At 67.6% G+C, this 106,599-nt stretch carries 125 protein-coding genes, 6 tRNA genes, 1 pseudogene and 1 CRISPR repeat array (1 of these 133 only partly in view); of the genes and pseudogenes, 50 read left to right on the top strand and 82 right to left on the bottom strand.

The genetic code is table 11. From position 1 onward, the window contains the following. The 4 genes in view from trpG to trpD are tightly spaced (at most 1 nt apart) and all read right to left on the bottom strand, a layout consistent with a single transcriptional unit that may run on beyond the window. On the bottom strand, nt 1–60 hold the 5' portion of the coding sequence (trpG, locus tag BN996_RS18305; RefSeq protein WP_089781482.1) for an anthranilate synthase component II. The gene continues 561 nt to the left of window position 1, outside the view; the window shows 60 of its 621 coding nt (coding positions 1–60); the start codon lies at nt 58–60; its stop codon lies off the left edge, out of view. Then, nucleotides 57–1,631: an anthranilate synthase component I gene (gene trpE / locus BN996_RS18300; protein ID WP_089781480.1), complete on the bottom strand. Its 1,575-nt coding sequence runs from the start codon at nt 1,629–1,631 to the stop codon at nt 57–59. Before trpE ends, trpG begins: the two co-directional genes overlap by 4 nt. After that, nucleotides 1,628–2,293 carry a phosphoribosylanthranilate isomerase gene (gene trpF, locus BN996_RS18295; protein WP_089781478.1) on the bottom strand — a complete coding sequence of 222 codons (666 nt, stop codon included), beginning with the start codon at nt 2,291–2,293 and terminating at the stop codon, nt 1,628–1,630. The genes trpE and trpF overlap by 4 nt, the downstream gene beginning before the upstream one ends. Nucleotide 2,294: 1 nt before the next feature. After that, nucleotides 2,295–3,290 carry an anthranilate phosphoribosyltransferase gene (gene trpD / locus BN996_RS18290; RefSeq protein ID WP_089781476.1) on the bottom strand — a complete coding sequence of 332 codons (996 nt, stop codon included), beginning with the start codon at nt 3,288–3,290 and terminating at the stop codon, nt 2,295–2,297. Nucleotides 3,291–3,530: 240 nt separating this feature from the next. On the opposite strand from trpD, the gene BN996_RS18285 reads away from it, so the two are divergent. The 3 genes from BN996_RS18285 to BN996_RS20295 all read left to right on the top strand — a co-directional run bounded on the left by BN996_RS18285 (nt 3,531) and on the right by BN996_RS20295 (nt 4,119). After that, a tRNA-Val gene (locus BN996_RS18285) sits at nt 3,531–3,605 on the top strand. Between the two features lie 45 nt (nt 3,606–3,650). Then, nucleotides 3,651–3,725 (top strand) — tRNA-Val (locus BN996_RS18280). A gap of 244 nt (nt 3,726–3,969) precedes the next feature. Beyond that, nucleotides 3,970–4,119: a hypothetical protein gene (locus BN996_RS20295; protein WP_167344172.1), complete on the top strand. Its 150-nt coding sequence runs from the start codon at nt 3,970–3,972 to the stop codon at nt 4,117–4,119. On the opposite strand, the gene BN996_RS18275 is transcribed toward BN996_RS20295, so the two are convergent. The 3 genes from BN996_RS18275 to BN996_RS18265 all read right to left on the bottom strand — a co-directional run bounded on the left by BN996_RS18275 (nt 4,120) and on the right by BN996_RS18265 (nt 7,457). Beyond that, complete coding sequence (locus BN996_RS18275) at nt 4,120–4,629, bottom strand: DUF2062 domain-containing protein (protein WP_089781475.1); 510 nt, start codon at nt 4,627–4,629, stop codon at nt 4,120–4,122. A 91-nt stretch (nt 4,630–4,720) separates the two neighbouring features. After that, nucleotides 4,721–5,158, bottom strand: a complete 438-nt coding sequence (locus tag BN996_RS18270; RefSeq protein WP_089781473.1) for a CBS domain-containing protein — start codon at nt 5,156–5,158, stop codon at nt 4,721–4,723. Nucleotide 5,159: 1 nt separating this feature from the next. Next, a complete protein-coding gene (locus BN996_RS18265) occupies nt 5,160–7,457 on the bottom strand; it encodes a methyl-accepting chemotaxis protein (protein WP_089781471.1) in 2,298 nt (765 codons plus the stop codon). Between the two features lie 161 nt (nt 7,458–7,618). On the opposite strand from BN996_RS18265, the gene BN996_RS18260 reads away from it, so the two are divergent. After that, the gene (locus tag BN996_RS18260) at nt 7,619–7,912 is read left to right on the top strand and encodes a hypothetical protein (RefSeq protein ID WP_089781469.1); all 294 of its coding nucleotides are present in this window, start codon (nt 7,619–7,621) and stop codon (nt 7,910–7,912) included. A 53-nt stretch (nt 7,913–7,965) separates the two neighbouring features. Here BN996_RS18260 and sucD read toward each other — a convergent pair whose 3' ends face one another. From sucD to BN996_RS18245, 3 genes are all read right to left on the bottom strand, one after another. Further along, entirely contained in the window at nt 7,966–8,835 is an 870-nt protein-coding gene (gene sucD / locus BN996_RS18255) for a succinate--CoA ligase subunit alpha (protein ID WP_089781467.1), read from the bottom strand. Then, nucleotides 8,832–9,977: an ADP-forming succinate--CoA ligase subunit beta gene (gene sucC, locus BN996_RS18250; RefSeq protein ID WP_089781465.1), complete on the bottom strand. Its 1,146-nt coding sequence runs from the start codon at nt 9,975–9,977 to the stop codon at nt 8,832–8,834. The genes sucD and sucC overlap by 4 nt, the downstream gene beginning before the upstream one ends. Nucleotides 9,978–10,287: 310 nt before the next feature. Next, nucleotides 10,288–11,142, bottom strand: coding sequence for a hypothetical protein (locus BN996_RS18245; protein ID WP_226908795.1), 855 nt, complete (start codon nt 11,140–11,142; stop codon nt 10,288–10,290). A 44-nt stretch (nt 11,143–11,186) separates the two neighbouring features. Here BN996_RS18245 and BN996_RS18240 point away from each other — a divergent pair, with 44 nt between their 5' ends. The 7 genes from BN996_RS18240 (at nt 11,187) to BN996_RS18210 (ending at nt 18,571) form a co-directional block, all read left to right on the top strand. Further along, a complete protein-coding gene (locus BN996_RS18240; protein WP_089781463.1) occupies nt 11,187–12,152 on the top strand; it encodes an NADPH:quinone reductase in 966 nt (321 codons plus the stop codon). 132 nt (nt 12,153–12,284) lie between these two features. Continuing rightward, the gene (locus BN996_RS18235) at nt 12,285–12,992 is read left to right on the top strand and encodes an SDR family oxidoreductase (RefSeq protein WP_089781460.1); all 708 of its coding nucleotides are present in this window, start codon (nt 12,285–12,287) and stop codon (nt 12,990–12,992) included. A gap of 251 nt (nt 12,993–13,243) precedes the next feature. Further along, nucleotides 13,244–14,581, top strand: coding sequence for a sodium-dependent transporter (locus BN996_RS18230; protein WP_089781458.1), 1,338 nt, complete (start codon nt 13,244–13,246; stop codon nt 14,579–14,581). A 172-nt stretch (nt 14,582–14,753) separates the two neighbouring features. Then, entirely contained in the window at nt 14,754–16,172 is a 1,419-nt protein-coding gene (locus tag BN996_RS18225) for a sodium-dependent transporter (RefSeq protein ID WP_089781456.1), read from the top strand. 222 nt (nt 16,173–16,394) lie between these two features. Then, entirely contained in the window at nt 16,395–17,939 is a 1,545-nt protein-coding gene (locus BN996_RS18220) for an acyl-CoA carboxylase subunit beta (RefSeq protein WP_089781738.1), read from the top strand. Beyond that, the gene (locus BN996_RS18215) at nt 17,936–18,205 is read left to right on the top strand and encodes a DUF8022 family protein (protein ID WP_089781455.1); all 270 of its coding nucleotides are present in this window, start codon (nt 17,936–17,938) and stop codon (nt 18,203–18,205) included. Before BN996_RS18220 ends, BN996_RS18215 begins: the two co-directional genes overlap by 4 nt. A 63-nt stretch (nt 18,206–18,268) precedes the next feature. After that, nucleotides 18,269–18,571 carry a hypothetical protein gene (locus tag BN996_RS18210; protein WP_089781453.1) on the top strand — a complete coding sequence of 101 codons (303 nt, stop codon included), beginning with the start codon at nt 18,269–18,271 and terminating at the stop codon, nt 18,569–18,571. Between the two features lie 36 nt (nt 18,572–18,607). Here the strand turns inward: BN996_RS18210 and BN996_RS18205 are convergent, their stop codons facing one another. From BN996_RS18205 to BN996_RS18175, 7 genes are all read right to left on the bottom strand, one after another. After that, nucleotides 18,608–19,264 (bottom strand): glycerophosphodiester phosphodiesterase, encoded by a 657-nt coding sequence (locus BN996_RS18205; protein ID WP_089781451.1) that lies wholly within the window; start codon nt 19,262–19,264, stop codon nt 18,608–18,610. Nucleotides 19,265–19,472: 208 nt separating this feature from the next. Continuing rightward, entirely contained in the window at nt 19,473–19,661 is a 189-nt protein-coding gene (locus tag BN996_RS18200; protein WP_004042417.1) for a 30S ribosomal protein S17e, read from the bottom strand. 24 nt (nt 19,662–19,685) lie between these two features. After that, nucleotides 19,686–20,366 carry a DUF447 domain-containing protein gene (locus BN996_RS18195; RefSeq protein WP_089781449.1) on the bottom strand — a complete coding sequence of 227 codons (681 nt, stop codon included), beginning with the start codon at nt 20,364–20,366 and terminating at the stop codon, nt 19,686–19,688. Beyond that, entirely contained in the window at nt 20,363–21,223 is an 861-nt protein-coding gene (locus tag BN996_RS18190) for a triphosphoribosyl-dephospho-CoA synthase (protein ID WP_089781447.1), read from the bottom strand. The genes BN996_RS18195 and BN996_RS18190 overlap by 4 nt, the downstream gene beginning before the upstream one ends. Then, nucleotides 21,223–22,014: a tRNA-dihydrouridine synthase gene (locus BN996_RS18185; RefSeq protein ID WP_089781445.1), complete on the bottom strand. Its 792-nt coding sequence runs from the start codon at nt 22,012–22,014 to the stop codon at nt 21,223–21,225. Before BN996_RS18185 ends, BN996_RS18190 begins: the two co-directional genes overlap by 1 nt. Beyond that, on the bottom strand, nt 22,014–23,006 hold the full coding sequence (gene cofD / locus BN996_RS18180; protein ID WP_089781443.1) for a 2-phospho-L-lactate transferase: 993 nt from the start codon (nt 23,004–23,006) through the stop codon (nt 22,014–22,016). The genes BN996_RS18185 and cofD overlap by 1 nt, the downstream gene beginning before the upstream one ends. A 116-nt stretch (nt 23,007–23,122) precedes the next feature. Then, a complete protein-coding gene (locus BN996_RS18175) occupies nt 23,123–23,383 on the bottom strand; it encodes a hypothetical protein (RefSeq protein ID WP_089781441.1) in 261 nt (86 codons plus the stop codon). Nucleotides 23,384–23,509: 126 nt separating this feature from the next. Here BN996_RS18175 and BN996_RS18170 point away from each other — a divergent pair, with 126 nt between their 5' ends. From BN996_RS18170 to BN996_RS18155, 4 genes are all read left to right on the top strand, one after another. Continuing rightward, entirely contained in the window at nt 23,510–24,682 is a 1,173-nt protein-coding gene (locus tag BN996_RS18170; RefSeq protein WP_089781439.1) for an HD domain-containing protein, read from the top strand. Nucleotides 24,683–24,751: 69 nt separating this feature from the next. Further along, nucleotides 24,752–25,975, top strand: a complete 1,224-nt coding sequence (locus BN996_RS18165) for an HD domain-containing protein (protein WP_089781438.1) — start codon at nt 24,752–24,754, stop codon at nt 25,973–25,975. Nucleotides 25,976–26,027: 52 nt separating this feature from the next. After that, complete coding sequence (locus tag BN996_RS18160; protein WP_089781436.1) at nt 26,028–27,041, top strand: amidohydrolase family protein; 1,014 nt, start codon at nt 26,028–26,030, stop codon at nt 27,039–27,041. Between the two features lie 133 nt (nt 27,042–27,174). After that, entirely contained in the window at nt 27,175–27,729 is a 555-nt protein-coding gene (locus tag BN996_RS18155; protein ID WP_089781434.1) for a universal stress protein, read from the top strand. A gap of 46 nt (nt 27,730–27,775) precedes the next feature. Here BN996_RS18155 and BN996_RS18150 read toward each other — a convergent pair whose 3' ends face one another. After that, entirely contained in the window at nt 27,776–28,882 is a 1,107-nt protein-coding gene (locus BN996_RS18150) for a biotin--[acetyl-CoA-carboxylase] ligase (protein ID WP_089781432.1), read from the bottom strand. Nucleotides 28,883–28,948: 66 nt separating this feature from the next. Beyond that, on the bottom strand, nt 28,949–30,757 hold the full coding sequence (gene pccA, locus BN996_RS18145; RefSeq protein WP_089781430.1) for a propionyl-CoA carboxylase biotin carboxylase/biotin-carboxyl carrier subunit: 1,809 nt from the start codon (nt 30,755–30,757) through the stop codon (nt 28,949–28,951). Between the two features lie 197 nt (nt 30,758–30,954). On the opposite strand from pccA, the gene asd reads away from it, so the two are divergent. From asd to BN996_RS18120, 5 genes are all read left to right on the top strand, one after another. Further along, a complete protein-coding gene (gene asd / locus BN996_RS18140; RefSeq protein ID WP_089781429.1) occupies nt 30,955–31,989 on the top strand; it encodes an aspartate-semialdehyde dehydrogenase in 1,035 nt (344 codons plus the stop codon). 112 nt (nt 31,990–32,101) lie between these two features. Further along, nucleotides 32,102–32,623 carry an HPP family protein gene (locus tag BN996_RS18135; RefSeq protein WP_089781427.1) on the top strand — a complete coding sequence of 174 codons (522 nt, stop codon included), beginning with the start codon at nt 32,102–32,104 and terminating at the stop codon, nt 32,621–32,623. A 322-nt stretch (nt 32,624–32,945) separates the two neighbouring features. After that, nucleotides 32,946–33,215 (top strand): DUF7571 family protein, encoded by a 270-nt coding sequence (locus tag BN996_RS18130; RefSeq protein ID WP_004969854.1) that lies wholly within the window; start codon nt 32,946–32,948, stop codon nt 33,213–33,215. A gap of 113 nt (nt 33,216–33,328) precedes the next feature. Then, nucleotides 33,329–33,529, top strand: coding sequence for a DUF8144 family membrane protein (locus tag BN996_RS18125; RefSeq protein ID WP_089781425.1), 201 nt, complete (start codon nt 33,329–33,331; stop codon nt 33,527–33,529). 186 nt (nt 33,530–33,715) lie between these two features. Further along, complete coding sequence (locus tag BN996_RS18120; protein ID WP_089781423.1) at nt 33,716–34,447, top strand: class I SAM-dependent methyltransferase; 732 nt, start codon at nt 33,716–33,718, stop codon at nt 34,445–34,447. 370 nt (nt 34,448–34,817) lie between these two features. Here BN996_RS18120 and BN996_RS18115 read toward each other — a convergent pair. Continuing rightward, nucleotides 34,818–34,888: transfer RNA gene (locus BN996_RS18115), tRNA-Pro, on the bottom strand. Between the two features lie 173 nt (nt 34,889–35,061). Between BN996_RS18115 and BN996_RS18110 the strand changes: the two genes are divergently transcribed. Further along, the gene (locus tag BN996_RS18110; protein WP_089781421.1) at nt 35,062–35,346 is read left to right on the top strand and encodes a hypothetical protein; all 285 of its coding nucleotides are present in this window, start codon (nt 35,062–35,064) and stop codon (nt 35,344–35,346) included. 9 nt (nt 35,347–35,355) lie between these two features. On the opposite strand, the gene BN996_RS18105 is transcribed toward BN996_RS18110, so the two are convergent. The 4 genes from BN996_RS18105 to BN996_RS18090 all read right to left on the bottom strand — a co-directional run bounded on the left by BN996_RS18105 (nt 35,356) and on the right by BN996_RS18090 (nt 38,707). After that, nucleotides 35,356–36,219, bottom strand: coding sequence for an RNA-guided pseudouridylation complex pseudouridine synthase subunit Cbf5 (locus BN996_RS18105; RefSeq protein ID WP_089781419.1), 864 nt, complete (start codon nt 36,217–36,219; stop codon nt 35,356–35,358). A 2-nt stretch (nt 36,220–36,221) separates the two neighbouring features. Further along, nucleotides 36,222–36,800, bottom strand: coding sequence for a (d)CMP kinase (gene cmk, locus BN996_RS18100; protein ID WP_089781416.1), 579 nt, complete (start codon nt 36,798–36,800; stop codon nt 36,222–36,224). A 208-nt stretch (nt 36,801–37,008) separates the two neighbouring features. Continuing rightward, nucleotides 37,009–37,929 (bottom strand): DUF106 domain-containing protein, encoded by a 921-nt coding sequence (locus BN996_RS18095; protein ID WP_089781414.1) that lies wholly within the window; start codon nt 37,927–37,929, stop codon nt 37,009–37,011. A 151-nt stretch (nt 37,930–38,080) separates the two neighbouring features. Then, nucleotides 38,081–38,707 carry an adenylate kinase gene (locus BN996_RS18090; RefSeq protein WP_089781412.1) on the bottom strand — a complete coding sequence of 209 codons (627 nt, stop codon included), beginning with the start codon at nt 38,705–38,707 and terminating at the stop codon, nt 38,081–38,083. Nucleotides 38,708–38,915: 208 nt separating this feature from the next. Here BN996_RS18090 and BN996_RS20290 point away from each other — a divergent pair, with 208 nt between their 5' ends. The 8 genes from BN996_RS20290 to kynU all read left to right on the top strand — a co-directional run bounded on the left by BN996_RS20290 (nt 38,916) and on the right by kynU (nt 47,241). Next, nucleotides 38,916–39,062 carry a hypothetical protein gene (locus BN996_RS20290; RefSeq protein ID WP_167344170.1) on the top strand — a complete coding sequence of 49 codons (147 nt, stop codon included), beginning with the start codon at nt 38,916–38,918 and terminating at the stop codon, nt 39,060–39,062. Beyond that, entirely contained in the window at nt 39,059–40,087 is a 1,029-nt protein-coding gene (locus BN996_RS18085; RefSeq protein ID WP_089781410.1) for a YeiH family protein, read from the top strand. Before BN996_RS20290 ends, BN996_RS18085 begins: the two co-directional genes overlap by 4 nt. 39 nt (nt 40,088–40,126) lie before the next feature. Beyond that, nucleotides 40,127–40,522 (top strand): DUF7975 family protein, encoded by a 396-nt coding sequence (locus tag BN996_RS18080; RefSeq protein WP_089781408.1) that lies wholly within the window; start codon nt 40,127–40,129, stop codon nt 40,520–40,522. A 193-nt stretch (nt 40,523–40,715) separates the two neighbouring features. Beyond that, on the top strand, nt 40,716–41,204 hold the full coding sequence (locus BN996_RS18075) for a universal stress protein (RefSeq protein ID WP_089781405.1): 489 nt from the start codon (nt 40,716–40,718) through the stop codon (nt 41,202–41,204). Then, nucleotides 41,201–43,420, top strand: a complete 2,220-nt coding sequence (locus tag BN996_RS18070) for an amino acid permease (RefSeq protein WP_089781403.1) — start codon at nt 41,201–41,203, stop codon at nt 43,418–43,420. The genes BN996_RS18075 and BN996_RS18070 overlap by 4 nt, the downstream gene beginning before the upstream one ends. 93 nt (nt 43,421–43,513) lie before the next feature. Further along, the gene (locus BN996_RS18065) at nt 43,514–44,464 is read left to right on the top strand and encodes an alpha/beta fold hydrolase (RefSeq protein ID WP_089781401.1); all 951 of its coding nucleotides are present in this window, start codon (nt 43,514–43,516) and stop codon (nt 44,462–44,464) included. A 359-nt stretch (nt 44,465–44,823) separates the two neighbouring features. After that, nucleotides 44,824–45,867, top strand: a complete 1,044-nt coding sequence (locus tag BN996_RS18060; protein WP_089781400.1) for an AIR synthase family protein — start codon at nt 44,824–44,826, stop codon at nt 45,865–45,867. A gap of 69 nt (nt 45,868–45,936) precedes the next feature. Further along, nucleotides 45,937–47,241 (top strand): kynureninase, encoded by a 1,305-nt coding sequence (gene kynU, locus BN996_RS18055; RefSeq protein ID WP_089781398.1) that lies wholly within the window; start codon nt 45,937–45,939, stop codon nt 47,239–47,241. A 27-nt stretch (nt 47,242–47,268) separates the two neighbouring features. Here kynU and BN996_RS18050 read toward each other — a convergent pair whose 3' ends face one another. The 4 genes from BN996_RS18050 to BN996_RS18035 form a co-directional block, all read right to left on the bottom strand. After that, nucleotides 47,269–47,967 (bottom strand): SDR family NAD(P)-dependent oxidoreductase, encoded by a 699-nt coding sequence (locus tag BN996_RS18050; protein WP_007274638.1) that lies wholly within the window; start codon nt 47,965–47,967, stop codon nt 47,269–47,271. A gap of 88 nt (nt 47,968–48,055) precedes the next feature. Further along, a complete protein-coding gene (locus tag BN996_RS18045; protein WP_089781396.1) occupies nt 48,056–48,475 on the bottom strand; it encodes a desampylase in 420 nt (139 codons plus the stop codon). Beyond that, nucleotides 48,462–49,031, bottom strand: coding sequence for an NUDIX hydrolase (locus BN996_RS18040; RefSeq protein WP_089781394.1), 570 nt, complete (start codon nt 49,029–49,031; stop codon nt 48,462–48,464). Before BN996_RS18040 ends, BN996_RS18045 begins: the two co-directional genes overlap by 14 nt. A 77-nt stretch (nt 49,032–49,108) precedes the next feature. Further along, nucleotides 49,109–49,522 carry an Lrp/AsnC family transcriptional regulator gene (locus BN996_RS18035; RefSeq protein ID WP_089781392.1) on the bottom strand — a complete coding sequence of 138 codons (414 nt, stop codon included), beginning with the start codon at nt 49,520–49,522 and terminating at the stop codon, nt 49,109–49,111. A 97-nt stretch (nt 49,523–49,619) separates the two neighbouring features. Here BN996_RS18035 and carA point away from each other — a divergent pair, with 97 nt between their 5' ends. Then, a complete protein-coding gene (carA, locus tag BN996_RS18030; protein ID WP_089781390.1) occupies nt 49,620–50,702 on the top strand; it encodes a glutamine-hydrolyzing carbamoyl-phosphate synthase small subunit in 1,083 nt (360 codons plus the stop codon). Between the two features lie 171 nt (nt 50,703–50,873). After that, nucleotides 50,874–51,911: a PAS domain-containing protein gene (locus BN996_RS18025; protein WP_089781388.1), complete on the top strand. Its 1,038-nt coding sequence runs from the start codon at nt 50,874–50,876 to the stop codon at nt 51,909–51,911. 33 nt (nt 51,912–51,944) lie between these two features. Here BN996_RS18025 and BN996_RS18020 read toward each other — a convergent pair whose 3' ends face one another. Further along, a complete protein-coding gene (locus BN996_RS18020) occupies nt 51,945–52,853 on the bottom strand; it encodes a GNAT family N-acetyltransferase (RefSeq protein ID WP_089781386.1) in 909 nt (302 codons plus the stop codon). A 4-nt stretch (nt 52,854–52,857) separates the two neighbouring features. Beyond that, complete coding sequence (gene gatD / locus BN996_RS18015; protein WP_089781384.1) at nt 52,858–54,105, bottom strand: Glu-tRNA(Gln) amidotransferase subunit GatD; 1,248 nt, start codon at nt 54,103–54,105, stop codon at nt 52,858–52,860. Between the two features lie 241 nt (nt 54,106–54,346). On the opposite strand from gatD, the gene BN996_RS18010 reads away from it, so the two are divergent. Both BN996_RS18010 and BN996_RS18005 read left to right on the top strand, forming a co-directional pair. Further along, nucleotides 54,347–54,556: a PLDc N-terminal domain-containing protein gene (locus BN996_RS18010; protein ID WP_089781383.1), complete on the top strand. Its 210-nt coding sequence runs from the start codon at nt 54,347–54,349 to the stop codon at nt 54,554–54,556. An 81-nt stretch (nt 54,557–54,637) separates the two neighbouring features. Then, nucleotides 54,638–55,132 (top strand): hypothetical protein, encoded by a 495-nt coding sequence (locus tag BN996_RS18005; RefSeq protein ID WP_089781381.1) that lies wholly within the window; start codon nt 54,638–54,640, stop codon nt 55,130–55,132. A 3-nt stretch (nt 55,133–55,135) separates the two neighbouring features. Here BN996_RS18005 and BN996_RS18000 read toward each other — a convergent pair whose 3' ends face one another. After that, nucleotides 55,136–55,789, bottom strand: a complete 654-nt coding sequence (locus BN996_RS18000; protein WP_089781379.1) for an ArsR/SmtB family transcription factor — start codon at nt 55,787–55,789, stop codon at nt 55,136–55,138. Nucleotides 55,790–55,901: 112 nt separating this feature from the next. Next, nucleotides 55,902–56,579 carry a DUF1405 domain-containing protein gene (locus BN996_RS17995; RefSeq protein WP_089781377.1) on the bottom strand — a complete coding sequence of 226 codons (678 nt, stop codon included), beginning with the start codon at nt 56,577–56,579 and terminating at the stop codon, nt 55,902–55,904. 162 nt (nt 56,580–56,741) lie between these two features. Between BN996_RS17995 and gpmI the strand changes: the two genes are divergently transcribed. Further along, nucleotides 56,742–58,316 carry a 2,3-bisphosphoglycerate-independent phosphoglycerate mutase gene (gene gpmI / locus BN996_RS17990; protein ID WP_089781375.1) on the top strand — a complete coding sequence of 525 codons (1,575 nt, stop codon included), beginning with the start codon at nt 56,742–56,744 and terminating at the stop codon, nt 58,314–58,316. A gap of 45 nt (nt 58,317–58,361) precedes the next feature. On the opposite strand, the gene BN996_RS17985 is transcribed toward gpmI, so the two are convergent. Continuing rightward, complete coding sequence (locus tag BN996_RS17985; RefSeq protein ID WP_089781373.1) at nt 58,362–58,994, bottom strand: TVP38/TMEM64 family protein; 633 nt, start codon at nt 58,992–58,994, stop codon at nt 58,362–58,364. Between the two features lie 90 nt (nt 58,995–59,084). Here BN996_RS17985 and BN996_RS17980 point away from each other — a divergent pair, with 90 nt between their 5' ends. Further along, nucleotides 59,085–59,456, top strand: coding sequence for a DUF5830 family protein (locus BN996_RS17980; protein WP_089781372.1), 372 nt, complete (start codon nt 59,085–59,087; stop codon nt 59,454–59,456). A gap of 40 nt (nt 59,457–59,496) precedes the next feature. On the opposite strand, the gene BN996_RS17975 is transcribed toward BN996_RS17980, so the two are convergent. Then, on the bottom strand, nt 59,497–60,636 hold the full coding sequence (locus BN996_RS17975; protein WP_089781371.1) for a DUF7115 domain-containing protein: 1,140 nt from the start codon (nt 60,634–60,636) through the stop codon (nt 59,497–59,499). A 128-nt stretch (nt 60,637–60,764) separates the two neighbouring features. On the opposite strand from BN996_RS17975, the gene BN996_RS20285 reads away from it, so the two are divergent. Next, nucleotides 60,765–60,913 (top strand) — tRNA-Met (locus BN996_RS20285). Between the two features lie 66 nt (nt 60,914–60,979). Beyond that, a CRISPR array of direct repeats spans nt 60,980–64,248; the repeat unit is 30 nt; unit sequence GCTTCAATCCCACAAGGGTTCGTCTGAAAC. Between the two features lie 213 nt (nt 64,249–64,461). Here BN996_RS20285 and BN996_RS17970 read toward each other — a convergent pair. Further along, on the bottom strand, nt 64,462–65,523 hold the full coding sequence (locus BN996_RS17970) for a CNNM domain-containing protein (RefSeq protein ID WP_089781369.1): 1,062 nt from the start codon (nt 65,521–65,523) through the stop codon (nt 64,462–64,464). A gap of 165 nt (nt 65,524–65,688) precedes the next feature. Here BN996_RS17970 and BN996_RS17965 point away from each other — a divergent pair, with 165 nt between their 5' ends. Then, the gene (locus tag BN996_RS17965) at nt 65,689–66,162 is read left to right on the top strand and encodes an Lrp/AsnC family transcriptional regulator (RefSeq protein ID WP_089781368.1); all 474 of its coding nucleotides are present in this window, start codon (nt 65,689–65,691) and stop codon (nt 66,160–66,162) included. Nucleotides 66,163–66,660: 498 nt separating this feature from the next. On the opposite strand, the gene BN996_RS17960 is transcribed toward BN996_RS17965, so the two are convergent. From BN996_RS17960 to BN996_RS17950, 3 genes are all read right to left on the bottom strand, one after another. Beyond that, a complete protein-coding gene (locus BN996_RS17960; RefSeq protein WP_089781366.1) occupies nt 66,661–67,449 on the bottom strand; it encodes a spondin domain-containing protein in 789 nt (262 codons plus the stop codon). Between the two features lie 165 nt (nt 67,450–67,614). Next, nucleotides 67,615–67,911: a DUF8036 family membrane protein gene (locus tag BN996_RS17955; RefSeq protein ID WP_089781364.1), complete on the bottom strand. Its 297-nt coding sequence runs from the start codon at nt 67,909–67,911 to the stop codon at nt 67,615–67,617. Between the two features lie 2 nt (nt 67,912–67,913). Next, nucleotides 67,914–68,189 (bottom strand): ArsR/SmtB family transcription factor, encoded by a 276-nt coding sequence (locus BN996_RS17950; protein WP_089781362.1) that lies wholly within the window; start codon nt 68,187–68,189, stop codon nt 67,914–67,916. A 236-nt stretch (nt 68,190–68,425) separates the two neighbouring features. Between BN996_RS17950 and BN996_RS20280 the strand changes: the two genes are divergently transcribed. The 4 genes from BN996_RS20280 (at nt 68,426) to BN996_RS17935 (ending at nt 71,683) form a co-directional block, all read left to right on the top strand. Next, nucleotides 68,426–68,578, top strand: coding sequence for an HVO_2523 family zinc finger protein (locus BN996_RS20280; protein ID WP_004042510.1), 153 nt, complete (start codon nt 68,426–68,428; stop codon nt 68,576–68,578). A 168-nt stretch (nt 68,579–68,746) separates the two neighbouring features. Then, a complete protein-coding gene (locus tag BN996_RS17945; RefSeq protein WP_089781736.1) occupies nt 68,747–69,766 on the top strand; it encodes a phytoene/squalene synthase family protein in 1,020 nt (339 codons plus the stop codon). Nucleotides 69,767–69,826: 60 nt separating this feature from the next. Further along, on the top strand, nt 69,827–70,564 hold the full coding sequence (locus BN996_RS17940) for a helix-turn-helix domain-containing protein (RefSeq protein ID WP_089781734.1): 738 nt from the start codon (nt 69,827–69,829) through the stop codon (nt 70,562–70,564). A 171-nt stretch (nt 70,565–70,735) separates the two neighbouring features. Further along, a complete protein-coding gene (locus BN996_RS17935; protein WP_089781360.1) occupies nt 70,736–71,683 on the top strand; it encodes a DMT family transporter in 948 nt (315 codons plus the stop codon). Nucleotides 71,684–71,715: 32 nt separating this feature from the next. Here the strand turns inward: BN996_RS17935 and cruF are convergent, their stop codons facing one another. The 3 genes from cruF to BN996_RS17920 are packed head-to-tail and all read right to left on the bottom strand — an operon-like array spanning nt 71,716 to nt 75,041. Beyond that, nucleotides 71,716–72,597 carry a bisanhydrobacterioruberin hydratase gene (gene cruF, locus BN996_RS17930; protein WP_089781358.1) on the bottom strand — a complete coding sequence of 294 codons (882 nt, stop codon included), beginning with the start codon at nt 72,595–72,597 and terminating at the stop codon, nt 71,716–71,718. 24 nt (nt 72,598–72,621) lie between these two features. Next, nucleotides 72,622–73,542, bottom strand: coding sequence for a prenyltransferase (locus tag BN996_RS17925; RefSeq protein WP_089781356.1), 921 nt, complete (start codon nt 73,540–73,542; stop codon nt 72,622–72,624). Then, nucleotides 73,539–75,041 carry a phytoene desaturase family protein gene (locus tag BN996_RS17920; RefSeq protein WP_089781354.1) on the bottom strand — a complete coding sequence of 501 codons (1,503 nt, stop codon included), beginning with the start codon at nt 75,039–75,041 and terminating at the stop codon, nt 73,539–73,541. Before BN996_RS17920 ends, BN996_RS17925 begins: the two co-directional genes overlap by 4 nt. A 95-nt stretch (nt 75,042–75,136) precedes the next feature. Here BN996_RS17920 and BN996_RS17915 point away from each other — a divergent pair. Continuing rightward, nucleotides 75,137–75,785 (top strand): annotated as a pseudogene (locus BN996_RS17915) (SDR family NAD(P)-dependent oxidoreductase). 75 nt (nt 75,786–75,860) lie between these two features. Next, on the top strand, nt 75,861–76,682 hold the full coding sequence (locus BN996_RS17910) for a ZIP family metal transporter (protein ID WP_089781352.1): 822 nt from the start codon (nt 75,861–75,863) through the stop codon (nt 76,680–76,682). A gap of 19 nt (nt 76,683–76,701) precedes the next feature. Here the strand turns inward: BN996_RS17910 and BN996_RS17905 are convergent, their stop codons facing one another. The 3 genes from BN996_RS17905 to BN996_RS17895 form a co-directional block, all read right to left on the bottom strand. Beyond that, a complete protein-coding gene (locus tag BN996_RS17905; protein WP_089781350.1) occupies nt 76,702–78,012 on the bottom strand; it encodes a phosphoribosylamine--glycine ligase in 1,311 nt (436 codons plus the stop codon). A 61-nt stretch (nt 78,013–78,073) separates the two neighbouring features. Further along, nucleotides 78,074–78,436 (bottom strand): DUF8060 family membrane protein, encoded by a 363-nt coding sequence (locus BN996_RS17900; protein WP_394326176.1) that lies wholly within the window; start codon nt 78,434–78,436, stop codon nt 78,074–78,076. Then, entirely contained in the window at nt 78,433–79,443 is a 1,011-nt protein-coding gene (locus tag BN996_RS17895) for a DUF7490 domain-containing protein (protein WP_089781345.1), read from the bottom strand. Before BN996_RS17895 ends, BN996_RS17900 begins: the two co-directional genes overlap by 4 nt. Before the next feature lie 163 nt (nt 79,444–79,606). On the opposite strand from BN996_RS17895, the gene BN996_RS17890 reads away from it, so the two are divergent. Both BN996_RS17890 and BN996_RS17885 read left to right on the top strand, forming a co-directional pair. Further along, nucleotides 79,607–79,765: a DUF1059 domain-containing protein gene (locus BN996_RS17890; protein WP_089781343.1), complete on the top strand. Its 159-nt coding sequence runs from the start codon at nt 79,607–79,609 to the stop codon at nt 79,763–79,765. Nucleotides 79,766–79,815: 50 nt separating this feature from the next. Next, nucleotides 79,816–80,217 (top strand): universal stress protein, encoded by a 402-nt coding sequence (locus BN996_RS17885; protein ID WP_089781340.1) that lies wholly within the window; start codon nt 79,816–79,818, stop codon nt 80,215–80,217. A 30-nt stretch (nt 80,218–80,247) separates the two neighbouring features. Here the strand turns inward: BN996_RS17885 and BN996_RS17880 are convergent, their stop codons facing one another. The 31 genes from BN996_RS17880 to BN996_RS17730 form a co-directional block, all read right to left on the bottom strand. After that, nucleotides 80,248–80,940, bottom strand: a complete 693-nt coding sequence (locus BN996_RS17880; RefSeq protein WP_089781733.1) for a hypothetical protein — start codon at nt 80,938–80,940, stop codon at nt 80,248–80,250. A gap of 101 nt (nt 80,941–81,041) precedes the next feature. Then, nucleotides 81,042–82,283, bottom strand: a complete 1,242-nt coding sequence (locus BN996_RS17875) for an ornithine cyclodeaminase, nickel-pincer nucleotide-dependent (protein WP_089781338.1) — start codon at nt 82,281–82,283, stop codon at nt 81,042–81,044. Nucleotides 82,284–82,376: 93 nt separating this feature from the next. Next, nucleotides 82,377–82,868, bottom strand: a complete 492-nt coding sequence (locus BN996_RS17870; RefSeq protein WP_089781336.1) for a hypothetical protein — start codon at nt 82,866–82,868, stop codon at nt 82,377–82,379. A gap of 69 nt (nt 82,869–82,937) precedes the next feature. Beyond that, a complete protein-coding gene (locus BN996_RS17865; RefSeq protein ID WP_089781334.1) occupies nt 82,938–83,879 on the bottom strand; it encodes an alpha/beta hydrolase in 942 nt (313 codons plus the stop codon). Then, a complete protein-coding gene (locus BN996_RS17860; RefSeq protein WP_089781332.1) occupies nt 83,876–84,232 on the bottom strand; it encodes a DUF8159 domain-containing protein in 357 nt (118 codons plus the stop codon). The genes BN996_RS17865 and BN996_RS17860 overlap by 4 nt, the downstream gene beginning before the upstream one ends. Nucleotides 84,233–84,320: 88 nt before the next feature. Continuing rightward, nucleotides 84,321–85,055, bottom strand: a complete 735-nt coding sequence (locus tag BN996_RS17855; protein WP_089781330.1) for a hypothetical protein — start codon at nt 85,053–85,055, stop codon at nt 84,321–84,323. A 168-nt stretch (nt 85,056–85,223) separates the two neighbouring features. Then, complete coding sequence (gene secY / locus BN996_RS17850) at nt 85,224–86,693, bottom strand: preprotein translocase subunit SecY (RefSeq protein WP_089781328.1); 1,470 nt, start codon at nt 86,691–86,693, stop codon at nt 85,224–85,226. A gap of 3 nt (nt 86,694–86,696) precedes the next feature. Next, nucleotides 86,697–87,194: an uL15m family ribosomal protein gene (locus BN996_RS17845; protein WP_089781326.1), complete on the bottom strand. Its 498-nt coding sequence runs from the start codon at nt 87,192–87,194 to the stop codon at nt 86,697–86,699. After that, on the bottom strand, nt 87,191–87,655 hold the full coding sequence (locus tag BN996_RS17840) for a 50S ribosomal protein L30 (protein ID WP_089781324.1): 465 nt from the start codon (nt 87,653–87,655) through the stop codon (nt 87,191–87,193). The genes BN996_RS17845 and BN996_RS17840 overlap by 4 nt, the downstream gene beginning before the upstream one ends. Further along, the gene (locus BN996_RS17835) at nt 87,655–88,299 is read right to left on the bottom strand and encodes a 30S ribosomal protein S5 (RefSeq protein ID WP_049920563.1); all 645 of its coding nucleotides are present in this window, start codon (nt 88,297–88,299) and stop codon (nt 87,655–87,657) included. The genes BN996_RS17840 and BN996_RS17835 overlap by 1 nt, the downstream gene beginning before the upstream one ends. Beyond that, the gene (locus BN996_RS17830) at nt 88,296–88,850 is read right to left on the bottom strand and encodes a 50S ribosomal protein L18 (protein WP_089781322.1); all 555 of its coding nucleotides are present in this window, start codon (nt 88,848–88,850) and stop codon (nt 88,296–88,298) included. Before BN996_RS17830 ends, BN996_RS17835 begins: the two co-directional genes overlap by 4 nt. Then, complete coding sequence (locus BN996_RS17825; RefSeq protein WP_008095301.1) at nt 88,850–89,305, bottom strand: 50S ribosomal protein L19e; 456 nt, start codon at nt 89,303–89,305, stop codon at nt 88,850–88,852. Before BN996_RS17825 ends, BN996_RS17830 begins: the two co-directional genes overlap by 1 nt. Continuing rightward, on the bottom strand, nt 89,305–90,012 hold the full coding sequence (locus BN996_RS17820; RefSeq protein WP_089781320.1) for a 50S ribosomal protein L32e: 708 nt from the start codon (nt 90,010–90,012) through the stop codon (nt 89,305–89,307). Before BN996_RS17820 ends, BN996_RS17825 begins: the two co-directional genes overlap by 1 nt. Beyond that, nucleotides 90,012–90,548 carry a 50S ribosomal protein L6 gene (locus tag BN996_RS17815; protein WP_004974940.1) on the bottom strand — a complete coding sequence of 179 codons (537 nt, stop codon included), beginning with the start codon at nt 90,546–90,548 and terminating at the stop codon, nt 90,012–90,014. Before BN996_RS17815 ends, BN996_RS17820 begins: the two co-directional genes overlap by 1 nt. 4 nt (nt 90,549–90,552) lie before the next feature. Next, nucleotides 90,553–90,945 carry a 30S ribosomal protein S8 gene (locus BN996_RS17810; protein WP_004042581.1) on the bottom strand — a complete coding sequence of 131 codons (393 nt, stop codon included), beginning with the start codon at nt 90,943–90,945 and terminating at the stop codon, nt 90,553–90,555. Between the two features lie 3 nt (nt 90,946–90,948). Beyond that, entirely contained in the window at nt 90,949–91,125 is a 177-nt protein-coding gene (locus BN996_RS17805; protein ID WP_004042587.1) for a 30S ribosomal protein S14, read from the bottom strand. Then, nucleotides 91,122–91,640 carry a 50S ribosomal protein L5 gene (locus tag BN996_RS17800; protein ID WP_004969589.1) on the bottom strand — a complete coding sequence of 173 codons (519 nt, stop codon included), beginning with the start codon at nt 91,638–91,640 and terminating at the stop codon, nt 91,122–91,124. Before BN996_RS17800 ends, BN996_RS17805 begins: the two co-directional genes overlap by 4 nt. Then, the gene (locus BN996_RS17795) at nt 91,637–92,380 is read right to left on the bottom strand and encodes a 30S ribosomal protein S4e (RefSeq protein WP_089781318.1); all 744 of its coding nucleotides are present in this window, start codon (nt 92,378–92,380) and stop codon (nt 91,637–91,639) included. Before BN996_RS17795 ends, BN996_RS17800 begins: the two co-directional genes overlap by 4 nt. After that, complete coding sequence (gene rplX, locus BN996_RS17790; RefSeq protein ID WP_042663563.1) at nt 92,377–92,733, bottom strand: 50S ribosomal protein L24; 357 nt, start codon at nt 92,731–92,733, stop codon at nt 92,377–92,379. The genes BN996_RS17795 and rplX overlap by 4 nt, the downstream gene beginning before the upstream one ends. A 1-nt stretch (nt 92,734) precedes the next feature. Then, nucleotides 92,735–93,133: a 50S ribosomal protein L14 gene (locus BN996_RS17785; protein ID WP_004042597.1), complete on the bottom strand. Its 399-nt coding sequence runs from the start codon at nt 93,131–93,133 to the stop codon at nt 92,735–92,737. Next, on the bottom strand, nt 93,133–93,477 hold the full coding sequence (locus tag BN996_RS17780) for a 30S ribosomal protein S17 (protein ID WP_042663561.1): 345 nt from the start codon (nt 93,475–93,477) through the stop codon (nt 93,133–93,135). The genes BN996_RS17785 and BN996_RS17780 overlap by 1 nt, the downstream gene beginning before the upstream one ends. Further along, a complete protein-coding gene (locus tag BN996_RS17775; RefSeq protein ID WP_042663560.1) occupies nt 93,468–93,899 on the bottom strand; it encodes a ribonuclease P protein component 1 in 432 nt (143 codons plus the stop codon). The genes BN996_RS17780 and BN996_RS17775 overlap by 10 nt, the downstream gene beginning before the upstream one ends. Then, the gene (rpmC, locus tag BN996_RS17770; protein WP_004062417.1) at nt 93,899–94,111 is read right to left on the bottom strand and encodes a 50S ribosomal protein L29; all 213 of its coding nucleotides are present in this window, start codon (nt 94,109–94,111) and stop codon (nt 93,899–93,901) included. The genes BN996_RS17775 and rpmC overlap by 1 nt, the downstream gene beginning before the upstream one ends. Then, nucleotides 94,112–95,032, bottom strand: a complete 921-nt coding sequence (locus tag BN996_RS17765; RefSeq protein ID WP_089781315.1) for a 30S ribosomal protein S3 — start codon at nt 95,030–95,032, stop codon at nt 94,112–94,114. Beyond that, nucleotides 95,032–95,493: a 50S ribosomal protein L22 gene (locus BN996_RS17760; RefSeq protein WP_004042608.1), complete on the bottom strand. Its 462-nt coding sequence runs from the start codon at nt 95,491–95,493 to the stop codon at nt 95,032–95,034. The genes BN996_RS17765 and BN996_RS17760 overlap by 1 nt, the downstream gene beginning before the upstream one ends. A 3-nt stretch (nt 95,494–95,496) precedes the next feature. Continuing rightward, nucleotides 95,497–95,919, bottom strand: a complete 423-nt coding sequence (locus BN996_RS17755; protein WP_004042610.1) for a 30S ribosomal protein S19 — start codon at nt 95,917–95,919, stop codon at nt 95,497–95,499. Nucleotides 95,920–95,921: 2 nt separating this feature from the next. Continuing rightward, entirely contained in the window at nt 95,922–96,647 is a 726-nt protein-coding gene (locus tag BN996_RS17750; protein WP_042663556.1) for a 50S ribosomal protein L2, read from the bottom strand. 2 nt (nt 96,648–96,649) lie between these two features. Beyond that, a complete protein-coding gene (locus BN996_RS17745; protein ID WP_004974911.1) occupies nt 96,650–96,901 on the bottom strand; it encodes a 50S ribosomal protein L23 in 252 nt (83 codons plus the stop codon). Then, entirely contained in the window at nt 96,898–97,644 is a 747-nt protein-coding gene (gene rpl4p / locus BN996_RS17740; protein ID WP_089781313.1) for a 50S ribosomal protein L4, read from the bottom strand. Before rpl4p ends, BN996_RS17745 begins: the two co-directional genes overlap by 4 nt. Nucleotides 97,645–97,647: 3 nt before the next feature. Continuing rightward, nucleotides 97,648–98,664, bottom strand: a complete 1,017-nt coding sequence (locus BN996_RS17735; protein WP_089781311.1) for a 50S ribosomal protein L3 — start codon at nt 98,662–98,664, stop codon at nt 97,648–97,650. Between the two features lie 4 nt (nt 98,665–98,668). Continuing rightward, the gene (locus BN996_RS17730; RefSeq protein ID WP_042663552.1) at nt 98,669–99,511 is read right to left on the bottom strand and encodes a putative RNA uridine N3 methyltransferase; all 843 of its coding nucleotides are present in this window, start codon (nt 99,509–99,511) and stop codon (nt 98,669–98,671) included. Nucleotides 99,512–99,800: 289 nt separating this feature from the next. Between BN996_RS17730 and BN996_RS17725 the strand changes: the two genes are divergently transcribed. Together BN996_RS17725 and BN996_RS17720 are read left to right on the top strand one after the other, a co-directional pair. After that, nucleotides 99,801–99,871: transfer RNA gene (locus tag BN996_RS17725), tRNA-Gly, on the top strand. Nucleotides 99,872–99,883: 12 nt separating this feature from the next. Further along, nucleotides 99,884–99,954: transfer RNA gene (locus BN996_RS17720), tRNA-Gly, on the top strand. Nucleotides 99,955–100,200: 246 nt separating this feature from the next. Here BN996_RS17720 and BN996_RS17715 read toward each other — a convergent pair. The 5 genes from BN996_RS17715 to BN996_RS20275 form a co-directional block, all read right to left on the bottom strand. Further along, nucleotides 100,201–100,491: a hypothetical protein gene (locus tag BN996_RS17715; RefSeq protein WP_089781309.1), complete on the bottom strand. Its 291-nt coding sequence runs from the start codon at nt 100,489–100,491 to the stop codon at nt 100,201–100,203. A gap of 170 nt (nt 100,492–100,661) precedes the next feature. Further along, nucleotides 100,662–100,916, bottom strand: coding sequence for a hypothetical protein (locus BN996_RS17710; RefSeq protein ID WP_089781307.1), 255 nt, complete (start codon nt 100,914–100,916; stop codon nt 100,662–100,664). 71 nt (nt 100,917–100,987) lie between these two features. Beyond that, entirely contained in the window at nt 100,988–101,272 is a 285-nt protein-coding gene (locus BN996_RS17705) for a DUF7130 family rubredoxin-like protein (protein WP_042663550.1), read from the bottom strand. A 38-nt stretch (nt 101,273–101,310) separates the two neighbouring features. Beyond that, the gene (locus tag BN996_RS17700; RefSeq protein WP_042663549.1) at nt 101,311–102,369 is read right to left on the bottom strand and encodes a YhjD/YihY/BrkB family envelope integrity protein; all 1,059 of its coding nucleotides are present in this window, start codon (nt 102,367–102,369) and stop codon (nt 101,311–101,313) included. A gap of 59 nt (nt 102,370–102,428) precedes the next feature. Next, nucleotides 102,429–102,596 (bottom strand): hypothetical protein, encoded by a 168-nt coding sequence (locus tag BN996_RS20275; protein WP_157837735.1) that lies wholly within the window; start codon nt 102,594–102,596, stop codon nt 102,429–102,431. A 111-nt stretch (nt 102,597–102,707) separates the two neighbouring features. Between BN996_RS20275 and BN996_RS17695 the strand changes: the two genes are divergently transcribed. The 3 genes from BN996_RS17695 (at nt 102,708) to BN996_RS17685 (ending at nt 104,563) form a co-directional block, all read left to right on the top strand. Next, nucleotides 102,708–103,022, top strand: coding sequence for an MTH1187 family thiamine-binding protein (locus BN996_RS17695; RefSeq protein ID WP_042663548.1), 315 nt, complete (start codon nt 102,708–102,710; stop codon nt 103,020–103,022). A 120-nt stretch (nt 103,023–103,142) separates the two neighbouring features. Continuing rightward, complete coding sequence (mch, locus tag BN996_RS17690) at nt 103,143–104,075, top strand: methenyltetrahydromethanopterin cyclohydrolase (RefSeq protein ID WP_089781305.1); 933 nt, start codon at nt 103,143–103,145, stop codon at nt 104,073–104,075. Then, nucleotides 104,072–104,563: a double winged helix-containing putative transcriptional regulator gene (locus BN996_RS17685; RefSeq protein ID WP_089781302.1), complete on the top strand. Its 492-nt coding sequence runs from the start codon at nt 104,072–104,074 to the stop codon at nt 104,561–104,563. Before mch ends, BN996_RS17685 begins: the two co-directional genes overlap by 4 nt. Nucleotides 104,564–104,602: 39 nt before the next feature. Here the strand turns inward: BN996_RS17685 and BN996_RS17680 are convergent, their stop codons facing one another. Then, nucleotides 104,603–106,207 (bottom strand): GTPBP1 family GTP-binding protein, encoded by a 1,605-nt coding sequence (locus BN996_RS17680; protein ID WP_089781300.1) that lies wholly within the window; start codon nt 106,205–106,207, stop codon nt 104,603–104,605. 143 nt (nt 106,208–106,350) lie between these two features. Beyond that, nucleotides 106,351–106,599 (bottom strand): DnaJ domain-containing protein (locus tag BN996_RS17675; RefSeq protein WP_139043143.1); only part of this gene is annotated, 249 nt, incomplete at its 5' end.

Raw genomic sequence — 106,599 nt, 5'->3', positions numbered from 1 at the left:
CACGAGGTTGTACGTGAACGAATCGAAGTTGTCGACGACGACGAGCCGAATCGCCGTCATTGCGGCGCCTCCTCGGTCTCGTACTCGATGCGGCGGACGGCGTCGAGCACCCCGCCCATCTTCTGTTCCGTCTCCTCGTACTCCGAGGTCGGGTCGGAGTCGGCGACGATGCCGGCTCCCGCGCGGACGGTGATGGCGTCTTCCGCGCCGCCGGAGTCGATCGTCGCGGTCCGGATGACGATTGCCATGTCGGCGTCGCCGGTCCACGAGTAGTAGCCGACGCCGCCGCCGTAGACGCCTCGCGGCTCGTCTTCGAGGTCGTCGATAATCTCCATCGCGCGGACCTTCGGCGCGCCGGTGAGCGTCCCCGCGGGGAACGTCGCCCGCGTGGCGTCGAAGGCGTCCGAGTCGGGGTCGAGCGTCCCCGAGACGGTCGATTCGATGTGCTGGACGTGGCTGTACTTGATGATGCTCATGAAGTCCTCGACGCGGACGCTGCCGGGCGTCGAGACCCGGCGCACGTCGTTGCGGCCGAGGTCGACGAGCATCGTGTGCTCGGCGCGCTCCTTTCCGTCCGCGAGGAGTTCGCCGGCGAGGCGGCGGTCCTCGACCGGCCCGGAGCCGCGCTGGCACGTCCCCGCGATGGGGTTGACGACGACGCGGTCGCCGCGCACGGAGACGAGCGTCTCGGGGCTCGCGCCGACGACGCGCCGGTCGCCGTGCCGGAGCAGGTACATGTACGGCGAGGGGTTCACCTCGCGCAGCGAGGCGTACAGGCCGACGGGGTCGACCTGTCCGCGGAGCTTCCGCGTGCGCGAGATGACGCCCTGATAGATGTCGCCGTCGCGGACGTGTTCTTTCGTCTTTCTGACCGCGGCCTCGTAGTCCTCGCGGGAGCCGGCGTCCTCGCCGGTTCGCTCGAAGCCGCCGGGCGAGGGGTCGGCCGCCGCGCGGAGCTTTTCGGCGACGCGCTCGGCCTCGGCGACGACGCCGTCGTACACCTCGCCGGGGTCGTCGTCGGGCGAGACGACGGGGGTACAGACGAGGCGGACGGCGTCCTCGCGGTGGTCGAACGAGAGCGTCCGGGTCGTGAGGACGAACTCGGCGTCCGGACCGTCGGTGTCGGGGCGCTCGCGGCCGACCTCGTCGAGCCAGAGGTCGTAGACGGCCTCGTAGGCGAGAAAGCCGACCAGCCCGCCGGTGAGCGTCTGACGGTCCGTCTCGGGGAAGTTGACGCGCGGGAGGTCCGGGAGCGCGCCGCGCAGGGAGTCGAGCACGTCGCCGTCGCCCGCGCCGACGAACTCGGCGGCGGGACCGCCGAGGTCGGTCACGTCGACGCCGTCGGGGCCGACCGTCACGACCGCTTCCGGGTCGTAGCCGACGAACGAGAAGCGCGCGTGGGAGTCGGCGGCCGTCGCGGGCGCGGAGAACGCGCCTTGCGGGTTACTGGAGGAGACCTTCTCGGCGCTCTCCAGGAGGAAGCCGTAGTCGCTTCGGTCGGCGAGCGTCGTGTACGCGGCCAGCGGGTCCACGGACACGTCGAGGTCGGTCACGAGGTGCGTCACGACCGGTTCGTCCGCGTCGCCGACGAGGTCGACGAACTCCTCGCGGCCGGTGTCGGGGGTCGTCACGCGACGACCTCCTCGTGGTCGTCGGACGCTCCGCGGGCCGCTTTGGCCGCGGCGACGAAGGCGCGGACCGCGTCGTGGTCCTTGACGCCGCCGGCGGATTCGACGCCGCTGGCGACGTCGACGCCGTAGGGTTCGACCGTCCGAACCGCCTCGGCGACGTTGTCGGGCGTCAGACCCCCCGCGAGAATCACGGGTACGTCGACCGCCTCGACGAGTTCGCGCGAGGCGTCCCAGTCGTGGGTCTCGCCGGTGCCGCCCGCGCCGGACGCGGAGGGCGTGTCGACGAGGATAGCGTCCACAACGGGCGCGAGGCCGCGTGCGCGGTCGAGGTCGGTGGCGTCGACGACGGGGACGACCCCGACGCCCGTCGCGCGGAGCGAGTCGAGGTCGTCGGCCGCGAAGTCGCCGTGGAGTTGGAGCACGTCGGGGCCGACCTCGCGGGCGAGGTCGCGGGCGTGGTCGATGGAGTCGGGCATGGTCACGAGGACGGTCGTGAGGAACGGGGGCGCGGCGGCGAACAGCTCGCGGGCGCGCTCGCGGGGAATCTCGCGGGGCGTGTCCACGGGCACGTCGCAGATGGCACCGACGGCGTCGGCACCGGCCGCGTCGACGGCGTCGAGGTCGGCCTCGTCGGTGACGCCGCACACTTTGACGCGGGTCATCTCACGCCTCCCGGAGCGCGTCGAGTTTGGCTTTCGCGGCGCCGGACTCGATGGCGTCGCGGGCGACTTCGACGCCCTCCTCCAGCGAGTCCGCGAGGTCGGCGACGTAGACGGCCGCGCCGGCGTTGGCGAGGATGAGGTCGCGCTTCGGTCCGGTCACGTCGCCGGTGAGGATGCCTTCGAGGTCGGCGGCGTTCTCCTGCGGGGTGCCGCCGGCGACGTCCTCGATGGGGGCCCGTTCGAGGCCGAGGTCGGCGGGCGTGAGGGTGTACTCGGTGATTTCGTCGCCGTCGATTTCGGCGACCGTGGTCGCGTCGTGGAGCGCGATTTCGTCCATGCCGGAGCCGTGGACGACGAGCGCGCGCTCGACGGGCATGTGCGACAGCGACTCGGCGATGACGGGGACGAGGTCGGCGTCGTAGACGCCGAGAACCTGCGCGTCGGCCCCGGCGGGGTTCGTCAGCGGCCCGAGGACGTTGAAGACGGTCCGCATGCCGAGTTCCTTCCGCGGGCCGATGACGGCCTTCATCGCGGGGTGGAACACGGGCGCGAGCATGAAGCCGACGCCGTTGTCATCGATGCACGCCTCGACGGACTCGGGGTCGGCCTCGACGTTCACGCCGGCGACCTCCAGCACGTCGGCGCTCCCAGAAGACGAAGAGACGGAGTAGTTGCCGTGCTTGGCCACCGCCGCGCCCGCGCCGGCCGCGACGAGCGCGCTCGTGGTCGAGACGTTGATGGTGTTGTAGTCGTCGCCGCCGGTGCCGCAGGTGTCGACGAGCGGCCCGCGGTCGGGCTCGATGGTCAGGGCGGCGTCGCGCATCCCCTGCGCGAACCCCGCGATTTCGGCCTCGGTCTCGCCCTTCGCCCGGAGCGCGGCGAGGAGCGCGCCGATTTGCGCCTCGGTCGCGCCCTCGAAGACCGCCCGCGCGGCGTCGCGCGCCTCCTCGACAGTCAGGTCCGCACCGCCGGTCACACGTTCGATATAATCCTGCATTGGTAATCACCGATGTACTTCTTCGGGTTACGATGTACAAATTCGTACATCGGCTTAAGCGTGTCGGGCTGGCGAAAATCGCCGGCACCGAACGGTCGCCGCTCGGGGCGAATCGACCGCGACGGACGGCGGGACCGCGCTGTGACCCGAATCGCCGCACGTAGTCCGATTCGAAAGCTTAAATTGTAACCCCGGACAACGGAGAGATACGTCCGAACGGACGCGGGAAGCACCGTAACCGGGTTGGTGGTCTAGTCTGGTTATGACACCTCCTTGACATGGAGGAGGCCGGCAGTTCAAATCTGCCCCAACCCACTCCTCTTCCCGCGTTTCGGCGTTCGGCGATGTTCGCAACACACCGGGTTGGTGGTCTAGTCTGGTTATGACACCTCCTTGACATGGAGGAGGCCGGCAGTTCAAATCTGCCCCAACCCACTTCTCTCCGACGCCACGACCGCGAGAGACCTCTGTGTCTCTCGCGTCGACGTCGTGTACGTGGTTCCGGGCAGATTTGAACCAGCGAGCGACGTGCGACACGCAGTGTCGCAGTAAAACGAACGGCGGAGCCGTGAGTCGCGGAGCGTTGCGAGTGAGGTTCACGCGAGCGGAGCGAGCGTGTCACCCGACACAACACCACGTCCCACCCAACTACTATCCTCACGGCCCGCGAATTCCGCCCATGACCCTCCTGCAGATTCCCGGCGGTCCCGAACTCGTCATCCTCGGCCTGTTGCTCCTCATCCCGCTCGCGGTCGTCTATCTGGGCTACAAGCTCATCCAGTCGCTCCGGGCGTTCGAGGAGGGCAGAAACGAGCGGACACAGCGGTAGTCACGACGGCACGTCGGGTCGGGCGTCGTCGCTTCGACTCTCGGCGGTTCCCGCCGGCGACGCAGACGGCTGTCGCCGGTGGTGCAGACGCGCCAGTTGGAGCGTCACCGCGTAGCCGACGACGGCGAGGACGGCCGCGAGAATCGTGTTGCCGACGAGCTGTCGGAACAGGATGTCGACGCCGGAACTGAGCGACACGTCGGCGACGGACGTTCCCGGAACCGGGCCGAGCAGGTGCGAGCCGAGCCAGAAGCTCGCGCCGTAGACCGCCCACTTGACGGGCGGGTTGAACACGACGAGCGTGGCGACGAGCGCGAGTCGGCTCGCCCGCTCGACGAAGTAGCCGATGAGGGCGAACAGCGCGAGGGCGGTCCCCGCGGTGGGCATGGCCACGAAGAAGACGCCGAACGCGAAGCTGGCGGCCACCTCGTGAGGTGTGTGGTCCGCCGCGAACGCTCGTTCGAGGCCGGACCGGACGCGGGGACGAATCGACGCGAGACGGTCGTACACTCGTCGCGACTAGACGCGAGACGGCGTAATCAACGCTTCGCCGGTGACTGTTCGATGCTACCAGTCACCGCGGGACAGCGGCCAGCGACGGTCAGCGGAACCGCCGGTCCGACTCCCACTTGTCCTTGAGTTCTATCATCTGGCCGACGCCGCGGGCCACGTCAGAGAGGTGGAAGGCGATGTCCGTGGCGGTCACGATGCCGACCATCTCCGAGCCGTCGACGACGACGAGCTTTTTCACCTTCGTTTCGCGCATTTTCTCGGCGGCCACGCGCGTCGTGGAGTCCGGTCGAATCCACTTGATGGGACTCGACATGACCGCGCGGGCCGGGACCGCCGAAAGCGGCTTCCCGCTCGCCACGCCGGCGCGGAGCGCGTCCGACTCGGTGACGATGCCCGCGGGACCGCCGTCGGCCATCACGACGACGCTCCCCGCGCCCTCGCGGAGCATGGTTCGCGCGCAGTCGGCGACGCTCGACCCCAGTTCGACGGTCGCAACCTCCTCGGTCATGATGTCGTCGACGCGCATCTCAGTCGTCCGCGGGCGAGGGTTCTCGGTCGGGGCGCGACTCGGATGCGGCGGGGGTCTGGTCCGGGTCGGGACCGCCCGTCGCGTCCTCGCCGAGCACGTCGTCGACGGTCGCGGCCACGTCGTCGCCGTCGTCGACCTCGAACGCGTCCAAGAGGTCGTCGAGGTGGCTCACGTGCGACGAGAGCTCGCGCACGTCACCGTTGACGTCGACGAGCGCGGCGCTCTGTTCTTCCGCGGTCGCGGAGACGTTCTCGGCCTCGGCGGCGGTCTCCTCGGAGATGCCCGCGATTTCGTCGGTCATCGAGAGCACCTCTTGGGAGGAGTCGGCCTGACTGCCCGTGGCGTCCGAAATCTCGTGGACGCTCGCGGTCGTCTCCTCGACGCGCTCGACGATGCCGTCGAAGGAGGACAGCGCCTCGTCGACCGAGGTGGCGCTCTCTTCGACCTGCGCCTGCATGCGTTCGATGCGGGAGACGACGGCGTCGCGCTGGGTCTCGATTTCGGCGACGAGCGACTCGATGTCGCCCGCCGAGGACTTCGTCTCCTGTGCGAGCTGTTTGACCTCGTTGGAGACGACGGCGAACCCCTCGCCGGCCTCGCCCGCGCGGGCGGCCTCGATGTTCGCGTTGAGCGCGAGGATGTCGGTCTGTTCGGCGATGTCGGTGATGACCTCGACGATTTCCTCGATTCGGGCGAGGCGGTCGTCGAGTTCGCGGACCTCGCCCACGGTCGCCTCCGTCTCGGCGCGCACGGCGTCGATGTCGTCGAGGGCGTCGGTGGCGGCGGTCTGACCGTCGAGCGAGCGCGCCTCGGCCTCCTCGGTGAGCCGGACGAGTTCGTCGGCCGACGAGGCAATCTGCTGGATGGACGCAGAAAGGTCGTTTATCTCGTCGGCGGCGGCGACGAGGCTGTCGGTCTGCTCGCTCGCGCCCTCGGAAATCTGCTGGACCGACGCCGACACCTCCTCGCTCGCGGCGGACACGTCGTCGGCGCGGTCGGCCACGCGGTCGGCGAGCGTCGCCACGTCCTCGCCGAACGTCTTGACCGTGCCGACGGTCTGTTCGATGTCGTCCATCATCTCGTTGTACGCGGCGGCGACGGTCGCCATGTCGCGGCTCTCGGAGTCGGTCGGGAGGCGCACGCGGAGGTCGCCGTCGGCCGCGCGGGTCATCGCCTCGCTGTAGGTCCGGGCGTCGGTCCGCTGGTCGCGGAGGTCGTCCCGGAGGTTGCCGATGCCGCGGACGACCTGTCCGAACTCGTCTTTCCGGTCGGTTTCGAGGTCGACGCCGAGGTCGCCGTCGCGGAGCGCGGCGACGGTCGACGCGAGGTCGACGAGCGGGCGCGCGGTGTTCCCGCGGACGATGAGCGCGAAGACGACGAAGCCGAGTATCGAGAGCGCCAGCAGCGTCGCAATCTGGAGGCCGACGCTGCGGGAGAGGGCAAAGACGCTGCTCGCGGGGGCGTGCAGGAGGAGCACGCCGCCGGAGACGGGAACGTGCGCGACGACGTGCGGCGAGGAGACGAAGCCCTCGACCGGGGCGAGGCGGGTGACGCCCGTCTCGCCGGCGAAGGCGTCGTCGAGTTCGGACGCCTCGGCCGCGGGATAGGCGACGTTCGACCGGCCGCCGCCGCCGTCGTAGAGGACGTTCCCGTCGGTCGTCACGAGCTGGGTGAAGCCGCCGTCGATGCGGTTGCCGTCGAGCGCGGCCCCGAGCGAGGACGCCTCGGCGACGAGGACGATTGCGCGCGGCTCGATGGACGGGAGCGGCGCGACGAAGCCCATGTAGGCGACGCCGTCTTCGACGTAGACCGTGGTTCGCTCGACGCCGTCGTCCGAGAGGTCGGCGCTCGCGGGGAGCGGGAGCGATCCGCCTTCGAACAGCGTCGTCCCGACCGCGCCCTCCTCGGACGACCCGATGACGGTCGTCGTCTCGGTGTCGACGAAGTGGAGCGCGGCCACGTCCGCGGGCATCTCCGCTTTCGCGGCCGTCAGGGTCGCCGAGGACCGCCCGTCGAGCGTGCTCCCGGCGGCGGGGTCGTCGGCGACGATGGTCGCGAGGCGTTCGCGCTCGTCGAACCACGTGTCCACCTGCAGGGCCTCGCGTTCGGCCTCGGTGAGCAGGTCGGCGCGGGCGTTCTCGTCTATCGTGGATGCCGTCTGTTGATACTGGACGGCTCCGACGCCGGCGACGAGGACTGAAACGAGCAGCATCGCGGCGACGAGCCGCCGCGTGTAGCTCTCCGTAATCGCATCAGGAAGCCGTGATTCGGCCTCCAAAACGAGATTTTCGGCCATTACCGTACCGAACCGAATGCGAGGCATAAATCCGCGCGTCCGAATATCAAACGAGATAATATAGCGTCGCGGCGACGGCCGAACAGGCTCCGGCGGCCGCGGACCACGAGCCGGTCCGACCCGAGCGTCAACCATACGTCTGTCGGAAGCTAGCAAGCCACATGGAAACCGAGTTCCGCCTGCTCGTGGCGGGCTTTTGCATCGTCGCGCCGTCGCTCCTGTTCGTCGGGTTCGTCAGGTTGCTCGACGCCATGCGCGAGGACGCCCTCGTCGAGCGCGTCCTCGACAGAGTCGACGAGGGCGGCGGGACGACCGGGACGTCGCTCGACCCGACGACGTTCCTGCGGTCCGCGCGGGAGAAGTCGCGGCGGCGGACGACTGTCTGCCGAGAGTGCGGCGTACCGAACGCGGCCGACGGCGGGCGCTGTGGACTGTGCGGGGCGGCGTTGCGATGAGGAAAAAGAACCGAGAAGAATCGACGCGGGAGAACCCCGCGCTCGAAGCGGGCTTAGAGGAAGTCTTCGATGTGGTCGGCGACCTCGTTAGGGGTGTCGCCGACGGGGACGCCCGCGTCGTTGAGGGCGGAAATCTTGGACTCGGCGGTGCCCGTTCCCGACCCGGAGACGATAGCGCCGGCGTGACCCATGCGCTTGCCCGGCGGGGCCGTGCGGCCGGCGATGAAGCCGGCGACGGGCGTGTCCATGTTCTCCGCGATGAACTTCGCGGCCTGCTCTTCGTCCTCGCCGCCGATTTCGCCGCACATGACGACGGCGTGCGTGTCGGGGTCGTTCTCGAACGCTTCGAGGGCGTCGACGAACGACGTGCCGATGATGGGGTCGCCGCCGATGCCGATGGCGGTGGTCTGGCCGATGCCGCGCTCGGTCAGGTTCGAGACGACCTGATAGGTGAGCGTGCCGGAGCGGGAGACGAGGCCGACGTTCCCCTCCTCGAAGATGTTGCCGGGGAGGATGCCGAGCTTGGCCTCGCCGGGCGTGATGATGCCCGGACAGTTGGGGCCGATGAGGCGCGTGTCGGTCTCAGACAGGCGCTTGTTCACCTTGGCCATGTCCTGCGTCGGGACGCCCTCGGTGATGGCGACGACGAGGTCGAGGTCCGTGTCGAGCGCCTCGAAGATGGCGTCGCCGGCGAACGCCGGCGGGACGAACACGACGGAGGCGTTGGCGTCTTCCTCGTCGACCGCCTCTTCGACGGTGTCGTAGACGGGGATGCCGTCGACGTCCTGACCGCCCTTTCCGGGGGAGGTCCCGGCGACGACGTTCGTGCCGTACTCCACCATCTGGCGGGTGTGGAACTTGCCTTCGCCGCCCGTGATACCCTGTACAACTACTCGCGTGTCGTCGTCGACGAAAATGCTCATTGGGACACCTCCTGTGCGTTCCCGACGGCACGCTGGACGGCGTCCTCCAGCGTCCCCTCGACCTGTACGAGGTCCGTGTTCAGAATCTCCATTCCCTCCTCGGCGTTCGTGCCCGCGAGGCGGACGACGACCGGCTTGGGAATCTCGTCGAAGCTCTCCAGCGCCTCGTTGATACCCTTGGCGACCTCGTCGCCGCGGGTGATGCCGCCGAAGATGTTGAACACGACGGAGTCGACGTTCTCGTCGGAGAAGACCATGTCCAGCGCGTTCGCCACGCGCTCGGCCTTCGCGCCGCCGCCGATGTCGAGGAAGTTGGCGGGTTCGCCGCCGAAGTAGTCCACGAGGTCGAGCGTCGTCATGACGAGACCGGCACCGTTGCCGATGATGCCGACGTTACCCGAGAGACGGACGTAGTCGAAGCCGTACTCGCCGGCCTTGGCTTCGAGTTCGTCCTCGTAGGAGTCCTCTTCCATCGCCGCGAGGTCGTCGTGACGGAACAGGGCGTCGTCGTCGATGTTCATGACGGCGTCCGCGGCGACGATGTCGCGGTCCGAGGTGATCATGACGGGGTTGATTTCGATGTCCGACGCGTCGTTCGACTCGTAGAGGTCGTACAGCGTCGTGAGGAACGAGGCGACGTCGAAGGCGACGTCGCGGGGGATACCCGCCTCGAAGACGACCTTGCGGGCCTGATAGGGGTGCAGGCCGAACGCGGGGTCGATGTGCTCGCGGGCGATTGCCTCGGGGGTCTCTTCCGCGACTTCCTCGATGTTGACGCCGCCCTCCGTCGAGACCATCGCGACGGGCTTGCCCTCGCTGCGGTCCATCGTGATGCCGACGTACAGTTCGTTCTCGAAGTCGACGCCCGCCTCGACGAGCACCCGCTCGACGGTGTAGCCCTTGAGGTCCATCCCGAGGATGTCCTCTGCGGCCTGCCGAGCCTCGTCTTCGTTCATAGCGATTTTGATGCCACCGGCCTTGCCACGCCCACCGACGTGTACCTGCGCCTTGATGGCGGCGGGGTATCCGATCTCCTCGACCGCCTCCATGACTTCCTCTACCGACGACGCGAGACGGGACTCTGGCACCGGAATCCCAGCCTCTGCGAAGATATCCTTCGCCTGGTATTCGTGAAGCTTCATTACCATGCGTGGGAGGGAAAGGCACGCGCTTAAATCCCATTCATCTACGTTCAGGGTTGACCGTATCAGATTCTCTTGATAAAGAACTCTCTTTTCAGATATGCTTTCTATGAGGTCTGTGCGGTACGCCTACGGGCAGATGACTCCCGAAGCTCTGGATAGGAAAACACTTTTGCGTACATGCAATCTAAATCGCATACAGAGATGAACCCAGATACGCTGGATCTAATCAGCAAGAACATCGAGAAGAACCACGATAAGTACGTGGCGATGGGTTCTCCCGGCGAGGTCGCCGAGGACCGAGTCTAAGCTAAAATCCGTTTTCCCGGCCGTGATTGATTACGCTTCGTAACTGTTCGAGCGTCGGCTTCATCGGCAGGCGGTTCTCGCAGTCCAAGAGGAAATTTCGGAAGTAGCGATGCCAGCTAACGTATAGTTCGTCTTTCAGCCACAGGGAATTGTATTTCACATCCGAGTGGAGGCCGCGGATTATTTTCGAATGGAGTACGGCACGCTCGATGTGGTCGCCCGGCCACTCTTCGTCGGGGAACTCGACGTCGTTCTGCTTCAGTAAACCGTACAAGGAGGCCATGCCTGTTCGGTGGTTCGCATCCGGAAACGTGTGAATCCCAGCGAACGCACGCATCCAATGCGCGCACTGCTGTGAGAGTGATTCTGTCCGTGGGAACTCGCGGAGCAAGCGGTTTAGTTTCCAATCGGTAGCTCCGAGAATCTTTTGTTGGGTATATGTTGGCGACTCGTCGAGGATTCGATAGTCGTTCTCCGGATCTTCGAAGAATTGGAGGTTAATCTGCTTGATGTCTGTCGGGTCCAACTTAGAGAAGTCGGTGAGACGCCAGTCAGAGACACAGAGTTCCTCACCGATGACGAGATCCTCCCCAGAGAACCAGGGAGAGCAACCCTCCTCGGAGAAAATGGCCTCACCAGATGCGGTCGCTTCGAACGTATCTTCAGCGACTTCCACGACTGCCCCTACGCGGGCGAGCAAGCGGCATTGAAGCCGAATTACGTTCTCTCGAAACCGGTCCTCCGCGAGGTCCTCGGGCGTGGAAACCCCATGCTCTACTAGCCGGTTCAAGAGTTGTTTCTCGGAGAGATACATTGGACCGTCTCGTTTCTGCCACGGCGCGAGGTTTCGGTCCATAGTGTAGGGAAAATACGTAATAGGATAAGAACTCCTGTGTAACTATGCGCGCTGTCAGATTCCACGACCACGGCGGACGCGACGTGCTTCAGGTAGACGACATCGACACGCCCGAACCGGCGGCGGGCGAGGTCCTCGTCGAAGTCGCGGCCGCGGGCGTCAATCCGGTGGATACGTACTTCCGAGAAGGCTCGTACCAACCCTTCGCGATGCCGATGATTCCCGGCGTTGACGTGGCCGGAACGGTCGCGGCGGTCGGGGCCAACGTGACGGGATTCGCGGAGGGCGACCGCGTCGTCGGCACCGGCATCGGCAAGGACCACTACGGCGGCTACGCCGAGTTCGCGGCCGTCCCGACCGACCGGCTGGCCGTCCTCTCGGACGACGTGGACCTCGTTGCGGCCGGCGGCGCGGGCGTCGCCGGCGTCACCGCGTGGCGCGCCCTCGTCGACCACGGTCGGATGCAACTGGGCGACACGGTCCTGATTCACGGCGGCTCTGGCGGCGTCGGCCACGCCGCGGTCCAACTCGCCGCCGCGTCCGGTGCCCGCGTCATCGTCACCGCCGCGCCCGACTACCACGACCGGGTATCCGAACTCGGCGCGGACGTGGTCCTCGACTACGCCCGCGACGACCTCGCCGAGGCCGTCGTGGACGCCGCGACGGGCGACGGCGTGGACCTGACGCTCGACCACCGGATGGACGACTACCTCCAGTTCGACGCCGACGTGGCCGCCGTCGGCGGTCGCATCGTCGGCATCGGCGAGAACGACCCCGAAGTCGGCTTCGACCTGTCGTCGTCGGCCCGCGGCAAGGACCTCTCGCTGACGATGATGAGCATGTTCAACACGCCCGACCTCTCTGCGCCCCTGCGCGAACTCGCCGGCCAGATGGGCGCGGGCGAGTTCGAAATCGACGTGGCGCGGACCTACGACCTCGACGAGGCCGCCGAGGCCCACCGCGCCGTCATGGAAGACAGCTTCCTCGGCAAGTTGGTCATCACGCCCTGACGGGACCGCCTCGTCGTGCCCGCCGCAATCCGAGCCGGTGGTCACCGACGCGGGAGGGTGACGGCGCGGCCGGTCGCCGACGGGCGCACAGCCGCGACCGAATTATGTTCCGTGCGCACGTATTGCACGGACATGGACGTGGTATTCGATTTCGACGGAACCGTGGCTCTCGTGACCGGTGCGAGCGGCGCGCTCGGCGGCGCAGTCGCCCGCGCGTTCTACGAGGCGGGCGCGTCGGTCGCGGCCGCGGACGTGGTCGAACCCGACGACGAGGACGGCTTCTTCGAGTCCGAGGAGGTTCGGTTCTACGAGGGCGACTTCACCGACGAGGGCGACGTGGCGCGTATCGTCGACGCGGTCGTCTCCGACTTCGGCCGCCTCGACCACCTCGCCAACATCGCCGGGACGTGGCGCGGCGGGACGCCCGTCGACGAGACGGACGCGGACACCTTCGACTTCCTGTTCGACGTGAACCTCAAGACGATGTTCCTCGCGTCGAAACACGCGGTACCGCACCTCCGCGAGACCGAGGGCTCCGTCGTGAGCGTCTCGGCCCGCTCGTCGCTGGAGGGCGGCGAGGGCGACGGCGTCTACCGGGCGTCGAAGGCCGGCGTCCGCCTGCTCACCGAGACCATCGCCGAGGAGAACCGCGGCGTCGTGCGCGCGAACGCGGTCATGCCGAGCGTCATCGACACGCCGATGAACCGCGAGATGATGTCGGACGCCGACTTCGAGAAGTGGGTGAAACCCGAGGAAATCGCCCGGACCGTCCTCGCGCTCTGTTCGGACGCGACCCCCGTGACGAGCGGCGCGGCAGTGCCGGTGTACGGCGAGGCCTGAGCCGCCCGTCTCGTGGCAACATCCGCCACGAGATGGTATGACATTCGTTTCGGTGCGCACGAATTTTTACGCGGTACGCAAGGGATTCACGAACACGACACTCGTTAGAAAAATGAGGAGATACGGGGCCTGAATTCGGACGAACGTTCCACGAGGTATAGTTGCTTGGAGAATTATGTTGATTTTCGCTCCGATATGCGACGGCATACCGCGTCATTTATCACACCCACATCGGCAACAGGGTGATAGACATGACCGAACGTGAAACGTGGGCAACCAGGGCAGGGTTCATCCTCGCGGCCGTCGGCAGCGCGGTCGGCCTCGGGAACATCTGGCAGTTCCCGTTCAAGACCGCCGAATTCGGCGGTGCCTCCTTCCTGATCGTCTACCTCGTCGCGGCGCTCGGCATCGGCCTCCCGGCCATCCTCGCCGAGTTCGTCATCGGACGCAAAGCCAACCTCAACACCATCAGCGCCTTCGAGAAACTCGGGTACAAGGAGTGGCGCGTCGTCGGCGCTATCGGCCTGTTCACCGGCTTCTGGATTCTGTCGTACTACAGCGTCGTCGGCGGCTGGGTCCTCCGGTACATCGGCGGCAGCCTGACCGGCGCGTACTTCGCCGCCCCCGCGGAGTACTTCGGTCAGGTGTCCGCCGGGATGGACGCGCTCGCGCTCCACGCCGTGTTCATGGCGCTCGTCGTCGGCATCGTCGCCGCCGGCATCGAAGACGGCATCGAGAAGGCGACGAAGCTGATGGTGCCGAGCATCGTCGTCATCCTCGGCGCGCTCGCCGTCTTCGCCTTCACGCTCCCCGGCGCGTCGGCGGGCTACGCGTACTTCCTCTCGCCCGACTTCAACGCGCTCTCGGAGAACCTCGCCGAAATCGTCCCCTTCGCGGTCGGGCAGGCGTTCTTCTCGCTGTCGCTCGGCATGGGCGCGATGATCACCTACGCCTCCTACATCGACGGCGACCAGAGCCTGTTCGGCGACGGCATCACCATCGTCTTCCTGAACAGCTTCGTCGGCATCCTCGCCGGGCTCGTCGTCCTCCCGCTGCTGTTCGCGCAGGGCATCGACCCCAACACGAGCGGCGCGGGCGCGGTGTTCATCAGCGTCGCCGGCGCGTTCGGCGACATCCCCGGCGGTCAGATAATCGGCCTCGTCTTCTTCGCGGTCGTGCTCATCGCGGCGCTCTCGTCGGCGATTAGCCTGCTCGAAGTCGTCGTCTCGTGGGCCATCGACAACTACGACGTGTCCCGCCCGCAGATGGCCGTCGGCCTCGGCGGCGCCATCTTCCTGCTCGGCGTCCCCTCGGCCATCGACACCGCGTGGCTCGGCTGGTTCGACACGCTGGCCTACCAGCTTCTCCTCCCGCTTTCGGTGCTCGGCATCCTCGTCTTCGCGGCGTGGGTCTACGGCGCGCCCGCCATCGACGAGCTGATGAAAGGGAGCGGGCTCGGCGAGGGCGTCGGTCTGACGTGGCTCTGGCTCGCCCGCACCCTCGTCATCGTCGCCGTCGTGGCGACGCTCGCCCTCGGCCTCCAGACGCTGTTCCTCGCCGAGAGCCCGGCCATCGTCCCGCCGCTCTGAGGCGGCGACCGGTCCCGGGTTCCGGCCGGCTAGGAATCGTCGGTAGCGACGCGTTCTTCCCGACTATCTGACGGCGAATTTCACGCGTAGACCACTCAAAGCCGTTAAATTTCTCCGATGACGTATCGTCGGTTCGAAAGCCCTTTTACCGGTGGACTGGCAATGGGTGGCAATGACACGAGAAACATGGGCAACACGGCTCGGGTTCATCCTCGCGGCCGTCGGCAGCGCGGTCGGTCTCGGGAACATCTGGCGGTTCCCGTGGCAGACCGCCGAAAACGGCGGCAGCGCGTTCCTCGTCGTGTACCTCGGCATCGTTCTCCTGGTCGGCGTCCCCGGACTGCTCGGCGAGTTCGTCATCGGCCGCCGCGCGAAGAAGTCGCCGGTCGGCGCGCTCCGGGACCTCTCGGGGTCGAGAACGTGGGGCGTCGTCGGCGCGTTCTCCGTCGTCACCGGCATCTCGTTGCTCTCGTTCTACAGCGTCGTCGGCGGGTGGATTTTCCGCTATCTCCTCGAAAGCGGGGCCGCGGTCGCCGGCGGGAACCCCGCGTACTTCACGAACCCGGGGCAGTACTTCGGCGGCGTCTCCGCCGGCGTCGACGCGGCGCTCTACCACCTCCTGTTTCTCGGCCTGACCGCGCTCATCGTCTTCGCGGGCGTCCGCAAGGGCATCGAACTCGGCACGAAAGTCATGATGCCCGCCGTGCTCGTCCTCCTCGTCGGCCTCGCCGCGTGGGCCGCGACCCAGCCCAACGCGGCCGCCGGCTACGCCTTTTTCCTCCGGTTCGACCCCTCGGTCATCTCCGAGAACTTCTTCGCTATCCTCGGCCCCGCCGCCGGGCAGGCGCTGTTTACCCTCTCGCTCGGCGCGGGCACCATGATAACCTACTCCTCGTACCTCGACGAGGACCGCTCGCTCCCCTTCGACGGGAGCGCCATCGCCGTCCTCAACACGGCGGTCGGGGTCATCACTGGTCTCGTCGTCTTCCCGCTTCTGTTCTCGCAGGGCATCAACCCGACCGAGACCGGCACGGGGCCGGGCGCGCTGTTCGTCGGCCTCGCCGGGGCGTTCTCACAGCTCCCCGCGGGGACGCTCATCGCCACCGCGTTCTTCGCCGTCGTGACGCTCGCGGCGCTGTCGAGTTCCATCAGCATGCTCGAAATCCCCGTCGCGTTCCTCGTCGACGAGTACGGCGTCTCCCGCCACCGCGCCGTCGCCGGGATGACCGGGGTCGTCGCCGTCACCGGAACCGTCTGCGCGTTCAACCCGGGCATCTTCGGCTTCGTCGCCGGACCGCTCGTGAACGTTCTCCTGACCGCCGGCCTCGCCGCGTTCCTCCTGTTCGTCGGCTGGGTCATGGGACGCGAAGCGCTCGAAGAGTTCGCCGCGGGCGCGGGCGACTTCGGGAAGTCCCTCGGCACGCCGTGGCTCTTCGCCGTCGGCGTCGTCCTCCCGCTGTTCCTCGTGTTCACGCTCCTCACGCACTTCGGTGTGGACACGACCATCGGCTTCTGGCCGACCGTCGGCGTCGCCGTCGTCGCGTCCGCCGCCGCCTTCTTCGGCCTTCGACAGCCCGACTCGGTCGTCTGAGCGGCGACCACCCCGCCGCGTTCGGGGCGACGACACGCCTCCGAAACCTCCGTTTTCCGGCGACGCGCTCCGAGGAGCGGCCCGCGTTCGCGCCACCAACTATGATGATTGTTCCATCTGTTTTTCGACAGCTGTCGAATCATGGGTTGTCGGATTGCGGAACTCCTTTGACCGAGGACTGCGGACCGTTGCTCCAATGAGCGAAGGTGGTCTGGCATGACGATGGAAGACCGGATCGACGAACTCCGCGAGAAGCGCGAGGAAGCCCTGAAGGGCGGCGGCGAGGACCGAATCGCCTCCCAGCACGACAAGGGCAAGATGACCGCCCGCGAGCGCATCGACTACTTCCTCGACGACGGCACCTTCCGCGAGTTCGACCAGTTCCGGACCCACCGCAACCACAAGTTCGGCATGGAGGAGACGAAGCTCCCGGGCGACGGCGTCATCACCGGCTACGGCGAGGTCGACGGCCGAACCGTCTTCGTCTTCGCCCACGACTTCACCGTCTTCGGCGGCTCGCTCGGCGAGGTGTTCGCCGAGAAGGTCTGTAAGGTGATGGACAAGGCGATGGAGGTCGGCGCGCCCGTCGTCGGCCTCAACGACTCCGCCGGCGCGCGGATTCAGGAGGGCGTCCAGTCGCTCGGCGGCTTCGGAGAGATCTTCCGCCGCAACACCGAGGCCTCGGGCGTCATCCCGCAGATTTCGGCCATCATGGGCCCCTGCGCGGGCGGCGCGGTGTACTCCCCCGCGCTGACGGACTTCACGTTCATGGTCCGCGACACGAGCCACATGTTCATCACCGGCCCGGACGTCATCAAGACGGTCACGGGCGAGGAGGTCACCTTCGACGAACTCGGCGGCGCGACGACCCACACCTCGACCAGCGGGGTCGCCCACTTCGCCACCGACACCGAAGAGCAGGCGCTCGACGACATCCGCCACCTGCTTTCGTACCTCCCGCAGAACAACGTCGAGGACCCGCCCCGGGTCGAACCGTGGGACGACCCCGAGCGCGTCGACGACGACCTCGCCGAGGTCGTTCCCGACCAGCCCCGCAAGCCCTACGACATCCACGACGTGCTCGACGGCGTCCTCGACGAGGGCTCGTTCTTCGGCGTCCAAGAGGACTTCGCGAAGAACATCGTCGTCGGCTTCGGCCGCCTCGACGGCCGCTCGGTCGGCATCGTCGCCAACCAGCCCCGCGTGAACGCCGGCACCCTCAACATCGAGGCCTCCGAGAAGGGCGCGCGCTTCATCCGCTTTTGCGACTCCTTCAACATCCCCATCCTCTCGTTCGTGGACGTGCCCGGCTTCCTCCCCGGTACGGACCAAGAGCACAACGGCATCATCCGCCACGGCGCGAAGCTCCTCTATGCCTACTCCGAGGCGACGGTCCCCCTCATGACCGTCATCACGCGCAAGGCCTACGGCGGCGCGTACGACGTCATGGCCTCAAAGCATCTCGGCGCGGACGTGAACTACGCGTGGCCGACCGCCGAAATCGCCGTGATGGGCCCGCAGGGCGCGGTCAACATCCTCTACCGCGACGAACTCGACGCCGCGGACGACCCCGACGCCCGCCGCGACGAACTCATCGAGGAGTACCGCGAGGAGTTCGCCAACCCCTACACCGCCGCGGACCGCGGCTTCATCGACGACGTCATCGAACCCGGTGAGACCCGCGAGCGACTCATCTCGGACCTCCAGATGCTGAACTCCAAGCGCAAGTCCCAGCCCGACAAGAAACACGGCAACATCCCGCTATGAGCGGCGAACTGCTGTCTGGGCTGTTGATTCCGGACGACGCCGACGCCGAGGAGGCCGCGGCCATCGCCGCCGCCGTCGGCGCGCACCTCCACGACCAGTCGGTCGCCGCGGCCGCCGCGGCCGCAGACGACGGCGAGGAGACGTGGAACGAAAAGCGCTGGCGCTACGCCGGCCGCCTCGAATCGGTCACGGGCTGTGGCCGCCGCGTCCCCGCCGGCGCGCCGACCGACGCGTGGGCCGCCTCGGGCCGCGTCGACCGGTTCTAAATCGGAGGTCTGCGGTTTCACGACAGAACGCTTACATTCTCGCCCGGCGTCAGTCGGTCCAATATGGTCCAATCCGCGCTCGTCTGGCTGTTTCTCAACGCCGTCCTCGCCGGGTTCGCCGCCGTCGCGGTCGCAGTACACTACGCCGACGAGCGCGAACCCGACTTCGTCTCCGCGGCGCTCGCCGCCGTCTTCGTCGGGTCCTGCGTCGAACTCGGGATGGCAAACGGCTACCTCCCCGACGGCGTCCTCCCGACCGCCGTCGTCGGAGTCTGCATCGTCGTCGGCCTCGTCTCGCTCGCGCTCGGTGTGAAACGGGACCAATCGGCGTTTCAAGCGTTTCGCGGGGGCGCTCGGTCTCGGTAGTTGGCAGTCAGTAGCCGGCAGTCGGTGGCCCGTCGTTCACCCCGCGACTCCCGGGTCGTCGACGACGACGCCGTCCACGCCGTACTCCCGGAGTCGCCGCGCGACTTCGCGGTCGGGGACCGTCCACGCGTTGACCTCGAAGCCGCGGTCGTGCGCCTCCTCGACCCGCGCCGACGAGAGCAGGTCGTAGTGCGGGTGGACGGCCGCGCAGTTGAGAGCGGTGGCGACCGAGAGCGCGCTTTCCCAGTCGGCGGCGAAGAGGAACGCGACCGGGAGCGCGCTCGCCTCGCGCACCTCGCGGAGCGCCTCGGCGTCGAACGACGAGACGAGTATCTCGTTTCCCGCGTCGGCGACGACGGCCGCGAGGTCGGCGGCGAGGCCGCTTTCTTTCAGTTCGACGTTGACCGCGACGCGGTCCGGGAGGACGTCGAACACCGCGGCGAGCGTCGGAACCGACTCGTCGGAATCGCCGACGGTGAGTGCCTGCAACTCCGCGAGACTCGTGTCGGCGACGCGACCGCGCGCGTCGGTCAGGCGGTCAAGCGTCTCGTCGTGGAAGACGACGAGTTCGCCGGAGCCGCAGCGTCGGACGTCGAGTTCGACCCAGTCGAGTCGCGTTGCGGCCGCCTCGAAGGCGGCGAGCGTGTTTTCGGGGGCGAGGGCGGGACAGCCGCGGTGACCGATGACGCGCATGTCGGTGCATCTCGGGAGGGCGGACTAAACGCTTCCTCCGGTCGGCTCACGAGCGATGGAGGGCGATGGAGAGCGATGGGGATGGCTCGGGAGCGGTACGTACGGGAATCGTTTACTGGGGACGGCGCGACGACGCGCGCGGACCGGCGCGGCCGCTCCGCGCGGGCCGGAGAAGATGTGTTCGCAGAGAGAATCGACTGACTCGAACTTACGCGCCCTGTCCGCCCTTCTTGCGCGTGATGTAGCCGGCGATGCGGTTGCGGACGCCCTTCGACTCGACCGTGGTCAGTTCCTCGACGCTGTCCTTGTTCGTCTCGAAGTCCGTGTTGAACGCCTGCGGGTATCGCTCCAGCAGGATGTTACCAAGCTGCTTGACGTACTTGGGCTTGATTGCCATGTCGGAAGATTCCCCGGACGAACACTAAAACGATTCGTTCCGTCTCGCGGCCGCCCGCTCGCGCCAGCCCGTCAACTCGTCGATTCGCGCGAACGCTTCTCGCTCTCTGTCGCCGCCGCATTTCTCGACCGTCTCGGCGAAGTAGTCGAGCCGGTCAAGCAGGTCGCCGGTGTCGAACGCCGGCACGTCGAGGCGCGAGGCCGCGACCGTCGCGTCGACGACCGCGCCGAAGCCGCGGTTGATGGTGAACGGCCGGGTCCGCTCGACCGCGGCATCGACGGGTCGGAGCTCCCACGTCTCCCACTCGGTCCCGCCGTCCGCGCCGGAATCGACCGGCGTCGCCTCGACTTCGGCCCACGCGTCGGCCGAGTCGAGGACCGGCGACTCCCGCTCGTAAATGGTCATCGCGGCCTCGACGAACGCCCGCGGGTCGGAAACGAACTGGACGACGCCGCCCCCCCGTCGATGGAAGTTCCGGCGCGTTCGGGTGTTGCCCCACGTCGTCGCGGTCGCGGGCGGGTTCGCGGGCCTGCCGGCGGAGGCGTCGCCGTCGCCGCGGTCGGTCTCGGGCGCGTGGACGCCGAGCGCCGCGAAATTCCACCGGTCGTTCGGCCCGAGCGTGGCGACGACCGTCTCGGTGACGCCGCGGAGTTCCACGGGCCAGTCGGCCGCGGGTTCGGTTCCCGAGTCGCCCTCGTCGCTCACAGCGGGACCCCCCGCTCCAGCGCGACGAACGTCGCCGCGCAGGCGATGTCGGCGGTCGTCCCGGGGTTGATACCCTCGGCGACGAACGCCTCGGCCAGTTCCTCGGCCTCGTCGAGGACCGAAACGTCGGCCGCGCGGGCCATCACGTCGCGGGCGACGGCCTCGCCGTGGTTCGTCGCCACGAGCGTATCCGGTTCCTCGGTGAGCAGGTCCAGAAACGCGCGGGCGACGCGGTCGGTGACGGGGCCGTCGTCGGCGAGGATGGCCTCGGCCGCGCGGAAGGTCCGGGCGAAGCCGCCGGTCCACTCGCGGGCGTTGGCGTCGCGGTCGGCGCTCAGGTCCATCACGTCGTACAGCGTGAACCCGCCGTCCCTGAGCGCGTCGGCCGCGTCGCCGCCCCGCCGAACGTCGAGGTCGGGGGCGTCCTCGGGCACGTCGCCGACGGCCACGTCCACGTGTTCGAACGCGCGGTAGAACCCGACCGCGTCGGCGACGGTGGTCGACTCGACCACGGCGGTCGCGCCCGCAGGGGAGAGTTCGCGGTCGGCGGCGGCCGCGGCCCGGACGAGCGGGACGAGAAGCAGGAGACAGCCGAACTGGGTGTTGCCGCCGCCCTGTCGGCTCATGCCGGCGACCGCCTCCTCGAACGCCTCGCCGACCGGTGCGCCCGATTCGGCCAGTTCGAGGCCGGCCGCGGAGCCGACCGCCCCGGTCAGGAAGTGTTCGAAATGTAGGTCCGAGAGGTCGCGTCGGCGGTCGACGTTGCCCGGTTTGGGCGTGCCGGCGACTTCGAGCAGGAGCGCGAGTTCGGCGTGTCGCGCGGGGCCGAATCCGCGGTCTGAGACTGGTGCGACCATCAGGCCGACACCCCGCTGTCGTCGCCCGACTCGGCGGCGTTCTCGCGTTCGGCGAACCAGTCGTCCACGGCGGTTCGGACCCGGCGGAGGACCGTCGGGTTGTCGCTCGGCCGCCCGACGCTCACCGCGTCGGCCCCGTAGTCGAGGTACTCGGTCGCCGTCGCGCGGTCGCGGACGCCGTTGTTGGCGACGAGAAAGAGGTCGGGCGCGGCGGCGGCCACGTCGGCAATCACGGCCTCGGAGTCCATCGCGTCGACGTGGAGCCAGTCGGCCCCCGCGTCGGCGAGCGCGGCCGCGAGGCTCGGGAGGTCGACGCCGTCGATTTCGGCGCGGACTTTCGCGCCGACCGGCGCGTTCGACTCGGCGGCCGCGGCGACGTAGTCGGCCAGTCGGTCGCCGTCGCGCAGGAGCGTCTCGCCGCAACCGACGGCGCGGAGTTCGTCCTGTCGGCAGTGGGCGTTTATCTCCACGCCCGCGCCGCGGTCGGCGCAGACGGCCGCGACCGCCCGAACCGGGACGGGCGAGGTCGCTCTGACGTTGACGGCGACGAAGCGGTCTTCGCCGTCGAACCCGGCGAGCGAATCGAGCTGGTCGGCGACGAAGGCGACCGGGTCGTCGGCGAGGAACTCCGAGCGCCCGCGGGCGACGAGGTCGCGGGCCGCCGCCTGCGAGGGCTCATCGAGGGCGACGCCGCCGAGGAACGCCGCGCCGACGTGCGGTGCCGCGGCGTCCGCCCACGCGGCGTCGGACTCGCCGCTGAGGCTCGCGACGGCGACCCGCGGGTCGAACATCACGACACCTCCGCGAGCGCCTCGGAAACGGCCCGGGCGACGCGCTCGGCGTCTTCCGGGCCGTCGATTCGGGTGTCGGTTCGAACGACCGGGCGGTCGAGGTCGGTGCCGTCGTCCGCGTCGAGGACGAACGCGTCGGCGAAGGGGTAGGCCTCGGCGACGCCAGCGGTCGAGGGGTCGTAGCCGACGCCTTCCATGAGGTCGGCGGCGGGGCCGGAGAACACGGTGTCTTCGACGAACGGCGAGACGGCGACGACCGGCGTGTCGGCGAGGGCGTCCGCGAAGCCGTCGATGGCGAGCATCGGGCCGATGCTCGTGACGGGGTTCGAGGGGCCGACGACGACGGGCTCTTCGAGGGCGTCGGCGACTTCGCCGGTGATGGCGGCGTCGTCAGCACCGCGGAACTCCACGTCGCGGACGGCGGGGTCGGCGCGGCGGTGGACCCAGTACTCCTGGAAGTGCATCGTCCCCTCGTCGGTGTGAATCAGCGTCGCCACGGGGTCGTCGCTCATCGGGCGGAGCGACACGTCGAGGTCGAAGGCGTCGGCGAGCGTCCGGGTGACCTCGGTGAGCGTGTTCCCCTCGTCGAGAAGCGAGGTGCGGGTGATGTGGACCGCGCGGTCGCGGTCGCCGATTTCCATGAACTCCGCGACGCCCGAAAAGCGCCGCCAGCGGACGATGTCGCGGCCGGCGGTCTGGGCCGACTCGGGGAGGTAGCGCGGGCCGGATTCGAGGCCGGCCGCGTCGGCGAGGCGGTGGAGCTCGTCGTCGGTCGCGGTGGTGTCGTCGGCGACGCCCCACCAGCGGTCGGTGTCGAGGACGCCGCCGCCGGCGAAGAGGACGGTGTCCACGTCGGGACAGACGAGGTGGCCGCCGAGTTCCACGTCGTCGCCGGTGTTGGCGACGACGGTCGTCTCGGCGGGGTCGAACACCCCGGCGGCCCCGTCGAGGAGTTTGGGGGTGCCCGTACCCCCGGCGAGGAAGGTGACCATGGTGCGCCGTACGGCGAGTGTCCGTTTGAAAGTTCCTTCACCGGAGACGCCGGCCGGTCGCAGTCAGGGTGTTGTGGGCGCGTTAGGGGCGGGGCAGGGGGCCCGTGGGGCGCTCGTCAGCGACCGCCGCGATAGGCCACCGACACGTCGAACTCCGACGGCATCACCTGTCCGGCGACCGCCTTCCTGACGAAGTAGCCCGAAAAGCCGGTCGTCACGGCCGCCCCGAGGCCGGACATGACGAACATCGCACGACCGGCTGTCACGCCGGTCAGGGCGCTCATCGCGGCCCAGTAGCCCGCGAAGACCACGGAGAGACACGCGAAGCCGAGGAGGGCGTAGCCGACGGCGTTTCCGAAGGCCGACCGGAGAGTCATATCGGCGTCTCGTCGCCCCCGCGTGAAACGGTTTGTGGGCGCAGCGGCTTCCGAGTCGTCCCCGCCTTTCGACCCTCCGCCGACCCGAATGCTCGGCTATTTGATGCCTCTCGCACAACACCCGCTATGACCGCCGTCAAGGACAGCGTCCACGACTACATCTCGCTCGACCCCGTGGCCGCCGAACTGGTCGATACGCCCGCCTTCCAGCGGCTTCGACACATCAAACAGCTCTCGACGGTCCGGCTCGTCTACCCCTCGGCGAGCCACACGCGGTTCGAACACAGCCTCGGCGTCTACCACCTCGCCTCCCGCGCCCTCTCGCACCTCGGCGTCGACGGCGACCGCGCCGCCCACGTCCGCGCCGCCGCGCTCCTCCACGACATCGGTCACGGCCCCTACGGCCACCAGACCGAGGACCTCATCCGCCGGCGGACCGGCCGCGACCACGACGAGATTCACCACCTGCTCGACGGGACCGCGGTCGGCGACGTCCTGACCGGCCACGGTCTCGACCCCGACCGCGTCGCCGACATGGTCGACGGCGCGGGCGGCCTCGGTCAGTTGGTCTCCGGGGAGTTGGACGTGGACCGGATGGACTACCTCGTGCGCGACGCCCACCACACCGGCGTCCCCTACGGCACTATCGACCACGGCCGCCTCGTCCGCGAACTCCGGTACCGGGACGGCGAACTCGTGTTGGCCGAGGGGAACGTCCAGACCGCCGAATCGCTCCTTCTCGCGCGGGCGCTCATGAACGCGACCGTCTATCGCCATCACGTCTCCCGCATCGCGGGCGCGATGCTCGAACGCGCCTCCGAGCGCCTCGTCGACGACGGCGTGCCAATCGAGGAGTTCGTCCGCATGGCCGACCACGACCTGCTCGTCGCCCTCGGCGAGCGCGTGCCCGACCTCGGCCGCCGAATCGAGCGCCGCGACCTCTACAAACGGGCCGTCTGGGCCCCCATCGACGCCGTGCCGGCCGACGTGGTCGAACTCGACTTCGAGGCGACGCGGGCGGCCGAACGCGACATCGCCGACGCCGCCGACGTGTCGCCCGACTCGGTCATCGTGGACGCGCCGTCGCGGCCGCGAATCAAGGAGTCCCGGTCGCGCGTCGTCGTCAACGGCGTCGTCCGACGGCTCGAAGACGCCTCCGAACTCGTGGGCGCGCTCCGGTCGACTGAGCGGACGCAGTGGCGACTCGGCGTCTACGCGCCCGAAGCCGTCCGCGACGAGGTGGCCGCGGCCGCCGTGGACGTGCTCGGGCTCCCGGTTCGCGTGACGACCCCCGTCTGAAGCGCGCGGAGAGTCGGCGAGACGCGGCCGTCCGACCCTTTTTCACCGATGGCGGTCGACTCACCCACGATGACGACCATCAAGGACAGCGTCCACGACCACATCGAGGTCGAGGGCGCGGCCGAAGCCCTCCTCGATACGCCGGAGATGCAGCGGCTCCGGCACATCAAACAGTTGGGGACGGTCCAACTGGTCTACCCCTCCGCGAACCACACGCGGTTCGAACACAGCCTCGGCGTCTACCACCTCGCCTCCCGCGCCCTCTCGCATCTCGGCATCGAGGGCGACGCCGCCGCCCACGTCGAGGCCGCGGCGCTCCTCCACGACGTGGGCCACGGTCCCTACAGCCACAACATCGAGGACGTGACCCACCGCCACACCGGCAAGTACCACGACGACGTGGAGGAACTCGTCGCCCGCGGAACCGTCGGTGAGACGCTTGCGGACGAGGGGTTAGACCCCGAGCGCGTGGCCGCCCTGGTCGAGGGCGACGGCGAGTTCGGCCAGTTGGTCTCCGGGGAGTTGGACGTGGACCGGATGGACTACCTCGTGCGCGACGCCCACCACACCGGCGTCCCCTACGGCACCATCGACCACGAGCGCCTGATTCGAGAGCTGACGTTCGTCGACGGCGAGTTGGTCCTCGCGGAGGGGAACGTCCAGACCGCCGAATCCCTGCTTCTCGCCCGGGCGCTCATGAACCCGACCGTCTACCAGCACCACGTCGCGCGCATCTCGAAGGCGATGCTTCGGCGCGCGTCGGAGCGACTGCTCGGCGAGCCCGACATCGACGCCGAGGAGCTTCGCCGGATGGACGACCCCGACCTGCTCGTCGCGCTCAGACTCACCGACTCGACGAAGGGGTTCGCCGAGCGACTGGCCACCCGCGACCTCTACAAGCGGGCCGTCTGGGCGGAGTTGCCGAACGTCCCCGACTCGATTATCGACGCCGAACACGACGCGCTCGCGGCGTTCGAGCGGGACATCGCCGACGCGGCCGACGTCTCGTCCGAGTCCGTCATCCTCGACGTGCCCTCGCGCCCGTCGATGACCGAGTCGTCGTCGCGGGTGATGGTCAACGGCGAGATTCGGCAGTTGGAGCGGGAGTCGCCGCTCGTGCAGGCGCTCCGGACCGCACAGGAACAGCAGTGGCGACTCGGCGTCTACGCCCCGCGCGAGGAGACGGAGCGGGTCGGCCGCGCGGCCGCGGACGTGCTCGGTCTCGACGTGGACGGCGCGCTCGTCGCCGAGGTCAGAAGCGGCCTCAACGCGACGCTCGACGAGTTCGAGTAGCCGCCGTCCCGAGACGGGAGGTTCAAGCACCGCCGAGACGCAGTCGAGAGCGATGCAATTAGAGGGTACGATACTCCGCGGCCGCGACTTCGACCCGGTCGAGGGGCGGGTCGTCGTCGAGGACGGCACGATAACCGCAGTCGAGGAGACGGCGACCGATTCGACGGATATCATCCTCCCGGCGTTCGTCAACGCCCACACCCACCTCGGCGACTCCATCGCCAAGGAGGCCGGCGAGGGGCTGTCGCTCGACGACCTCGTCGCACCGCCGGACGGGCTGAAACACCGACTGCTCCGCGCGGCCAGCACCGAGGAGAAGGCCGCCGCGATGCACCGGTCGCTCCGGATGATGGAGGCCGGCGGCACGGCGGCCTGTCTTGAGTTCCGCGAGGGCGGCGTCGAGGGCGTCGACGTCATCCGGCGGGCGCTCGACGGCCGCGACATCGAGGCGGTCGTCCTCGGCCGCGAGACGGCCGACGCGATGGAAATCGCCGACGGCTTCGGCGCGTCGGGCGCGCGGGACGGCGAGTTCGGGGCGCTCCGGAACGCCACTGAGGCCGCCGGAAAACTGTTCGGTATCCACGCCGGCGAGCGCGACGCCCACGACATCAACGCCGCGTTGGACCTCGAACCGGACTTCCTCGTCCACATGGTCCACCCCGAGGCGCTCCACCTCGAACGCGTCGAGGACAGCGAGATACCCATCGTCATCTGCCCGCGGTCGAACCTCGTCACCGACGCGGGCGTCGCGCCGATTCGCGAACTGGTCGACCGCACGACCGTCGCGCTCGGCACGGACAACGTGATGCTCAACAGCCCCTCGATGTTCCGCGAGATGGAGTTCACCTCCAAGCTGGCGGACGTGTCGGCCGCCGAAGTCCTCCGCATGGCGACCGTCAACGGGGCCGACATCGCCGGGCTGAACTACGGCCTCGTCGAGGAGGGCCGCGACGCCAAGCTTCTGGTCCTCGACGGCGACACGGACAACCTCGCGGGCGTCGAAGACGTGGTCCGCGCCGTCGTCCGCCGCGCCGGGCAGGCGGACGTGAAAGACGTGTACCTCTGAGTTCGGACGACCCCCCGCTTCCGGAATCCGCTCCCGGCGGGCCGCAGAGCGCGTACGGGGCAGACCTATTCTCGCAGTACTCCTCCCGTAGCAAAGGGTTATTACCGACCCCGAGAAAATGTTATCAAGTGTCATGGTGTTGTACGACCGAATCATCGTTCCCATCGACGGCTCAGCCGGCTCCGAGCGCGTCGCGGTCCACGCGGCGGCCTTAGCGGCCGTCCACGATGCGGAACTCCACGGGGTGTACGTGGTGAACGCGGGGAGCTTCGCGGGGCTCCCGATGGAATCGTCGTGGGAGGGGCTCGACGACATGTTGCGCGCCGACGCCGAGTCGGCGCTCGACCAAGTCGAGCGCGCGGCCGAGTCGCAGGGCGTCCCCGTCGAGACGCACGTCCTCGAAGGGACGCCGAGCCGCGAAATCGTCGAGTTCGCCGAGCGCGGCGGGTGCGACCTCATCGTGATGGGAACCCACGGTCGCGGCGGCATCGACCGCCTTCTCCTCGGGTCGGTCGCCGAAAAAGTCGTCCGCGCGTCGAAAGTGCCCGTCCTGACCGTTCGCATCGAGGGCGGCGACGACGACGCGGACGAGCACGCCGTCGAGGTGCCGGGCGAGGCCGCGCCCGAGTCGCCCGCGGAGGCAGACGCGGCCGCCGACTCGACGGCGACTGCCGACGGCGGAGAGTAGCGGAATAGCGAACTAGCCGACCGGCGGCGCGGGTCCGGTCGCGGTCTCAGCGCCCGACGTCGGCCGGGCGCAGGTGCTCGCAGTCGCCGGCGTGAACTCGTTTTTCGCCCTCGTCGGTTCGGACGACGAGCGTGCCGGGGTGTTCGATATCGACTGCTTCTCCTTCGATGACGCCGCTCGCGGTGTGGACGCGGACCCGCCTGCCGAGCGTGTCCGCCCGCTCGCGCCACGCCGGAAGAACGGCGTCGAGGTCGCCGCGCAGTTCGTCGAAGCGTTCGAGCACCCGCTGGACGAACACGCGGCGCTCGACGGGACCCGCTTCCGCGGCGACACTCGTCGCGCCCTCGGGGAGGTCCGCGGGGTCGAGGTTGACGTTGATTCCGGGACCGATGACGAGCCACGAGACGCGGTCGGCCTCGCCTTCCATCTCGGTGAGGACGCCGCAGAGCTTCCGGTAGCCGCGGCTGTTTGGCGGGTCGGCGTCGTTCGAACTGTCACCGGCGTGAGCCGGTGCGCCCCCGCTCGCTTCGCTCGCGGAAATACCGTCTGCGTTCGCAGACGAACTGCCACTCGCTTCGCTCGTGGCAACTACATCTGACTCTGACGAGTCAGATGAGTTATCGTTCGCTTCGCTCACGATAACGTCGTTCGGCCACTTGATGCTCGCGTCAACCCCGGCCTCGCGCGCCGCGTCACAGACGGCGACGGCCATCGCCAGCGTGTACAGCGGGGCGTACGCCGGCGGTTCGTCGGGACGGACGAGGAGACTCATCCAGACGCCGCCGTCCGGTGCGGACCACTCCCGGCTTTTCCTGCCTCGGCTCGCGGTCTGCTCGCGGGCGACGACGACCACGTCGCTCGCGCCCTCGGCGGCGAGTTCGCGGGCGCGGTCGTTCGAGGAGTCGAGCGTCTCGTGGAACTCCACGTCGTAGTCGACGCCGAGGCCGTACTCGATTGCCGGGCCGCCGTACTCCGGGACGTCGGTGACGACGTAACCGTCGTCGGCGCTCTCGACGCCGAACCCCTCGTTGCGGAGTGCTTCGACGTGTTTCCAGACCGCGGCGCGGGAGACGCCAAGTCGGTCGGCGAGGTCGGGCCCGGAGACGGGGCCCGCGGCGAGTGCGTCGAGGAGGGCGCGTCGCGTGTCGCTCATGGTGGTCGGTACCGCCGCGCGGGAAAAGAGGTTCGCGGTTCGAGCGTCGGTCCCGAGGCCCCGAGACTATTCGAGGACGAGCAGCACGTCGCCCATGTCGACGCTGTCGCCCTCGGAGACGAGAACCTGCGAGACGGTGCCGCCGCGCTCGGCGACCACGTCGTTTTCCATCTTCATGGCTTCGAGGATGCAGACGGTGTCGCCGGGTTCGACCTCGTCGCCCTCCTCGACTTCGACCGAGAGGATGGTCCCCTGCATCTCGGCGGTGACGGACTCGCCGTCGCCCTCGATAATCTGCTGGGCGTCGTCGCCGCCGTCGCCGCCGTCGTCGCGGCGCTTGCGCGGGCCGGACGAGTTGGAACCGCTCGCCGAGGCGTCGCCGACCGGGATGGCGGGCGCGCCGCGCTCTTCGAGGCTGACCTCGAAGCGCTTGCCGTTGACCTCGACGGTGAAGGTCCGTTCCGTGACCTCGTCGTCGTCGTCATCGTCGGCGACGGCCTCGGGCGACCAGCGCTCGACGGCGGCCTGGATGCGGTCGGGGTCGAGCACCTCGTCGAGGTACTTCGTCGTGTGGCTCCCCTCGCGGAACGCCTCGTCGGTGAGCATGAGGCGGTGGAACGGGATGACCGTGCGAAGCCCCTCGATGTCGAACTCGGCGAGCGCGCGCTCGGCGCGGGCGAGGACCTCCTCGCGGTCCGAGGCGGTGACGATGAGCTTGGCTATCATCGAGTCGTAGTCGCCGCCGATTTCGTCGCCCTGACGCACGGCGTCGTCCATGCGGACGCCGATGCCGCCCGGCGGGTCGTAGGTCGCGAGCGTGCCGGTCGCGGGCGCGAACTCCTTTTCCGGGGCCTCCGCGTTGATGCGGAACTCCATCGAGTGGCCCTCGATGTCCACGTCGTCCTGCGAGAAGTCGAGTTCCTCGCCGGCGGCGACGCGCAGCTGCCACTTCACCACGTCGAGCCCCGTCACTTCCTCGGTGACGGTGTGTTCGACCTGAATGCGCGTGTTGACCTCCATGAAGTAGAACTCGCCGTCCTCGACGAGGAACTCCACGGTGCCGGCGTTGGTGTAGTCGGCGGCGCGGACGCCGCGACGGGCGGCCTCGCCGATGCGCTCGCGGAGGTCGTCGGACAGCGCCGGCGACGGGGCCTCCTCGATGACCTTCTGGTGGCGGCGCTGGAGCGAGCAGTCGCGCTCGCCGAGGTGGCGGACGTTGCCGTGCTCGTCGGCGAGAATCTGAACCTCGATGTGCCGCGGCGCTTCGAGGTACTTCTCGACGTAGACGGAGGCGTTGTCGAAGTACGCCTCGCCCTCGCGTTTGGCCGTCTCGAACTGCTCGTCGACCTCGTCCTCGGTGTGGACGACCTTCAGGCCGCGGCCGCCGCCGCCGCCCTCGGCCTTGATTGCGACCGGGTAGCCGAACTCGTCGGCGACGGCCTTCACGTCCTCCGCGGAGTCGGCGGGTTCGGTCGTGCCGGGGACGACCGGCACGTCGGCGTCCTGCATGAGCGAGCGGGCCTTCGTCTTCTCGCCGAGGCGCTCCATGGCGTCGGCCGACGGGCCGACCCACTTGAACTCGGACTCCTCGACCTTCCGGGCGAACGCGGCGTTCTCCGCGAGGAAGCCGTAGCCGGGGTGGATGGCGTCGGCGTCGGCCTTCCGCGCGGCCTCGATGACCGACTCGTGGTCGAGGTAGGAATCGGCCGCGCGGGCGGGACCGATGTTGTACGCCTCGTCGGCGTACCGCACGTGTCCGCCGTGTTTGTCCGCCTCGCTGTAGACGGCGACGGTCCGGACTCCTAACTCCTCGCAGGCGCGCATGACGCGCACCGCGATCTCGCCTCGGTTGGCGACGAGAACCTTGCTGAACATTTGCGGTAGTCTTTCAGGGAACCGCACGTTATTCTATCGATTTTCCCAACGCACGTCGGTGGTCGATTCGACAGACGACGATTTACGTGTTCGACCGTGATAGAACGCCCGAGCTTACACTTCTCTGGCACTATACGCCGCGAATACTGGTTCAAATCCAAACGGCCTTATGCGTGTGCCACACTACGACACGGGTAATGGCAGTACGAGTCGGCATCCTCGGTGCAACCGGCGCAGTCGGACAGCGATTCATCCAACTCCTCGACGACCACCCGACGTTCGAACTCGCGGCGCTGACCGCGAGCGAACAGAGCGCGGGCAAGCGGTACGACGAGGCCGCGAAGTGGCGCGTCAACACGCCCATCCCTGACGACGTGGCCGCGATGGAAGTCGGCAGCACCGACCCCGCGGACGTGCCCGACGACATCGACCTCCTGTTTTCGTCGCTCCCGTCGTCGGTCGCCGCCGAGGTCGAACCCGCGTTCCTCGAAGCGGGCTACGTCGTCTCCTCGAACTCCTCGAACGACCGTATGGCTCCCGACGTGCCGCTCACGATTCCGGAAATCAATCCGGAGCACCTCGACCTCATCGAGGTCCAGCGCGACCAGCGCGGCTGGGACGGCGCGCTCGTGAAGAACCCGAACTGCTCGACCATCACGATGGTCCCGACGCTCGCCGCGCTCGACCAGTTCGGCCTCGAACGCGTCGACGTCACGACCCTGCAGGCGGTTTCGGGCGCGGGCTACGACGGCGTCACCTCGATGGAGATTATCGACAACGCCATCCCGCACATCGGCGGCGAAGACGAGAAGATGGAGACGGAGTCCCGCAAGCTTCTGGGCTCGTTCGACGGCGCGGAGGTCGCGCTCCACGGCGCGGAGGTCAACGCCTCGTGTAACCGCATCCCGACGCTCGACGGCCACCTCGAAAGCGTCTTCGCCGACCTCGCCGACGACGCCTCCCCCGAGGACGTCGCCGCCGCGATGCGCGAGTACCCCGGCGTCGACCTCCCGAGCGCGCCCGAACAGCTCATCCACGTCTTCGAGGACGAGTTCCGCCCGCAGCCCCGTCTCGACCGCGACCGCGGCGACGGGATGCAGATCTCGGCCGGCGGCATCCAGGCCACCGAACACGGTGTGAAGTACAACTGCCTCGCGCACAACACGATTCGCGGCGCGGCCGGTGCCTCCGTTCTCAACGGCGAACTGCTCGCTCAAGAGGGCTGGATTTAGGCTTTCCTCGCCCGTCGGCGTCGCTTCCGGGCGGCTCTTGGCGTCGTCGGCGTTCCCTTCGGCTCGACCGAATCAGACAACGTTTTCACGCGACACCGACAGAGCGTGTCGCATGTCTCGACGCGGCCTCGAAACGGGGCTCTCCGCCGGGCTGCTCGTCGCCGCGCTCGGCGGCATCGCGTGGGCCACCGGGGAGCCGTTCGTCTTCCCGAGCCTCGGCCCCACGGCGTTCGTCCTCGCGTTCCGGCGGCGCAGCGGACGCGCTCGTTCGACCCGCATCGTCGTCGGCCACGCCGTCGGTGCCGTCGTCGGCTTCGCCGCCTACGCGCTCGTCGCCTCCGGCGCGACGCTCGACCCGTCGCTCTCGGCCGCGTCGACTGACACGCTTCGGCTCGTCGCGAGCGCGGCGCTCTCGGTCGCCGCGACGAGTTGGGGGATGGTGGAACTCGACGCGGTCCACCCGCCGGCCTGCGCGACGACGCTCATCGTCTCGCTCGGCCTGCTCTCGACGCCGCGGTCGGTCGCGACTATCGTCGCGAGCGTGGTCGTTCTCGTGGGAGTTCATCGGGCGGCGGACGCGATGCTCTCAGGGGGATACGGAGACGCCCGCACCGACGCGGGCGCGCGGCGTTGAGAGTCGCTCTCGGACGCCGCCCGGTGCCGAGTCGACGTGGATACCGCTCGAACCGAGAGACGCGGGAGAATGGGTGGTGTGGAGGCGAACGAATCCGTTCGTCACCCCGATGTGCCTCTGACAGCAGCAAATAGTAACTCGTCACCGAGTTACTTATGTATTCTGTGACTCACGTTCGCATCGGGCGCGCTAGCGCCTACCGCGCCCATCCGTGGCAGTTCCCGTCCTCGGAAGGGGTCTCCTCCGACTGAAATTCCGCGACAAGAGACTCCTCCGACGACAGGTATATGAGTCATGGTCTCAATTGACACGCTGTATCGCTATGAAGCCGTGCCACAGTTGTCAGGCGGTTATCGACGAGTACATCCTGGACAAAAAGCTCGAAGTGCTGCGCGACCTCACGGTTGACGACTTCAACCTGTGTGCGGACTGCACGACAGTCGTCGCCGATGCGTGCGTGGAATGCGGCGGCGGCGTCTATGTCCCGCGGGGCGAATCGACGGTCCCCGACTACTGTCCGGCGTGCCGCGCGGACCTCATCCGCCGGACGGGCACCGACCCCGGCTGGACCTGCGATGCCGTCTCGACCTGAATAGCGGTTCTCGGCTGTTTTTTGCGTCGTTGCATGGGTTGTGGAGAGGAATCTCACCGCGCCGGTCTCGGCGTCGCCACGAGGCTTTTGTCCGCCGCCGCGAAAGCTGTTGCATGGCTGAACGGACGATGGTCGAATTCGTCGAAGAGTGGCAACGCGGCGCGTTCCTCCTGTTCGGGTCGGCGCTCGCCGGCGGCGTCTCTGCGGTGTTCGTTGGATCGTTGCGACCGGGGACGCCGCTGGGACTGATTACGTTCTTCGTCGGGTCGGTGTTGGCGTTTCTGGCGTTCTCGTATCTGTTTTACGGGGAGTGAACGCCGTGGGTCATCGATGTCCGGTGGCTTCCTCTTCGAGTCCCCACCCTCTCGCCGTCTGCGAGGCGGTCGGCGAATAGCTGGCCGGTCAGTCCGGCGGTGGCGGTGTTCGATGAACGCGGCTGTCGTTCTCAACTCTCGTAAATTCACACATAGTACTATACCGAACAGGGTCTGAATCGTCCTATGAACGCCGACATACCCGCGATTATATACCAACAGTTGACAGCCCCGTTCCGACCACTCGGTCGGAACGCGACGTTAAACGGCGTCCGTGTCGAGTCGAGGACGATCTGGACCGACGAGGTGCTCCCGGACGCTGTTACGAAGTTCGTCGTCAACGACGAACCCGCGTATGAATACCAGTACGTCAGGGGCCTCTCGGACGTTTGTTCCGCTGGTTCCGAAGTCACGCTTATCGGTGGTGGCGAGGGCGTCTCGACGGTGAGCGCGGCGGAGATGGTCGGGCCGGACGGTTTCGTGACCACGTACGAAGGCGGCGAAGACCAGGTCCGAGCGGGGCGCAGAACGCTCCAACTGAACGACGTGCAGAACGCGCGGATTCGACACGCAGTCGTCGGCGACGACGTCTCTTTACGCTCGAACAAAGGAAACGCGGACGTCGTTCCGGTCTCCGACGTTGCGGAGTCGGACGTCCTCGGTATCGACGCGGACGGGGCGGAGTTCTCCATCCTTCGTTCCCTCGCTGGCACCGGTCAACCGCCGGAGAGACTCGTCGTCGAGCATCACGCGGTGCGCAACGACGGAGAGGTCGTCGTTGAGTTCGATCGGGACGAGGTCGTGTCCCTGCTCGAAACCGCGGGCTACGAGGTGACGAAAGAGTACTGCGACGCTCGGGGCGCAAACTACGGAAAAGACGCGGAGATTATCCTCGTTTGTGAGCATAATACGGTTTGAAGCGACACCCGCCAGTCGGCTCTCGGTCGCAGTTCCACCCGCGGGCGAGCGCGACTGCCCCGGTCTCGAAACTCGTCTGGGCGTTCCGACAGGCGGCGACGAACGCCTGTAGTCCGAATTCGGTGTCTCTCCGTCGTCTCCGACGGGAGATACGAGGTCGTACGTCCTTCGACCGCGGAGGCGACGGTGTCGCCATCGTCCGAGGTGACGTCTCTCTCTGAGTCGTGACCGCAAGTCGGACGCTCGCGGGCCACACCTCCCCCTCAGAGTTGCTTTTTTAAGCAGAGGGTTGTTTCCAGACAATATTTAAGTGCAAAATGTACAGAGAGGGCTTGTACTCCCAGTAATTTTAATCCACGAAAGTAAGAAGTGGGACCGCTGAGAGTCGAACTCAGGTCCTACCGACCCCATCGGCAGAGGATACCACTACCCCACGGTCCCGGGGTGCATTCGAACCGATGCGTGTCTCGCGGTTAAGCCCTTCGTTTCGTCGCGGCGGCGCGAGGGTCTGTCGTGCCACGGTTTGGCATCGGCGTCGTGCGGTTCGGACGGCTCCGAGTCGGTGGCACCGGCCTGCGGGTACGCTTTTGTCGCTCCGCGGACAACGTCGACGTATGGCCCTGCCCCTCCAGAGCCTCCCGCTCGCCCTCCTCCCGTTCGTCGTGTTGCTCCTCGTCCTCATCGCGCTGAGCGTCGCGGCCGCCCGATGGTGGTCGATTCGTCGCGGCGGCGGGTCCGAACCGGCCGCGGACCGAGACGAGGAGTCGCACGGCTACCCGCTGGCGTCGTGGCGCTACGTCTACGACCTCGACAAATCGGACGCGAAGCGAGAGGTCGCCTCGGTCAACGAGCAGGCGGAAACGCTCGCGGACGCGGACAGAAAGCGCCGGAGAAAATAGACTCCCGCTTCAGACCAACACGGCTTCCAGCGAGACGACCGTCCCCGAGTCGGCGTCGGCGTCGCCGACCAGTTCGCCCAGACAGACCGCGGAGCCGTCGTCGGTGAAGCAGGCGACGAGGTCGCCGCGGGCGGCGTCGACGTCGAAGACGCCGGGCGCGTAGACGGGCGCGCCGTTGGCGACTTCGCGGGCCGCGCTGTTGGCGATGGTCACCGACGGGAGATGCGACAGCGCCCGCTCGGCGGGCGCGACCACGTCGCGGAGCCACGATTCGTCGCCCTCCGCGGCGAACGCGAGAGCGTCTTTGAGGTCGTGGAGCGTCACGAGGTCGGCGTCGTCGAAGGGGTCGGTCGCGGTCCGGCGGAGGTGGCCCATGTGGCCGCCGGTGCCGAGCGCGAGGCCGAGGTCGTGACACAGCTTTCGGATGTACGTCCCCGACTCACAGCGAATGCGTAGGAGCGCCTGTCTGTCTTTCACTTCGAGGAGGTCGAGGTCGTAGATTTCGCGGACGCGGAGGCGACGCGAGACGGCGGATTTCCGCGGGGGCTTCTGGTAGAGCTTCGACTCGAACTCGGCGACGGTCGAGTCGATGTCGGCCGGCGCGGGTCCGTGGAGTTCGAGCACGGAGACGTACTCCTTCGAGCCTTCGAGGAACACCTGCGCCATACGGGTCGCGTTGCCGAGGAGCGTGGGGAGACAGCCGGTCACCTTCGGGTCGAGCGTCCCCGAGTGGGCGGCGCGGTCGACGTCGGCCATGTCGCGGACCCAGCCGGTGACCTGGTGGGCCGACGGCCCCGGCGGCTTGTCGAGGTTGACGACGCCGAACGAGAGCAGGTCGTCGACGCTCCGGCGTTCGGGCGGGTCTCGGAGCATGGTCAGAAGTCGTAGCGGACGCCTTCGACCGGGTACTTGCCCTCGTCGGCCTCGTGGTCGTAGGAGTCGACCGCGGCGACGCAGACGGCCGTGACCTCGTCGGGGCCCCAGCGGGCGGTGTTGAGCGCGATATCGTAGATAGAGAGGTCCGTGATGTCGATGTCGTAGTACGCGTCGTACCGCTTGGCCTCGCTCGCCTCGCGGGTCGTGGTCTCCTCGCGGGCGACGTCCACGGGCTTGCCCTCGCGGTCGGCGATGCGCTCGGCGCGGACGTCCACGGGGGCGTCGAGCCAGAAGCGGAGGTCGGCGGCGTCGCCGGCGAGCCAGCCGGCGAGTCGGGATTCGAGGAGCACGTCGTCGCGGTCGAGAGCGATGTCGCGGAGGCGGCGGTCGAGGTCGCGGTCGATCTGGTCGTCTTCCTCGGCGAGTTTGTTGAACTCGACGGCGGTCATGTCGCGCTCGGCGGCGAGCTCGCGGAAGATGTCCCCGCCGCTTATGTGTTCGAGGTCGAACGCCTCGGCGAGCGCGGCGGCGGTCGTACTCTTTCCGCTGCCCGGTGGTCCGGAGACGGTCAGTAACATATCCATGCTGGGTGCGGTCGGCTAAAAGGTGTTATCGTTGCCGACGGCCCCTGCGGAGGCTTCTCACGGGTATCGTGGCGGACGCCTCGCGGCGGCTTTGAGGGAGAGCCTCGCGGCCGGCGAGCGTCGGAAACGGAGAGAAAGCGAGTTACTTCGCGTCGATTTGATTCGAGCCGAACCGACCGGGTCGACTGTCGCCCGAACCGGCTTACGACGCCGACGGCGACATGTCGATGTTGAGCGACTTGCGGATGATCTGGGTGAAGCCCATCGAGCAGAGGAAGTACCAGACAATCCACGCCTGCATGGGGCCGAGAACGCCCTGCGTCCACTCCGCGGTGCCGACGAGCGGGAGCACGATGGTCCCGGCGTCGATGTGTGGCTGGGCGTTGCCGCCGACGCCGATGGCCCAGTACATCCAGAGGAACACCGGGATGGTGAGGAACATAATCCAGACCATCGGGCGGAACTGCTCTTTGAACATGCCCATCTGGTCGCCCATCGCCTCCATCTGCTCTTCTTGAATCTTTTCGAGCTCCGCGTCGTCGCCGCGCTCCTTGGCGTCCTTCTGCCGCTGTTGGATGTCCTTCATCCGCTCTTGATACATGCCCATCTTCTCCATGTCCATGAGGTTCGCCTGCAGGAGCGTGGAGTAGAGGCCGGTGGCGAGCGCGAGAACCATCACGACGGCGTAGAACGGGAGCATCCCCGCGACCGGGCCGAGGACGACGTCCATCACGCCGCCGATGACGTTTCGGACCTCGGAGACGGAGTAGCCGAGGAACAGGCCGACCGTGACGACGGCCGCGCCCTTGTCGTACTTCGACCACGAGGAGTCGCCGGTGTCGACGTCGGTCGACGAGGACGACGACGACCCGCCGGAGCCGGACGTGTCGTCTTCGAGGCCGGCGCGGGTCTCCCCCACGTCGGCGAGCCGGAACCCTTCGTCGCCGTCGACGAGGATACCCTTCTCGATGAGGCGACCCCACTGGCCGCTCGTGAGCTCGTCGCGAACGTCGGCCCACTCGACTTCTCCGTCGTCCGCCCGGTCGAGGACGGTCTCGACGGCGGCGCGCATGTCGGCGTCGGAGCCGACGAGGTCGCGCACCCGAGATTCGATTCGTGCCATTACCGGCTCTTTAGCAACCGGCTGTTATCAAGGTTTTACTCTGCGGACGACAGCGAGCGCGCCGTCGGCGGTGCGGACGGTCGCGTCTCGGTCGGTGAAAAACGCCGCGTCGGACTGCGTCGACGAGGCGGTTCGCGCGTCGAACCCGTGCTCAGGCGTCGTCGACGACGGACCGGATGTCCTCGAAGACCTCGTCGGGGGTCTGTTCGCCGTCGATTTCGACGAGGACGCCCTCGTCGCGGTAGTGCTCGATGACGGGTTCGGTGTTCTCCTCGAACACCGACAGGCGCTCGCGGACGGTCTCTTCGGTGTCGTCGTCGCGCTGGACGAGTTCGCCGCCGCAGTCGTCGCAGACGCCCTCCTCTTCTGGCTGGTTGAACTTCACGTGGAAGTTCGTGCCGCAGTCGTCGCAGACGCGGCGGCCGGTGAGGCGCTCGACGAGCTCTGACTCGGCGACGTTCAGGTAGACGACCGCGTCGAGGTCGGTGATCTCGGTGAGGTACTCCGCCTGCGAGAGGTTCCGCGGGTAGCCGTCGAGGACGTAGCCGTCGGCGTCTTCCAGCGCGGCCTCGACGATTTCGTTGACGACCGCGTCGGGGACGAGTTCGCCCTTCTCCATGAACGAGCGGGGCGTCCCGTACTCGGTCTCCATGTCCTTGTTCGCGCGCAGCGCGTCGCCGGTGGTGACGTGTTCGACGCCGTAGGTCTCGGCGAGTCGCTTCGACTGTGTGCCCTTACCTGCGCCCGGCGCTCCGAGCAGGAGGATGCGCTTTCCCATATCTGACCCCATCCGGCGAGAGCATATAGTGTTGAAGATACGTACTGAGTTCTGCGACGGCGACGGTCAGAGGAACGAGAAAATGTTGCTCCTTGTTTGCCGGCTTACAGCTCAATCGACCGGGCCACCGCCGATTTAGCGGATATTGTTGCTGTTTTCACAGACGGAAGCGACACGTTCAACGGCCCGGCTCTCGTGGCACCGACAAATGCGCGATTCGTCTCCCATGCGCGACGCGCTCGGCGCGGCCACCGTCGAGCGCGCGTACGAACTGTGGTGTACGCTCGAACGCGGCTGGCGCGCGACCGCCCTCGGACTCGTCGTCGTGACCGTCCTCGCGGCGCTCGGGCCGTGAGCACCGGGGGGAACTCGGACGCCGAGAACGCCGGCATCAGTCGGCTCGCGCGACTCGCTCCCGGCGTCGGCCTCCTCGTCGTCCTCGCGGGGGCGGCGACGCTCGTCGCCGGCTTCGTCCCCGGTGTCAACGCGCTCCTGCTCGGCGTCTTCTTCGGGGCCGTCGTCGCCAACACGGTCGGCGTCCCCGACTGGGCGCGCCCCGGCGTCGACACGCAGAAACTCCTCCTCGAAACGGGCATCGTCCTGCTCGGCGCTCGCATCGCCGTCGACGAACTCGTCGCCTCCGGGCCGGTGTTGGTCGCGCTCGTCGTCGTCACGGTCACCGCGGGCGTCCTCCTCGTCGAGGCCGTCGCCAGCCGCGTGTTCGGCCTCGCCGACAAGACCGGGTCGCTCCTCGCGGCGGGCGCGAGCGTCTGCGGCGTCTCCGCGGCCACCGCCATCGCCGGCACCATCGACGCCGACGGCGAGTCGCTCGCCCACGTCGTCGCCGCGGTCCTCCTGTTCGACGCGCTCACGCTCGCCGTGTTCCCCATCGCCGGCGACCTGCTCCCGCTGTCCGGCCGCCAGTTCGGCATCTGGGCCGGCCTGAGCATGTTCAGCACCGGCCCCGTCACCGCGGCCGGCTTCGCCCACTCCGAGGTCGCCGGTCGCTGGGCGACCGTGACCAAACTCGCGCGCAACTCCATGCTCGGCTTCGTCGCCGTCGCCTACGCGGTCCGCTACGCCGGTCGCGCCGAGGAGGCCGCCACCGGCCTGCGAGCCGTCTTCGACGGCGTCCCGCGGTTCCTCGTCGGCTTCGTCGCCGTCGCCGCCGTCGCCAACCTCGGCCTGCTCTCGGAGGCGACGCTCGCCACCGTCGGCACCGCCAGCGACGCCCTGTTCGCGCTCGCGTTCGTCGGTCTCGGTCTCGACGTCCGCCTCGACGCGATGCGGCGGACGGGCGCGGCCCCGCTGGGCGTCCTCGGACTGCAACTGCTCACCGTCAGCGCGCTCGCGCTCGCCGCCGTCATCGCGCTGTTCTGACGCGGGTCGCTTTTGTACCGCGCGGCTGTACCGTTCCACATGACCCGATTCGAGGCCGACACGCCCCGCGAGCGCCGGAAGCTGTTCGCCGACGCCGTGTCGGCGCACCGCGACCGCGGCAGCGCCTTTCTCACCATCGAGGCCGAGCGCCTCGACGACCTCGACGGCGAGGGTCCCGGCCCGTGGATTCAGTTCGCCGACCAGACGTTCAACATGGACGTGACAGAGGCGGAACTCGACCGCCTCAAGACGCTCCTCTCGGAGTTCCCCGAGTTCCGTATCGACAAACTGGAGAGCCCCGAGGAGGCCGAGGGGACGAACGTCCGCATCACCGCCCGCTCGGACGCCAACCGTCTCGCCGGCTTCGCCGACCGCGTCTTTCAGGCGGTCTACGGCCGCGACGAGGCGTATCGAGCGTGGGTCACCGCGGTCTGAGGTGGGGCCGCCGCCCCGGAATCGGCCCGGCCGACACCGTACCCCGGTTTGCGAACTTCTAAACCGATTGCCGCACAACCCCGGCGTATGAATTCCCGACGGTCACGTTGTGAATCGGGTGTAGTCGTCCCGGCACAATCCCGTTCCGCCGGGCGGAACCGCTTTCCTCACACCGCGCTCGCGGGCTCGACACATGACTGAACACGTCGAACCGCTGTTCTCGCGTCCCCTGCTTCCGATTGCGAACGCGGACGACGCCGAACTCACCTGCGCCGCCGCGTTCCCGCGCATCGCCGCGGCCGGCGGTCGGGCCTCGGTCGTCCACGTTATCGAGAAGGCGGGCGGCGCGCCGGACAAGGCCGGCGTCGAACAGCGCGAGGAGGTCGCAGACGAGCTATTCGACGTCGCCCGCCGCGCCGCGGACGACGCCGGCATCGACATCCACACCGACCTCCGGTTCGCCACGGACGTCGGCGACGCCATCCTCGACGCCGCCGAGGACGCCGACGCGACGGCCATCGTTTTCACCCCGCGCGGCGGTCGCTCGTGGTGGGACCTGTTTTCGGGCGCGGTCCGCGACCAACTGGTCCGGCACAGCGACCGGCCCGTGGTCGTCCTGCCGGCAGCGGACGCTGCGGACGTCGACACCGACGACGCGGACGACGCCGGTGGTGAAACATGACCGACGAGGAACTCGCAAAGGACCTCGGGCCGCTCGCGGCGTTGACCATCGGTATCGGAACGATGATCGGCGCGGGCATCTTCGTGCTTCCCGGCGCTGCGGTCAAAGCGGCCGGACCGCTCTCGGCCGGCGCGTTCGTCCTCGGCGGCGTCATCGCGCTCTTGACCGCCGCGTCCGCCAGCGAACTCGGCACCGCGATGCCGAAGTCCGGCGGCGCGTACTACTACATCAACCACGCGCTCGGGCCGCTGTTCGGGAGCGTCGCCGGGTGGGGCAACTGGATGGGGCTCGCGTTCGCCTCCGCGTTCTACATGACCGGCTTCGGTCAGTACGTGGTGACGTTCCTCCCCGTTCCGAGCCTCGTACTCGGCGGTGTCACGGTCTCCGCCGTGAAGCTCGTCGCCCTCGCGGGCGGCCTCCTCTTCGTGTTCATTAACTACGTCGGCGCGAAGGAGACGGGGAAGCTACAGAACGCCATCGTGCTCATCCTGCTGGCCATCCTCGCCGTGTTCACGCTCTTCGGACTCCTGAACGCGGACCTCGCCAAACTCCGCCCGTTCGTCCCGCCGGACAGGGGCTTGTCGCCGCTCCTGCCGGTGACCGGCCTCATCTTCGTCTCGTACCTCGGGTTCGTCCAGATAACCTCCGTCGCGGAGGAAATCAAGAACCCCGGAAAGAACCTCCCGCGGGCCGTCCTCGGCAGCGTCGTCATCGTGACGCTGGTGTACGCGCTCGTTCTCCTGACCGTGCTGGCCGCGGTGGACAACAGCCTCGTCGCCGGGAACGAGACCGCCGTCGTCGACGTCGCCCGACTCCTCATCGGTCCGGTCGGCGCGGGCGCGATGCTGTTCGGCGGCCTCCTCGCCACGGCCTCGTCCGCGAACGCCTCGATTCTCGCCTCCTCGCGCATCAACTTCGCCATGGGGCGCGACCGAATCGTCTCCGAGGAACTCAACGAGATTCACCCCCGGTTCGGCACGCCGTACCGATCTATCGCCATCACCGGCGGGTTCATCCTCCTGTTCATCCTGCTGGCCAACGTCAACACCCTCGCGAACGCCGGGAGCGTCCTCCACCTCATCATCTACGGGCTGCTCAACGTCGCGCTCGTCGTGATGCGCGTGGCCGACCCCGAGGACTACCAGCCGGACTACCGGGTTCCGCTGTACCCAATCACCCCCATCCTCGGGGCGATCACGTCGTTCGCCCTCATCGCCTTCTTCGCCGACACCATCATCCTCCTCGCCGCCGGCTTCGTCGTGTTCGCCATGCTGTGGTACGCGGCCTACGCCCGCACCAGGGCGACGAAGCAGGGCATCCTCGGGAAGTACCTGCTTCAGCAGTCGGAACAGCTCCCCGACGCCGCGGTCTCGGCCGCCACGTCGGTCCAGCCCGACGGCGGCTACCGCGTCATGGTCCCGCTCGCGAACCCCGAAAGCGAGCGCGACCTCGTGTCGCTCGCCGGGTCGGTCGCCAAGGCCAACGACGGGACGCTCGTCGGCGTCCACATCGTGAAGGTACCGGACCAGACCGCCCTCGAATCGGCCCGCGAGGAGTACGACTTCGCCGAGGCCGACCGCCTGCTCGAACAGGCCCGCGCCGACGCCGACGAACTCGACGTGGACATCGAGACTCACACCGTCCTCTCCCACCGGTCGTTCGAGGAGGTGTTCGACGCGGCTGAGACCTACAACGCCGACCTCGTCGTCATGGGCTGGGGTCCCGACAGCCACGGGTCCCCCGGCCGCGCCGAGAGCGCGTTCGAGGAGATGACCCACTCGCTCCCCTACGACGTGCTGGTGCTGAAGGACCGCGGCTTCGACCCCTCGCACGTGCTCGTACCGACCGCCGGCGGCCCGGACTCCGACCTCTCGGCGTCCATCGCCTCGGTCCTCCGGGAGTTCTGTGACGCGGAGGTCGAACTCCTCCACGTCGCCGACGACGCGGCGGAGGGCGAGCGCTTCCTGCAGGAGTGGGCCGACGAACGCGGCCTCGGCGACGCCACGCTCACCGTCGAGACCGGAGACGTCGAGGCGGCCATCGAGTCCCACGCGACCGACGCCTCGCTCCTCGTCATCGGCGCGACGGAACGCGGCCTCCTCTCGCGGCTGGTCCGCGGCACCGTCGTCATGGACGTCGTCGAAGACGTGGAGTGTTCGGTTCTCATGGCCGAACAGAGCCGCACGCGGAGCATCAGAAAGCGCCTGTTCGGGTAGGTTCGACTCCCGCCGCGACACCGACGCATTTCTCGCAGACGACGGCCGCTCGCCGCCGCGGCACATTTGTCCCTCGCCGCCGTAGCGGTGAGTATGGCGAAGCAATCGGGGCTGTCGCGCGACGACGTGGAACTCCCCGTCGAGGCGGCGAGCCGTCGTATCGAGGTGGGCGAGGTCACGCTCCACGCGGTCGAAGCCGGACCGGAAGACGGCGACCTCGCCGTGCTCCTCCACGGCTTCCCGGAGTGTTGGTACGCGTGGGCGGACTACCTCCGCCCGCTGACCGAGGCGGGCTATCGGGTCGTCGCGCTCGACCAGCGCGGCTACAACCTGAGCGACCGCCCCTCGGGCGTCGAGTGGTACAGCATCGACGAACTCGCCGGCGACGTCGTCGGCGTCGCGGACGCGCTCGGCCACGAGAAGGCGCACGTCGTCGGTCACGACTGGGGCGGCGCGGTGGCGTGGTGGACCGCGCTCCACCACCCGGAGCGGGTGCGCTCGCTCACCGCGATGAACCTCCCGCATCCCGCGGTGTTCGCCCGCCACCTCCGCCGCGACCCGGCCCAACAGCTCCGGAGCTGGTACGTCCTGTTCTTCCAACTCCCGAAGCTCCCCGAACTCGTCGCGCCCGTGGGCGATTGGGCCGTCCTGGAGCGGGCGATGACCGGCTCCGCGCTTCCCGGCACGTTCTCGGCGACCGACCTCGACTACTACCGCGCCGCGTGGTCGGTGCCGGGTGCCTACGGGTCGATGGTGGACTGGTATCGCGCGGTCGTCCGCGAGCGCCCGCGTCCCCGCGCCGAGACGGTCGAACCGCCGACGCTCGTCGTCTGGGGGAGCAAAGACAGGTTCCTCCGACCGAAGATGGCGCGCGAGAGCCTCGCGTTCTGCGAGGACGGCCACCTCAGGACGTTCGACGAGGCGACCCACTGGGTCCACCACGAGGAGCCGGTCGCCGTCGCCCGCGCGCTCGTCGAACACCTCGACGACGCGTGGCGGACGCCGAACAACACCCCCGACGAAGCGGGGCACCGGCCGGTCTGAGCGGCGGGGGCGATTTCCCCGATGCGGCAGTATTTGCTGACGCCTCGTTGGAGATATATAGGTCCATCGAGGGAACTTAGCGAGGTTCTTGTAGGTCCGGCGTTCACGTTGAATCGACGCGGGAGCAGTCCGGTGGTGGGACTTTCCATGCCCCTTCGAACCGTCTCCGCGTCTCTTCATGAGCAGGGACGGGGGACCGTCCCGCCTTTCGACCGGCGAGCGGCCGCGTCGGCGAGTCAGTCGAGCGCGACCCGCGCCGAGACCGAGACCGAATCCGGGATTCTCCGGTCCCGGGCCCGGCTCCGACCCCGCCGGCGGCGGATGAGTACGTTCTTACTGGCGGCCCCCCGAGGTCGCGTATGACCGACCTCGGAAAGGTCGACCGCGAGTTCTTCGACGAGTACATCTACCCGCGGCTGGGCGCGGCCCGCGACGACGTGGCGCTCGGCCCGACCCACGGCGTCGACTTCGGCCTCCTCGACGTCGACGGCACCGCCGTCGCCATCGCGACCGACCCCGTCTCCGTGCTCCCCGCGCTCGGCTTCGAGCGCGCGGGCCGCTTCGCCATCGACATCGTCCTCTCGGACATCGCCGTCTCGGGGCTGGACCCCTCGCACCTCGCCGTCTCCTTTACGCTGCCGCCCGAGATGACCGACGAGCAGTTCGCGGAGCTCTGGGGCGCGATGCACGACGAGGCCGACGACCTCGGCGTCAGCATTGTCACCGGCCACACCGCCCGCTACGCCGGCTGTTCGTACCCGTGGGTCGGCGGCGCGACCGCCCTCGCCGTCGGCGACCACGACGACGTGGTCCGCCCGGACGGCGCGCGACCCGGCGACGACGTGCTCGTGACGAAGGGACCGGGCGTCGAGGCGACCGGCCTCCTGACGACGCTGTTCCCCGACGCCTTCGCCGACCTCGACGCCGACGTGCTCGCGGCCGCGCAGGACCGACTCGACGAGACCGACGCCGTCCGCGACGCGATGACCGTCTCGGCCGCCGGCGGCCGCGGCGTCCACGCCATGCACGACGCCACCGAGTGCGGCGTCCACGGCGCGCTCAACGAAATCGCCGAGAGCGCGGGCGTCCAACTCGAAATCGACGAGTCGAGCGTCCCGCTCCGTCCCGGCGTCCGCGAGACCTGCGAGTTCCTCGGCATCGACCCGTGGCGCTCGACTACCGCCGGCTCGCTCATCATCGCCACGGACCCCTCTGTCACGGACGACGTGGTCGCCGCGCTCGACGCCCGCGGCACCCCCGTCGGCGTCGCCGGCACCGTCGTCGCGGGCGAGGGCGTCGTCGTCGACGGCGAGCGCATCGAACACCCCGACGTGGACCCCTCGTGGGCCGCCTACGAGCGACTCGCCCGCGAGGCCGAGTCGTCGGCGACCGACGCCGAATAAGCGGACCCGCCACTCGGGTTCCAGCGCGGGCCGCGCACCTACTTGTCGCGCGGGCGCTTCGAGGCGCGTATGGCCGAACCCGACGACCCCGGCGACTCCGACGAATCCGACGTGCTCACCGTCGACACCGCCCGCGAGATGGACGCGACGGACCCGCTTTCGGACCTCCGCGACCGCTTTTTCGTCCCCGAGGGCGAACTGTATCTGGACGGCAACTCGCTCGGCCCGCTCTCTGTCGACGCCGAAGCCGCGCTCGACCGCGTCGTCGACGAGTGGCGCGACCTCGCCATCCGCGGGTGGACCGACGCCGACCCCGAGTGGTTCAGCTACGGCGAGCGACTGGGCGACCGACTCGCGCCGCTCGTCGGCGCGAAGCCCGAGGAGGTCGTCGTCGCCAACTCCACCACCGTCAACATCCACGCGCTCGTCGGAACGTTCTACGACCCCGCCCGCGGCGAGCAAATCGTCGTCGACGACCTCGACTTCCCGACGGACCACTACGCGATTCGCGCGCAACTCCGGGCGGCCGGCCGCGACCCCGACGAGGCGCTTCGCGTGGTCGAGAGCCGCGACGGGCGGACCATCGAGACCGAGGACGTGCTCGCCGCCATCGACGACGACGTGGGGATGGTGTTTCTCCCGTCGGTCCTCTATCGGAGCGGCCAACTGTTCGACATCGAGACCATCACCGAGGCGGCTCACGAGGCCGGCGCGCTGGCCGGCTTCGACCTCGCGCACTCGGTCGGCGCGGTCCCGCACCGCCTCTCCGAGGTGGGCGCGGACTTCGCCGTCTGGTGTCACTACAAGTATCTCAACGCCGGCCCCGGCTCCGTCGCCGGCCTCTACGTCAACGAGCGCCACTTCGGCGTCACGCCCGCGCTCGCCGGCTGGTGGGGCAACGACAAGGGGACGCAGTTCGACATGGCGATGACCTACGAACCGGCGCAGTCCGCCGGCGCGTTCCAGTCCGGGACGGTCCCGGTGCTGTCGGCGGCCCCTCTCGACGGCGCGCTCGATATCGTCGAGGACGCCGGCGGCGTGGGGGCGCTCCGCGAGAAGTCGCTGGCGCTCACGGACTTCCTCATCGACCTCGTGGACGACAGACTGCCGGAGTGCGAGGTCGGCACCCCGCGAGATCCCGCGGCCCGCGGCGGCCACGTCGCGGTCGAACACCCCGAGGCCGACCGCGTCAGCCTCGCGCTCAAGGAGCGGGGCGTCGTCGTGGACTTCCGCCAGCCGAACGTCGTCCGCATGGCCCCCGCGCCGGCCTACGTCGGCTTCGAGGACGTGTACCGGGCGGTCGAGCACTTCCGAGAGATTCTGGACGGGGACGAATACGAGGCGTTCGAGAAGCAGAGCGGCGGCGTCACGTGAGGGTCGCGGCGGCGGGGAGTCGGTCGCTTACCAGTCGATGACTTCCTTGTCGCGCCAGAACTTCCCCGCGGGCGCGCCGGGCTTGAACGTGGCGAGCCACGTCGGCGTCTCCGCGCCCTTCTCGACCGGCCGGTTCGCCTCCTCGCCGCCCATGTCGGTGCGGACCCAGCCGGGACACACCGAGTTGGCGATGAGACCGTCGTCGCCGTACTGGCCGTCGAGGTAGACCGTGAGGCCGTTGAGGCCGGTCTTCGAGATTCGATACGCCGGCGACCCTCCGGACTGTTCTTCGCCGAGTGCGCCCATCCCCGAGGAGACGTTGACGACGCGGCCGCCGTCGGACTGGAGCAGGAGGGGAACGGCGTGCTTGCACATGAGCATCGGCCCGCGGAGGTTGACGCCGAGGGTGCGGTCGATTCGCTCGGTCGGTTCGGCGACTATGTCCTCGCCGTCCTCGGCGATACCGGCGTTGTTGACGAGGATGTCGAGTCGGCTCTGGTCGGCGAAGACGCCGTCGACGACCTCCTCGATGTCGCCTTCTTGGGTCACGTCGAGGAGGACGCGCTCGGTTCCCTCGGGCGTCTCGTTCGTGACGCTTCGGGACCCCGCGTACACCGTCGCGCCGCGGTCGCGGAGGTTCTCGGCTATCTGGCGGCCGATGCCTCGGTTCGCGCCGGTGACGAGCGCGACCTGTCCGTCGAGGTCGTCGTAGCGGTCGGGTTCCATGGATGCGTCTGCGGACTCGGAAAGGATATTCTCACCGAAGCGCGCCGGCGGGCGCGGCGTACCGGCGAGGGTCCGGGAGGCCGACGAGTCACTCGACCGCGACGGCGAGTTCGCGGAGCTCGTCGCCGGTCCACTCGTGGGCGGTCAGCCGGCCGTCGGGCGAGCAGATGAGATAGACGTAGCCCGGCCACGAGGCCTGTTCGCGGTCGGTCGCGCTCGGCACGGGGTCGGACTCGGGATGCGAGTGGTAGAAGCCGACCGCGTCGTCGCCGGCCGCCTCGACGGTTTCGAGAATCGAAACCGTCTCCTCGGGGTCGAGTTCGTAGGCGACCCGCGGCTCGTCGGCGACGTTCGAAACGGGGTGGGCGGCGGTGACGGTGCGCGCGTCGCCGTCGCCGGCGAGGACGCCGCAGACCTCCGCGGGTGGGTCGCGGGCGGCACCCTCGCGGGCGTGCGAGAGAATCACAGCTCGCGCGTCGTCTGCGAGGGTGAGCCTACTCGAAGTCACGGCGCATGGCGATTTCGAACCACGGGCAGAGGCGCAGTTGGCGGTACCACTCGGGGTTGTCGTGGAGGTGCTCGTAGTCCGCCCAGAGCATGCCCGCAATCTCGTCTTCGTCGGGGTCGAGCGAGGTGTCTTCGAGCGTGACCTTCAGGACGGCACAGACCTCCCATTCGAGGCCGGCGTTCTCGTAGTAGCGCTTGTACTCGAACTTGTCCGTGACGCGGAGGTCGGAGTACTGGTCGGGGCTAATGCCGAGTTCCTCTTCGAGGCGCTCTTCGGTGGCCTCCTCTTGGGTCTGGCCCTCGACGGGGTGGGAGGCGACGGTGCCGTCCCACGAGGTGTCCCACAGGCGCTTGTTGGGCGCGCGCTGGGCGAGGAGTATCTGGCCCTCCTCGTTGAACACGAGGCAGGTAAAGGCGCGGTGGCGGATGCCGTCGCCCGTGTGGGCGTCGAGTCGGTTGACCGTCCCCTCCGCGTTGTCGTCGGAGTCGACGGCGATGACGTCCTGCGCTGCGTTCTCGTGGAGTTCAGTAGCCTCGTCGGCCGCTGCGTTGCTCATGTGCCTTCCGTCGGAGTCGGGGGTCAACTAAGCTTCGATGCGAATCGCGGACCACGCGGCGGCGCGGCGGCGCGGCGTCAGCCGAGGCGCTCGTCGAGAATCAGGCGGGTCTTGGTACTCTTGACGTCGTCGTGCTCGCGGGCGCGGGTGATGAGCTCGTTGACGGCGCGGGTGTCGGCGGCCTCGACGACGAGGACGATGTCCTCCTCGCCGGAGACCTGCCAGACGAAGTCCACGTCCTTCCAGTCGGCCATCAGCTCGGAGACGTCGTTGGTGTCGACGTCGACCGCGACGGTCACCTCTATCATCGCCTTCAGGTTCCCCGTGCGGGTCGAGATGGTAAAGCGCTCGATGACGCCCTCCTCGACCAACCGCTCGACGCGGTTCCTGACTGTCCCCTCGGAGGTCCCGACCTCGGCCGCAATCTCCGTGTTGGGGGTCCGAGCGTCCCGTCGAAGGATATCGAGGATGCGCCGGTCAAGCTCGTCCATACCCCACGTGTCCACCCCAGCGACTTACCGATTACGAATTTCGTAACTCACCTTCGAAAGCAACACTTATGCACCCGTGTTCCGTTCGTTTCTCGTAATGTCGGACGCCTATCTGGCGCTGGAAGACGGACGCGTGGTCGAAGCGCGTGGCCGTGTTCCGGGGCGCACACGCGGTGAACTGGTGTTCACAACCGCATATACGGGATACGAAGAGAGTCTGACCGACCCTTCGTACGAAGAGCAAGTCCTCACCTTCTCGTACCCCCTCATCGGGAACTACGGCGTCCGAGCCGAGCGATTCGAGTCCGACCGGGTCCACCCTCGGGCGGCCGTCGCACGCGAGTTCACGGAGGAGGTCGTCGAGTGGCTCGCAGACGAGGGCGTTCCGGCGGTCGACCACCTCGACACGCGCGACCTCGTCACGTCCATCCGCGAGGAGGGCGCGATGAAGGTCGGAATCGCCGTCGGCGAGGACGTGACCCCGGAGGACGCGAAGGAGGAACTCGCGCAGTGTAAGGGCATGAGCGAGCACGTCGACATCGGCGCGCAGGTCACCACGACCGAACTGACGACGTTCGAGGGCGACGGCGACACCACCGTCGCGCTCGTCGACTGCGGCGCGAAGGGCTCCATCGTGGACTCCCTCGTCGACCGCGGCGCGACGGTCCACGTGCTCCCCTACGACGCGGCCGCCGAGGACGTGTCCGCGCTCGACCCCGACGTGCTTTTCATCTCGAACGGTCCCGGCGACCCCGAGAACTACACCGCGACGCGCGACCTCGTCGAGGAGTTCGCCGGCGAGGTCCCGCTGGCGGGCATCTGCCTCGGCCAGCAGATCGTCGCCAGCGCGCTCGGCGGTACCACCGAGAAGATGGCCTTCGGCCACCGCGGCGTCAACCAGCCGGTCCGCGACCTCCGGAGCGGAAAAGTCGTCATGACGACCCAGAACCACGGCTACACCGTCGCCGACCCCGGCGACCAACTCGACGTGACGCAGGTCAACGTCAACGACGACACCGCGGAAGGCCTCGCCAGCGAGGAACTGAGCGTCATCACGCGCCAGTACCACCCCGAAGCCCACCCCGGTCCCCACGACTCGCTCGGCTTCTTCGACGACGTGCTCGCCATGGCGGGTACGGAGGGAAACGAGCGTAAGCCCCGAGTCGCCGCCTCGGACTGACCACCACCACCACGACCCCGACCACCGAACGCCCGACGCCGCGGTCGATTGCACCCCGACCGTGGCGGTCGAACACCGTTTTTCGCACTCTCAGGCCGCGAACGACGCGACGCGTATTTCGGACCCAATCTGGTAGAAACTGACAAACGGGTTCCCGGCGTACGCTCTGTGATGGACGACGTATCGCTCATCGAACGCGGCTTCGAGGAGTTCCCGGCGACGATTGCGCTCCTCGACAGGCGCGGTGACATCGTCTACACGAACCGGGCGTGGCGGGCGTTCGCCGACGCGAACGACTACGCCGGCGACCCCGATTCGACGGGCGTCAACTACCTCGACGTGTGCGACGCGGCCCGCGAGACCGACGAAATCGCGGGCGTCGTCGCCGACGGCATCCGCGCGGTGCTCCGCGGCGACCGCGATCTCTTTACCGCCGAGTACCCGTGTCACTCGCCAACGGTGTATCGGTGGTTCGCGCTCCGCGTCGTCCCGATAGACACGCCGAGACACGGGAGCTTCGCGCTCGTCACCCATTTCGACATCACCGACAGGCGGCTCGCCGAGCTGCAGGTCAACGAGAAAAACGAGCACCTCGCGGCGCTCGTCAGCGTGCTCGCCTCGGAGCTCAAAGCCCAGCTCGCGTCGGCCACCGCGTCCGCCGAGCGACTCGCCGCCGTCGACGGCGACGACGCGGTGCAGCTCTCCGAGAGCCTCTCGCGCATCGACTCGCTCGTCGACTGGGGCATCGCCGTCGCCGGGCAACCGAGCACGCTCGACCTCGCGCCGGTGGATTTCCGCTCGCACGTCGCGCAAGCGCGGGCCGTCGCGTCGCCCGACGGCGCGGACGACGCCTCGCTCCGGGTCGTCGGCGACGGGTCGCTCTTGGCCGACACCCACCTGTTCGGGCTGTTTCTGGTCGCGGTGCTCACGAACTGCTACGAGCGGAACGCGTCGCTCGGTCTGCCGTCCAGCGTCGTCGTGGGGACGACCGCCGACGGGTTCTACGTCGACGACGACGGCCCCCTCCCGTCCCCGGAGGAGCGCGCGGCGGTCGGTGCGGGCTCGAACCAGTTGCTCGGCGTCGATTACGATGTCACACATCTCTCGACGGCGCGGCGAATCGCCGACCTGCACGGCTGGCAGTTCGACGTGGTGGACTCGGAACTCGGCGGGGCACGCTTCGAAGTCCGCGGCGTCGACTGGCGGTAATCGGCGCTCGGCGGGCGCGGCACCCCCGCGGCGTCAGGAGACGTCGGCTTCCATGACGAACGTCGGCTCCTCGGCGAGGTCGCTCCGGGCGAGCGACGCGTCGGAAATCCAATCGATTCGCTCGGGGAGGAGAACCCGCGTCCGGTCCGCACCGACCGCGGCGGCGTCGCGTCGAACCGCGTCCAAAAGCGACTCGCAGGCCGGCGCGTCGTCCCACGCGGCGACCGCGTACTCGGCCCACGTCACCTCGCCCTCGCCGTCGCGTTCGCGCGAGTAGGTCCGGTTCCGATAGGTGAAGCCGGTCGTGCGGTCGTCGCCGACGACGAACAGGCGGTCGTCGGCCGCGGCGTCGTGGAGGCGGTCGCGGGTCAGCTCGGAGAGCGCCCACGACTCGCGGGGGTCGAGCGCGAGCCCCGTGAGCTCGGTCCGCGCCTCGCACCCGGTCCAGTAGGCCCACGCGGCGTCGGCGTCGTGGCCGACGGCCGCTTCCGGGTCGGCGGTCGGGTCGGGGTCGGGCGTCGCCCAGCGGAACTCGATGCCGGGGTCGAAGCCGACCGTGCGGGCGTTGGCGAGGCTCGGGACGTTCCACGAGTGAATCATGTTTCGGACGCGGCGCGCTCCCCGGTCGCGCGCCCAGTCGAGCAGCGCGTGCGACAGCCGGGTCGCCAGCCCCTGTTCGCGGTAGTCGGGGGCGACGCGCATGCCCTGCGCCCAGCCCTCGTACTCCGAGAGCATGACGACCTGCGCGATTGCGGCCACGTCGTCGGACGGCGTCTCCTCGCCCATGTCGACGACGAGCGTCGCCCGCTCCGACTCGCCGGGCGCGATCCAGTCGTGGTAGATGTCGGGGATGTAGTCCGACCCGCCGCGGTCGGCCCACGTGTCGCGGGTGAACGCGGCGACCGCGTCGTAGTCCTCGGGTCGGGCGGGTCGAATCTCCATCAGGTCACTCCCACGGGACCGAGCGCTGGGTCAGTTCGCCTTCGAGGTTGCGGCCCATCGCGCCCGTCGGGTCAGAGACGTTGGCGAGCGCCCACATCAGCTTCACCTTCGCCGTGCCGGGGAGCGTGTCGCCCGCCTCGACGACGCCCGCGTCGAGCAGGTCGCGGCCGGTGTCGTAGACGCGGTCGCAGACGCGGCCTTCGAGACACTGCGAGGTCATTGCGACGACCGTGCCGTCCTCGATGAGTTCCTCTAACCGCGGGATGAGGTCGGTGTGGACGTGGCCGAGGCCCGTCCCCTCGATGACGACGCCGGCCTTCCTGTCGAGGTAGTCGAGCGCCGCGGGGTCCATCCCCGGCGTGAACTTCACGAGTTCCACCTCGGATTCGAGGTCGGCGCGGAGCGCGAGGTCGGCCTCGCCGCGGGGGGCGTAGTCGCGGCGGAACGTGACCTCCTCGGCCTCGTAGTCGACTTCGCCGAGCGGCTTCGCACCGACGGTCTCGAAGGCGTCGCGGCGGGAGGTGTGGTTCTTGCGGACGCGCGTCCCCTCGTGGAGCGCGCAGACGTCGTCGGACTCCGAGGCGTGCATGCAGATCATGACCTCGGCGGCGTCGGCCTTCGCGGCCTCGACGGCGCAGACGGCGTTCATCACGTTGTCGGAGGAGGGGCGGTCCGCCGAGCGCTGACTCCCCGTGAAGACGATGGGCACGGGCGTGTCGAGCATGAACGACATCGCCGACGCGGAGAACTGCATCGTGTCGGTGCCGTGCATGACGACGACGCCGTCGGCTCCGGCCTCGATTTCCTCGGCGATGGCCTCCGCGAGGTCGACCCACACGTCAGTCGTCATGTTCTCCGAGAGGATGTTGGCGACGACGCGGCCGCGGTAGTTCGCCCGCCCCGCGAGGTCGGGGACGGCCCGGAGCACGTCCTCGGCGTCGAACTGCGCGGTCACCGCGCCCGTGCGGTAGTCGACCGTCGAGGCGATGGTCCCGCCGGTCGAGATGAGCGAGACGGTCGGCAGGTCGTCGTCGAACTCGATTTCGGAGGTGCCGTCGCCCTCGGACTGCGCGTCTTCGATGTCGTACACGTCGGTTTCGAGCACGTCCACGTCGGCTCCCTCGCGGGCGATACCGACGTTGTACCCGCCGTCGAGCTTGACGACGAGGTGGTCCTCGGTGGAAGACGGCATGAGCACGCCTTCGTTCGTGACGTCCGCGCGGGTGACGCGGACGCGGTCCCCTGCGTTCATATCGCGGGATACCGCGGGGGCAGACTTCAAACCCACCATTCCACCTTTTTCCTCCTCGGGGTCGCGTAGCGACCCGCTCGGAGCAAAAATCTGGACCAAAAATGCCGAACGGCTCGCTTCGCTCGCCGCTCGGTACGACAACTGGGGTGGAGCCGCCCCGCCCGAGTGCAACGAGCGAGATGTCCGTGTCGCCGACATAACGGGCACAAGACATTTTATCCGACCGACCGTCGGCCAGCGTATGCTCCCCACGATACTCCTCCAGTCGCGCGGCGCAGGCGCGTTCGTAATCGGCCTGCTGTTTTTCCTCCTGTACCTCGGGATGGTGGTGTGGACGTACCGAGACGCGAAGCGAAACAGCAGTCATCCGGCGTTCCTCTGGGCCGTCGTCGTCTTCCTCGCGCCGCTTCTGGGTCTCGTCCTGTACCTCATCTTGGGTCGGGGGTCGTAACGACCGCGTCGCGCCTCCTTTTCGACGGGGACCTGACGCACCGGCACAAGAGCCATCAGGCTCGCCCGCGACCCTGTACACATGCAACGGTCGGACCAAAAGGAGTCTGAGCAGTCCGTCGACGACGTGCTCTCCGGGATGAGCCGCGAGCGCGACGGCGCGACGCCGACCAGTTCGTCGGGGTCGTCCGGCGGCGGTCGCCTCAGCGGGCTGTTCTCCCCGCGCGCGTTCCTCGCGGCGCTCCTGCTCTCCATCGGGGGACTGCTCGTCGGCGGCGCGATTCCCCTCGTCGGCTTCCTCGGCCGGTTCGCCGGCATCGCCGCCGCCGGCTTCCTCCTCGGCCTCGTCGGGTCGAAGCGACACTACACGGAGGTCGTCCTCGCCGGCGCAATCGCCGCCGGCCTCGCGTTCGTCCTCTCGACGCTGTTCGCCGTGTTCGCGCCCTTCGCGGTGCAGTTGCTCGCGGACTACGGCGTCGCCATCGCGGGCGTCGGCGCGGCGAGCGGCGGGCTCGCGGCGCTCGTCGGGCACTACTTCGGCCGCGACCTCAGAAACGGCCTGACACAGGAGCTGTAGCCGTCAGTCGATTCGCCAGCGGTCGCCGTTGTGGGCGACGAGGCCGCCCTCGGCGAGGTGGTGGAGCGCGCTGTCGACGACCGCGGGGTCCGCGTTGAGGTCCTTCGCGATGCCGCGGACGGTGTTCGACCCGTTGGCGAGCGCGGCCAGAATCTCCGCGTAAAAGCGGCTGTCGGCGTCGACGCCGAGGCGGTCGTTGAGGCGGTCGAGCACGTCGGTGATGCGGCCCTGCACCCACCGCTGGGCCAAGGAGAGTTCGTTGTCGAGTTCCTCCAGTTTGCCGAGTTCGCGCGCTAACTCCGAGACGTCGTCGGTGCCGGCGCTCTCGACTTCGAGCGTCACGTGCGGACAGCGCCCGGCCATGTCGAGGCTCGGACTCGGCGGGTAGGCGCTCTTCGCGCCGAACCCGTACGGCGAGACGTTCACCTCCAGTCGGAGGTTCCGGGAGATGTGGAAGTACTTGCGCCGTTGGTCGTCGGTGCGCGACTCGATGAGCCCCGCGTCCTCCAGCTTTCGGAGGTGGTCGATGACGGCCTTGGGGCTGACGCCGAGGTACTCGCTGATCTCGGTGACGTAGCACGGTTTGTGCGAGAGCAACCGCAGGATGCGCCGGCGGTTTTCGTTCCCGAGTAGGTCGAGCAGTACCGCGGAGTCCATTACGAGGTCATAGACTGCCGGTGGGGAAAAGCCTGACTCATGTGAGTCACAGCGCCGTCGTGCGATTAGCGATTGTGACTCACGGGGCGCTGTCGGGGCGGGACCGGGGCGTTCAGGGGGTCGGCTCCGGCGTCTCTGAGAGGTGGTCGAACGCCCGGGAGGCAAGGAACACCGCGAGGAACGAGAGGGCGACGGTGATGCCCGCGAGGAGCGCCCCCGCCTCGTACTTCAGCGGTGGGTAGTAGCCGAGGCCGTAGTCGAACACGTCGTTGACGAGCGCGAGGACGAGGGCGAATCCGAGCGCGCCCTTCGTGGTCGCGCCGTAGCGCGGGACGAGGAGCGCGAGCGCGAGAAAGCCCGCGTGGGTGAGCATGATGCCCCAGTAGTCCCACAGCGCGGCTCCGGAGAAGCCGACGTAGAGGTCGGGACGGAGGTTGAGCGCGACGACCGTCCAGACGCCGTACTTGACGAGCCAGACGAACGCGAGGGTGTGGAGGTACGCGAGCGGTCGGTTGACGGGCGCGTCGGCGACGCGGCGACCGAGGTTCGGAAGCAGCGTCGCGGCCGACAGCGTCATCAGCGCGAGGGCGGTCGGCGAGTCGCCGAAAAGCGGGTAGAGAAACGTCGGCAGGTCCGAGAGCGCGGGGTCGGAGTGGACGTAGAAGCTCACGCCGACGAGGAACGCGGCGGCGTTGAGGACGAGAAAGACGACGAGGCTCGGGCCGTTTCCGAGGTAGTACTCCGCCCAGTCGTCGACCGCCGCGTCGAGGTCGAAATCGCGCAGACCCATCGCCGAGTCCGACGGCGCGCCGAAAGAAAAGGCCGTCGGGGCGGGCGCGTCGAAACCCCGCCGTCGGGGCTCGAACGCCGACCTCTCATCTCCGTACGCGATACGTTGTCATCCCATGTCGGGAGCAAAGGACAGTTACCCCGGCGCGCCGAACGGCGACGTATGGACGCAGCACTCATCATCCTCGACGGGTGGGGACTCGGCGACCACGACCGCCGCGACGCCATCAAGGCGGCGGACACGCCGAACTTCGACCGCTACCGCGACGCGGGAGCCTTCGGGACGCTCATCGTCGACGGGCGGCGCGTCGGCCTCCCGGACGGCCAGATGGGCAACAGCGAGGTCGGCCACCTCAACATCGGGGCCGGCCGCGTCGTCAAGCAGGCGTACACCCGCATCGGCGACAGCATCGACGACGGCTCGTTCTTCGAGAACGAGGCCATCGCGGCCGCCTACGACCACGCCGACGAACACGACGGGCGCGTCCACCTCATGGGCCTCGTCTCCGACGGCGGCGTCCACTCCGACCAACAACACCTCCACGCGCTCATCGAACTCGCCGCCGAGCGCGGCGTCGAGGCCGTCACCCACGCGTTCACGGACGGCCGCGACACCAGCCCCACCGGCGGCGAGGCGTACCTCTCTGACCTCGAAGCCGTCGCCGACGAGCAGGGCACCGGCGGCGTCGCCACCGTCTCCGGGCGCTACTACGCCATGGACCGCGACCAGAACTGGGAGCGCACCAAGCGCGCCTACGACGCCATCGTGGAGCGCGAGGCCGAGTGGACCGCCGACACCGCCGTCGACGCCGTCACCGAGTCGTACGACCGCGGCGACACCGACGAGTTCGTCGAGCCGACCGTCGTCGACGACGCGCCCGCGCTCGAAGACGGCGACTCGGTCGTCTTCTTCAACTTCCGCGCCGACCGCGCGCGACAGCTCGTGCGGATGCTCTGCGACATCGAACCCGTCTGGGAGTTCGAGACGACGCCGCCGGAGATTCTCATGACGACGATGACGCAGTACGACAAGACGTTCGACGTCTCTGTCGCCTACCCGCCGGAACAGCCCGAGGACACGCTCGGCGAGGTGCTCGCCGAGGAACACATGACGCAGCTTCGCATGGCCGAATCGGAGAAGTACCCCCACGTCACCTACTTCCTCAACGGCGGCCGCGAGGTCGAGTTCGACGGCGAGATTCGGGAAATCGTCGAGAGCCCCGACGTGCCGACCTACGACCTCCAGCCCGAGATGTCCGCGAGAGAGCTCACCGACACGGCCATCGGTATCATCGAGTCCGACGACCCGAACGTGATGGTGCTCAACTACGCCAACCCCGACATGGTCGGCCACACCGGCGACTACGAGGCCGCCATCGAAGCGGTCGAGGCCGTCGACGAACAGCTCGGGCGGCTCGTCGAGAGCGTCCGCGCCCACGGCGGCCACGTATGTATCACGGCCGACCACGGCAACGCCGACGACATGGGCACCGAAGACGACCCTCACACGGCCCACACGTTCAACCCCGTCCCGTTCGTCTACCTCGCGGCCGACCGCGACGACGAGGCGACCGCGGAAAACGACGCCGAGGGCGAGCACGCCGACCCCGACCACCCGCTTTCGGGCGGCCGGACCGTCCGCGAGGGCGGCTCGCTGTGCGACATCGCGCCGACTATCCTCGAACTCGTCGGCGTCGACCAGCCGACCGCGATGACCGGCGAGTCGCTGTTAGAATAGGTCGCCGTCGCTCGCGGACTCTCCGTTCTCTCTTTCCGAGTCACCCTACGCGCCCGAGCCGCTTCGATAGCGACGGTACGCGGTCGGCACGAGCATCGACACGCCCGCGACGGCGGCGAGGACGACGAACTCCGGGCGGACGGCCGCGGCCAGCGACTCGGTCGTGAGCGTCTCGACCGACGCGCCGGCGACGACGCCCGCGACGGCCCACGGGAGTTCGCCGACGGCGGTTCCGAGCGCGAACGCGCCGAGTCGGACGTTGGCGACGCCCGCCGCCACCGACACCACGTCGGAGGGAATCGGAAGCAGACGGCTCGCGGCCACGCCCCGCACCGAGCCCGTCTGTTCGACCGTTCGCTCGCCGACGTCGGCGAGTCCGGTCGCCCCGCGGTAGCGCCGCGCGAAGAGGAACGGCGGGACGCTCGTGAGGACGATGAGCGCCAGCGCGAACGGCACGCCGACCGGGCCGAGGCCGTAGCCGACGACGAGCGCGAGGAGCGTCGTCGGCCACGCGAGAAGGGGTCTCACGAGCGCGAGCGCGCTCGCGACGACGACGAGTCGCACGGGGTCGGCGGCGACCCACGCCGCGCGAGCGATGACGGCGTCTGGCGACGCGAACAGCAGGCCGGCGACGACGGCCGCGAGCGCGAGGCCGGCGGCGAGACGCGGACGGGGCACGGAAGCTCTGGAGTCGGTCGTCGCGCCGCGACCAAACGCTTTGTGCTTCGGAGGGCTTTAGCCCGACCCCGTTCGATTGGCTCCCGAACCGTGACCGAGCCCACACGCGACGAGCGCGTCGAACTCGCGCTCGACCTCCTCGCGCACCTCGAAGCCGACGAACTCTCCCTCGCCGAGGTCGTCGACCGCATCGAGACGGTCACCACGGACCCGACGCTCACGCGCGACATCCTCGACGCGGCGGAGCTTCGGGGCATCATCGAGCGCGACGGCGGCCGCATCCGTCACAACCGCGGCGGCACGTTCGTCCGGTTCGAGAGTCAGGTCGTCCAGCGCGAGGGCGACTTCGACTGCCGCCGCTGTGGCGCGTCCATCTCGACGGGCCACTTCGTGCGGTTCGAGTCGGGCGAACTCGGGCCGTTCGGCTCGTCGTGCGTCAGAAAAGTGCTCGGTCGGGAGTGACTCGCGGGGGGCCGCGACCGGCCGGTGGCCGGGGGTCGCGTTACCGCCCGCGGCGGAGTTCTTCGATGAGCTGTTCGACCAGCTCCTGCTGGTAGCGAATCTGCTCGCTTTGGGCCTCGACGACCTCGCGGAGCGACTCGATTTCGGCGGCGAGTTCGGCGTAATCGGCGTCCGAACCGGCGCCTCCGGCCGCCTCGGACTCGGCGGCCGACTCGAATCCCGACCCCTCGAACCCGAGGTCGCCGGCGTCGGCGACGTTGTCGGCCGACTGCTCAGTGGCCGGCGATTCGGTGGCCGACTGGGTCGTCGCGGCCTCGGCCGCCTTCGCTTCCGCCACCGCGCCGGTCGCGGACGTGGCTTCGACCGACTGGTTCCGGGCGGCCCGCTGGGCCGGTTCGGCTGGCGCGTCGCCCTCGGAGCGGGTGGCGTTCGCCGGCTCGTCGGACAGCTCGCCGGGGTTCGCGCTCAGCGGGTCGGGGCCCGCGCCGAAGTCGGTGTTGTCGCGCTCCGTGTCGGAGGATTCGGCGTTCGCCTGCGCTTTTTCCATCTGGACGCGGAACTCTTCGAGGCTGCCGACGCCGTGGTAGTCACACAGCGCCCGCGCGAGTTTCTCGCGGACGAGCCGCGCCTGCTCGTTGGGAATCTTGAACCGCTCTTGGCGACCGTCGACGGTGAGCACGACCGTCGTGGCGACGCTCCCCGACTCGAATTCGAGGTCGGTCACGTCGGCGAAGCGGTACGACTCGTAGTCCTCGTCCCAGACCGCGCTCCCGATGTGCCGGACGACGCGGGCGTCGGTGATGACGAACGTGAGTTCGCTGAACCGGAACGCCTGAACGAGGCGCTCGCCGTCCTCGTCGGTCACGCCGGCGGCCGCGAGGACGCCCTCGACGATTGGCTGGAGCGCGTCGTCGAGGCGCTTCGTCGACAGCGAGAACGTCTCGCTCCCGTCGAGGCCGTAGTCCAGCGATATCTTCGCTTTTCGTCGCCCCTCCTTGACGGACAGTCGCTCGGCGGCGTGCGAGAATTCGTCGACGGACTCGTCCGAAAGGAGGCCTTCGGCCCGATAGACGAGCGTCCGCGTCGGAGTTACAAACAGTTCGTCCTCGCCCCCGAGGTGGACGCGGGTCACCACGTCTTCCTCTCCGAGGACGGACTGGACGATCTCCGGTTGGCTCATGCGTGTGTGCATCCGGTGTTGGGACATAAATCCGCGGGTGATGACTCGAATCGAGTGGCGTGGTGACTCGCCCCGCGGTCGTCGAAGATGAGAAGCTTAAATACAACCAGCACACAACGGGAAGTTGAGCCCGGGTGGCTTAGCTGGACATAGCGCCGCACTCATAGGGTTTCACAATCGGTGCGGAACGCCTTGGAAGCCTCCGCCCCCCGCGAGGTCATGCCGGCCTCGCACCTGGGACATGCGGAGATCGTGGGTTCGGAGCCCACCCCGGGCATTCTTCGATTCTGGTACGCGGTCGACTGATACGAGAGTCGTAACGTCGTCTCCCGACGTTTCACTCGTTTTAACCCCATACGGGTTCGTCTGAAACGTGCGGTGCAAAGTGCACCTCTCCACACGAGTCACAGCTTCAATCCCACAAGGGCTCGTCTGAAACCGCCGCCTCGTGTTCGATGCGCGCGAGTCGGGACTCCGGGCTTCAATCCCACAAGGGTTCGTCTGAAACCCCTGCATACAATGAGCATGATATCGGGGAAAAGTTCGCTTCAATCCCACAAGGGTTCGTCTGAAACGCCAGCGACATCGTCGGTCGACGCGTCGGGACCGATGCTTCAATCCCACAAGGGTTCGTCTGAAACCCGGCAGACGACGTCGGAGCGGACCGACCGCGAGCAGCTTCAATCCCACAAGGGTTCGTCTGAAACTCGACGCAATCGACGCCCGTCTCGACGAGCTGGAGGGGGCTTCAATCCCACAAGGGTTCGTCTGAAACCTGATGGCTTGGAGGTCGTCGACTGCGAGCCGGTCGAGCTTCAATCCCACAAGGGTTCGTCTGAAACGCTCCGACAACGAGCGCGACGAACTCGCGAGGACTGCTTCAATCCCACAAGGGTTCGTCTGAAACTCTAAAATCACAACGTTACGAAATAAATCTTGTAGTGAGCTTCAATCCCACAAGGGTTCGTCTGAAACGCGTGTCGCGCTTACACGTCGTCGACGGCGTCGTAGTCGCTTCAATCCCACAAGGGTTCGTCTGAAACAAACGGTGTAGAAATTATCGGTGTCCTGGGCAAGGCTTCAATCCCACAAGGGTTCGTCTGAAACATGTCGGCGTCCTCGAAGTCGAGGGATGCAACGAGGCTTCAATCCCACAAGGGTTCGTCTGAAACTCATCGAGCCGGGCGACGACGTCCGACTCGACGACGGGCTTCAATCCCACAAGGGTTCGTCTGAAACCGGGAGTGCTTCAATAATCGTTCGTCCTAATGCCGCGCTTCAATCCCACAAGGGTTCGTCTGAAACGGCGAGCCCGACGGCGATGTCTACCATGTGAACGCAGCTTCAATCCCACAAGGGTTCGTCTGAAACGTGCTGGAGTTCTTCGGCCCGTCCCTCGTCGATGGGCTTCAATCCCACAAGGGTTCGTCTGAAACTGCAAATCAAGTCACTTGCAGAAATCGCAGACTTTGGTGCTTCAATCCCACAAGGGTTCGTCTGAAACCATTCTCTCCGAGTTCTGGCGAGAAACCGACTGGGGGGCTTCAATCCCACAAGGGTTCGTCTGAAACGGTCGTGGTCGTCAGGGGTCGCCGGCGGCGACAGCGCGCTTCAATCCCACAAGGGTTCGTCTGAAACCAGCGCTGAAGCTACGCAGTCAAGCAAGCCCCGGGAGGCTTCAATCCCACAAGGGTTCGTCTGAAACCGATTAGACCCCTGAGGGTAGTTCCGCCGAGTAAGCTTCAATCCCACAAGGGTTCGTCTGAAACCGCCGAAATGTCGAACAGATGGCTTCCAGACGCCCAAGAGCTTCAATCCCACAAGGGTTCGTCTGAAACGAGCCGAGAAACAGCCCAGATGATAGTTTTAAAGTTTGCTTCAATCCCACAAGGGTTCGTCTGAAACGGTTGTTCGGGGCGTTGATAAACGCGAGATGTGGTTGCTTCAATCCCACAAGGGTTCGTCTGAAACGGTGACGATGTTCGCTTTCGTCACGCTCCCGTCGCTTCAATCCCACAAGGGTTCGTCTGAAACTCCTCAACTCCAGCCGAGTCTGTACCAACTGCCTGCTTCAATCCCACAAGGGTTCGTCTGAAACACGTGACGACTACGCCAATGGGCAAGAGGTGACTGACGCTTCAATCCCACAAGGGTTCGTCTGAAACCAATGTTCCGCGCTATCATGGTTGCGTGGGGGGTAGCTTCAATCCCACAAGGGTTCGTCTGAAACGCCTACAGAACCATGTGACCTTGATACGACGTGGGGTGCTTCAATCCCACAAGGGTTCGTCTGAAACGCCACGTCTCGCACGTCCCATCGTCCTCCGAGACGCTTCAATCCCACAAGGGTTCGTCTGAAACCCCCATCGTACCGTATTGGGATTTAGTTGACATTGCTTCAATCCCACAAGGGTTCGTCTGAAACAACAGTCTTCGAGTAACCGCTCCGCTCGCGACCGAGCTTCAATCCCACAAGGGTTCGTCTGAAACCATTCCGAACTCAGTCATGCAGTCGACGACCGTCTCGTGCTTCAATCCCACAAGGGTTCGTCTGAAACGTTTCTCCCACGCGCAGTCACGGGTCGCCTGTAGCCGCTTCAATCCCACAAGGGTTCGTCTGAAACGCGGGTGTGAGGTCCGCATCGTGCCGACCGACGAGGCTTCAATCCCACAAGGGTTCGTCTGAAACCGCCCGCGGCCGTCACATCGCGGAACGGGCACTCGGAGCTTCAATCCCACAAGGGTTCGTCTGAAACGTCGACGCGTTCGACTCTGTCCACGGCACCGACCAGCTTCAATCCCACAAGGGTTCGTCTGAAACCACAATCACAGCCGCGGTGGGGTTCGTTGACCGTGCTTCAATCCCACAAGGGTTCGTCTGAAACGCTGTAGGACGTCCCGCAGGATGTGCAGCGGTGGGTGCTTCAATCCCACAAGGGTTCGTCTGAAACCATGGTTTTAACGTGGACAACGCGATTGAACTGGAGGCTTCAATCCCACAAGGGTTCGTCTGAAACGAAGACGACGTGCGGGCCATGGTTGGTGCGTGGATGGCTTCAATCCCACAAGGGTTCGTCTGAAACACGCGACTGAGCGACTCGTCGAGGGCGACCTCAAAATGCTTCAATCCCACAAGGGTTCGTCTGAAACGTTCTATCGACGAGGCCGACCGGTATCTCAAGAACCCGCTTCAATCCCACAAGGGTTCGTCTGAAACGCAAGGCGTTCCAATCGGACACCGAGTTCATCCACACCGCTTCAATCCCACAAGGGTTCGTCTGAAACTCCGCGCCCCGGAGCACGAACTCCAGCGTCCAGTCGCTTCAATCCCACAAGGGTTCGTCTGAAACGCCGCTTTTGCCGACGTGTTCTTCCTTGTAGCTCTGCTTCAATCCCACAAGGGTTCGTCTGAAACGCTCGGATTCGCACCAGTCGCGATGGCCGCCGACTGGCTTCAATCCCACAAGGGTTCGTCTGAAACGTCGTCCGCCGCGGGCGTGCCGGTGGCGTCGTCCGCGCTTCAATCCCACAAGGGTTCGTCTGAAACACGACGCGCCCCAAGAGCGACCGGTGGCGATGTCGGCTTCAATCCCACAAGGGTTCGTCTGAAACCCGTCCGAATTCACGGGGGTAGGCGGCTGTACATGGCGAACTCACATCAACGTTTCCGTCGACCCCCAATTCCCCCGAACCCCCCGGGGGGTCGACGGAACGACGGTTCAGCACCGGCGGTTGAGAGCCACTTCCGCGGATATGCGTCATGCGTCCGTCTCGTCAGTGAGCCTCGGCCGAACGCTGAAAAAACCGAAGGCGGAGTCGACGGCGCTAGTCCAGCGGGTCGTCGAGTTCGCCCATGACCGCTTCGAGGGCGTCGGTGGCGGTGAGGAGGCCGACGACCTCGCCGTCTCGCAGGACGAGTGCGAGTTCCTGGTCTTCGGCTTGGAACTGGTCGAACGCGTCGCTGACGTTGGTGTCGGCGGCGAGCGTCATCGTCGGCGCGGCGATTTCCTCGAACGAGCGCTCGCCGGCGCGGAGCGCCTCGAAGTTGTCGATGATGGAGGGCGCGTAGACGACGCCGCGGAAGTCGGTGAGCGAGTCGCCGACCAGCGGGAAGCGGGTGTGGGGGGTGTTTCGAATCCGGTCGAAGTTCTCGCCGGGCGTCGCCGTCGTCGAGAGCGAGACGATGTCGTTGCTGGGAATCATAATCTCGCTGATGGAGAGCTCGTCCACGTCGAGCGCGTTGAGCACCTCGTCGCGGCGCTCCTCGGGGAGTTCGCCCTCTTCGAGCAGGGAGTGCAGGCGCTCGCGGAGTTGACCGCGGGACTCGATGACGTCGGTCTCGGTTTCGAGCCACGCGCCCGACATCTCGATGCCGAAGAGCTTGAGCGTCCACTTGGCGACCCAGTCGCCGAACTTGATGATGGGCGAGATGGCGACGTAGAACCAGTGGAGCGGCGTCGCGCCGTAGCGACAGACCATCCGGGAGCGCTCGACGCCGAGGTACGTCGGCGTCTGCTCACCGTGGGTGAGGTGCAGGAGGTTGATAATCAGGTAGGCGATGAGCGCGCCGGCTCCGATGGTCGCGAGCGTCGTCCCGGCGAAAAGCGGTTCGAGTAGCGGTTCGAACAGCGCCGCCAGCGCGGGCTCGGCGACGATACCGACGGCGATGCTCGACGCCGTGATCCCGACCTGACAGGTCGTGAGATACAGTTCGAGTTCTTGGGTCATCTCCCACGCGCGTTCGAGTCGGGAGTCGCCGTCGACGAACTCGGATTCGGTGAACTGCCGCGCACGGGTCAGCGCGAACTCGATAGCGACGAAGAAACCGTTCGTGAGGATGAGTAACGCCCCCGCGACGAGGCGTATACCGATCTCTGTTGGGTTCATCTGTGTCGGTGTCCCGTTCGTTCGGGTTCGACCCGTTAGAAAGCATCGTCCGTCCGGAAATACATAAGTTACTTTATCGGGAGTTGCGTTTTATCTGGATTTAATTGCGGTTCTGATGAAGACGAGCGAGAAAGTTAATGCCGCAGCGGACACAGGAGCAACTGAATGACGAGTCGAGAACTCGACGCGCTGGACAGGCAGATACTGTACACCCTGCAGGCGGAGGCGCGCCGCACGTCGTCGACCGACATCGCCGACGAACTCGACGCCTCGGCGAGCACCGTCCGGAACCGCATCCAGCGGCTCGAAGCCGACGGGGTGCTCCGCGGCTATCACGCCGACGTGGACTACGAGCGGGCGGGCTACCAGCTGTACACGCTCATCGTCTGTACGGCACCGATTCCGGAGCGCGAGGAACTGGCCGAGGCCGCCGCCGCGGTCCCCGGCGTCGTCGAGGTACAGGAGGTGATGACCGGCGAGCGGAACGTCATGGTCCGGGCCATCGGCGTCGACGGCGACGACCTCAGCCGAATCGGCGAGGAGTTGGACGAACTGGGGCTTCGCGTCTCCGACGAGGACCTGATTCGGAACACCCACCGCCGGCCGTACGCGAAGTTCGGCGACGGGGGCGGCGAGTAAACCGGCCGGGGGGCCGACGCGCGAAACGCCGCCACTCGGGTTCGATACCGGTCCCCAATCGTTCGGTAGACGAAACGAGCCCACGGGCCGTGACACGCCGTCTCAGTGGCGAATGCGCTCTCATCGATACCCGATAACGCGGTTCCCGAACCACCGGTACAGCTTTGACAGGTGATAACGAACTGGTAATCGCCGTTGTCAGAGACCCTCCCGTTCGCGTCGGTCTCTCGCCGACCGGACGCCCCCCACCCCCACCACCATCACCACCAGAGCGGTTCAACGCGCTCCGACAACGGGTAGTCGCAGCTGAAACAGCATCGCGCGGCCGAGTCTCCCGCACTCGCCGCGTGGTACGCTACGTGGTTTCGCCGGACGGCCGCCCCCGGTCGTTCGCTTCCGACGGCGTCCACGACTCAGTTTTCCGTGCTCCGCTGTACTCGTGAGCCGTGAGCGACGCGCCCACGGCGGCCGACGAGGGTTGTGCAGGCCGCGACCGGCTCAGTCGAGTCGCTCGACCTGAATCAGCGCGACAGGGTCGTCCCAGCCGTAGACGGTCGGGTCGAGGTCGCCGTCGCCGACGATGCCGGCGTGGGGCGTGACGACCCCGTCCTCGGCGAGGTCCGGGTCGCTCGTTCCGGTTCCCTCGGTCCCGGAGTCGATGCCGTAGAGGGCCTGCGCAGGGGGGACCATGTCGCCGTACGCCTCGGTGTTGACTTCGGTTCCGGCGTCGTAGCTGGCCGCGAAGTACGACCGCGACTCGTTGACTCGCTCCGGGAGCGGCACGGTGTCGAGGCCGGCGAAGCCGTCGTTCGTGCCGATGAGCATGCTGACGAACGAGAGGTACGCGCCGCTGGCGTCGGTCTCCAGTTCGAGCGTCGCGGTCGCGGGGAACATCTCGCTCGCCGGGAGTTCCTCGGGGACGAGCGGCGCGTCACCGACCGCGATGCCACGAACGTCGTCGGCTTCCTCGGCCAACTCGCCGAGCGGGCCGAGATTGCCGTTCTCGGCGACTTCCCTGATGGCGTCGCTCGCCGGGTCGCCGACGGCGAACAGCTCCACGCTTGCGCGGTGGGCGACCACCGCCGGCGGGGTGAACGGCTGTCCGGTCGTGAGGTTCGCCACCGTCACGCGGTAGGTCCGCGCGGACTGGGCGTTTCCGTTCCCGTTTCCGGCCGATTGGCCCGGGAGGCTCGCGCTACCCAGACAGCCGGCGAGGGCGGCCAGCACGCCCGCGCCGGTCAGTCCGAGTACGGTTCGTCGCGTCGTCGGAGTCGTCGTGTCTCTCATTGGTCTCACGTGTGGTCGGTGCCACGAGAACGAAGACGCGAGACCGGCTAAAGGCGGTTTTTCGAGATTCGGGGAGACTCCGTGACGAATCGGGGTCGAGTCAGTACCAAATTCGGGCGGGGTGCGAGCGGGACGGGTCTGGCGCGTGCGATACCGCCGGGGTGCTCACCGGACCGTCACGTAGGTCAGGAACGCCAGCGCGACGAGTTGGAGGCCGCGGAGGACCAACACGGCCTGCTGGACGTGGGGGTCCCCGGAGTAGAGGCTCTGCATCGTGAAAAAGAAGTAGAGCGCGACGGCGTTCTCGACGAGCATGACGACGGCGAACGCGAGCAGGCCGAGGACGAGCGAGGTGCGGAACGTCCGGTAGTTGCGAATCCACACGGCGGTCAGCGCCGCGAGGAGGAGGATGTTCACGCCCGAGAGGGCGCTCGCCGCCACGATTTGGGTGTCCATTGCCATGATCAATCGAGCTGTGTCGCGATCTCTTCGAAGGTGTCGCGGTACCGTTCGAACTGGTCGGTGAGGAAGTACAGTCGCCCGTACTTGTCGCCGCCGGCCTCGACGACGCCGTGGGATTCGAGAGCGTCGAGGTGGTGTCTGACGGTCTTGTAGCCCACGTCGAGTTCGTCGGCGAGGCGGTTCGCGTTCTGCGGGCGCTCCGAGAGGACGCGGATGATGCGGACGCGGTTCTCGCCGCCGCGGGTCGCCGTGAGCAGATACCAGAGCGCCTTTTCCATCGACTGTTCGTTTGGTTGATTGGTCGAGCGCGGTATTATTCTCGCGGGTGCCGTTCGACGCGACGAGTTCGACTCGGCGACGACCGCACATGAGCGTTGTTCCAGTTCCGTACCAAATCCGGGTCGAGTTCGGACGTGCCGAGTCCACCTCGCCACTGGGCCGAACGAGGCGAGCCGACTGAGGACCCCGCCGACGGCAGTAAGGGATATGTCGGTCGCGTCCTACGAAAACTCGTATGGACGACGACGCCGGACGGAACGCGTGCGCCATCGAATCCCCGAAGGGTAGACCCTGCCCCTTCTGCGGCACATCGATGGACCACCGCCACTGCAAGTACGTCTGCCCGGAACACGGGGTCGTCTACGACTGCAGCGACACGTTCTGGTAACGAAACCTGACAGAAGACGCCCGAAACGGGGCCGCCGCGAAGTCGGCGGGTTCGCGGGTTGATTTCACGACGGCACGAAGCGTTATGTCGGCGGCGACCGAACTAATGACTGTCCTCCCCGGTCAGCTCAGTTGGTCCCGAGACGGGCGCGGCCACGAACACGAAACGATGCTCAACGAATCACAGGTCGAGGCGGGAAAAGACATCCAACAGCGGACGGGAAAGACGTTCTACTTCGCGACGCGCCTCCTTCCGGAACGCGTCAGACACGCCACGTACGTCCTGTACGCGTTCTTTCGCGTCGCCGACGAGGTCGTCGACGCCGAGCAGACCGCGCCGCCGGCAACACAGCGCGAGCGCCTCGAACGCCTCCGCGCCGAGGCGCTCGGCGAGACGGAGACCGACGACCCCGTCCTGTCGGCGTTCGCCGAGCTCAGAGAGCGCTACGGCATCGACCCCGACGACGTGAACGTCTTCATCGACGCGATGGAGTCGGACATCGAGAAGGACCGCTACGAGACCTACGAGGAGTTAGAGACGTACATGGACGGGTCGGCGTCGGCGGTCGGCCGGATGATGACCGCAGTCATGCGGCCCGACGACCCCGAGGCGGCGCTCCCGCACGCGACGGCGCTCGGGCAGGCGTTCCAGATGTCGAACTTTCTCCGCGACGTGGGCGAAGACGTGGTCGAACGCGACCGAGTCTACCTGCCGCGGACGACGCTGGACCGCCACGGCGTCGATACCGAACAGATTCTCGCGCTGGAGTTCGACGAGCGCGTCGCCGACGTGATGCGCGACGAACTCCGCCGAACGGAGTCGCTGTACCGCGACGGCGTCGCCGGCATCGAGTACCTCCCGGCGGACTGCCAGTTCCCGGTGTTGCTCTCGGCGGTGCTGTACGCCGACCACCACCGGTCGATTCGAAAGCTCGGCTACGACACGCTCACGACGACGCCCGAACTGAGCTTCGGGCGAAAGCTCGCGCTCCTCGCGAAGACCGCGGCGTACTGGGCCGTCTGGCGCGACCCCGTGGCCGTGTTCAAGGCCGTCAGCGTCGTCCCCTACCCCGACGACGACGAACTCGACGCGGAGTTCGGCCCCGGTTCGACGCCGGCCACCCGCGCTCGGCGGAGCGGGCGCGTCTCTGGGTGGCTCCGGTCGCTGAGCCGCTGGGGCTCCGACTGAGCCACGCGCGATTTTTCCGCGACTGAAACGATTTACTGGATGGCCGACAGAGCCCACGGCATGCATCGCGTCACCCTCGACACCCGGTTAGACGACTGTCCGCTGGGACGGGTGACCGCCGCGCACGACGTGACGCTGACCACGCCGTACTGGAATCTCTCGCCCGAGACGGGACGGTGCGACCTCTGGGTCGAAGCCTCGTCGCCGGGGCGGGCCCAGTTGGAGTCCGGCATGCGCGCGCTCAGAGACGCCGACGGCGTCGCCCGCTTCGAACTGAAGCGGAAGCGCGGGTCGAACGCGACGGCTCACGTCGTACTCGAAGAGACGGTCGCCATCGAGACGGTCATGGCCAACGGCGGCGCGGTCATCGCTCCGTTCCGCGACAGAGACGGCTGGGAGCGGTGGCATCTCGGCTTCGCCGAACCCCGCGCCGCGGCCGCGACCCTCGACTCGCTCGACCGCCGCTACGAACTCGCCGTCGTCGAGCAGGCCCCGCTCGGCGGGTCGGCCGCGGCCGACGTCTTCCGGAACTTCGACGAGGCCGCGACGCTCCTCGACGGCTGTGCCCGGCTCACCGAGGCCGAGTCGCGGGTGCTCCGCACGGCGGTCGAACACGGCTACTACGAGACGCCGCGAGGGGAGTCGCTCGCGTCTCTCGGCGAACGGTGCGGCGTCTCCGACGTGGCCATCTCGAAGACGCTCCGGCGCGCGGAGCGAAAGCTCCTCGGGGCCGCCGTCTCCGCGCTCGCCGACCTCGACACCGACCGGCTGAACGTCGGGGGCGGCGACGGACGTTAGCATACTAACCGTCGGCTACTCCGGGGTCGCGGGCGTTCGTTTCGGTAATGAGCGCACACGCCGACGCGCCGCGTTCGACCGTGGACCGGACGTCGCCGGCCCCCGACGTACCGCCGCGAACGACCGCAATCGACGCCGCCACGCCTCCGTCTCGCGGGTTGACGCGCCACCATGGTCGGTGAGTCGCCTCTCGCCGGTCGGTACCGAGACGCCGCCCTGTTCGTGTTCTTGGCGGCGATATGGGGCGGGACCTACCCCGCGGTGACGGTCGGGCTGGAGTCGTTCCCGCCGATTCTGTACGCCGCGCTCCGGCTCGACCTCGGCGCGGCTCTCCTGTTGCTGTACGCGGGGTGGCGCACCGACTACTGGCGGCCCCGCACGCGACGCGACTGGGCGGTCGTCGCGGCGGCCGGTCTCCTGACGCTCGGCGGGTACGGCGTCCTCCAGAACATCGGCCAGCAGACCGTCCCGAGCGCGGTCGCGTCGGTGCTCGCGGGGCTGATTCCGATACTGACTATCGGGTTCGCGAAACTGTGGCTCCCCGACGAGCGGTTCGGCCCGGTCGAACTGCTCGGCGTCGCCGTCGGCTTCCTCGGACTCGTCGTCATCACCGACCCGGACCCGTCGAACCTCCTCGGGGGGAACGCCGTCGGACAGGCGATACTGGTGCTGGCCGCGGCGTCCTTCGCGCTCGGCGGCGTGCTCACCCAGCGAATCGAGAGCGAGATGCCGTTCGCCGCGCAGACCGCGTGGGCGATGGTCGTCGGCGCCGCCTTGAGCCACCTCGCCAGCGCCGCGAGTCCGACGGAGTCGCTGGCGCAGGTTGACGTGTCGCTCGCGGGCGTCGCCGGCCTCGTCTACCTCGGCGTGTTCGTGAGCGCGGTCGGCTACCTGCTGTACTTCTCGCTTCTCCCCAGACTCGGCTCCGTCGAACTCAACCTCATCACCTACGTCATCGCCGGATTCGGAACCGTCTACAGCTGGTTCCTGTTCACCGAACCCGTGACCGCGACCACGCTTCTCGGGTTCGGCCTCGTCCTCCTCGGCTTCGCCTTGCTCAAGTGGGAGCGAATCGGGGCCGCCTACCGAGGGCGTCGGCGCGGCGTCGAATCGGACTGAAAACAGCCGCTTGAGAACACCGACGCTCAGGATCAGGACCGCCACGGCAACCGCCGCGGAAGCCGCAGGAGCCGCGAGTCGAACCGGTCCGTCTTGAGCAGTCCGACGCCGAACAGCGCCGCGACCGCGACGGGAACCCAGTTGCCGAACCACGCGTTGATGCCGCCCCAGAGGATGACGAAGCTCACGAGGTCGTCGAGCATGAACTCCGTGCGGTCGAGGCGGGCGAGAAGCGCCTCGCGGTCGAACGACCAGTCGAGCGCGACGACGGCGACGGTCGCGCTGACGACCCAGCCGGCGTAGTTCGAAAGCGGGACGCCGTAGAACAGGTGCGCGTCGTCGGCGAGGCGGTAGTACTCCCAGAAGCCGAGCGCGACCGCGCCGGGGTCGAGCACCACGTCCATGGCGAGGACGGCTGCGATGACGACGCCGAGGCGGACGGCCCCGTTGCGGGCGCGGTCGCCCAGCAGGAGCAGACACAGCAGGTAGGCGTTCATCACGAGCGGAATGAAAAACACCGGCAGGCCGACCGGGACCCCGGCGACCGTCGGCCCGAGGTCGACGCCGTAGTGGAACCAGCCGTAGGGCCAGCCCGTGGTGACGCCGGTGTACTCGATGGCGTAGGCGTAGGCGGTGAGCGCGCCGACGCCGAGTGCGGCCCGCCGCGTCACGAGCGGGAGGACGCCCACGACGAGCGGCGAGCGCATCACGAGCGTCCCGAGGAGGATGAGAAACGCGTTGAACGCCAGCGGGTCGGGGAGCCAGCCCATCGCGCTGGCGACGAGGAGCACCGCGCCGTTCAGCGGGAAGAACACCGAGATGGTAAAGCGGTTGTCGCGCACCAGCCGGTCGAGCGCGTCCTCGGCCTCGTCCCGGGTGGACGGCAGGCGCGCTCGCAGGTCGCTCTCGCTCACGGACGCACCTCCGGGGACTCGCCTTCACCCATAGACGAGCCTCCAGAGCGCCCCGAGGGTGATGAGCATACCGACGACGGTGTTGATGACGGGGTACCACCAGTACGCCCGGTCCACGTCGACGCCGGCGGCGACGATGCCGAAGACGACGACCGGATAGGCCGCCAAGAGCGCGCCGAGGCGGGGGTCGACCGCGGCGAAGGCGACGGCGGCGAGCGCCCACGTCGCGGCGCAGTACCAGTAGGTCCGGCGCTCGCCCAGGGCCGTCGCAGTCGTCCGAATCCCGGCCTCGCGGTCGGGTTCGATGTCGGGAATCGCGGAGAACGTGTGCATCCCCATCGTCCAGAGCCACGCGCCCGCGACGGCGAGCATCGGGGGGTTCGACCCCGAGACGGCCGCGTAGGCGGCGACGCCCGGCAGGACGTACAGCCCGTTCGACACCGAGTCGAGAAGCGGCGTCGTCTTGAACCGAAGCGGCGGCGCGCTGTACTCGACGGCGAGGAAGAAGTGCGCGGCGAGCCACGGCCACGCCACCCGCGGAACGAGCGCGAACAGGCCGAGTCCGAGCAGGCCGCTGGCGGCGACGACGGCGGTGTTCACGGGGTCGCCGCGCCAGCGGGCCTCGCGGTCGTCCTTCTTGGGATTCGCCTCGTCCACGTCGGCGTCGAACACGTCGTTGACGCCGTAGAGAAAGACGTTCGCGGGGACGAGGAAGTACGCGAACAGGGCGAGCGGTTCGAGGCCGAACAGGTCGCTCGGGGCGCTCGCGGCGGCCGCGACGCCGACGACGACGGGGCCGGCGAGATAGAGCCAGAATCGGGGGCGCGAGAGGACCGCGAGGTAGACGAGGCGGTCCCGCAGACCGGTGTCTGTTCGTCCGTCGCCCTCTCGTTCGCCGTCGTCAGCGTCTCCGGTCTCGGTCTGTGCGGCCATGTCGGCGCTCACCTCGCGTCGTCGGCCATCTCCTCGACGGTGAGCTGGCCGCTGATGAGACACATCGGGACGCCGATGCCCGGCGTGGTGAACGAGCCGGTGAAGTAGAGGCCGTCGACCGCCTCGGAGCCGTGCGGCGGGCGGAGCAGCGCCGTCTGGAACAGCGTGTGCGCGAGACCGAGGGCGGTGCCCTGCGTGCTGTTGTAGCGCTCCTTGAAGTCGTTCACGCAGAACGACTCCTCGACGACGATTCTGTCGCGCAGGTCGACGCCGGTGTTGTCGGCGATGTCGTCGAGGACGAGATCGCGGTACGACTCGCGCTGTTCGGGCGTGTCCTCCAGTCCGGCCGCGATTGGGACGAGCGCGAACAGGTTGCTGTGGCCCTCGGGTGCGACCGAGTCGTCGGTCTTCGACGGCACACAGAGGTAGTACGCGGGGTCGTCGGGCCACGACGGGTCGTCGAATATCGTCTCGAAGTGGTCGTCCCAGTCGGTGGGGAGGACGAGCGTGTGGTGGGCGAGTTCGTCCACGTCGCCCTCGACGCCGAGGTAGAGCAGGAACGCCGAGGGGGCGTACGTTCGGGAGTCCCAGTAGTCGGCGTCGTACTGGCGCTTTCTCTCCGGGAGGAGTTCCTGTTCGGTGTGGGCGTAGTCGGCGTCGGAGACGACCTGGTCGCAGAGGAACTCGCGGCCGTCCTCGGTGCGGACGGCGAAGCCGCCGCGGCGACCGGCGATTTCGGCGACGGGCGAGTCGGTGTGGAACTCGACGCCCAACTCCTCTGCGAGGTCGACGATGGCGTCGACGACGCCCGCGAGGCCGCCGTCGGGGTAGTAGACGCCCATGTTGAAGTCGACGTGGCTCATGAGGTTGTAGAGCGCGGGCGTGTTGTTCGGCGCGCCGCCGAGGAACACCAGCGTGTACTGCATTATCTGCTGGAGCTTCGGGTGGTCGAAGTAGTTCTCGACGTGGTCCTGCATCGAGCCGACGAGCGACAGCCCCCACGAGTACCGGAACACGTCGAGGTCGATGTAGTCGGTGAGGTCCGGGCGGTCGGTGTAGACGAAGTGTTCCATCCCGATGCGGTAGTTCCGCTCGGCCTTCCGGAGGTAGTCGTCGAGCCTGTCGCCAGCGCCGGGTTCGTACGACTCGAAGGTGGCCTTGTTGGCCGCCACGTCGGGGAGCATGTCCACGCGGTCGCCGTCCTTGAAGAAGATGCGGTAGTGCGGGTCGAGCCGCGTCAGTCCGTAGTAGTCCTCGGGCCGCTTGCCGAAGTAGGCGAAGAATCGCTCGAACACGTCGGGCATGAGGTACCACGACGGCCCCATGTCGAACCGGAAGCCGTCGCGTTCGAGCGTGCTGGCTCGGCCGCCGAGCTGTTCGTTCTTCTCCAACAGCGTCACGTCGGCGCCGGCGTCGGCGAGGTAGCACGCTGTGGAGAGACCGCCGAAGCCGCCGCCGACGACGACGACGGACTCCCCGGCGAGGGAGTCGAGAGCCGAGACAGAATTCATGTCCGTTCGTACGGACGTAGAGGGGATAAATCGACTGACCGAACCGACCGCCGACGGGGGGTAGCTTTAGGCTCGGTCCCTCCTTACGGCCCCGCATGAACGACACCACCGCGGTGGTCACGGGTGCGAGTTCCGGCATCGGCGCGGCGGTCGCGCGCGCCCTCGGTCGCGCCGGCTGTCGTCGACGACATCGAGGGCGGCGGCGGCACCGCCAGCGCCGTCCGCGCCGACGTGCGCGACGAACTCGACATGGAGCGCCTGATGGAGACGGCGGCCCGCTCCGGCGGGGAAATCGACGTGCTCGTCGCCAACGCCGCCGTCGCCCACGGGACGCCCGGCGAGATGCCCGCGCCCGAGGAGTCCTACGCGGCGTTCGACGACACCCTCCGAACGAACGTCCGCGGCGTCTTCGCGGCGGTCAAAGAGGCGCTCCCGCACATGGCCGACGACGGGCGAATCCTCGTCCCCTCCGGCTCCGTCGCCCGCGAGGCGAAGCCCGGAATGGGCGCGTACGCCGTCTCCAAGGCGGCCGCCGAGGCGCTCGTTCGGCAGTTCGCCGCCGACTGCGACCGGACCGTGACGGTCGTCGACCCCGGCCTCGTCGCCACCGACCTCACCGGCGGACAGGGCCGCGACCCCGACGACGTGGCCGACCTGTTCGTCTGGGCGGCGACCGACGCCGACCCCGCCGAGTTCGACGGCGATATCGCGGACCTCAAGGCGTGGAAGCGGGCGACGCGCTGAGGTCTCTCGCCGTTTCGACCCCCGCGCTCCGCCGGAACCGCGCCCCTTATTAATCCGAACCATTTCGTTCATAATATGAACCGTTCGACGGCCATCGGCGCGGGGAGCGTCGTGGCGCTCGTCGCGCTCTCCGGGTACGCCGCGAGCGCCGAGGCGTGGGACCTGCTTATCGTCTCGTGGGCCGCTTTCGGCGCGATGGCGTTCGCCGCGCCGCTCGGCGCGCGGAGTCGGGCCGAACACGCCGAGGGACTCGTGTGGGGCTACGGCCTCGCCAGCGGCGCGATGGTGACGAGCGCCGCGGTGTTTCTGGTCCCGCAGGCGCTCGGTCACCACCCCCAGTTCGGCGGCTTCGGCATCGCGTTCGGTATCCTCACTGGCTTCGCCGCCCATACCGTCGGCCATCGATTCGCCCACATGGACTTGCCTATCGACCGCACCGTGGCGGAGCTCTCGGCACACGCGGTCTCCGCGGGCGCGATTATCGGCATCGTCTACGGCAACATCGACGTGGGCGTCGGTCTCGGCCTCGCCATCGTCTCGCACAAGGGCCCGGCCGGTTACGCCGCCGCCCGCCGGCTCTCGGGACAGGACCGGTCGGTCGCGCCGTTGCTCCTCCCCGCGGCGGGCCTCGGCATCGCCGCCATCGTCTCCAGCGCCGTGTCGCTCCCGGCGACCGACGCCTTCCGCGGCCTCGTCTTCGGCTTCGCCTCCGGCGTGTTCCTCCACGTCGCCATGGACTTCCTCCCGCGCTGTGAAATCGGGAGCGAGATTCACGAACTCCTGTCTGTCGAAGACGGCCACGCTCACGAGATTCTCGACCGCCTCAGGTTCCACGCCGCGCTGAGCACCGCCGTCGGCGGCCTCGCCGTCTTCGCCGCGTGGCTGGCGCTCAGTTGATCGGGTCCCGACGAATCGACTACTCGTCGGCCGGGCCGAGGTAGCCCCACGCGAGCAGTCGGTCGCCGTCGCCGCTTATCCACCGCTCCCCGATGTCGTCTCGGTAGTACAGGTTCGGGATGACGATGTCGTCGACGCGGTCGTACGCCTGTCTTCTCGCCTCCTGCATCGTCTCGCCCTTGCCGGTGACGACGAGCGGGATACCGCTCTCACCGGCGGCGCGCCACTGCCCGTCGACGAGCTTCGCGTCCTCGATGTGGACGCCCTCGCGGCTGTCGGTCTCGAAGACGACCGCCGCGTTCCGCGAGTTCTCGTCGTAGGTCTTCTCGTCGGTGAAGGGGAACGGCGGCAGGACGATGCGGACCGCGATTTGGAAGCCGTTGTGGACCGAGAGGTCGGGGTCGTTGCCGTGGGCGAGGTCGTAGAAGAACTGCGCGGTCGACGACTCGAACGACTCCTCTTGGAGCGTAATCGTCGGGTAGCCGAACCGCGGGGTGAACTCCAGCGGTGAGATGCCGTGTTCGTTGACGATGCAGTTGATGTCGATGCTCCCGACGTAGCCCTCCGCGGCGAGCCACGGTTCGAGCCGGCCCAGCGTCTCCTCGAACAGCCGATTCCGCCCGGCCCAGAACATCGACGTGCCCATCTCGCCGGTCGAGGGGCCGATGTTGCCCGGAAACAGCTTCTTGTGCTCGAAGTTGAAGTTCACCGGGTCGACGAACGTCTCCCCGTTGAAGAAGCCGCAGACCGCGATTTCGACGCCCTCGACCTTCCGCTGGAGCTGAAAGCCCTTCATCCGGTGGCCCCACGCCTCCTTATACGCGCGGAGCACCTCGACCACGTCGCTGCCGTCGTCCTCGTTGCCGACGTAGAGCAGGCGCTTCACGTTCTGGACCTCTCCGAGCGGCTTGATGACGTAGGGCGCGCGGTTCCGCCGGACGTACTCGATTCCCTCGTCGAAGTCGCGGAAGACGCGCTGTTCGACCGTGTTGACGCCGTGTTCTTCGAGCACCTCCATCGCGTAGCCGCGATCCTCTTCGAGACGGTCGGTGTTCGGCGTCCCGCCGACGACGGCGTGTCCCTCCTCGCGGAGTTCCTGCGCCAGCGCGCCGGTCCCGATGTCGGAGCCGACCCAGATGTCGTCGAAGACGACGACGTCGGCCCAGTCGACCTCCGCGCGCCAGTCGTCGGTCTTCGGGACGAAGCCGTCGCCGATTTCCCTGTCGCGCTCGGCCTCGATGTAGTACCGCACGTCGTGGCCCTCCCTGTGGACCTGCCACGCGAGGTCGGTGATGAGCGCGGCGTCCGCCGACACGAAGAGGAAGTTCATAGCCGACGACTCGGGCGGCGGCCTGAAAACTGTGTGGTGGTGAGCTACCCCTCGGCGCGGCTCAGTCGCTCGTCAGCCGGCGAAGCTGGACGGAGACGCCGAGCGCCGCCCCGAGGAGCAACACGAGGTTGAACGCCGCTTGGAACGGCGCGCGGTACTCGGGGTTCACCCACGTCGTGATGGTCTGACTCGCGTTGAGGTAGAACTGTAGCGCCGCGATGAGCGCGAGCAACAGCAGTCCCGCGAGGACCGCGTAGTCGAGGTAGCGGCGCATCCGCTCCGCGAACTCGCGGTTCTCGCTTTCCTCGTCGTCGGCCGGGTCCGTGGGCTCTCGAAGCCTGTCCACGCCGGTCGCGTCGTCGTCGGCCGTCGGTGGCTCGTCGGTCGTCGACCGCTCCGTCTCCGTCCGCGTCTCGTCGCTCATTGCGACCACCTCCGGGCGACGAAGACGGCCGCGAGCAGTCCCACGACCGCCAGTATCGGGCCGAAGCCGGGTGCCGACGAGGAGGTCTCGACGGGTTCGTTGTCGGTCTCTCGCGGCGCGTCGCCGCCGTCGCCGTTCTCGAAGTCTTCGACGCGGAGTTCCACGTCCTCTCTGGTCTGGTTCACGCTAATCGTCCTCGTTGGGTTCAGGTTCGCCGCGCCGCGAGCGGTGTCGATGACGACTCCGTCGCGGAGCAACACGGCGTCGATGTAGTAGTTGTAGTCGTTCGGCACGCTCGCCGACGCGTCCACCGTCTCGGTCCGACCGGCCTCGATGGTCCCCGCGTCGACCGTCGTCCGGGAGGCGACGATGTTGGACTCGGCCTGCCGGAGGACGAACAGCACCGAGAGCTCCTCGGCCGGGTCGTCGCCGGCGTTCGTCAGCGTCGCCGTCAGGTCGAGCGTCGTCCGGTCCTCGCCGGTCTCCGCGATGGCGAACGACACCGGCGGGAGCGCCTCGCTGTCGGTGAACGAGGTGGTCGACCGGAGGTACGGCGGCTTGATGGCCGAGACGCCGCGGACGCTCTTTCGCGCCTCGTCGACCCGCTCGTCGTCGCTGTAGAGGACGACCTCGACGTCGTAGCCGCCCTCGCGGGGCACCGTGAGGTTGGTCGTCGTCGCCGTCTCACCGTCCTTCGAGAGCGTCCCGACGTCGAGTTCCTGCGTCGTCGTCAGCAGTCCCGACTCGGCGTCGACGGCGCGGACGAGCACGCTCACGTTCTCCGTCGGGTTGCCTCGGTGGTCGATTCGCGTCTCGATTTCGAGCGTGACCGTCTCCCCCGTCGCCTCCCCGGCCGCGATGGAGACGCCGGCGACGTCCACCGGGCCGGGACGGACGGGCCCGTCGTCGGTCGGGTCCGCGACGACCCCCGGAACGACGGCGGCGGCGACGAGCGCCACGACGACGACGCCGACCGCCCCGGCGGTGAGGAGGGCGTTTCTTTCCATACCCGAGTGACATTTACGATCCGGTATATGTTTTGTCCCCGATGGGTTCGGAGAGCGGCTGACGTGCCGGCGACGACACGGTTTCAGGAATCCGCCCGCCGGCGGGAGTGTCTCGGCGGGGGGGAACACACGCTTTGGCTCCGGAGCGCGTATCTGTACTGCTATGTCGAAGGCGATGCAGCAGGCGACGTGTTCGTGCGGGTTCAGCGTGACCTCGGAGAACAGAAACGAGGTGGTGAAAGTGATTCAGGGACACGCCCACGACGAACACGGGAAAGCGATGACGAGAGACGACGTGCTGGCGATGATGCGGCCGGCCTGACGAGCGCGGTCGGGCGTGGATTTTTATAGGACGGCGTAGCGATATGGGGCATGGCAACATACGTTATCGGGACGAACTCGGTCCACACGAGCGCCGAAGTCTGCGACTATCTCTCGCGGCGAATCGACGCCGGCGACGTGCTCCACGTCGTCAACTCCCACCGCGGCGGCGACGAGACCGACAGCGAGGACGTCCGCGACGGCGAGGACGCCCTGAACGTCGTGACGTCTCGGCTCGGCGACCTCGTGGACGTGGAGACCCACCAGTACATCCGCGGCAACGACGCCGCCGACGACATCCTCCAGTGCGCCGACGAACAGGACGCCGACGAAATCGTCATCGGCATCCGAAAGCGCAATCCGACCTCGAAAATCGTCTTCGGGAGCACGGCACAGGACGTGCTTTTGAACTCGAACATCCCGATGGCGGTCGTCCCGCTGGAAAAAGTCTGATCGTCGCGTCCGAAGTCGCCCGCGGCCGCGCTAGTCTCCGGCTCGGTACTCGACGAGTTCCATCTCGAACGCCGGAGTTTCGTCGCCCTCCTCCTCGTAGAACGCCACGTAGCCCGGCAGCGGGCTCTCCGGCGTGACGCAGCTCTCCCAGAAGACGCTGCCGTTCGTCCGGACGACGAAGTTCGCACATTCGAGGCCGGCGTAGGTCGATAGCGCTTCGACCTCGAAGCTCACGGTCCCGTTCGCGCCCGAGGACTCCCAGCTGTCGCCGACGCTGAGAGTCTCGCCGTCGACGCCGCTGTAGTACGGCGAGTCGAACCCGAGGGTGGCGACCGACCCCGACGGGCTTCCGGCGAGTTCGCCGTACACCTCGTCCGGCGGCGCGGTCACGGTCTGCTCGCTCGTCCCGTTTGGCGTGACCAGTCTCGTCCGAACCGTCACCTCGTCGTCGGTCGCGGAGACGACCTCCCACTCGTAGGTGGCGGTGCCGTCGATGTTCGAGCTCTCGATGTCGTAGCGGTAGTACTGCCCGGTCCGGTACTGCTGGTCCCACGTCCCGTTAAACGTGACCGAGGAGCGTTCTGCGGCGGCGTCACCGCTCTGGTCGGTCGACTCGGCGGCGGCCGTCGTCGCGTCCGTCGCCGGTTCGGTCGCGGTCGTGGCGTCGCCGCCGACGCCGCCCCCGCACCCGGCGAGGAGAATCATGACTGCGGCGAGGAGCACTCGCGCTGCTTTGGGTTGCATACAGGACACGAGAGACCACCCGGGGTCATAATAGACACGTCAGACGGCGCACCGCGGCGGAACGGGCGGGGGCGACCCGGTCAGTTGTCGTCGTCGGCTTCGAGCACCTTCTCGGCGAGCGTCGGCACGAACGTTCCGATGTCCGTGACCATGCCGATGGCCTGCGAGGAGCCGCGGTCGAGCAGTTGCGTGACGGTCGCGGGGTTGATGTCCACGCAGACGGTCTTGGCCGTCGAGGGCAGGCAGTTGCCGACGGCGACCGAGTGCAGGAGCGTCGAGAGCATGAGCACCATGTCGGCGCGGTGGGCCTGCTCGCGGATGGCGTTCTGCGCCTCGATGGTGTCGGTGATGGTGTCCGGCAGCGGGCCGTCGTCCCGAATCGACCCCGCGAGGACGTACGGCACGTCGTGTTTCACGCACTCGTACATCACGCCCGATTCGATGAGTCCCTCCTCGACCGCCTCGGCGATGCCGCCGGCGCGGATGACCTCGCTTATCGTGTAGATGTGGTGTTTGTGGCCCTTCCGGGGGTGTTCCATCGTCTCCATGTCCATCCCGAGGGAGGTGCCGTACAGCCCGCGCTCGATGTCGTGGGTGGCGAAGCCGTTGCCGGCCGAAATCATGTCCACGTAGCCCTCGCGGACGAGGTCGGCGAGGGCGTCGCCGCCGCCCGAATGGATGAGCGCCGGCCCGGCGACGACGAGGACGTTCCCGCCGTCTGCCTTGGTCTCGCGGAGCGCGTCGGCGACCTCGCCGATGAGCGACTCCGAGGGGCGCTCCGAGGAGACGCCGCCCTGCATGAACCCGAAGGGGCCGGAGGAATCGCGGGGGCGCTCCGGCGGCTTGACGCGAATCCCCGCCTCGTCGGTGACGACGAGGTCGCCCTCCTCGATGCCGTTGAGGACCTTCGTGTAGGCGCGCGGGCCGTCGTCGGTCTCCTCGACGACTATCGCGCAGTCCATCTCGATATTCTCGACCGGGAGCCACTCGCCGCGATACCGAACGTCGGTCGGGTGGTTCGTCGTCGAGTAAAATCCCACGGGGACGACCCGGTCGGCCGGCGAGGCCTCGACGCGGGCGTCGACGGGGTCCGTGAGGTTCGCGCCGATCTGGTGGAGCTCGTGCAGTATCTCCTGGAGCGTCTCGCGGTCGCCCGCGGTCACCGACATCCGGCAGTAGGACGGCTCGTCTTTCTGCCGCCCGACGTCGAACTGCTCGACGTCGAAGTCGCCGCCGAGGTCCATCACGATACCCATGGCCTGTTGCATCATCCCCGAGTCGATGATGTGGCCGTCGAGTTCGACCGTGCGCGTGAACGTCATCGACGGAGAGACGAGAACGGTGGCAAAGTGGGTTACGGACGCACGGACCAGACGACGCGGAGAAAAAGACGGATTCGGACGTTCGGGACGGGCTCAGAGGAAGAAGCTCTTGAACGTGTTGGCGACGGTCCAGACGACCTGGTCGACGGGGTGTCCGCGCTCGCCGTTGACGCGGATGCGGTCGTCGGAGAGGGCGCTTCGCACCTCGGACATCGGCTCCGGCGACTCGGCGATGGTTTCGAGCGTCCCTCGGTCCGTCGTGATTCGGGTCGACGCCTCGCTGTCGGGGCCGGTCGACAGGTCTTCGATTCGCATGTCGTCTCGCACCGACGCCGAGAACACCCGGGTCTCGCCCCCGTCTTCGACGTAGACGTTCACCGTCCGCCCCGCGACGAGACTCCGGGCGAACGAGACGTCTAACTCTTCGATGTTGTCGTTGTACAGCGCGACCCCCTCTTCGAGAAGCCGCTGTGTGTCAGCGTCGCTCGGCGTCTCCGACTCCTGTGCGAACGCCGGCGCGGACGCGCCCCCCGCGACGAGCGCGACGACGAGTAACAACGAGACGAGACGGGTGGATGTGGACATTTCTATGCAGTATAGGCCGGGTGAGGACATAATGGTTCGCGCGAGGATTCAACGGATTGACGACTTCCGTCAGCGAACCGTTCGGAGGAACGACAGGAGGTGGCCGAACGTCTGTTCGAACGCCCGGTCGTAGTGGTCGAAGTGGCCCGCGGGGAGTTCGACCAGCGTCGCGTCCGAAAGCTCGTCCGCGAGGTCGGCGACCGCGTCGGCGGGTGCGAGGTCGTCGCGCGTCCCGGCGACGAGGAGGGCCGGACAGGTGAGCGCCCCGGGGTCCGGAAGCGCCCGGTACCGGAGCAACGAGAGGAACAGCCGCGCAGGCGTCTCGTCGCGCCACGCGCTCCCCGGCGGCACGAGGTCGCGGTAGGCGGCGCGCACGCCGGGGTCTTCGAAGACGGCCATCGACGACCCGTCGCCGACGACGGGGACGCGATGCGGGCCGACGAACCGCGACTGGAGTCTGTCCCGGACGCCGGCCGCGAGTGCGGCGAGCGTGCCCTTGACGCCGCGACCGCGCGTGACCGCCTTCCCGTCGAGCATCGGGTTCTGGGCGACGACGGCGGCCACACGGCCGTCTTCGGCCGCCGCGCGGAGAGCGTAGCCGCCGGAGAGCCCCGCGCCCCAGAGCACGAGCGAGCGCGAGTCCACCTCGTCGCGCTCGCGGAGGCCGGAGAGCGCCGCGTGCCAGTCGGCCACCTGCGCGTCGGGCGCGACGAGGTTCCGGGGCTCGCCGTCGGAGTCGCCGGTGTTCCGATAGTCGAAGAGGAACGCCGCGTAGCCCGCCTCGGCCAGCCGCTCCGCGTAGGTGCGGAGGCCGAAGCGACGCTCCGCGGCGAGTTCGCCGGCCATGACGACCACCGGCGGCGACTCGACGCCGTCAGGGCGATAGAGCCAGCCCGCGCAGTTCGTCCCCCCGCTGTCGAACGTCAGCGAAACCCGGGAGTACTCGAAGTGCGAGGGTCGACGCGGGCCGCGCGCGGCCGGCGGCTCACCGCGGTGTCGCCACGCGCTCACGCGTCGCCCCCCTCGTAGAGGCTGTCGAGGACGCGCTCGGACAGCTCCTCGTCGTCCAGCGCGTAGTCGTTGTACGCGCGAATCCAGTCGGCTTCGAGCGTCCACGTCGCCTGCACGTCGCCCTCGCTTCGAAGGACCGTCGCCTCGACGGTCCTCGGTTCGAACTCGTCGTCTTGGGCGAGGTCGAGGAAGGCCGTGACCGCCCGGCCGACTTCGCCGTGGTCGGGTTCGACGTCGGGGAACGCCGTGAGATAGGTCAGCGAGACGGAGTCGTCGAGCGAGACGGACTCGACGCTGATGCCGTTGCCGCGGAGCGCCTCCTCGACGGCGGCCGCCGGTTCGAGGTCGTTCATACCACGGGCTACGACTGCCGGCGGCTAAACGTTTGCCGCGAGACAGGACGCTCGCCCGTCTCGGTTCGACACGTGTTACCGCGTGTCGTCAGTCCGCGCTCGCGTCGGTCCGGCGGAGCGCGTCGCGGAGCGAAAACAGCGGCTCGATGTCGCCGGCGGCGTAGTCGACGAGGAGCCGAGTGAGTTCGGCGTGCGTCCGCGTGTGGTCGAGCCCCGCGACGACGCCCTCGACGTAGGCCTCCCCCAGCGCCTCGCCGACGTGCGCCCCCTTGACGTGGCCGTCCTCGACGCCGAGGCGTTTGAGGTAGCCCGCCGGGAGGTCGTAGTCGTCGTACCAGACGGTCGGCTGGTCGACGCCGGCTTCCTCGCACGCCTTCCACAGCGCCGGGATGTCGCGGTTCGCCCGGACCGCACCCGGGTACGCCTCGGCGGCGAGCGTCCCGAGGTCGAGGTGGTCGGCGAACAGCGCGTCGATTCGCCGCGGCGCGTCCGCCCAGACGCCGGCGTCGGCGACGCGGTCGGCCCACGCGCGGAGGTGGTGTTCGTCGAAGTACTCGCCGTTGTAGGTGACGACGCCCCCGCCGCGGGCCTCGCACCACTCGACGACTCGCCGGAGGAGGTCGGCGGTGTGGGCGAGCGACCAGTCGCCGTCGCGGAGGAGCACCTCGACTTCGACCTCGGGGTCGGCGTCAGTGACGCCGTCGCCGACGCGGTGGCCCAGCCCGACCGCGACCAACTCGAAGTCGTCGGTGTCTCGGAAGTCGCTCGGCGGGCCGTTCGGGCTGGCCGTCTCGATATCGACCGCGAGTCGCCCCTCGTGCATACCCCGACTGTCCCCCGCCGGGAGTCAAAAGTGACCGGATTGCCGACGGCGCGGGCGGCGTCCGTCGAGGCGGGCGCGCCGCTATCCAGTCGAGCGCGGTAAAAATGAAGTGTTGTAGAAGTGACGTTCGCCGCGGCGCGCGGCGGCCGTCGAGCGCGTCGGCCCTCGCTATTCGGAGCCGAACATGTTGCGCATCATCGGGTGCATCTCCATGAGCTGTTCCTCCGCGATCTCCTCGTACAGCTTGTACGTGATGGAGACCGTGAGGAGCAGCCCCGTCCCGGAGACTGCACCGATGGTGCCGAGCATGTTCGCCATGACGGCGAGCAGGCCGACGAGCGCGCCACCGATGACGGTCACCTGCGGGATGTACCGCTCCATGACCTTCTCGATGACCTGCGGGTTGCGTCGGAACCCGGGAATCTGCATCCCGGAGTTCTGAATCTGTCGCGCGGTCGATTCCGGACCCATGCCCGTCGTCTCGACCCAGAAGATCGCGAACACCGCGCCACCGACGATCATGAAGACCAGGTCGATGAGCACGCGGATGGCGATGTCGAGCGGGTCGGCCGACGTGAGGCCGAGGAACCACATCCAGTCGGAGCGCGACTGGATGGGCGCGAGGTAGTAGAACAGGCCACCGGTGACCTGTCCGCCCGTGTACTGGCCGAGCCACGTGGGCATGCCGACCCACGAGTTGTTGAGGATGCGCCCGAGGAACTGGATGTTCGCCTGCAGGGCGCGAACGAGGATCATCGGCAGGACGCTCGCGTAGATGAGCTTCACTGGGAAGCGACCGCGAGCGCCCTTCACGCGGGCGTGCGAGAGGGGAATCTCGACGCGGACGCTCTCGGCGTAGACGACGATGCCGAAGATGAGAAGCGTCGTGATGAGCGCGAGCAGCTGTCCCTGACCGAGGAAGATCGTCGACAGCAGGTCTCTCGGCGAGGCCGGCAGTTCGATGGCACCGGTGACGATACCGATCCACGTCGGGAACAGCCCCGACGTGCCGCCGAGACCCTGCCAGCTGAACAGCCCACCGACGAGCTGCTGGCTGACGCCGGCGATAATGAACAGGCCGACGCCGGAGCCGACGCCCCACTTACTGACGATTTCGTCCATGAACAGGATGAGGACGCCGCCGACGGCGATCTGCGCGAAGATGAGACTCCGAACGCCGAACGTCCCGATGCCGAGCGACGTCGCTACGGCCTGGTCGGCCGGCAGGAAGTTGCCGGCGAACACCATCGGCAGCCCCGTCAGGCAGATCATGACTCCGACGAGGAGCTTCTGGAGGCCCTGATAGAGGACCTGATCGCGCGGGTTGTTGTCCGTGTCGAGCCCGAGCAGGTCAGCACCGCCGAGCAGTTGCAGGACGATGCTCGCCGTGACGATGGGGCCGATGCCCAGTTGGAGCACCGAGCCCTGCTGGCCGGCCAGGATGGACCGGAACTGACCGAACAGGTCGTTCGCGGTCGCGGCGTCGAGGCCGAACAGCGTCACGTTCGTCAGGAAGAAGTACAAGACGAGGATGCCGCCGGTCCACCCGAGCTTCCGGCGGAACGGGACGTGTCCCTCCGGTCGGGCGACTGCGGGCATCCGCGAAAGCACTGGTTCGGCGGCGTCCTTCCATCCCATGATTTATTCCTCGTCGTCTTCGTCGGCGTCGGCCGATTCCTCGGCCTCGGCCGCTTCTTCAGCGCGTTCGGAGAGTTCGGCGTCGCCGCCTGCCTCTTCGATGAGTTCGACGGCACCGGCCGTGAAGGCGTCGGCGACGACGTGCAGTTCGTTGCGGACCTGCCCGCCGCCGAGCACCTTCACGACGTCCGCTTCCCAGCCGTCCTCGGCCACGTCGCGGGCGTCGATGGTGTAGGTGTCGCCGTCCTTCTCGGCGACTCCGTCGGCCGCGAGGAGCGCCGCGTCCTCGTCGAGCTTCTGGATCTTGACTTCGGCGACGTCGTCCTGCAGGACGTCCGGTCGCTTGAAGCCGTGCTTGCCGAGCGGCTCGTAGTTGTGGAACTCGTGTTTGTCGCGTCCGGCGCGGCCGCGACCGCCGCGGTGACCGGCGCCACGCCGGTTCTTGTGGGTACCGCCGCTGTGCGTGCGCGAGCCGCGCTGTCGTCGCTTCTTGGACGTCATCGCATGTCCTCCAGGAGCTCGTCGATCTGTTCGGTGCTGTGCTTTCCGAGCTGACCGCCTTCCTTGGTGACGTGCTTCTGTCCGCGGTGGCCGCCGCGCGGCGGGTGCAGACGGAGCACGGGGGAGACGCCCTGCGCTCGCAGCGTCGTCTCCTCGTCGACGATGGCCTGCGCGAGCGCGGCCACGTCGTCGTAGTCGGTGTTCTCGGAGACCCACTCGTCGGTGATGTCGGCGTCGCCCTCCTCGGGCTCGGCGCGCGTGCTGATGAGGGTCTCGACGACGTCGACGCTCGGCTCACCGTGCGCGACGAAGTCGTTGACCTTCGAGATCATCCCGCGGTAGGCGTCGGTCTCCGGCACGAACGTCGCGTGGTTCACGCGGTGGATGTTGAGCATCGAGAGCGTGTCGCGGACGTCCTGTGCGATGTTGACCTCACCGCGAAGCTGAACGATAGCCTGCATTATTCGCGCACCTCCTGACGGACTTCGCGAGCGCGCCGCGGCGTGCGGGACTGCGACGCGTTCTTGAGCGCGTTGTAGGTCGCCTTCGCGAGGTTGACCGTGGTTCGGGTGTTCCCGTCGCTCTTGGTCCAGGCGTCCTGGATACCGGCGAGTTCGAGGATGTTGCGAACGGTCTCTGCGGCCGCGAGGCCGAGGCCCTGCGGAGCGGGGATGATGCGGACCGTCACGGAGCCGGCCTTCCCCTCCGCCTTGCGCGAGAGGGAGTTGAGGCCGCCTGCGCGGTCTTCCCACGACCCCGAGCCGCGGTCCACCTTGATGATGTTCAGTTTCGCCACCTCGATGGCTTTCTGGATGGCACCGCCGACCTGGTCGTCGCGGGCCTCAGCGTAGCCGAGGTAGCCGTCACGGTTCCCGACTGCGACGACACACCGGAACTTCACCCGGCGGCCGGAGTCGGTCATGCGCTGGACCATGTTGATGTCGAGCACCTCGTCGTCCAGTCCGGGAAGGAGCTGGTCGACGAGCTGGGGTTCCTTGAGCGGAAGTCCCGTCTCGAGCGCCTGGTCCATCGACGTGACGTCGCCGTTCTGCACCATGCGGCCGAGCCGCGTTCGCGGCTCCCAGCCGTTGTTATTTCTGCTCATTCGTCCTCCTGAAGGTTCCCGAGCACTTCGTCGAAGTGGTCGGGGAGGTTCGTGGCATCGAAGTCTCCACTGTAGAGCGGCTCGTCGAGCTGCTCCGCGTACTCGGCGATGTGGACACCGCGGTTGCGGTCCCAATCAGCGAGTACTGTGTCGTTGTGGGGGATTTCGAGGCCAGCGTCGATAGCACCCTCCTGCACCGCGAAGACCTTGTTACCGGGCGTGGCCGTGTTGAGGCCGATGTCGAGGACCGCTTCCTCGACGCCGGCGGCCAGCGCCCGCTTACCTGCCAGATACCCCGTGAGGTACGCGCTCGGGAGGTTGCCCGTGGGGGCTTCCCAGCCGTACTCGTCGAGGTCGGCAGAGGTCGCTGCAGCGTGGGTCTCGTCGCCCTGCGGGCCCGGAGTGACCAGCTGCGCCCTGACGTGCTTGTTGCTCACGCGAGCAACGAGGCGGGGCTTGCCCGATTTCAGCAGGCGCAACCTTTGATGGTAATCGGTCCGGACTTCGCGGCGACGCCGCATCGGAACCTTGTATCGTGGTCCGGTCGCCATTATTGAATCTCCACCTGGTAGTTGTTCTGAATGTACGCTTCGAGCCGGTCCACGCTATCGAATTCGCCACCGGACGCCTTGTTGTAGAGCGAGCGGTACTGGGAACGGTCGAGCGTTCCGTCCTCGCGAAGCTCCTTCAGGCGACGGCGCTGGGCGCGGATTCGGCTGACCCATGCGTCTTTCTTGTTCTGTCGAGCGCCGGAACGGCCCTTGCGGGAGCCGGCACCCTTGCGGTGACCGTAGGAACGCTTGGCGGCGCGCTCGCGTGCGCGACCCTTCGAGTTGCCCTTGGCGTCCTTGGCGCGAATCGTTCCCTCGTCGACGAGTTCACGGATGTCTTCGCGCGTGATGGCCTCCGCGATTTCGGCCTGTTCCTCGGGGTCGAACCAAACTCGACCCTTGCCGACGTCGAGGACGTCGGCCGCCATTCGCTTCTGCGCTTTGAGGTCCGTCATCAGTTGTCCACCTCGACTTCGACGTAGGTGGGGTTGAGGACGCGAATCTCGCGGTCCTCACACGCTTCCTCGATGCGCTCGCGCTTGCGCGCGCCGACCGAGGAGGCGATGCGAACTGCCTGCGTATCGCCGTCGATGCCTTCGAGGTCGTCCGTGTTGAACACGCGGACCTCCTCGAAGCCCGACGGGTGAAGGCCGCGGGCGGCCTTCGGCGTGCGGTAGCCCGCCTCGACCTTGGGGCCCTTGCCCTTGATGCCGATACGCTGCTTGGAGAGACCACCACGGGGGCGACGCCACGACGTGGGCGTGCGCTTCTTCTTGTGGTAGTCCTGCCGGTTGAACTGCGGCTTGCCCTCGCGGCGCTTCTGCGCCAGGGCCTCCGCGGTTTCGTCGTCGAGCTGGGGCTTCTTGTCCGCGTGACCGCGGGGCTGAAGCTCCGTCTCGACCTCTTCGGCTTCCTCTTCCTCAGGCTCGGCTTCGGACTCGTCTTCGACTTCGGCCTCGGCCTCGTCGGAGACCTCGAGGCCACCGACGTCGGCTTTGATACGCGCGGCGAGCGCGTTCCCGATGCCGTCGGCCCCGGCCAGTTCGGACTGGCTCGCGGCCTGTACGTCGTCGACGCTCTCGAAGCCGGCTTCGCGGAGCGCGTCGGCCTTCGACGGGCCGACGCCGCTGATGTCTTCGAGTTCGGTGATTTCTTCCGACATTAGGCATCACCAGTCTGCGGTTTCTGGGTGATGTACACGCCGTCGGTGAACACGCGAGTGTCCTTGTCCTTGACGCGGGTGAGTTGTTCGATGTCGGCGGCGGTCTGCCCGACGTCCTCCTTGTTGGAGCCCGTCAGGGTGAGTTCTTCGCCGTCGACCTGTACGTCCGTGTCGCCGCGAATCTGCGCTCGTCGCGGGGACTTCTCGCCGAGGAAGTTCTTGATGACCACGTCGCTCCCTTCGACGCTAACCTGCATCGGGAAGTGAGCGTAGTGGACTTCCATCTTGTACTCCCACCCCTCGGTCGCGCCGTGAAGCATGTTGTTCACGTGGCTCTCGAAGGTACCGATGGTCGCGTTGGTCTTCGCGTTCTCGACGTCGCTCTCGATGACGATAGCGTCGTCTTCGGCGGAGACCGAGACGTTCGGGTACCAGAGGCGCTTGGTGACGCTTCCGTTGGGGCCCTCGATGGTGAGCTCGAGGTTCTTGACCTCGGCGGATACCTCGTCCGGGATTTCGATTTCTATTCGGCTCATTGTTCTAGTAGACGTAGGCGATGATCTGGCCACCGATGCCCTTCTCGCGGGCCTCGTAGTGGCTCATGACGCCGTGGCTCGTCGTGACGATGAGCGCGCCGTAGTCACGGGCGGGGAGGAATCGCTTCTCCCATTTCTCGAAGTCGTCGGCCCCGGCGGAATACCGGGGCTTGACGACGCCACAATCGTTGATTGCGCCTTTCAGTTCGACCTCGAACAGACCGGCCTTGCCGTCGTCGACGAACTCGAAGCCGTCGATGTACCCGCGGTCGTAGAAGACCTCGAGGACGGAGCCGATGATGTTGGAGGCGGGCTGGATCTCGTGGGACAGGTGTCCGACGCTCTCGGCGTTGTCCACACCGGAGAGCGCGCTACTGAGTGGGTCGTTGTCAGCCATTGCTTATCGGTACTTCTTGAATCCCATCTCGCGGGCGATCTCTCGGAAGCACTGGCGGCACAGGTTGATGTCGTACTTGCTGACAAGTCCCTGTTTTCGACCGCAGCGCCGGCACTCGTTCTCCTGGCCGGTGCGGCGGGACGCGTGCTCGCCCGTCTGTTCTGTTTCGCTATCGCTCATTCTTCAACCTCCACGTCGAACGTGGACTCGATGAACGCGACGGCGTCCTCGACGGTCATCCGGTGGGACGACGGAATCTGCCGGGAACGCTTGTCGCGCTTTTTCACTCGGTAGCCGGGGCGGACGAGGTTGACCGTCACGTCCAGCCCGTAGATACCGATCTGCGGGTCGTACTCCTGGCTCGGGAACTCCGTGTGCTCTTCGACGCCGAAGCCGAAGTTGCCAGTCTCGTCGAACGACGAGACCGAGAGGTCCGCGATGGGGAGCGCGGTTTCGAGGAATTCGACGGCGGTGTCACCACGGAGGGTGACCTTCGCGCCGACGGGTTCGCCGCGACGAACGCCGAAGTCCTGCGAGGCGCGGCCGGAGATCGTGCGAACGCTCTCCTGACCGGTGATCTCTTCGAGGATGTCCTCGGCCTTGGCGAGTTCGCGACCACCTTCGCCGACGCCCATGTGGACGACGACCTTCTCGATGCGCGGGTCGCGCATCGCGTGGAAGTCAGCCTCGCTCATTCGTCATCACCGCCGTCAGTAGCCTGACGTGCTTCGGACTCGTCGTCCGAACCCGTGAAGTTCTCGTCGATGACGACGACGTACTGTTCGACCGTCTCGAACTCGCCGTCTTCGGTCTCGACGACAACGGAGTTGTTCCCGCTGCCGGGCGTGACGATTATCTCTGTAACCTCGCCGATTTCGCCGGCGTGCTGCCCGTTGACAGCCGTGACGAGCGCGCCTTCCTCGTAGGGGAAGTGCGCGACGACGTCCTTCGTCTCGTTGTCGACGACGATGGAGTCCTTGCCGCTGTACTCCGAGGCGTCCTCGACGACGAGGGTCGCCCCGTCGTGGAGCGTCAGCTGGAAGTCGCCACCGGTGACCTGCGTCTTGCCCACGATCTTGCCGAGCCGGCTGGATGCCGAATCGGCGTCGATGGGCGTCAGCGCCAGGCGGCCTCCCTCGTCGGGGAAGACGCGGTAGTACTCCTCTCGCTGGACGAACGCCAGGATGTCGAACATCCCGATGGGACGGCGGACGTCGGAGGCCACGTCGCCGTTGACCAGAATGCTCTGGTGGTTGAGGGCGTACTGGGCCTCCTTCTTCGAGTCAACGTAGCCGAGCACGTCGCGCAGGACGATGATGAGGGGAACCCCCGCCTCGCCGTGCGGACCCGCTCCGGCCTTGACCGTGAACGTGCCTGTCTTGCGCTCGACCGGCCAGGACTTCGGTACGGACAGTCGCTTCTGGTGTCGAGTCATTCGTTATCCTCCTTGAGTCGGGCCTCGCGCACGTCGTCTTCGAGGTCCAGTTCCGTCACGCGGACGTTACTGGCCTGAAGGGGGCGTGGGGCCTCCTCGCCGTCGGCTTTCTCAACGGTGACGCCGTCGACGTAGATGACGGCGTCCCTGAGGTCGACCTCGGTGACTTCGCTTTCTTCGCCGGCGAAGTCGCCGCGGAGCACCTCGACCGTGTCGCCCGCGTTGACGCGGACGTTACGGCTGCCGTACTCCTCGCGGAGTTCGGCCGACAGCGGTGCGCGGACCTGCTTTTGCCGCTCGTGGAGCGGCGCGTCGCGAATCTGGGTTCGCTGTTTGCGCGGTTGTCGAGTCATACTATACAATCATCGTAGCCGTCGATGCGATACTCCCGAAGCGCTCGGCGACTTCGCGTGCGACGGGACCCTTGATTTCGGTCCCGCGAGGCTCTTCCATCTCGTCGATGATGACGGCGGCGTTGTCCTCGAACTTCACACGCGTGCCATCGGGCCGGCGGATAGATTTCCGCTGGCGGACGATGACCGCTTCGAGCACCTGTCGGCGCATCTCGGGGGTACCCTTGGTGACCGAGACGGTCACCTTGTCCCCGATACCTGCCTTGGGGTGGCGGTTCTTCGTGCCGGAGTAACCCGCGACGCTGATAATCTTCAGTTCACGAGCGCCGGTGTTGTCGGCGCACGTGACCAGCGAGCCACGGGCGACACCCTTGGTGATGTCCGCTTTGAGCGCTTCCATCACTCGTCACCTCCGATAATCTCGACGACGACGTGGGATTTCGTCTTCGAGAGAGGTCGGGTCTCCGCAATCGTTACTTCGTCACCGACAGCGACGTCGTCGAGCACGCCCGGCACGTGTGCCGGGATGCGGGAACGTCGCTTCATGTAGCGGTCGTACTTCGGAACGAATACGTCGTACTCCCGCTCGACGATGACGGTCTTTGCCATGTCCGTCGAGACGACTGTCCCCTCCAGGGTCTGACCCCGGACGGAGAGCGAGCCGTAGAACGGACATTTTTCGTAGTCGTAAGCCTCGGAATCGTCAGGTTCCGGAGGCATTGGAACGTCAAGTCCTATCGCCATTTCGAGTCACCTGTAGTTTCGGTGCGCAGGGCGGGTCGTGAGAGCAGTTGTGCGCCATCCACCGTAACGTAGGCCACGCCCTCGCAATTCCCGGAACGGGAAGCCGCCGATGATGAGTCGGCGAGCCGATCAGACTGACTGGCATCAAATCCGCCAGTAGTATCCGACCGAAGTTTGGACGCGGTCCCCGACGCCTTCGAGGCGTCGGCGGCTTCATCTGTACGCGGAATTTCGAATTCGAAGGTCGCCCCTCGCTTTGGCACCTGCCGCACCCGAGAGCCGTCGTCGACCATGAACGTGTGCATCGTCTCGACGACGATGCGACCGGCTATCCCGACGAGGTCGGGGTTCGCCGCGTCGACGACCTCCACGTGGAGGCCGTTGAGTTCGTGTCGCACGAGGGTCTCGGGTGTCAGTGGCATTATTCTTCGTCGAGGTCGCCTTCTTCGCCCTGAATCGTCTTGATTCGGGCGATGGTCTTCTTCAGTTCAGAGACGCGGCCGGGGTTCTCCGGCGCGCCACCCGCGGCCTGCACGGCCTTCGCGTTGAGCAGCTCCGTCTCGAGCTCTTCGAGCTCTGCGGTGCGCTCTGCGGGCGTCATGTCGCGAATCTCTTCGGTGTAGAGGATCGCCATTTATTCTTCCTCCGTTTCGTCGTCGTCTTCGTCTTCCATCTCCGCGACGAGGTCGGCCGCCTCTTCGGCGACGTCTTCGTCGAGTTCCTCGTCGTCGTCGACGACTTCCTCGACTGCTTCGTCGTCCTCGTCGTCGGCTTCGTCGTCGACGACTTCCTCTTCGACCGCTTCGACGGCCGCTTCCTCAACGACGTCTTCGTCGACGGCGTCCGTCTCGGCGTCGGCGTCGGCCTCCTCGGAGACGTCCGGAACCTCTTCCGGCTCCTCTTCGAGGAGGTCCTCGACGCTCTCGGTCTCTTCGATCTGTTCGACCGCGTCGGGGTTGGCGTCTTCCTCGACTTCGAAGTCGTCGGGGAGGCGCGCACCCGGCGGGATGATCTTGACCGTCACGCCGATGGTTCCGAGCTTCATGACTGCGACGCCCTGGCCCTCGTCGACGATCTCCTGTGCGGGCTCGCCGTTGTGCTTGATGTAGCCGCGGTTGAACTTCTCCACGCGGGAGCGAGCGCCCGTGACCTTGCCGGAGAGGACGATTTCGGCGCCGAGTGCGCCGGCGTCCATGATGCGGTCGATGGTCGTGTGGCCCGCCTTACGGAAGTACCAGCCGCGTTCGAGCGCGTTGGCGAGGCGGTCGGCGACGATCCGGGCGTTGAGGTCCGGTTCGTCGACTTCCTGCACGTCGATCTGGGGGTCATCGAGGTTGAATCGCTCTTCGAGTTCGCGGGTGACCTTACGGATGTTCTTCCCGCCTTTCCCGATGACCATCCCGGGCTTTTCGGCCTTGAGCACGATCTGGGTGCCCATCGGCGTCTTGGCGACGTCCATGCCGCCGTAGCCCGCTCGACCGAGTTCTTCCGCGAAGAACTCGTCGATCTGGGACCGCTGCAGTCCGTTCTCGATGAATTGGTGTTCGTCAGCCATTATTCCTCGACCTCTTCGATGATGAGTTCGACGTCACAGATTGGGGTGTTCCACGGGTCCGCCCGACCGAAGGCACGGGGCTTGCGACCCTGACGCTCGCCGACCTTGTGGGCGGCGACGTGCTTGATCTCCATGGCCGGTCCGTCGAAGCCCTGTTCGGTCGCGTTGTTGCGAACGTTTTCGAGGAGTTCGAGGAACGCCTTGGACGCCTTCTCGGGGTACCGACCCGCGTCCCAGCCGTCGATGTCGCTTCGGTGACCGACGCCGGAGTTGTGCTGCTTGAACGGAACCGACCGCTCGCCGTCGATGACGGCTTCGAGGTACTCCTCTGCGTCGGCGACGGGCATCCCCTTGATGGCGCGGGAGATGGCCTTGCTGTGCTTGATGCTGATGGGCCGGTCCCGGAGCATACCCTTGGCCGTGGTGTCCGGGTCGGCCTCGACGCTGTAGTTGATTCCCATGGTTTACTTGAGGGGCACGAACTTCGAAGACCGGGTCGCGCCGATACCGGCCTGACCGTGCTCGACCGAGCTACGGGTCAGCTGGAACTCGCCCAGGTAGTGTCCGATCATCTCGGGCTGAATCTGGGTGCGCTCGAACTCCTGACCGGTGTAGACGGCGAAGGTGAGACCGACGAATTCGGGGAGAATCGGCATGTCGCGCAGGTGCGTTCGAATGGGCGCGTTTGCCGTCTCCTCTTCCGTCTTGTCCTGAGCCTTCGCGAGCAGCTTCTCGTGCTCGGCCGACAGGCCTCGGGTGATGGTTCGCCGCTGACGAGCGGGGAGCAGTTCCGCGACCTCGTCGAGCTCCATCTCCTGCAGCTCGTCGAGCGTGTAGCCGCGGTAGGTGAACTCACCTTCGCGGCCGGTGCGGTATTGCGTACTCATGGTTACTTACCTCCCTTGCCACCGCGACCGGTGCGTTTGGAGGCGATGTCACCGACCTTCCGGCCCGGCGGAGCGTTCCGCGAGACGGACTTCGGCTGACCGGGGTGCTGCCGGCCGCCGCCACCGAACGGGTGGTCGACGGCGTTCATAGCAACACCACGCACGCGCGGCCACTTGATACCGCGCGCTTTCATCTTGTGGTACTTCTTGCCTGCCTTGACGAACGGCTTCTCCGTGCGGCCGCCACCGGCGACGACGCCGATGGTGGCTCGGCAGTTGGGGTTGAGGCGCTTGACCTCGCCCGACGGGAGCTTCACGATAGCGACCTTGCGGTCGTGCGAGAGCAGCTGCGCGCTCACGCCGGAGGCGCGGGCGAACTTCCCGCCGTCGCCGGGCTGGTGTTCGACGTTACAGACGGGGACACCCTCGGGAATCTCGGCGAGCGGCAGCGTGTTGCCGGGCTTGATTTCGGCGGAAACGCCGATCTGAAGCTCTTCGCCGACAGAGATGCCCTCGGGCGCGAGAATCATGCGCTGTTCGTCCTCGAACTCCACGAGGGCGATGGGCGCGCTGCGTGCGGGGTCGTGCTCGATGCCGACGACCGTGCCCGTGATGGTGTCTTTGTCCTCGGACTTCTTGTGCGACAGTTCGGCCTTGTAGCGGTGCGACGGCGCCCGGAAGGTGGACGTACCGCGACCGCGACGCTGGCCCTGAATTCGGCGTCCCATGGTTAGAACACCCCGATACGCGACGCGACTTCCTGCGCGTCGTCGTCTTCAGAGAGACGAACTGTTGCTTTCTTCTTACCTTTCATCGTGACCTGCGTGTTGACCTTCTCGACGGTCACGTCGTAGCGCGACTGGACTTCGTCCTTCACGTCGGACTTCGTCGAGTCGATGTGGACGATGAACTGGAGCTTGTTGTCGAAGTCCATCTGGTTCATCGCCTTCTCCGTGACCAGCGGGTGTTCGATGATGCTCATCGGTCTGCGACCTCCTCAAGTGCGCTTTCGGTGAAGAGGGTGAGGCGACCGGCGTGGGTGCCGGGCGCGAGGTCCTCGGCGGAGACGTTCGCCGCGGTGGCGACGTCGACGCCGGCGAGGTTGCGAGCCGCCTTCGAGGGCTCGTCGGCCGTCACGAAGAGGATGGACTTCGGACGGGTGTACTTGCGACCGCGGAGCTTGCCCTGGCCGCTTTTGACCTTCTTGTTCTCCTCGGAGCGCTCGATGTCGTCGTAGACGCCGAGCGACTGCAGGAGGTCGACGACCTCCTGCGTCTTGACGAGGTCCTCGAAGTCGTCGGAGACGACGAGAGGGAGCTCGACGTCGTCGTCGAAGCGGTGACCGCGCTCGGCGACGAGCTCGGAGTCCGTCGTGGCGGCGAGCGCCGAGCGGACGGCGAGCTTACGCTCCTTCGTGTTGATCTCCTTCCCCTGGTCCTTCTCGGCCTTCGGCGGGTGAGCGCGACGGCCGGAGACGGCGTGCGGGACGCGTCGGGCGACGCCGTTCTGGCGTGGGTCGTGGGACATCCCACGGCCGCTGCCCATGGACTCTGCCGGGGTTCGAAGTCCGGCGTAGGGGTCGGCACCGTACGGCTGTTTTCGGTTTGCCTGCGCGGCGATGACGGCACGCTTGATGAGGTCCGGACGGTAAGCCGTCTCGAAGACCTCGGGCAGGTCGATGCTGCCCGCGTCGTCGCCGTTCAGGTCTCGGATAGTTGCCTGCATGGTTTAACCCTGGTTCGATGCGGTAGAGACGTAGCGCACCTCGGGGTCGAGGCGCGGCTGGTCGTTCGGCCGGATGGCCGGGCGGAACCGCAGGAGGCGCTTGTTGGGGCCCGGGAGCGAGCCCTTGATGAGCGCGTAGGAGCCGTCGACCTCGCCGTAGTTGACGAAGCCACCTTCGACGGAGGCGTCGTCGCCCTCACCGAGGTCGATGAGGCGCTTGTTGAGCTCGGTGCGCTGGTGGTAACCAGTCTGACCGAGCTGCGGAACCGTAGAGCGGACACGGGACGGGTTCCAGGGGCCGAGGTTGCCAATACGGCGTCTCCAGCCCTGGCGGGCGTGCTTGCCCTTACGCTTCTGGACGCCCCATCGCTTGACGGGACCCTGCGTACCCTTACCCTTCGTGACACCCGCGGCGTCGAGGTACTCGCCGGCGCGGAACACGTCGGACATCTCGTGTTCGCCGCCCTCGGAAACGAGGTCGAGGGCGAAGTCGGCGCGCTCCACCATGGAGCCGCCGCCGACGCGAGTCTCCATCACGTCGGGCTTCTTCTTGGGCACGTTCGCGAGCTCGGAGGGCACCGTGTGCGTGATGACGCGGAGGTCATCGACTTCGCCGGCCTCGACGGCCTCGCGAAGCGCGTCGGCGTCCGAGTCGAACGTGTCTTCTGCCGGCAGGTCGAGGACGCGGTCGAGTTCGTCGTGGAACTCGCCCGCCCAGACCTCGGTCTGCGGCTTCATACCGTACGGCGTCTGCTCGTAGGCGCGAAGGGCGACGGCGCGCATCGGCGGCGTCTCGACGACGGTCACCGGGACGGACTCCTCCATTCCTTCGCGGGGGGAGTCTGCCTCGTCGTTGACCATCATCACGTGGGTCATACCGGCCTTGTAACCGGCGAAGCCCTGCAGCGCTGGGGAGCCGTCGTCGGACGGCCACGACTTGATGCGTGGAACCTCCTTGACTGCTCGCTTGCGCGGGCTGAAGCCCATCGAGCCTTTTCGTGGTCTGCTTGGTTGTGGCATGGATTCACTCCGTGAGTGTCAGGGAGGCGAGGGAGGCGAACATCGCTTCCTCCGTTCGCACGACCTCGCTGCCCTGTCGCGGAATCGTATTGAGCCAGAGGTCGAACCCCGGACCAACGGAAGGTTCGACGTCTGCAACATCCTCGGGAGGCATCCCGAGCATGTCCGGAAGCCCACGGCCCGGCGACCCGAAGACGACGGTCATGCCGCCGGCATCGGTGATGCGGGCCGTCAGGTCGCCCAATCTGGGGACCGACAGCGGTTCGCCATAGCGAGACGTGGCGATTCGCACGCCCGCATCTGGCCTGCCGAGTGCTTCCGTGAGGTCCATGCGGGATACGTCGAAGCCCGGGAGGGGCTCGTCGACGATCCGCGCACGGACCGGTTCTCGCGAAGAGATCCTGACAGCGACGCGCTCTCCCTCTGTGAGGTCCATCCCGGGAGGGACGAACAGGGAGATCGGGTGTTGCATTCCGCAATTGACCCGAACGCGGTCGTCAGGTCCGACCTCGGTCACGATTCCTTCTCGCAACGCGGGCGACTCGTCGGAGTCGTCCGCGGTCGTAGACGCGACGAGAACGGGGGGCAGGATACCAGCGTAGCGGAGTTCGTCGCGCTTGCCCCAGACCTCCTTGCGGAGGTAGGGGGGCGTCGCGGCGTACCGAAGTACGGTTTCGACGAACTCGCCGCCCCACTTGTTCTCGCCGTCTTCGTCGGGGAAGACGACGAGTTCGTTCGCCCGGAAGACCGCCGCCGCGCGGGCGACGTAGCCGAGTTTGCGAGTTGCCTCGCGTTGATCTTCGGCTTCCCGGACGAGTGAGGACGGCACGAGTACGCTGAGTTTCATGCCGGGTTCATCCTCGTCTCGTCTAGACTGTGGCGTTTGTACCGGGGGCCTACCTAAAAGAGTAGCGAATCCATTCTGGGGTGATAGAGCGTCCCACGACCCAGTTTGCGGGGGATTGGCGAACGTCGCGTGGTACATAATTACACGGTCGCCGACAGGTCGCCGAAGGCGAATCTCACGTGGTAGCAGGTGGCGCGCCGTCGCCCGATTTCTCCCCCGTTTCGCAAGTCTTATTTATCAACCCGACACTATCGAGTAACGCAGCAGCACGCCACGATACACGCGGAATGCGCTGGTAGTGTAGTGGTATCACGTGACCTTGCCATGGTCACAACCTGGGTTCAAATCCCAGCCAGCGCACATCCACCACATGCGTCGGTAGTGTAGTGGTATCACGTGACCTTGCCATGGTCACAACCTGGGTTCAAATCCCAGCCGACGCACTTCTACAACGAACCTACCTTCCGAGCGACCGCTGTGCGTGTCGCTCGGACTGTGAGTTGTGAATGCGGGACGCTGGGATTTGAACTAGCGAGCGAACGCGAGTGAGCGAGTGGAGTTCAAATCCCGTCTCACCGACTCGACCGCCGTCTCGCCGGTGCTCCTGAGTTCACCTCACGGCGTTCGGTGAACTCCCAGCCGACGCAGTTCTCCGAACGCAACTCACTCAGCGACGCGTCTCCGAGGACTCACGATTCGTCCCGCGCCCGCCACCACCAGACCATCGCTCCCACGCCGACGACGAGGACGACGACGGCGAGCGCGTCGAGAGCGTAGTTAAGGGGCGTGCCCGTCGGCACGGTCCCGGACTGGGTCACCTGCAAGAGGGCGTACGAGAGCCACGTGAGACACATCCCGACGAGGAGAACCGTCCGCGTGCCGGAGAGCTTCCCGCGCCGATACTGCACGGCCGTGCCCGCGAGGAGCAACAGGTACGCGACGAGCAGGGGAACGCCCCCGAGGTCGGCGAGCACGCTCATGATTCGGTCGGGAACCTCACGAGGGCGATGAGGTCGGCGGCGACGACACCGGTCACACGCGCAGTTCGGGAGGGCAGACGAACCATACGCCACGTCCGCAGGGAGTACACTAAGTAGTTGACACTAATGCCCGAGCGGACCGTCCCGGCCTCGCACGCGTGGGCGGAGAATCAATATCCGAGCGTGTCGACCGTCTCGATTCGCTCGATATCGTCGAGTTCGCACAGGTCGGAGACGGCCGACTCGGCGAGCGAGACTACGACGCCGCCGAACCGGAGTTCGCGTTCGAGACTGCCGCCGAGCGACTCGACGCGGGTTTCGAGCGTCTCGCGGGCGTCGTCGTCCACGGGTTCGACGCGGAGTGCCGCGACTTCGTCGTCGAGGGGGTCGTCGCGCATACGACGGACGGGGTGAGAGAGATACATATCCGGGGGTTGTCGGGCGGCGGGAAAACGGTCGCGGTCGGTCTGTGTCGGACCGCGCTCGGCCGAGGCGGTCAGTCCTCGGTGAAGTAGAACAGCGCCTCGCGGCCCGCGCCGCAGTCCGGGCACGACGACGGGAACGCCGTCAGCGCGCCGAGTTCGCCGCAGTCGTCGCAGCGCCAGACGAGTTGCGCCTCGCCGAAGTTCTTCCCGGGCAGTCGCCGGTGTTCGACGACGGTCGGCGGTCGAACCGCCCGAGAGGCCGTCTCGGCGGTCGTCTCGGCGGCTTCCCACCGCGCTCGTTCGTCGTCGAGCGGTCGCGCCGGCTCCGTCGGTCGGGCAGGGGTCTTTATTGCCATAGTGTCGCATACGCACGCCAGCCCCATAACGCCCGTCGTCACTCCTCGTGACTGTCAGGCCACGAGGACCATCGAAGCTCCAGTCTGACGGGGCCCTCCGGCAGGAACCGGTTGGTTTCGGTGTCGGTGACGACCCGTTCGGGGCGGGGGAGCGTGACGGATTCGTCGCCGACGCGGAGCGTCAGGTCCTCGTCGGGAGCGGCCGCTAGGAGGCGGTCGAGTCGCTCGATGGCCGCGGTCACCTCGTCGCGCGTCACAGCGTCGGTCTGCGAGTCGAGGGGGACGCCGCCGAACAGCGGGCGGACGTTCACGTCGCGCGAGCGGTTCGAGAGCACCGCGTTGACGGCCGCGCCGAGGAGGATGACGAGCCCGCTGAAGTAGAGCCACGTCAGGAGGACGAGAATCCCGGCGACGACGCTCGATTCGGGTTCGCGGCTGCTGAACTCGACGTAGAGTCGGAACAGCGACTCGAAGGTCGTCAGCCCGACGGCGGCGACGAGCGTGCCGGGGACGACCTCCAGATAGGTCACGTCCTCGTCGGGGAAGATGTAGTACATCGGGTAGAACGTCAGAAAGAGGACGGCGACGAGGAGGCCGCGGTAGACCACCCAGCCGAGCGTCCCGTCGAGCGCGGGGAGGGCCGACTCGATGAGCGCGCCGGCGATGACGGCGAGGGCGACCGTGACGAGCACGATGATACCGTCGGAGAGCTGGTCGGCGAACGTGTTCGCGGCCTCGGACTCGTAGATGTCCGAGAAGGCGGTGTCGAGGCCGCGGAAGATTCGGAGCGTCCCCCACACCAACACGAGCACGCCGATAACCGAGAAACTGGCGAGCTGACTCGACGCTTCGAGTTCGGCGATGATGACGTCCCCCGCGCCGGGGGTCAGGACCGTCTGGATGACGCCGATGACGCTCTGGCGTAGGTCGCTGTCGCCGGTGGCGGAGACGGCCGCGAGGACGAGCAGAAACAGCGGGAGCAACGAGACGAACGCCCCGTAAGCGATGCTTCCGGCCATGAACGTGAGTCGCTCGGTGCGGACCTCGTAGAGGATGGCCCGACCGAGCGTGAGCGCTCGCGCGACGCGTTGATTCATGGGCGCTGATACGTCGGCCGACGAGAAAAGCGCGATGCGCGGTCGGGCGGCGGTGACGACTACCGACGGGCGGCGAAGACGGCGACCGCGAGGCCGAGGACCGCACCCGTGACGGTCCACTCCGCCGCGTAGCCGACCGCCTCGCCGACGGCCGACCCGAGGGTGACCCCGCCGACGACGTTCGCCCCCAACACGAGCGCCAGCCGAGTTAGTTCACTCTGAAACATACATGAAACTGTGGCTGTTCGCGGAGATAGCCTCGTCGGTTCGGACGCCTCGAACGGTGCGACGAATTCGCACACCTCGATTTTACTACCACGTGGTCCGTGGTGTCGGCTATGACAGTCATCGCCATGCTGAGCGTCGCGCCGGTCGTCGAAGGGAGCATGTCGGGCGAGGTCGCCAAGGCGGTCGCGGCCCTCGACGACTTCGCCGTGTCCTACGAGACGAACCCGATGGGGACGGTCATCGAGGCCGACGACATCGACGAACTGCTCGCGGCGGTCGGCGCGGCCCACAAGGCGGTCGACGGCGACCGCGTGAGCACGTTCCTGAAGATAGACGACAAGCGAACGAAAGACCAGACGGCCGCCGACAAGGTCGACGCCGTCGAAGCCCACCTCGGGCGGGAAGCGAGGAGCGACCGCGAGTAGCTTCGCGGGCCGCGGCGACCCGCCGCGCGGGTCCGCCGTGCGAGGCGCGAGACACGTCCACGCGGCCCGGAGGGTGTGCGACTGACAAACCCTTTAGCCGAAGGCGCGCAATCGCCTCGCATGGACAGCATCAATCGGATGGCCATCGAACTGGTCGACGAGGCGCTCGACTTCGCCGGGGAACTCGGCATCGAGGGCTACGAACTCGACTCGGGTGCGACGGTCATCGACTTCGGCGTCGACGCCGACGGCGGTGTCGAAGCGGGGATGCTCCTCGCGGAGATTCAGACCGCGGGTCTCGCCACGGTACAGACGCGGATGGGGGATGTCGCCGGTACGCCCCGCCCGCACGTCGAACTCTCCACCGACCGCCCGGCGCTGGCCCTCCTCTGCTCGCAGAAGGCCGGCTGGGAGCTCACCTTCGACGACTTCGACGGCCTCGGCTCCGGCCCGGCCCGCGCGCTGGTCGGCGAGGAAGAGGAGTTCCACCACCTCGGCTACTACGACGAGTTCGACCTGACGGTCCTCGCCGTCGAGAGCATCGACCTCCCGAGCGACGAGGTCGCGGAACACGTCGCGGAGACGACCGGCCTCGAACCGAGCGCCGTCTTCCTGCCGACCTACGCGACCGGCTCGCTCGTCGGCAGCGTCACGGGCGCGGCGCGCGCCGCCGAACTCGCCGTGTTCAACCTCTTCGAGGCGGGCTACGACCCGACGAACGTCCTCTCTATCAACGGTTCCGCCCCGCTCGCCCCCGTCAGCTACGACGAGAGCGTCGCCATGGGTCGGACGAACGACGCCGTCGCCTACGGCGGCCGCGTCCACGTCACCGTGAGCGAGGACTACGACGACTTCGACCGCGCGATTTCCACGGCCGGGGCGGACTACGGCGTCCCGTTCGAACAGCTGTTCGAGGACGCCGACTGGGACTTCGGCGCGGTCGACCCCGACGTGTTCGGCCCCGCGCAGGTCACGGTCGACGTGGTCGACGGCCCGACGTACACCCTCGGCGAGACCGACGAGGACGTGCTCGCCGACTCGTTCGGACTGTGAGGCGCAAGCCCGTCCCGCCCGCACCGGGCTCCCTCGACCGACTGTGGGACGCCCACCGCGCCGTCCCGCTGATTCCCGGCTCCGAAGACGACTGCTGCGGCCGGGTTGCGAACCGACTCGACGTGACGCCCGACGAGGGCCGCGACTGGCTCGTGTTCTGCCAGTCGCTCGGCCTCGCCCGCGAGGTGAGCCGCGGCTTCGAGCGCGTCCGCGACGACCCCGACGCGGACGACCTGCGGAGCGCGTTCGAGGGGAACGTCTTCGGCGCGCGCGAGGCGCTCGACGCCCTCGGCGACGAACCGAAGTCGGCGGACGCGGTGTTCGACGCGTTCGAGCCGACCGTGCCGAACTGGGAGCGTCACCGCGACCCCGACGGATGGGAATCGCGCTGGCGCGGCAGGGTCGCGCGGCTGCTCGACTGGGCGGTGCTGTTCGGCGCGGCGGAGAGAAAACCGGACGGCTACGTCGCGGTCGGAGAGTCGGTCTGACCGCCGACGGGGACGACTCGCGCCGCCGCCCGTGCTATTCTAGTCGACCTTCGTCACGGTGCCGACGCCCTTGGACCGGCCCTCGCGGAAGACGAATCGCTGACCCTCCTCGACGAAGTACGAGCGGAATTTGAACTCGATGCGGGTCGTGCCGGTGTCTCCGGGGAGGAGTCGCCCGCCGTCGGGGTGGAAGACGGCCGCCTCGGAGACGGTTTCGAGGTGGACGACCGGCTCGTAGCCCTCCTGAATCCGCGTCGGGTGGTTGAGCACCATCACGTCGGCTTCGAACTCGCGGACGGCGGTGGGCTCTGCGTCGCCCGGCAGGAGCACCATCCCGCGTTCGATTTCGGACTCGCGGACGCCCTTGAGGGCGATGCCGACGATGCGGCCGGCGTTGGCCCGGTCGACCCGGTGGTAGTGCATCTCGATGGAGCGGACCTCGACCTCGCGGAACTCGCCGTCGGACATCGGCCCCAAGAGCAGTGTGTCGCCGGCCTCGACCGCCCCGGAGTTGACCGTGCCGGAGGCGACCGCGCCGACGCCCGTGACCGAGTAGGTCCGGTCGATGTACATCTTGAAGTCGCCCTCGGCGGCGCTGCGCTTCGGCAGCGACTCGAACAGCCGGTCGAGGTCGTCGAGGCCGTCCATCGTGACCGCGCTCGTCGGGAACAGCGGGACGACCGACTCGCTTATCTCCTCGACCGCGGCCTCGACGCCGTGGCGCTCGACGCTCAGGGGCGTCCGGCCCACGTCGCGGAGGAGCCGCTCGACCTCGCGTTCGACCTCGGCGGCGCGCTCCTCGGAGACGGCGTCGATTTTCGTGATGGCGACGACCGTCGGCAGCTCCATGGCGAGCAGGATGCCGAGGTGTTCGCGGGTCGTTCTCGTCGGGCCGTCGTCGGCGGCGACGACGAGCAGGCCGTAGTCGAGGCGCTGGCCGACGAGGCCGCGAATCGTCGTCCGGAGCCACGGCTCGTGACCGACGGTGTCGACGAACGAGACCAACCGGTCGGCCTCCTGAACGATCTGCGCCCGGTCGGACTTCCGGTGGGGGTTTCGCATGTGAACGGGTCCGTCGTCGGAAAAGCCGTAGACTGCGTACGAGAGGTCGGCCGACAGGCCGCGTTCGACCTCGTGGGGCTGCACGTCGAGGAACGACCGCGTGCTTCCGTTGCCGTTGTCGGCCTGTCCCGTCACGAGCGACCCGACGAGCGTCGATTTGCCGTGGTCGACGTGACCCGCGGTGCCGACGACGATGTGGTCGTCGTCGACGTCGAGCATCGCGCCCTCGCGGATGGTCGCGACGCCGACGAGGCCGCGTTCGGCCCCGTCGCCGACGCCCCACGTCTCCACGTCTTCGATGTGCGCGCCGGCCTCCTCGGCCAGAAGCGACAGCACGTCCATCGTCTCGGAGAAGTCGTCCGGCGGGATGCCGGCGATGCCGCCGTCGTCGGTGACGCCGACCACGTAGGTCGCCACGCCGTCGCCGGAGAGCACTCGGTGTCTGAGTTGGGCAGCGAGCGACTCCATCCGGCCGTCGGACAGGTGAACGGCGCGGGTGAGGCGTTCTTTGAACTCGACGTTTCCGCCTTCTTCCTCACCGCGCTCAAGGGCCTCGTCCAAGAGAGCCCGATCCGCGCTCATGGACTCGGGTAGGAAACCGACCGTGAAAACGCTTTCCGCGGTAGCGATTGCCATGAGAACGTACCGCAATCGAGACGGCGTCGGGAGCGGACGCGACCGTCGAGGCCCGTGCGGGCCGAATGCGAAACGAAACCGAGACGCGCTCAGTCGCTCAGTCGCTCGTAGGCCCGGTTGACGCGCTTGAACGCCTCCTCGTCGCCGGTCTTCGAGTCCGGATGGGTCTCCTTGACGCGCTTCCGGTAGGCCGCTTTCACCTCGTCCTCGGAGGCGTCGTCGTCGAGGTCGAGCGTGTCGAGGGCCGTCTGCCGACTCATGCTGCGCCGCGACGGGCGGACGCTCGGTCCGTCGCCGCCGCGAGTTCGCTGTCGTCGGCGGAGCATGAGTCGGCAGAC

The organism is Haloferax massiliensis (assembly GCF_001368915.1).
Classification (GTDB): Archaea; Halobacteriota; Halobacteria; order Halobacteriales; family Haloferacaceae; genus Haloferax; species Haloferax massiliensis.
Note: the sequence above shows the minus strand (reverse complement) of the source record. Positions and strands in the feature narration are given on the sequence as shown.

Excerpts from the sequence above, each read along its gene's own strand:
- trpF (WP_089781478.1), bottom strand. The coding sequence starts at position 2,293 with ATGACCCGCGTCAAAGTGTGCGGCGTCACCGACGAGGCCGACCTCGAC.
- trpD (WP_089781476.1), bottom strand. The coding sequence starts at position 3,290 with ATGCAGGATTATATCGAACGTGTGACCGGCGGTGCGGACCTGACTGTC.
- BN996_RS20295 (WP_167344172.1), top strand. The coding sequence starts at position 3,970 with ATGACCCTCCTGCAGATTCCCGGCGGTCCCGAACTCGTCATCCTCGGC.
- BN996_RS18270 (WP_089781473.1), bottom strand. The coding sequence starts at position 5,158 with ATGCGCGTCGACGACATCATGACCGAGGAGGTTGCGACCGTCGAACTG.
- BN996_RS18265 (WP_089781471.1), bottom strand. The coding sequence starts at position 7,457 with ATGGCCGAAAATCTCGTTTTGGAGGCCGAATCACGGCTTCCTGATGCG.
- BN996_RS18260 (WP_089781469.1), top strand. The coding sequence starts at position 7,619 with ATGGAAACCGAGTTCCGCCTGCTCGTGGCGGGCTTTTGCATCGTCGCG.
- sucD (WP_089781467.1), bottom strand. The coding sequence starts at position 8,835 with ATGAGCATTTTCGTCGACGACGACACGCGAGTAGTTGTACAGGGTATC.
- sucC (WP_089781465.1), bottom strand. The coding sequence starts at position 9,977 with ATGAAGCTTCACGAATACCAGGCGAAGGATATCTTCGCAGAGGCTGGG.
- BN996_RS18245 (WP_226908795.1), bottom strand. The coding sequence starts at position 11,142 with ATGGACCGAAACCTCGCGCCGTGGCAGAAACGAGACGGTCCAATGTAT.
- BN996_RS18240 (WP_089781463.1), top strand. The coding sequence starts at position 11,187 with ATGCGCGCTGTCAGATTCCACGACCACGGCGGACGCGACGTGCTTCAG.
- BN996_RS18235 (WP_089781460.1), top strand. The coding sequence starts at position 12,285 with ATGGACGTGGTATTCGATTTCGACGGAACCGTGGCTCTCGTGACCGGT.
- BN996_RS18230 (WP_089781458.1), top strand. The coding sequence starts at position 13,244 with ATGACCGAACGTGAAACGTGGGCAACCAGGGCAGGGTTCATCCTCGCG.
- BN996_RS18225 (WP_089781456.1), top strand. The coding sequence starts at position 14,754 with ATGACACGAGAAACATGGGCAACACGGCTCGGGTTCATCCTCGCGGCC.
- BN996_RS18220 (WP_089781738.1), top strand. The coding sequence starts at position 16,395 with ATGGAAGACCGGATCGACGAACTCCGCGAGAAGCGCGAGGAAGCCCTG.
- BN996_RS18215 (WP_089781455.1), top strand. The coding sequence starts at position 17,936 with ATGAGCGGCGAACTGCTGTCTGGGCTGTTGATTCCGGACGACGCCGAC.
- BN996_RS18210 (WP_089781453.1), top strand. The coding sequence starts at position 18,269 with ATGGTCCAATCCGCGCTCGTCTGGCTGTTTCTCAACGCCGTCCTCGCC.
- BN996_RS18205 (WP_089781451.1), bottom strand. The coding sequence starts at position 19,264 with ATGCGCGTCATCGGTCACCGCGGCTGTCCCGCCCTCGCCCCCGAAAAC.
- BN996_RS18200 (WP_004042417.1), bottom strand. The coding sequence starts at position 19,661 with ATGGCAATCAAGCCCAAGTACGTCAAGCAGCTTGGTAACATCCTGCTG.
- BN996_RS18190 (WP_089781447.1), bottom strand. The coding sequence starts at position 21,223 with ATGGTCGCACCAGTCTCAGACCGCGGATTCGGCCCCGCGCGACACGCC.
- BN996_RS18185 (WP_089781445.1), bottom strand. The coding sequence starts at position 22,014 with ATGTTCGACCCGCGGGTCGCCGTCGCGAGCCTCAGCGGCGAGTCCGAC.
- cofD (WP_089781443.1), bottom strand. The coding sequence starts at position 23,006 with ATGGTCACCTTCCTCGCCGGGGGTACGGGCACCCCCAAACTCCTCGAC.
- BN996_RS18175 (WP_089781441.1), bottom strand. The coding sequence starts at position 23,383 with ATGACTCTCCGGTCGGCCTTCGGAAACGCCGTCGGCTACGCCCTCCTC.
- BN996_RS18170 (WP_089781439.1), top strand. The coding sequence starts at position 23,510 with ATGACCGCCGTCAAGGACAGCGTCCACGACTACATCTCGCTCGACCCC.
- BN996_RS18165 (WP_089781438.1), top strand. The coding sequence starts at position 24,752 with ATGACGACCATCAAGGACAGCGTCCACGACCACATCGAGGTCGAGGGC.
- BN996_RS18160 (WP_089781436.1), top strand. The coding sequence starts at position 26,028 with ATGCAATTAGAGGGTACGATACTCCGCGGCCGCGACTTCGACCCGGTC.
- BN996_RS18155 (WP_089781434.1), top strand. The coding sequence starts at position 27,175 with ATGGTGTTGTACGACCGAATCATCGTTCCCATCGACGGCTCAGCCGGC.
- BN996_RS18150 (WP_089781432.1), bottom strand. The coding sequence starts at position 28,882 with ATGAGCGACACGCGACGCGCCCTCCTCGACGCACTCGCCGCGGGCCCC.
- pccA (WP_089781430.1), bottom strand. The coding sequence starts at position 30,757 with ATGTTCAGCAAGGTTCTCGTCGCCAACCGAGGCGAGATCGCGGTGCGC.
- asd (WP_089781429.1), top strand. The coding sequence starts at position 30,955 with ATGGCAGTACGAGTCGGCATCCTCGGTGCAACCGGCGCAGTCGGACAG.
- BN996_RS18135 (WP_089781427.1), top strand. The coding sequence starts at position 32,102 with ATGTCTCGACGCGGCCTCGAAACGGGGCTCTCCGCCGGGCTGCTCGTC.
- BN996_RS18130 (WP_004969854.1), top strand. The coding sequence starts at position 32,946 with ATGAAGCCGTGCCACAGTTGTCAGGCGGTTATCGACGAGTACATCCTG.
- BN996_RS18125 (WP_089781425.1), top strand. The coding sequence starts at position 33,329 with ATGGCTGAACGGACGATGGTCGAATTCGTCGAAGAGTGGCAACGCGGC.
- BN996_RS18120 (WP_089781423.1), top strand. The coding sequence starts at position 33,716 with ATGAACGCCGACATACCCGCGATTATATACCAACAGTTGACAGCCCCG.
- BN996_RS18110 (WP_089781421.1), top strand. The coding sequence starts at position 35,062 with ATGGCCCTGCCCCTCCAGAGCCTCCCGCTCGCCCTCCTCCCGTTCGTC.
- BN996_RS18105 (WP_089781419.1), bottom strand. The coding sequence starts at position 36,219 with ATGCTCCGAGACCCGCCCGAACGCCGGAGCGTCGACGACCTGCTCTCG.
- cmk (WP_089781416.1), bottom strand. The coding sequence starts at position 36,800 with ATGTTACTGACCGTCTCCGGACCACCGGGCAGCGGAAAGAGTACGACC.
- BN996_RS18095 (WP_089781414.1), bottom strand. The coding sequence starts at position 37,929 with ATGGCACGAATCGAATCTCGGGTGCGCGACCTCGTCGGCTCCGACGCC.
- BN996_RS18090 (WP_089781412.1), bottom strand. The coding sequence starts at position 38,707 with ATGGGAAAGCGCATCCTCCTGCTCGGAGCGCCGGGCGCAGGTAAGGGC.
- BN996_RS20290 (WP_167344170.1), top strand. The coding sequence starts at position 38,916 with ATGCGCGATTCGTCTCCCATGCGCGACGCGCTCGGCGCGGCCACCGTC.
- BN996_RS18080 (WP_089781408.1), top strand. The coding sequence starts at position 40,127 with ATGACCCGATTCGAGGCCGACACGCCCCGCGAGCGCCGGAAGCTGTTC.
- BN996_RS18075 (WP_089781405.1), top strand. The coding sequence starts at position 40,716 with ATGACTGAACACGTCGAACCGCTGTTCTCGCGTCCCCTGCTTCCGATT.
- BN996_RS18070 (WP_089781403.1), top strand. The coding sequence starts at position 41,201 with ATGACCGACGAGGAACTCGCAAAGGACCTCGGGCCGCTCGCGGCGTTG.
- BN996_RS18065 (WP_089781401.1), top strand. The coding sequence starts at position 43,514 with ATGGCGAAGCAATCGGGGCTGTCGCGCGACGACGTGGAACTCCCCGTC.
- BN996_RS18060 (WP_089781400.1), top strand. The coding sequence starts at position 44,824 with ATGACCGACCTCGGAAAGGTCGACCGCGAGTTCTTCGACGAGTACATC.
- kynU (WP_089781398.1), top strand. The coding sequence starts at position 45,937 with ATGGCCGAACCCGACGACCCCGGCGACTCCGACGAATCCGACGTGCTC.
- BN996_RS18050 (WP_007274638.1), bottom strand. The coding sequence starts at position 47,967 with ATGGAACCCGACCGCTACGACGACCTCGACGGACAGGTCGCGCTCGTC.
- BN996_RS18040 (WP_089781394.1), bottom strand. The coding sequence starts at position 49,031 with ATGAGCAACGCAGCGGCCGACGAGGCTACTGAACTCCACGAGAACGCA.
- BN996_RS18035 (WP_089781392.1), bottom strand. The coding sequence starts at position 49,522 with ATGGACGAGCTTGACCGGCGCATCCTCGATATCCTTCGACGGGACGCT.
- carA (WP_089781390.1), top strand. The coding sequence starts at position 49,620 with ATGTCGGACGCCTATCTGGCGCTGGAAGACGGACGCGTGGTCGAAGCG.
- BN996_RS18025 (WP_089781388.1), top strand. The coding sequence starts at position 50,874 with ATGGACGACGTATCGCTCATCGAACGCGGCTTCGAGGAGTTCCCGGCG.
- BN996_RS18020 (WP_089781386.1), bottom strand. The coding sequence starts at position 52,853 with ATGGAGATTCGACCCGCCCGACCCGAGGACTACGACGCGGTCGCCGCG.
- gatD (WP_089781384.1), bottom strand. The coding sequence starts at position 54,105 with ATGAACGCAGGGGACCGCGTCCGCGTCACCCGCGCGGACGTCACGAAC.
- BN996_RS18010 (WP_089781383.1), top strand. The coding sequence starts at position 54,347 with ATGCTCCCCACGATACTCCTCCAGTCGCGCGGCGCAGGCGCGTTCGTA.
- BN996_RS18005 (WP_089781381.1), top strand. The coding sequence starts at position 54,638 with ATGCAACGGTCGGACCAAAAGGAGTCTGAGCAGTCCGTCGACGACGTG.
- BN996_RS18000 (WP_089781379.1), bottom strand. The coding sequence starts at position 55,789 with ATGGACTCCGCGGTACTGCTCGACCTACTCGGGAACGAAAACCGCCGG.
- BN996_RS17995 (WP_089781377.1), bottom strand. The coding sequence starts at position 56,579 with ATGGGTCTGCGCGATTTCGACCTCGACGCGGCGGTCGACGACTGGGCG.
- gpmI (WP_089781375.1), top strand. The coding sequence starts at position 56,742 with ATGGACGCAGCACTCATCATCCTCGACGGGTGGGGACTCGGCGACCAC.
- BN996_RS17975 (WP_089781371.1), bottom strand. The coding sequence starts at position 60,636 with ATGAGCCAACCGGAGATCGTCCAGTCCGTCCTCGGAGAGGAAGACGTG.
- BN996_RS17970 (WP_089781369.1), bottom strand. The coding sequence starts at position 65,523 with ATGAACCCAACAGAGATCGGTATACGCCTCGTCGCGGGGGCGTTACTC.
- BN996_RS17965 (WP_089781368.1), top strand. The coding sequence starts at position 65,689 with ATGACGAGTCGAGAACTCGACGCGCTGGACAGGCAGATACTGTACACC.
- BN996_RS17960 (WP_089781366.1), bottom strand. The coding sequence starts at position 67,449 with ATGAGAGACACGACGACTCCGACGACGCGACGAACCGTACTCGGACTG.
- BN996_RS17955 (WP_089781364.1), bottom strand. The coding sequence starts at position 67,911 with ATGGCAATGGACACCCAAATCGTGGCGGCGAGCGCCCTCTCGGGCGTG.
- BN996_RS17950 (WP_089781362.1), bottom strand. The coding sequence starts at position 68,189 with ATGGAAAAGGCGCTCTGGTATCTGCTCACGGCGACCCGCGGCGGCGAG.
- BN996_RS20280 (WP_004042510.1), top strand. The coding sequence starts at position 68,426 with ATGGACGACGACGCCGGACGGAACGCGTGCGCCATCGAATCCCCGAAG.
- BN996_RS17945 (WP_089781736.1), top strand. The coding sequence starts at position 68,747 with ATGCTCAACGAATCACAGGTCGAGGCGGGAAAAGACATCCAACAGCGG.
- BN996_RS17940 (WP_089781734.1), top strand. The coding sequence starts at position 69,827 with ATGCATCGCGTCACCCTCGACACCCGGTTAGACGACTGTCCGCTGGGA.
- BN996_RS17935 (WP_089781360.1), top strand. The coding sequence starts at position 70,736 with ATGGTCGGTGAGTCGCCTCTCGCCGGTCGGTACCGAGACGCCGCCCTG.
- BN996_RS17920 (WP_089781354.1), bottom strand. The coding sequence starts at position 75,041 with ATGAATTCTGTCTCGGCTCTCGACTCCCTCGCCGGGGAGTCCGTCGTC.
- BN996_RS17910 (WP_089781352.1), top strand. The coding sequence starts at position 75,861 with ATGAACCGTTCGACGGCCATCGGCGCGGGGAGCGTCGTGGCGCTCGTC.
- BN996_RS17905 (WP_089781350.1), bottom strand. The coding sequence starts at position 78,012 with ATGAACTTCCTCTTCGTGTCGGCGGACGCCGCGCTCATCACCGACCTC.
- BN996_RS17900 (WP_394326176.1), bottom strand. The coding sequence starts at position 78,436 with ATGAGCGACGAGACGCGGACGGAGACGGAGCGGTCGACGACCGACGAG.
- BN996_RS17895 (WP_089781345.1), bottom strand. The coding sequence starts at position 79,443 with ATGGAAAGAAACGCCCTCCTCACCGCCGGGGCGGTCGGCGTCGTCGTC.
- BN996_RS17890 (WP_089781343.1), top strand. The coding sequence starts at position 79,607 with ATGTCGAAGGCGATGCAGCAGGCGACGTGTTCGTGCGGGTTCAGCGTG.
- BN996_RS17885 (WP_089781340.1), top strand. The coding sequence starts at position 79,816 with ATGGCAACATACGTTATCGGGACGAACTCGGTCCACACGAGCGCCGAA.
- BN996_RS17875 (WP_089781338.1), bottom strand. The coding sequence starts at position 82,283 with ATGACGTTCACGCGCACGGTCGAACTCGACGGCCACATCATCGACTCG.
- BN996_RS17870 (WP_089781336.1), bottom strand. The coding sequence starts at position 82,868 with ATGTCCACATCCACCCGTCTCGTCTCGTTGTTACTCGTCGTCGCGCTC.
- BN996_RS17860 (WP_089781332.1), bottom strand. The coding sequence starts at position 84,232 with ATGAACGACCTCGAACCGGCGGCCGCCGTCGAGGAGGCGCTCCGCGGC.
- BN996_RS17855 (WP_089781330.1), bottom strand. The coding sequence starts at position 85,055 with ATGCACGAGGGGCGACTCGCGGTCGATATCGAGACGGCCAGCCCGAAC.
- secY (WP_089781328.1), bottom strand. The coding sequence starts at position 86,693 with ATGGGATGGAAGGACGCCGCCGAACCAGTGCTTTCGCGGATGCCCGCA.
- BN996_RS17845 (WP_089781326.1), bottom strand. The coding sequence starts at position 87,194 with ATGACGTCCAAGAAGCGACGACAGCGCGGCTCGCGCACGCACAGCGGC.
- BN996_RS17840 (WP_089781324.1), bottom strand. The coding sequence starts at position 87,655 with ATGCAGGCTATCGTTCAGCTTCGCGGTGAGGTCAACATCGCACAGGAC.
- BN996_RS17835 (WP_049920563.1), bottom strand. The coding sequence starts at position 88,299 with ATGAGCAGAAATAACAACGGCTGGGAGCCGCGAACGCGGCTCGGCCGC.
- BN996_RS17830 (WP_089781322.1), bottom strand. The coding sequence starts at position 88,850 with ATGGCGACCGGACCACGATACAAGGTTCCGATGCGGCGTCGCCGCGAA.
- BN996_RS17825 (WP_008095301.1), bottom strand. The coding sequence starts at position 89,305 with ATGACGGACCTCAAAGCGCAGAAGCGAATGGCGGCCGACGTCCTCGAC.
- BN996_RS17820 (WP_089781320.1), bottom strand. The coding sequence starts at position 90,012 with ATGTCGGAAGAAATCACCGAACTCGAAGACATCAGCGGCGTCGGCCCG.
- BN996_RS17815 (WP_004974940.1), bottom strand. The coding sequence starts at position 90,548 with ATGAGCCGAATAGAAATCGAAATCCCGGACGAGGTATCCGCCGAGGTC.
- BN996_RS17810 (WP_004042581.1), bottom strand. The coding sequence starts at position 90,945 with ATGGCTGACAACGACCCACTCAGTAGCGCGCTCTCCGGTGTGGACAAC.
- BN996_RS17805 (WP_004042587.1), bottom strand. The coding sequence starts at position 91,125 with ATGAGCGATAGCGAAACAGAACAGACGGGCGAGCACGCGTCCCGCCGC.
- BN996_RS17800 (WP_004969589.1), bottom strand. The coding sequence starts at position 91,640 with ATGAGCGAGGCTGACTTCCACGCGATGCGCGACCCGCGCATCGAGAAG.
- BN996_RS17795 (WP_089781318.1), bottom strand. The coding sequence starts at position 92,380 with ATGACTCGACACCAGAAGCGACTGTCCGTACCGAAGTCCTGGCCGGTC.
- rplX (WP_042663563.1), bottom strand. The coding sequence starts at position 92,733 with ATGACTCGACAACCGCGCAAACAGCGAACCCAGATTCGCGACGCGCCG.
- BN996_RS17785 (WP_004042597.1), bottom strand. The coding sequence starts at position 93,133 with ATGGAAGCGCTCAAAGCGGACATCACCAAGGGTGTCGCCCGTGGCTCG.
- BN996_RS17780 (WP_042663561.1), bottom strand. The coding sequence starts at position 93,477 with ATGGCGATAGGACTTGACGTTCCAATGCCTCCGGAACCTGACGATTCC.
- BN996_RS17775 (WP_042663560.1), bottom strand. The coding sequence starts at position 93,899 with ATGCCACTGACACCCGAGACCCTCGTGCGACACGAACTCAACGGCCTC.
- rpmC (WP_004062417.1), bottom strand. The coding sequence starts at position 94,111 with ATGGCGATCCTCTACACCGAAGAGATTCGCGACATGACGCCCGCAGAG.
- BN996_RS17765 (WP_089781315.1), bottom strand. The coding sequence starts at position 95,032 with ATGGCTGACGAACACCAATTCATCGAGAACGGACTGCAGCGGTCCCAG.
- BN996_RS17760 (WP_004042608.1), bottom strand. The coding sequence starts at position 95,493 with ATGGGAATCAACTACAGCGTCGAGGCCGACCCGGACACCACGGCCAAG.
- BN996_RS17755 (WP_004042610.1), bottom strand. The coding sequence starts at position 95,919 with ATGAGTACGCAATACCGCACCGGCCGCGAAGGTGAGTTCACCTACCGC.
- BN996_RS17750 (WP_042663556.1), bottom strand. The coding sequence starts at position 96,647 with ATGGGACGCCGAATTCAGGGCCAGCGTCGCGGTCGCGGTACGTCCACC.
- BN996_RS17745 (WP_004974911.1), bottom strand. The coding sequence starts at position 96,901 with ATGAGCATCATCGAACACCCGCTGGTCACGGAGAAGGCGATGAACCAG.
- rpl4p (WP_089781313.1), bottom strand. The coding sequence starts at position 97,644 with ATGCAGGCAACTATCCGAGACCTGAACGGCGACGACGCGGGCAGCATC.
- BN996_RS17735 (WP_089781311.1), bottom strand. The coding sequence starts at position 98,664 with ATGCCACAACCAAGCAGACCACGAAAAGGCTCGATGGGCTTCAGCCCG.
- BN996_RS17730 (WP_042663552.1), bottom strand. The coding sequence starts at position 99,511 with ATGAAACTCAGCGTACTCGTGCCGTCCTCACTCGTCCGGGAAGCCGAA.
- BN996_RS17715 (WP_089781309.1), bottom strand. The coding sequence starts at position 100,491 with ATGAGCGTGCTCGCCGACCTCGGGGGCGTTCCCCTGCTCGTCGCGTAC.
- BN996_RS17710 (WP_089781307.1), bottom strand. The coding sequence starts at position 100,916 with ATGTATCTCTCTCACCCCGTCCGTCGTATGCGCGACGACCCCCTCGAC.
- BN996_RS17705 (WP_042663550.1), bottom strand. The coding sequence starts at position 101,272 with ATGGCAATAAAGACCCCTGCCCGACCGACGGAGCCGGCGCGACCGCTC.
- BN996_RS17700 (WP_042663549.1), bottom strand. The coding sequence starts at position 102,369 with ATGAATCAACGCGTCGCGCGAGCGCTCACGCTCGGTCGGGCCATCCTC.
- BN996_RS20275 (WP_157837735.1), bottom strand. The coding sequence starts at position 102,596 with ATGTTTCAGAGTGAACTAACTCGGCTGGCGCTCGTGTTGGGGGCGAAC.
- BN996_RS17695 (WP_042663548.1), top strand. The coding sequence starts at position 102,708 with ATGACAGTCATCGCCATGCTGAGCGTCGCGCCGGTCGTCGAAGGGAGC.
- mch (WP_089781305.1), top strand. The coding sequence starts at position 103,143 with ATGGACAGCATCAATCGGATGGCCATCGAACTGGTCGACGAGGCGCTC.
- BN996_RS17680 (WP_089781300.1), bottom strand. The coding sequence starts at position 106,207 with ATGAGCGCGGATCGGGCTCTCTTGGACGAGGCCCTTGAGCGCGGTGAG.